Here is a 115343-nt window from a genome sequence, read left to right on the forward strand (position 1 = left end):
CCGCCAAGCGAAGCGCTGGCGCTGGCAATTCAACAGGGCGACGTTGCCGAGCTGCAGCGGATGTGGCCAGAGATTGTGACCACCCAGCACGCGCAATTCGTTCAGGTGTGGCGGCAGTTACCGCTGGATACCCAGCGCCGTCATCTGGCTCATTTTTCCAGGCAATTCAGCCCCGCCCAACAGGCTGAACTGGCTCAGATGCTGGAATCTTCCAAGCCTGCCTCACCAGTTACCGGCGATGCCGTGCTGGCAGACGGCGCCAAAGTTCAGGCGCCAGCCGCCACTGATATCTATCAAACAGCAATCCTGGCCTTGATCCCGCCAAGCGAAGCGCTGGCGCTGGCAATTCAACAGGGCGACGTTGCCGAGCTGCAGCGACTGTGGCCAGAGATTGTCACCACCCAGCGCGAGCAATTCCTGCAAGTGTGGCAGCAGTTACCGCTGGATACCCAGCGCCGTCATCTGGCTCATTTTTCCAGGCAATTCAGCCTCGCCCAACAGGCTGAACTGGCTCAGATGCTGGAATCTTCCAAGCCTGCCTCACCAGTTACCGGCGATGCCGTGCTGGCAGACGGCGCCAAAGTTCAGGCGCCAGCCGCCACTGATATCTATCAAACAGCAATCCTGGCCTTGATCCCGCCAAGCGAAGCGCTGGCGCTGGCAATTCAACAGGGCGATGTTGCCGGGCTGCAACGGATGTGGCCAGAGATTGTCACCGCCCAGCGGGCGCAATTCCTGCAAGCGTGGCAACAGTTGCCGCGCGAGCTGCAGCGTAGTCGTTTCGTGTTGCTCAATAAGCAGCTTGCTGCTGAACAGCAGGCTGAACTGGCTGGGATGCTCCATTTTGCTGGCCTGGCGCCACAGGGTCCTGGCGATCATCGGCCATCGGACGCAATGGCCGATGATGCGCAAGGCCGCAGCCCGGAGACCTGGAGGGAGAATTTCAATCCTGCCGAGGTGCTGCAACCGGCCGGGCTGGCCGGGGACGGGGCGGCTGCAATGGCCTCGCCCTTGGGACAGCCTTCTCCACGCGGGCCGTTGGCGCCGCCGCAGGCCGGCCAGACAGCGCCGCCGCAGGATCCGGGTCCAGCCAGTATCGCTACCGCTCCCGTAAAAGACTTACCGGACGGTCTTGCCAGCACAGCCATGATTGGGGCTGCGCCAACCAGCCTGGCGATGGAGCCATCGCTGGCAAACTTTCGCGACTGGGTACGGCATACAGTGGATCTGGCGCAATTGCAGCTGACGTTGCCGGAGTTGCGGCAATGGCTGAACTGGTGGCTGATGCAAGATGCGAAACTGCTCAATCAGGATTGCAGCCTGATGCTCGACGCCATCGATCTTTACTGTGGGCAAGCCGCTGACCGCGTCCAGTTCATGAAGCTGGTGCTGACCGACTTGCGTGCCGGCAATGCGCTGGATCTGGAAGCACGGGCCGGGCAATCGGGACAGGCAGCGATGGAAGCCGAGCGGCCGTTCGCCATGGACGCCATCAGCACGCTGACATCGCATGACGCCTTGCGCGATTTCATTCGCCAGCATCGGCATGAGGATGAGCAACTGCGCAACCTGAATTCGACCCAGCTGCATCAGCTGCTACGCGCGTGGCTGCTTGCACAGCAGGCCGACGGGGCGTTTCCGCTGATCCTGGCGGCGGTGGAAAAGCATGCCTTGCAGGCGCCGTCAGCACATGCGTTCTTTCGGCAGGTATTGCAACATCTGCTCGATGGCAGCGTGCTGGACTTTGATCTGATGACGAAGCAGGCCGGGCCTCAGGCGCAGGCGCTACTCCAGTGGCAGGGTGGGGGGGCGCCGGCCGGCCAGCATGCAGCGGTGTCCGCTGCTGCGCCGGACACACCTGTGCCGCCCCCCGTATCACCGCTGCCGCTCTTGCTGCAGCAAAATCTTTCCCAGCGTCTGGCGGATGCCATGCTGCAAGGCGACCTGACGCCGCTGCACGGCATCTGGTCCGAGATCGCGCGCTTTCATGCCGATGTACTTGCCGAGGCGGCCCGGCGGTATTTGCGCCGGGCCGACGTCCGGGACAAACTGATAGCCCGCGCGGATGCTGGCATGCTGAGGATTTTGCTGCACGCCATATCTGTGCCGGTCGCGCAATTTGTCGACCTGGTCTGGCCGCACGCTGCACAGTGCAATGCCGTGCTTGCCAACCCGCTGCCAGCGCAAGCGTTCGAGCAGCGCCTGTTACGCTTTGCCTTCACGCAGGCACTGGAAGCTGTTGCTGTCGACTGGATGGCCGCCCTGTTCCAGGCGCTGGCCGGGGCGCAGATCGGCCCGGCACAGTATCTGACCAGCGCGCATGCATGGCGCCAGATATTGCCTGCGCATCAGGCGTTCGACCAGGCGCTTCTTGGCCGGACATATATGGCCGCGCTCGGACAGGATTTGCCGCGGTTTGCCGATGGCAGCGTGGCGCCGGCGCTGCGTGCCATGCTGATCAGCGAGCTATGCGGCCACTATCCGGCGCTGGCAGCCGAGCTGCTTTCTGAAGTTGATCTGCAGCAAGCAGACCCGGCCATTTTCAGCGTGCAGGAGTGGCAAGCCTTGAGGCAAGCAGGGCGGGCCGTCCCTGATCCCGGCGCGTGGCGTGGCCATGCGACCGGTCCGGCGCAGCGCCAGGCGCATGGCACGGTGTCCGAAGCCATGCTCAGCATCCTGCTGCTGCGCACCGAGCCACCTGGGCCGACTGAAAGCGCCTGCATGGGCTTGCTGCTACAGCGCCTGCTGGACACCTTGGGGGACGCGCACGCCAGCGTATCTGGCGTATCCGGCGCCCTGGAAAGCGCGCTGTCGCAGCCTGCCGCCATCGACCGCCTGGTCGCCGTGCTCCCCGGTCCGGTGCTGGCGCGCCTGCTGGTCCAATTGCAGCCGCAACTGGCGGCACAACTGCCATCGCTGCTGCGCGCGATTGCCGACGCCGTGGCGATCCCGAACGTTCCCGCCATGCAGGATGAACACATCTGGCGCGCCATTTATCAATCCGCCTTTATTGCCGCCGACCCGGTTGCTCCGGCCGAGTTCATGCGTGCCTTCGTGCACCGCGTGACCGGGCGCGAGGATGCGCCGCTGCTGTCCATCACTTTCACGGGCACGCGCGAAGAGCTGGTCAACACGCTGTTCCAGCCGCTGGCGGCGCCCGTTCAGCCAGGGCAGCCAGATCAGCCAGGGCAGCCATTTGCGCCGCTGCACCTGCCGGAAGAAGCGCCCGCGTGGAGCGGCGAAGCGAATGTGCGCAACGCCGGCATGGTGATCATCGCCACCTATATGCAGCGCCTGTTCGGTATGCTCGATATCACCGTCGATGGCCGCTTTGCCAGCGAAGAAGCGGTGCAGCGCGCCGTGCATTTGTTGCAATACGCGATCACGGGCGAGCAGCAGACACCGGAATATCAATTGACGCTGAACAAGCTATTTTGCGGCATCCACGGCGGCTTGCCCATCGTCAGCGGGATTCGTATCACGCAGCAGGAGCAAGACACCATCGAACAGATGCTGCAAGCGGTAATCGCGCACTGGGGGGCGCTGGGCAACACGTCCATCGCCGGTTTGCGCGAAACCTTTTTGCAACGCGAGGGGCAACTGTATTTCCAGGACGATGCCTGGCATCTCAAGATCCCGCAGCGCCCCTTTGACATGCTGCTGGACCGCCTGCCATGGAGTTTTTCGATGATCCGTTTCCCCTGGATGGCGTATCCGCTGCACGTCAGCTGGCGTTAGCACACAAACATACAAGCACATGAGAGCACAAGATGCATGACATAGCCGATTGTCTGGAACGCGAGGTGGCCTGGTTCACCCGGGTATGCGACGCGCGTTTCGAGGCTTATTTCAAGGCCGGCGAGGAGCATGCCGACCTGGCCCTGCAATGCCCGCCGCCCGAGCTGTCCGGCGACGATTGCCCGTATGCGCGGCTGGTGCGCGAATACGGCATGGGGTTTGCCGAACGTGTGGTGCTGATGCTGGCGTTCATGCCGCACCTGCGGCCGCAGGTGCTCGACATGTTCCTGCTGCAAAACGCGGCGCTGGGGCGCGGTTTCAGCGAAATCGGCGGCTGGCGCGGCAAGTTGCACACGGGTTTTTTGCCGACCTGCGAGACGGCGGCCTTCCTGCTGGCTGGCGCCGATATCGGCATGCGTTTCCAGGTCGCTGCCCTGTTCAAGGACGGGCACTTCTTCAGCCGCAGCGGCATGCTGAAGTTCGGCCATGATGCCAGCGGGGAGCCGGTATTCGGCTCGGCTTTGATCCTGAGCAATGAATATCTGCAGCGTTTATCGGATGGCGAGGTGCACAAGCCCGATTTCAGCGCCAGTTTTCCAGCCAAGCTGATGCAGACCCGGCTGGATTGGAGCGACCTGGTACTGAACGCGGAGGTGATGGAGGAAATCGACCAGATCGTCACCTGGCTGCGCCAGCCACAGCACATCCTGCGTTCCTGGGGGCTGGAAAAAACCGTCAAGCCAGGTTACCGCAGTCTGTTTTACGGCCCGCCCGGTACCGGCAAGACCCTGACCGCCAGCCTGATCGGCAAGGCCGTGGGGGCCGATGTCTACCGCATCGACTTGTCCATGGTGGTCTCCAAGTACATCGGCGAGACGGAAAAAAACCTCGCCAATGTGTTTGACCAGGCGCAAAACAAGAATTGGATACTGTTTTTCGACGAGGCGGACGCCTTGTTCGGGCGGCGTACGCAAACCAGTAACTCGAATGACCGCCACGCCAATCAGGAAATCTCCTACCTGCTGCAGCGGGTCGAGGATTTTCCCGGCGTCGTCATCCTGGCCACCAACCTGAAGGCGAATATCGACCCGGCGTTCTCGCGCCGCTTTCAGAGCGAGGTGTACTTCTCCATGCCCGATAGCGAGCAGCGCCAGCGCCTGTGGCTGGGTTTGTTCAGCGAGCCGAGCCGGCTGGGCAGCGACGTGAATTTTCAAACGATAGCGGAAAAATACGAGCTGGCCGGCGGCGCCTTGCTGAACGTTGCGCGCTACGCAGCGATCCGCGCCGTCAAGCAGGGCCGTGAATACATCGTGCAGGATGATTTGATTGCGGGTATCGGCAAGGAATTAATCAAGGATGGGAAGACATTGTGAAACATTTTTTCGATATTTTCGATATCAGGCGCCTCAAGAGAATCGGCATGCTGGCGATCCGGTATCCGGCCTGGAGTCTGTTGCTGGCTTGCGGCCTGGTCTGCGCATCCGATACGGGCAAGGCACAGCCTGCGCAGCCGGCCGTTGCCGTCACGGCAGCCGTGCCTGCCGCCGCTGCCTTTACCCTGGTCGGTTATGACCGCCAGATCCAGCGCGCTGATTTCGATGGCCTGGGCAAGGCGGCTGTGCTGCAATTGCAAAAGCAGCTGCAGGGCATTTACCACGGCCTGCCCGATTGGCAGACCGACTATGTGATGAAAGAGCGGCCGTTGAACGACGGCATCGTGGGGCCGGTCACCCTGTCGTGGCTGCAGCGCTACGGCTACAACTTCAAGGTCAGGACCGGCCCGGCTTATGCGCGGGCCCTGCCGGCCCATGTGGAGCGCATCGCTGCGTTCGGCAAGACCCATCCGGACGCACTTGCCGTATTGCTCAGCAAAGAGTTTGACGCCTGGGACGAGAGCCAGCCTGCCGCCGTCAAGGCCAGCGATTATGCGATCCGGCGGCAGGGCCAGGAACCCGAATTGCTGGCGCTGGTCAGCCGGTTTCGCGCCAGCCAGGCGCCCGCGCTGGCGCCGCGCGCCACCGAGAGCAAGAGCGACAGCGGTGCTTTTTTTACCTATAGCCTGAACCAGGATGACCTGGTGATACTGGCCGGGAAAAACCAGTTGCAGGCCATGCTGGGCACGCTCAAGGACAAGAAATTCCGCTCGCTCGAAGAGATGGAGGTGGCGCTGCTGAAAGCCATCGGTGGCAGGGAGGCGCTGCTCAAATCGCTGTGGCCCGTGGTCAGGAGCCAGGCACAGGATTTTTATGGCTACCGCATCAATGATGCGGCCTTGAATAAACTGGCAAAGGATGGCCAGTTGAAAGGCGACAATAGCCTCGATGATGGCGGCAAGCCGCTTGACAGTCCGCTCGACCGCCTGCGTCGCCTGGGCACGGTATATTTGCCATCGCGCGCCGACTTTGAGGAGTTCATCGATACGCAGAATACCGACAATGGGCTGGCGCTCACGGACGAAGACAGGCGTGTGCTGGAGCAGGGGACGCGGGTGTTCGATAACTACCATCTCGATGAGCAGGCCCTGAACACGATACAGGACCAGCTGAAAAACAATATCCTCAACGTTGGCATACCGGAAACATTGGTGCGCATGTTGACCGAGATCAAGGATGTCGATTATCCCGACGCCGCCGTGTTTCGCAGCGCCGCGATCTCGAAGATCGACTTCGGCCTGGCCATGTGCAGGCTCAATTCGCCGAGCAACAATGCCTATGTGGCCACGCTGCGCATTTCCGACGTGGACATGGCGGCCTTGCAAAAACAGTTGCAGGCCTTGCCGCAGTATGCGATTGGCGGGATCGAACACCGGACCTGGGACTGGGACGCCGCTTTCAAGATGATCAATGACTTGCGCGCCCGGGTCGATGTCTGCGATGCGAAAACCGACAAGGACAGCAAGCAGCTGGTACAGGATATCTACCAGATCTACCTGGGCGGGACGATAGAGAGCCTGGCCCGCAAGAAAATGCCGGACCAGCTTGCCGTGCCCAATATCATCGGCGGCCAGTGCGGCTGCGCATGGGACGAGTTGCCGAGCACCATCTACGCCTTCTACCCCTACTGGAAAAGTGCGAAAGAGGCACAGGCCATCAACTTTCACGCGCTGAACCGGGTGGCCTATATGGGCTTGACGGTCGACAACGTCGGCAATTTCATGCTGGGGACAAATAACTATGATCTGACATCCGCGAAGGAAACGGAAACCAACTTTGTGCGCATCGCCCATCAGTACAACTCCAAGGTGGACTGGACGATCCAGAAAAATGACTGGGATGGTGACTGGAAGAATTTTTCCGAGCAAAGCAAGGTGGCCGTGCTGGCCCAGGTCCGCAGCAATATCCTGGCCCTGCTGACGGCGCCGCTGCAAGACCTGACATCGCGGCTGCAGGCCCATACCACCTTCGGGCTCGAGCCCCGGCCCCGGCGTGGCGACGGCGTCACGCTGTACTTTCCGAATTACCCGGACGATCCCAATTCAACCCGGCTGTTCAATGATTTTTTCAAGCACTTGCGCATGCAGCTGGAGGAGCAGGGACTGGGGCTGAATCTGCTGGTTTCGCAGGATGTTTTGATTGGCGGTAAAACGCCCGGTCTGGGCACCTTTGGCTTGAACAACCTGATCAGCCTGCGCAAGCAGCGCCTGTCCACCGCGCCGCGGCGCGCGGGCGGCACGCAAAGCGATGAATTTATCCTGGTACTGATGAATGAACCCAGTTCCGACGCCAAGAAAGCCTTGCGCACCAGCATCGAAGATAGTTCCTTGCTGCATGGCGCCGAGCGGATCGACTTCTTGCGCAATATCCTGCCGGTGCTGCACTTCGATAACCATAACTGGCAGCAGCTGGAAGACGACATCGTGTATGCCCGCGATAATTTTGGCGGCATGGGCTTATGGGCGCCGGACTTCAACAACCTGGCGCAACCGGTCAAGGATCCCGCGCTGTCCTGCCTGAAGTCGGAGCTGTTGAGTGCCTGCCTGTTAAGGGATTACACGAAACCCAACGCGCAGGTCAGCGTGCCTGGCCAACTGGAGATGATCGCCTGCATCCAGCGCTGGACCTTGCGGGTGGTGCTGTTCGCCTTGCTGCTGCTGGGCGCCGTACTGGCCGCACTGTTCTTCTGGCGGTGCGAGGTGCGCAGGCGCATCAGGAAATACCTGGGATGGGTGGTGGCGTCGATAGGCTTGCCGGCCTTGCTGATCGTGTTTCTACTGTTTGCCTACGATCCGCTGCTGTGGGCGCTGTCGTCGAGTAACTGGCCGTTTATTTTCCTGGCCGTCTGCGTCGCGGTCGGGATCGGCTTATTCATCTACTGGCGCAAGGAGCAGCGTTTGCCTACCCGCCAGCGCAGCATGGCGGCGCGCGCCGATATCGGCTTTCCTATCCTGGTCTGGCGCACGGAGGCCAATGAGCACGGCTTCCAGTGGATCATCACGAATAACGGCAGCGGCTACGCGACCATTAAAAAGATGGAAATCCTGTTCGACCAGCTGCCGTTCGCGGACATCAAGGCGGCGCTGGAATCGGTATTTGGCGCCGATAACAAGCTGCACTGGAAGAGTCCGCAGCTCGAAGGGCAGCGGCTCGAGGCGGGCGCGGAGCTGCTGGCGCTGAGCATTGCCGAAGCGGCAACGGCCAGGGCAGTGCAGGCCAAGCTGGACGAGCACGAGCTGGAATTGCATATCCTGTATGGCGGCGCCGGTAGCGAAACCTGGGTCAGCGATGGCAAGGGCGTGCGTTCGATTTCCTTCATGTAACAACGGGTACTTGTTTGTAATGGCAATGCTTGACAGGGAGTGCAGACATGAAAGTACGATCAACACATCGCCAGGATGGCGAAAACGGCGAGCGGGCGGCAAGTGCGGTACAAGGCCCGGCGCAAAGGCGCCAGGCGCTGGCCCCATCGCACTATCAGCAGATGGCAAGCAGCTCGGCCCGTACCGCACAACTGATGGAGCGGGCCGGCATGATGGCTGGCGCAGCACCCGTGCAGCGGGTGGAAGAAGAGGAACCGTTGCAAGCGAAGTTTGATACCGCGCAGTTACAGGAAGAAGAGGACCCCCTGCAAGGCAAGTTTCCCGCCCAGCGCGTGGAAAAACCGAATGATACGGGCTTGCCGCAGCAGCTCAAGGCAGGCATGGAATCCTTGTCCGGCATGAGCCTGGACCATGTCAAGGTGCACTACAACTCCGACAAGCCGGCCCAGCTCAACGCGCATGCGTATGCGCAGGGCAGCGAGATACACGTGGCGCCGGGACAGGAACAGCACCTGCCGCACGAAGCCTGGCATGTGGTGCAACAGGCGCAGGGACGGGTCCAGGCTACCATGCAGATGAAGGAAGGCATGCCGGTCAATGACGATGTAGGGCTGGAGCGTGAGGCCGATGTGATGGGGGCTAAGGCGATGGCGGTGCAGCTTTCGGCAGATGCGATGGGATCTATGCCATCAATCCCGGGTTCTGCGACACAACGACAAGTGCTACAAAGAACAATTGGTATCGGGGCTGGCGTGGCAGTTGAGCAAAAGAGCCTGATTTATCTTGCAGTGCAGTTGACGAATTACATGGGCGACTATGATTATGCGCGCACGTCTTTAACCGCCTTGGACGGGAATAACTACGATACGATGATACTGCTCCAAGCGGCCATGCCGGCACCGCTGACCGCAGATCAGGTGTTCATTGGTGGTGCAGCTGTCACAATCGTAGGCATTGGAGGCCGTTGTAATGAACATATGACTCAGGGTGGGGTTGTGGCGGAGTTACGTAGGAATAAAGCTGCTATCAGCATTGCCAATGGTAACGATCAAAGAATACAGATTGGAAGGGGATTGGTCGACGGCTGGAAGTGGGGCTATGTATGCCTGAAATTCGTTGGTGGCCAGCTAAGATACTGGCATGCGCACGATGGTTTTCAAGTGGGCTGATAATGTTGTTGGCAGCCATTGATAGTTAGCGGACCTGATCTGAAATCGCGGCTTTGAACCACCCCAAAAGCCGAACCTCGGCTCTTTGGGCGGCTGCTTCTCAATCCATTTACTAAGTTTAGCGACAATACTGAGCGCCCAGCGGCTGGTTGGCCACTTCGGGATCGAGTTCGCCTTTCTTCTGCGGCGTCACATAATCGTATACCTTGAGCGTGATGTTGATCTTGCCGGGTTCCGTGTTTGCATTGCAAACCGTGAGCATCTTGCCGCTGAGGCTAATCACGAAATCGCTGAGCTGCTCGACGTCGCCGGTGACCTTCGGCATTTCGAAACGATAATCGGACTCGGCTGTCGTTGGATTGGCGATCTGGAAATTAATCAGGGTATCTGGATTGTTGCAAAGAATCGTTTCGATACAGCTAGGCTCCAGTTTGCCCTCTGCATTCTCGGTCACGGTGACCACGATGTTCTTGAACTCGGCCAAAGGGATGACTAATTGCGCATTGTTGCTCATTGTTGTACCTTTTTGTTGATGTGAAGTGCCATGGCACGGGAGGGGAGAACTTCCTGGTACTGCATTTTGCTCAGTTGCGCTTCCGCCTGCGCTGCTGCAGCGGTGTCGCCGGTGCAACGCGCCGCACGCGCCCACGGCGCCAGCACATTAAAGTCGGCGCTGTCTGTTGCGCTGGCGCGCAGCAGTTCCTGTGCACTGCTGCATGCGGCCAGGGCAGCGGGCAGATTCTGCTCGGCATGCTCAAATTGGGCCTGCAGCAGCAAGGTGTCGGCCAGCGATTCGCGTATCTTCTGGTCTTCCGGGGCCGTTTGCTGCAGCCGCTCGAGCGCCGTGCGCGCCGCCGTCAACTGCTGGCGCGCTGCGCCGCGCTGGTCCAGCTCCCAGTACAAACCCGCGCGCCGTCTGGCGGTCATGGCGCTGAGCCGCTGCAGATTCCATTTTTTTGGCTCCAGCGCAATCAGGATTTCCAGCCTGGCCTGCAGTGCCTGCAAGGTGGCGATTTTTTCACGCGCCGGTTCCGGCTGGGCATCGAGCTGTGTAAGTTGCACCGTATAAAGTGCGGACTGCCAGACGCGGTTACTCGGGTCTTGCTTGACTATGCTTTGCAGCAGCGTTTCGGCTTGTCCGAAATCGGTGCGGGCCAGCTCGACGTTGCCCATTGCCAGATGTAATTCGGCCTGGTGCCACAGCGAGAAAGCGTAGCGCTGGGTCCACAAGCCGTTGTCGGGTACCGCCGCGTGCAAGGCGCCCATGAGGTCAGCCTCGCGCCGGTACAGTTTCATCGCTTCATCGAGCTGGCCGAGCCTGGCGCGCGCGCTGGCCAGCCACGACAGGCTGTTGGCCAGGTCCACGCCCAGGCTTTGCTGTGATGGCTGGCGTTCCAGTGCGCGCGTTTTCAGGGCAATCGATGCTGCGAACTCGTCAGCGGCATGCTTGATGGCGCCACGCCTGAGGGCAACCGTACCCAGGTTGCTGTGCGCGTAGGATTGCTCCATCCAGCTGTCTATGTCGTCCGGGTCGGCCGCGGCCAGGCGATTGCTATACGCCAGGTAGCGTTCGAAGTCGCTTTCGGCAGCGGGCCAGTCGTGCTGGTCCAGTGCGATCTGGCCCAGCCAGAAAGCGTTTGCGCCCATTGCCTTGAGAACAGTCTTGTCATTGTGCGCCTGCAAGGGATGCGATTGCAGGACCTGGCGCGCGGCCAGCAGTGCCTGTCTGGCGCCGGCCGGATCGGCCCGGGCGACCTTGACTTCCGCGAGCACCTGCAGCGCCTGGGCGCGCTGCAGCAATGCTGCGCCATCGCTGTCGTTCGGCCGCGTGGCCGCCAGATAGGAAAGGGCGCGGCCGCTGATGCTGTCGAGCAGGTCGAGGCGGCCCAGGGGACGCAGCTTGTCCACGAAGTCGCCCAGCATGAAACCCATCAGGCTCTCGGCTTCGATCCTGTGCTGCTCGGCCTGCTGCTGCGAAGCGCGCGCAAACAGGCCCAGTACGCTTGCCAGGATCGCCAGGCCCGCCACCATGGCCAGTACTGCTACGCGCCGGCGTTCGCCGCGTTTGACCAGGCGCAACGTTGCCTTGATGAAGTCCTGGTCTTGTCCGCTCAGCTGGAAGCCCGACATCAACAGTTCGCGCGCCTGATTGGCCTGCGTTCCTGGCGGCAGCAGGAAGTCGCGGCTGCGGCCGTTCGATTGCCAGCGCGCCGCCTGGGCACTGATGCGCGTGCGCAATTGCAGCGTATTGCGGTGGTCGGCGATCCAGCTGACTGCCAGCGGCCATCGCCGCAGCAGGGCATCGTGCGCGATACCGAAAGTGGCGACGCCGGCATTGAAATCGCTGACGAACAGGCGTGCATCGACGAAAGCCTGCACCAGTTCCCGCTCCGCCGCGTTGCCCAGGGCAGACCAGGGCAGGTGGCGCGAGGTCACCGGCAATTCTCCCTCCGCAATACTGACCAGTTGCGAAAGTATGTGCGGCAGGGCCGCGAGTTGTTGTGGATCAAGCGCCTGCGTCACCTGTTCGGCCCGCGCCCCGATGGCGCCCTCGATGCCGCCCAGCGCGCGGAACACGGCAAAGCTGAGTTGGCCGTCAGGGGTGCGTTGCCGGTACAGTTCTTGCAGGCAGTACTGCAGGAGCGGCAGTATATCCGGGCGTGACTGCGCTTCGCCACACAGCACTTCATCGAGACTGGTGCCGCTGTCGGGGTCGACATCGAAGCGCAGTTGCGCTGCCTGTGCAGGTTGCCGGATGATCTGCGCGATCTCTGTCTTGTCCGGCGGGTTCAAGTCGAAATGGCCGCCGCGCTGCTTCAGCGTCATCAACGGCGGATAGTGCGCCAGCTGGGGGTAGAAATCGTTGCGGCAGGCCAGGATCACGTCCACCTGTCCGCACTGGGCCAGTTGCTCGAGCACCTCAATGAACGCCGTACGCTGTGCTTCCGCGATATCAGGCAGCCGGAAGAGGGCCTCGAGATGGTCGACCAGCAGCCCCAGTTTTTTTCCCGGCAGTGCTTGCCGGATCTGTCCTGTCACGCTGGCGATGTCCTGTTGCAGACGGTAGCCCAGCACTTCCGCACTGTCGTGCTCGAACAGCAGTTGCTGCCCGGCTTCCGCGTCCAGCAGCACGCTGCCCAATGCCTGGAACAGGCCGCCCTGGCCCACGTCGGCCAGATCGAGATAGAGCTGCCCGGCCAGCCCCAGTTGCGGCAGCAGGCCGGCGCGTATCAAGGAAGTCTTGCCCGAGCCGGAGGGGCCCAGCACCAGCACCATCGCGCAGCCGGCCGCTGTCTGGGCTTGCATGGTCTGCAGCAGCTGGGTGGTGGCGAGCGTGCGCCCGAAGAAGATCGAGGCATGCTGCTCTTCAAAAGCGTGCAGGCCACGGAAGGGCGATGCATGGAGCCAGTTTCCTGCCGGCATCTCCTGGGGGTAGCTGACTTCCGCCAGGACGCGGTAGCCACGCTTGCGGATGGTTTCGATATAGCGTGGCGCCGCGCTGGAGTCGCCCAGGGCCTTGCGCAGCTGGGTGATCACTTTGTGTACCGGATTGTCGCTAATGACTGTACTGCCCCAGCACGTTTCCAGCAAATGTTCCGCTGACAGTACATCGTTACGCCGCTGACACAAATATTGCAGGACTTCCATGGCGCGTGGTTCCAGCTGGCGGCATAAGGCGCCATTCACCAGGGAATTTGTGGCTGGATTGACCTGCCATTCGCCGAACTGAAAACTATTGAGCGATATCGTCAAACCGATCTCCGATTTCTGCCGCCGGCACGTCAAGTCACGACGAGATTCTGCAACGCTTCTTGTTGATCTATCGTAAATGCATTGATTTTAATGGGGGAAATCTTACATGATTTGAAAGTTCCCGGAAAGCAAAAAGAATGAAGCATCTGCAATTCTGTTATTGCCCCGGGAATGAAGCGGTGGGCAAGCCGGACGCCGTTGGCGTAGTGGCCTGACGGCAGCAATTTTCACTGGATCAGCGTGCTTGACAGGCATGCATCGCAGCAGCTCTGTTGCCTGGTGGAAGGGGGGCTGCCGCCGTTTATTCGGACGTGAGCTGACTGGCGACCATGGCGGCCAGCGAGGCGATCATCCGCCGCAGCTCGTCACTATCCCTGGCCAGGTCCTTGAACCCCTTGATCGCCGCAGCCAGCATGCGCGCTGCATCGGGCAGGGCAGGCACCTGACCGTGCCGGGGCCATTGCGCTTGCAAAATTTCCGTCACCAGCTTCTCGAACACTTCGTAGCTGTCGCGCACCGCGCAAAAGCCCAGGTCGAAGACGTCCCTGGCATCGGGGTTGGCCCGCACCAGCTCGTAGCCTTCCACGCCCCAGGAGGTGCAGGCCCAGCTGAGCTTCTCGGCAATGCTGGGCAGGCTGGCCAGTTGCTGCCGTATCTGGGCGATCTTCGCTTCGACCAGGCCGCGGATGACGGCGTCGAACACTTGCTCCTTGTCGGGGAAGGCGGCATACAGCGTCGGGCGTGAGATGCCGGCCGCGCGCGCGACATCGCCCATCGTCGTACGCGCATAGCCGTAGCGCAGAAAGGTGGCCGTCGCCGCCGCGACGATTTGCTGGCGCCGGGCCAGCGTGGCCTCGTGGATTTCAGTCATGTGCGCAAATTTGATATTTTGAACAGATTGACACAGATTGTAAATCGGAATAAATTTACATTTTTATTTAAAATGTCAAATTGAAAGAGGCTTTACATGGCTGTGCAAAAAGTATGGTTTGTCACTGGCGCAACCCGCGGCTTTGGCCGCCACTGGATAGAAGCGGCCCTGGCGCGTGGCGACAAGGTGGCGGCGACCGCCCGCGACCCCAAGGCGCTGGCAGGGCTGGCGCAGCAATATGGCGATGCGCTGCTGGTGCTGAAGGTCGATGTCACCGACCGCGCTGGCGTGTTCGCCGCCGTCGCGCAAGCCCACCAGCATTTTGGCCGGCTCGATGTGGTGCTCAGCAACGCAGGCTTTGGCTACATGAGCGCGATTGAAGAAGCCACGGTGGAAGACACGCGCGCCGTATTCGAAACCAACGTCTTCGGCACCCTGTCGCTGGTGCAAGCCGCATTGCCGCTGCTGCGGGCGCAAGGCCATGGCCACATCATCCTGGTGTCCAGCGTGGCCGGCGTGGTGGCCGTGCCGATCGCCGGCGTTTACGAAGCCACCAAGTTTGCCGTGGAAGCCATCGGCGAGGCGCTGGCGGCGGAAGTGGCCGAGTTTGGCATCAAGGTCAGCCTGGTCGAGCCGGGCGGCTACGCCACCGATTTCCTCAGCAGCACCTCGGTGCGCAATGCCGAGCCGATAGCCGCTTACGACGGTGTGCGCGAGCAACTCGCCGCCATGCTGACACCCGACTCGCTGGGCGATCCGCTAGCCACGTCCGCGGCGATCCTGAAATTGGTCGATGCGGAACAGCCGCCGCTGCGGCTGATCCTGGGCAATTTGCTGCCGTTTGTGCAAAACGTCTACGCCGAGCGCCTGAAGACCTGGGACGACTGGCAAGACGTATCGCTGGCCGCCATGCGCGTTGAACCAAAAGGGGATCAGGCATGATCATCGTTGCCGGGCAGGTCGACTTCGACCCCCGCTATCTGTCCGAGATCCTGGCAGACATCCGGGCACTCGAGGTTGCCACCCGCCTGGAAGACGGCTGCCTCTACTACGCGATGGCCTTCGACGACCTGGAGACCGGCCACGCCACCGTGCTCGAGCGCTGGCGCGACGAAGCCGCACTCAACGCCCACCTGCGCACGCCCGGCCTGAAAGCATTCCAGGAGCGCAACCTGCCGCGCGCGAAACACTTCTCGATCAAGCTCTACGAGATCGCTGCAGAGCGTGATCTGGTGGTGCCGGATTAACGTCGTCTTTATACGCCAGGGTAGCGCCTGGCGTCTCTTGCAATACCTGATAAAGCTATAGCGAGCGGATGGGAGTTGTTGTTGGAACGCGGAGCTGTGCCCATGCACGGTGAGGCCGGGCAAGTGAGTATGGAGGCGGCAAATTGAGATGCAGAGCAGGTATTGTTATGGATGGCGCCTCAAATTTCTGGTGATATTCTTACGACGGGAAGAGGCTTTGGTGCGTTCAGGTCCAGTGATTTTTCAGTCTGGGGGCCAAGTTGACCCAATTGAATGATGCCATCAAGAAACGATTTAGCCAGTTGCTTCTCCTTATTGTTCTGGTATACCGCAAGGAGCTGATCCCATCCACCGTCCTCCAGCGTGGGAGCTAACTGCGTAGTAGCCGGTTGCATGGTGCCGAGGAAACTTTTGAGGCGCGCCTCACGATGTCGCTTCCAACCTTCGCCATTTTGCGTGCCGGATGCATGGAAGCGATCGATCAGCCGATCTGCCGCCATCTCCCCGGCAGCACTGAGGGCCTCGATGCTGGCCGCCGGCATATCCAGGTTCAAGCCGCCCTCGTCGGATTTCTGGCTGATTTGCACTATGCGGTCGCGAAAGCCTGCGTATGGAAATATTATCTCGTCGCGCCAGCATTGCATGGTATTAATAATGTCACCAAAGAAGCCCAATAATCCTTTAAATGGTGTTTGATCGTCTGGCGATGCCCAGTGGCGCTGCCGCCCGCCACGGTTATCCTCTGCCAAATAAATGCGCCCCGCATCATTAGCAGCTTGTTCCGGTTCAGTGATGGGGTAGTCTGGATGCGCCGGCTTCAGATTGATCGCAAACGTTGGGTGGTCAGGCAGTATCGAATCGAACATATGCAGCGGCATATTGCTGCTGATACCTCCATCTGAGAACCATACTCTGGTTGCCCGCAGTCGCATGGCTGGCGAATTGCTGCCGATATTCTCCTGCAAACTGCGGTCGACGGCATATAGTGGCACGGCGGATAGCAAGACAGGAAAGCTCAAACTCATCCGTACCGCTACAACCACCGGTAGTTCCGACTGGCGGGGCAGCGGACGCAGCTCCACTCCCGCTGGACTGAATACAGGATTATAGGGAGTCGTACTATCCGATTTGTGCTTGTTCAAGTGCTGCATTACCGCCGGTGGGAACAGGGATTCCCATTCTTGTGGGTCGTAATAAAACGGTGGTGTACCGGTCCGGAATGGAATCTCATAAGCCATTTTCTGGCTGACGGCGGTGGTCATGACAGCCAGATGAATCGCACGCGGCGCGGCAGGATCGCTTTGTCCCCACAGGTCACCAAACGTCAGCGGACTACCGTCCGGATCTAGGCCTGCTAATGAATTGAAATAGCTCGTCAGCCAATTAGTCAAGCCTTCCTGCGCATTGCTACTGGCATCTTCCGGCGTATGGCCACTGCAGAGGCCATAACCATTCTTGTGCAGTCCCGCCATCATCCCCTGCGCAAATAGCGTGCCGAGCAAAGTAATCAATCCCATCCAGAATAATAATTCAACGACGATAATGGAAAGTGCCGTAGCTATAAGTTGTAATGGAGAAGCGTCCACTGCCTCTGCAAGCAAAGGGAGTAAGGTCAAACCAAACAATGCCAATATGTAAATTGCAACCAGTGCCCAGCGACGCTGGAAGGCGCTGGCCACTGCAGGGGCACCCAGCGAGGGCAGCAACAGTTTCATACTCAATGCCAGAGGGGCAATTGCCAGTATCCCGGCGTTGGGATTCAAGGCCTTGAAAAAGGGCCATAGCAAGAGACTGCCCAGCAGTATGCATGCGGCGACAATGGCCGCATGCATGTTGAGCATACTAAATAGGAGGCCTGACAGAGGCTGCTGCTGGGGCTTGTTCAATGCCTGTACCAATACGGAGAAACATTGTCTCAGCTCTTTGCTTGGCTGAAACAGGGAGAAAAGCTTGGAGCGGCCGTCGGCTGTCACGACCTCACCAAGCCACTCTGGAAGTTTGGCAAGCGTGTCGAAGGAAGTCGGATTACTATGACTGCGGCCGTACTCCGCCGCAGCGCAGGCGCCGGCCGCTATTGCGCCAGCTGAAGTGCCACCGATATTTTTGAAGGTGTACTTTGAAGCGAGACGCGCGATTAACTTGGGGTATATAACACCGCTGGTGATTCCTCCCTTCATCACAAGATCGCATTGCTCAAGAGGTGGAGGTGACATGCTCATCGAATTGGCTAGGTATTAAGGTGTGAAAAGAAAGGAAAAGATTATCCATGTTGTAAACAAATAAAAATTCACACATTGTAACTATTTGAATAAGCAGGATTTCCTGACTTGTGATGATGCGAGGTGTTTTTTGTGGTGTCGAACAAATGATAAAATGGCTGAATAAATTTTTTGGTAAAAAACAGTGGAAAAGGTGGCGTCCAGGGATATTGAAATACCCAATGAAATTGTTATGGTTAGTAACAATCAACCTGCCTGGACACGTTGCGAGTTTACGGTAAATGTTGATGTGGGTAAATTCTCGATGCATCTGGCTTATGAGAAGCGTGCATTCAGAGAAGGTTCGTTGCGTTAATGCGGCAATGATTTTATACGGCAACATTAAATAGGGAAAGCATGAGTGCGGAATTGAATATCGCGCAGATCTTGTACGATACCGATGAAGTGAAATTCCGATATGCCCGCATAGTTGCTGAAGATGGCAGCCGCTGGATACGTGATGTTTTTTTTGCGAATACCATCAGAACGGTCAAGTCATTTCCGAGGGAAATTATGTGAATGGCAAAGAGCAAGGGCTTTGGCGTGATTATTATCCTGACGGAAAATTTGCCGCCGAAGGACATTATGAGCATGGTGTCGAGGTAGGGGAGTGGAAGTACTGGGATAACGGTGGCGTATACATCCAGGAAACCGGCTTGGCCAGCGAGAAGGCCGATGCCGCGATGCAGATGCTGAATGCAGCGGGTGTCGTGCATGGCGGCAGGTCAGACATGCGAGGTTGACCATGTTTTCCTTGTCAGTGCAGGTTTCCGGCCTTGGCAATGCCAACAACAGAAACTGGCAGTCCTGCAAGAACGTTGTGGCCCTGTTTATCTCCGGCGTCAGCACCGCATGTTTCTATCTCGCTATCAAGTTGATAATCGATCATGTCGATTGAATGGCGAAAATTGGCACAAGCTTTTCTTCTTCGTTTGCCAGAAAACAATACCGCCTGACATGGCACGCCGCCATTTACCGAGTGACAAGAGTGTCGTCAGGCATGCCGGCATCGTCGCCATCGAAGATGGGCGCGCGATTAAAAATCCTTCATTATTCGAGAACCGAAAAGGTGAGATCATTAGGCCATGGCTGCGCCTGGAAGGTTTTTGCATATGGTCAGTCATGCTAGACATATCAATAAAATCTATATGAGACATCTTAGCCACCTTTTCGGGAGAACTTTACATGAAATATATTTCGCTGATACTTTTGAGTGCCGCGGCTGTCGCCATCGCGGGTTGCGCCAGTACGCCGTCTGTCAGTACGCCGGGCGACCTGGTTGCCAATGCAGTCTTGAAGCCTACGCGCGACAGTGAAACCAGCGGCAGCGTCCGTTTTGAGCAGAAGGGCGGCCAGGTATGGGTGACTGCCAGTATCGCGGGCCTGTCGCCGGGCCGGCATGGCTTTCATATCCATGAGAAGGGCGATTGCAGCTCGCCAGATGGCTTGAGCGCGGGCGGGCATTTTAATCCGACCGGAACCCAGCATGGCAATCCGGCCAGCGGTCCGCACCATGTCGGCGACTTCGGTAATCTGGAAGCGGATATGAATGGCATGGCAGAATTGAAAACATCGTTTCCTGTGAGCCAGATTTCGCTGGACAAGGGCGCCGCGAACAGCATTATCGGCCGTGGCCTGATCGTGCACGCGGGCGAGGATGATTTCCGCACCCAGCCGACCGGCAATTCCGGCGGCCGCGTGGCTTGTGGCGTGATCGCGCTGAAGTAAATCCAGGCAGTGCTGGCGGCGTCCATGCATGCCGTCAGCAATGTTGTGGAGTGAGCGGCCATGGCAGGGGCGTTGCCAGGTATTGTGTCTTCAGGCTGGAGCAATTAGTTTCATGATGCTAAACTAATTGTCCAGCACAGATAAAGCCACCGCCGCCACGGCATCTCCATGACGAATACCGCAACACTTGCACCCGGCCCCGGCCATTCGCGGCCCGGCCGTCCTCCCACCATCACGCGTGAACGTATCGCCGATGCCGGTATGGTCATGGGCTTGCCCAGGATGACGTTTGTCGGCGTGGCCGCCTTGCTAGGCGTCAGCCATATGGCCTTGTACAAGCATGTGGCGAACCTGGCAGCGCTCAAGCTGCTGGTGGCTGAAGCAATTTTTACGCGCTGGCAGCTCCCCGATACCGGCAATGATGACCTGGAACACTTCCTGCTGCGTTTCAGCGCGTCCCTGCGCGAACTTGTCAAAGCCTTTCCTGGCCTGGCGCCTTACCTCATCCGCAGGAAAGTGGCCACGCCCGCCATGCTGGCCAGCATCGCCGCGCATCAGGCTGAAGTGGCGCACCTGTACGGCATATCTATCGACCGTGCCCGCTGGCTGCTGTCGACGGTGGCCTTCCACTGCATCGCCCTGGCCGATACCGTCTATGCGGTGGCAGATGAAGCGAGGGAAGAGGACGATGAAGAGCTCGAGGCCGAGTTTGACCTGGGCATGCATGCGCTGATTATCGGCGCACTGGCCATGCAGCCGCGGTAAGGGAACCTGATTGCACCCGTTTCATGAATCTTATACAATGCAAATAATTATCATTCGCATTTAAAATCATTGCCCATCGCCTGCCGGCCATCGGGCACAGGAAGGATATCGTGGGCACCGCCGAATTCGCGCTACAGCAACAAGTCAACACCTTATACGTAGATCATCACGGTTGGCTGCGTGGCTTGCTGCGCCGTAAGCTGGGCAATGCCTTCGACGCAGCTGATCTGGCGCACGACGTCTATCTGCACCTGATGAAAACGGGGCGCGTCCCGCCCGTCGATGAGTCGCGCCGCCACCTGACCCAGATCGCCAACGGCCTGGTGATCGACTTGTACCGCCGCCGCCAGATCGAGGCCGCTTACCTGGATGCGCTGGCCATGCTGCCGGAAGCGTTTGCGCCCTCCGAGGAAACGCGTGCGCTGGCGGTGGAAGCGCTGGTCGAAATCGATGCGGTATTACACAGCCTGCCGGCCAAGGCGCGCCAGGCGCTGCTGCTATGCAAGCTCGATGGCATGAGCTATCGCGACATCGCCGCCGAACTGAAGGTATCGGTGTCGTCCGTTGAAAAATACCTGGCCGCCGGCCTGCAGGCGTGTTACCACGCCTGGCACGGGACGGGGCGTTGATCAGTCCTGCCATCGTCCAGCGCGCGTCCGAATGGATGGTGCGGCTGTGGGCCGATGACGCCAGCGAGGCAGACCGCGCCGCCTGCGAACGCTGGCGCGCCGAACATCCTGACCACGAACTGGCCTGGCGCCGGCTGCAATCGTTCGACGATAAACTGTCCAGCGCGCCGCGCGAGGTGGCTCGCCACGTCTTGCGCGAGCCGGCTCCCGCCACCTTCCTGGCGCGCCGGCGCGCATTTCAACTGCTAGGCCTGGCCATCACGGCAGGTGGCGCCGCCTATCTGCTGGGCGGCAGCGAGCGCTGGCAACTGGCCATGGCTGGCCACAGCACGGCCACCGGTGAAATCCGCAGCATCGTCCTGGCCGATGGCAGCACGGTGGTACTGTCTTCCTCCTCGGCCATCGACGTACGTTTCAATGATCATGAACGCCTGATCGTGCTGCGGACCGGCGAAATCCTCGTCACCAGCGCGCCCGATCCCGCAACCACTTATCGCCCCCTGCGCGTGCGGGACCGCCACGGCACCGTGCAGGCGCTGGGCACGCGTTTTACCGTGCGCCAGCAGGCCGATAGCTCACAGGTCGCCGTGTTCGAAGGCGCCGTCGAGGTGCGGCCCGCGCATGGCGTGGACATGGCCGTGCGTGTCAACGCGGGGCAGGGTGCGACTTTCAGCACCAACGCGGTGCAAGCGCCGGCCAGCGTGACGGACAGCGCCGCTGCCTGGAGCCGCGGCTTGCTGGTGGCGGACGGCATGCGTCTCGATGCGCTGCTTGCGGAACTGGCCCGCTACCGGCCAGGCTTGCTGCGCTGCGACCCGGCAATCGCGCACCTGAAAGTCAATGGCGTTTTTTCCGTGCGTGACACGGATAGGGCGCTGCATAACCTGACGCGCGTGCTGCCGGTAGATGTGGTATCGCGCACCCGTTACTGGGTGACGGTGACGGCGGCCGCTCCTGCTACAAAATAATCCGGCAATCGATTGAGGGTTTTGCGATCTCGTTCGGGAGATAAGCAAGAGCTTATTAATTTCCGGGAGTTGGTATGAGTAGCAGTGAAGCGAGTCCGATCGCGCAGGTCTTGCGGCCCATCCGCGGGCGGCTGTTTGTTGCGTGTTTGCTGTCCGCCGTGGGCAGCATGCTGACCCTGGTGCCGCTGGCCGGCATCGCTGAAATTGCCAGGGCCGCCATGGGTAGCACCCACGCAGTGCCGGATGCATTGTGGACTATCGTCGGCATCAGCATGGCCAGCCTGCTGGCCGGCATGCTGCTGGTGTCAGCCGGCGAGATGCTCGCCCACCTGGCCGACAATCACATCACCCACCATCTGCGCCTGCAAATCACGCGCCGGCTGGCGCAGGTGCCGCTGGGCTGGTTCACCAGCCGCGCATCGGGCGAAGTCAAGCAGGCGATGCAGGATGATATCAACACCTTGCACAGCCTCACCGCGCACTTTTTTACGACCACGGCGCGCGCCGCTGGCGTGATCGCCGTTGCACTGGTCTACCTGTTCGCCATGGACTGGCGCCTGGCCCTGATCGCGATTGTGCCATTTCCCGGCTTTTTCCTGTTCTTCCGCCGCGCCATCAAGGCCAGTGCCGGCAATATGCAGGAATTTGTCGCTGGCCTGGGGCGCATCAACAATGCCGTGATCGAATTCGTCAACGGTATCCCCGTCGTCAAAGCCTTTGGCGCCACGGGCCGCGCACATACAGGCTACCGCGAGGCGGTCGATGCGTTCGCCCATGCCTTTGACGGTTTTACGCGTCCCCTGGTGTCGTCCATGGCCAATGCCAACGCGATGATCGCGCCGGTCGCCGTGCTGGGGGTGGTGCTGGTAGCTGGCACGGTGTCCGTCGGCCTGGGGTGGATGGCGCCCGTGGACGTGCTGCCGTTCGCGCTGGCGGCGCCCGGCATATCCGCGCCGCTGCTGCTCTTGCATTACCTGACGCATGACTTGAACAATGCCACGGCCGCCGCGCAGCGCGTGCAGGCCTTGCTGCAAACGCCCGTGCTGGCACAGCCAGAATCAGGCCAGTCACCTGCCAATAGCGAAATCTGCGTCGAGAATCTGTCTTACAGCTATGACGGGCAGCATCCGGTGTTGTCAAATATCAGTTTGACGCTCAAGCCGGGTACCGTGACGGCCATCGTCGGCGCTTCCGGTTCGGGCAAGTCCACCCTGGCGCGGCTGCTGCTGCGCTTCTTCGATCCCACGCAAGGGCGCATCACCCTGGGCGGTATCGACCTGCGCCAGATCGCCACCTCGGAACTGTACCGCGCCATCGGTTTCGTGCTGCAGGAAGTGCGGCTGATACACGCCAGCGTGCGCGAGAACATCGCGCTGGGCCGGCCCACGGCCAGCATGCAGGAAATCGAAGACGCTGCGCGCGCGGCCAACATCCACGAACGCATCCTGGCCCTGCCGCGCGGTTACGACTCGGTGGTTGGCGAAGATGGTCAATTGTCTGGCGGCGAGCAGCAGCGCGTGAGCATCGCCCGTGCCGTGCTGCTGGCGCCTTCCGTGCTGGTGCTCGATGAAGCCACCGCGGCGGCGGACGCTGAAAACGAAGTGCTGATCCAGCAGGCGCTGTCGCGCTTTGCGCAAGGCCGCAGCCTGCTGGTGATCGCCCACCGCCTGGACACCATCATGCATGCAGACCACATCATCGTGCTGGAAAACGGCGCGATAGCCGAACAAGGCCGCCATGCCGAGCTGCTGGCGATGAACGGCCGCTATGCGCGGCTGTGGAAGTTGGGCGCTGATCAAGCAACGCTGGAGGCTGCACCATGCTGAAAACCTTTATTCAGTTACTGGGAGACGACGCCCCCGTGTTCCGCCGCTACGCCTCGATGGCGATAAGCTATGGTGTGCTGTCCGGGCTGACGATGACCGTGCTGGTGCCCGTGCTCAGTCACTTGCTGGCTGGCGAGGTGCAGGCCGCTGGCGGGTGGCTGGCTGTGCTGCTGGCCGGCATGGTGGTTTGCTGGGCCTGGCGCCGCATGCTGGAAAGGGCGGGCGTGCGGGTCGGTGTCACCGTGCTGCAAGCAGGGCGTCAGCGCATCGGCGTGCAGGTGGCCGGTTTACCGGTGGGCTGGTTCACGCCAGAGAACACGGCCAGATTAAGCCACCTCGTCACGCAGGGCATGATGCAGGTGGCGCAGCTGCCCGCGCATGTGCTGACGCCCGTGATCAGCGGCGCCGTCACGCCGCTGGTGATCGTGCTGGCCTTGTTTGCCCTGCACTGTAGCCTGGGCTTGCTCGCCTTGCTGTCGCTGCCGGTGCTGGCGGGGGCCTTGTTGCTGACGGCCCGCCTGGGCCAGCGCGCCGACGACGCCTATCACCGCCACTTCGCCGCCAGCAGCGCGCGCATGGTGGAATTCGCGCAAGCGCAATCGGTGCTGCGCGCTTTTGGCGGCGATGGCGGCGGCACGCGTTTGCTGGAGCAAGCCATCACTGACCAGCGCCAGGCAGGTGGCCGTTTGATTGTACTGTCGTCCCTGTCGGCCGTGTTCAATGCCTGGGTGGTGCAAGCCATCTTTGGCGCCTTGCTGGTGGCTGGCGCGCTATGGCTGCAAATGGATACGGACAGCGTCATTGCCGTGATCGTGGCGCTGCTGCTGGTGATCCGCTTCATCGATCCGCTGCTCGACGTGGCCGCGTATGGCGAAGTGCTGCGCGGCGCACGCGGGCAGCTCGATGCCGTGCGCGAGATCCTGGCCGTCCAGCCTTTGCCGCAAGCGGCAGCGCCGCAGCCACCCCGCGATGGCTCGGTCGAATTGATCGATGTGCGCATGCGTTATGCGGCAGATCAGGCCGAAGTGCTGCGCGGTCTCAGCTTGCGCGTGGCTCCCGGCAGCATGACGGCGCTGGTGGGCGCTTCCGGCTCGGGCAAGAGTACGGTGCTGCGCCTGATCGCCCGTTTCTTTGATGTCGATGCGGGCAGCGTGCGCGTGGGCGGCGTCGATGTGCGTGACATGTCCAGCGAACAGCTGGCTGGCCAGATCAGCCAGATTTTCCAGGACAGTTATCTGTTCCAGGGCAGCATTGCCGACAATATCCGCATCGGCAAGCCCGATGCCAGCGAGGCCGAAGTACTGGCAGCGGCAACCCAGGCTGGCGTAGCCGAGATCATCGCCCGCTTGCCCGAGGGCCTGGCGACGGCCGTGGGCGAGGGCGGCGTGCGCCTGTCCGGCGGCGAACGCCAGCGCATCGCCATCGCGCGCGCCCTGATCAAGGATGCGCCCATCCTGCTGGTCGATGAAGCGACGGCTGCGCTGGACGCCGAAAACCAGGCGGCCATCGCCGCAGCACTGGCCCGCCTGCGCGGCAAGCGCACGGTGATCGTTATCGCGCATCAGTTATCAACGGTGGCCATGGCCGACCAGATCGTGGTGCTCGATGGCGGCCAGGTCAGCGAACAGGGCAGGCCCGCGCAATTAAGCGCGAGTGGGGGCCGCTACGCGCAATTCCTGGCCCAGCGCCAGGCGGCCAAGGGCTGGACGATTGCATCGGCACCGCCGCAGCACGGGGCCGCGCCTTGAGGCAGTCCGTCCCCCTGCGCTTGCTGTTGACCGGATTCGTGTTGCTGTGCGGCGCCTCCTTGCTGGTGGGCGCCAAACAGCTGTCGTGGACGCAACTGCTGGCCGGTTCCGGCGATGCCTGGCTGACCCTCACCGCCAGCCGGCTGCCGCGGCTGGCCGCGCTGGTGCTGACGGGCGTGGGCTTGTCGGTCTGTGGCGTGATCCTGCAGCAAATCGTGCGTAATAAATTCGTCGAACCAGCCACTTCGGGTGGCCTCGATGCGGCCAAGCTGGGCATGTTGATATCTCTGACGTTGCTGACGGGCGTGGGGGTGGTCGGCAAGATGCTGTTTGCATTGACCTTCTGCTTTGCCGCCAGCGTGCTGTATGTGGCCATCATCCGCCGCATCCGGTTCAAGAACACGGTGCTGGTCCCCGTGGTGGGCCTGATGTATGGCAGCGTGCTGAGCGCGATTGCCGAGTTTTACGCCTACCGCAACAACATCCTGCAAAACATGCAGGGCTGGCTGCTGGGCGATTTTTCGCGCATCGTGCAGGGACACTACGAAATCATTTACCTGATCCTGCCCATCGTGGCGCTCACTTACCTGTACGCGCAGCGTTTCAGCGTGCTGGGCATGGGCGAGGGCATGGCCACCAGCCTGGGCCTGAACTATGGCGCGACGGCGGCGCTGGGGCTGATGCTGGTGGCCGTCACCGTCTCGGCTACCGTGATCACGGTGGGGGCGATTCCCTTTGTGGGCCTGGTGGTGCCCAATCTGGTGGCCATGCATTACGGCGAAAACCTGCGCCGCAGCTTGCCCATCGTGGCCCTGTGCGGCGCTGCGCTGCTGCTGGCCTGCGATATCGCGGGCCGCTTGCTGATCTACCCGTTCGAAGTGCCGATCGGCTTGACGGCGGGCGGCGCGGGCGGCTTGCTATTCCTGGCCTTGCTGATCTGGAAAAACAAATGATGCGCCTCTCTCCACGGCCGGCCATCTGGCCGCCTTTGCTGGTTCTGCTGGTCCTGCTGATCCTGCTGACTCTGGCGGCCACCTTTGTGTTCTGGTCGTCCGGCTTCGATTTCGATTACGTGATCCCCAAGCGGCTGGCGCGCCTGGCCGCTATCGTGACCGGCGGCGTGTGCGTGGCGTTTTCGTCCATCCTGTTCCAGACCATCGCCGGCAACCGGCTATTGACGCCGGCCGTGATGGGCTATGAAGCCGTGTATCTGCTGCTGCAATCGCTGCTGATCCTGGCCGTGGGCACGCAGGCGCTGGTGGTGGTGAGCCAGATCAATAACTTCTTCCTGTCCATCGCCTTCATGCTGGCTTATTCCTGGGCCATCCACCGCTGGCTTTTACGCGACGGCAAGAACAATGTGTATTTCCTTTTGTTGCTGGGACTGGTGCTCAGCATGGTGATCGCCACCTTTACCCAATTCGTCCAGCTGCGCATCAGTCCCGGCGAGTTTTCCATCCTGCAAGGTTATAGCTATACCTCGTTCAACCGGGCGCAACCCGTGCAACTGCTGTATTCGGGTCTGCTGGTGGCTGGCGCCTGCCTGGCCGGCTGGAAAACCTTGCCGGTGCTGGATGTCTTGTCCCTGGGCCGCGAGCAGGCTATCTCGCTGGGCGTGTCTTACCGGCGCTATGTGCAGTGTTACCTGGCCCTGATCGCGCTGCTGGTGGCTGTCTCGACCAGCCTGCTGGGGCCGACCGCCTTCATGGGCATCTTTGTGGCCAACATCACCTATGCGCTGGCCGGCAGCGTGCGGCACCGCATCACCTTGCCGCTGGGCTGCGCGATTGCCATCGCCATCTTTATCGCCGCCCAACTGCTGGTCGAGCACGTTTTCAATTACAAGACCACCGTCAGCATCCTCGTCAACCTGGTGTGCGGCGCTTATTTCCTCGCACTCATGGTGCGCAAGCAGGGTAGAGCATGATTACTGTCAAAAATATCCATAAAAGTTATGGCAGCAAGCACGTGCTGTCCGAGGTCCATGTGCAATTTCCCAAGGGGCAGGTTACTTCCCTGATCGGCCCGAACGGTGCGGGCAAGTCCACCTTGCTGATGCTGATTGCACGCTTACTGGAACCGAGCCATGGCGAGATCCTGCTGGAAGGCCAGGCGATTGCCGGCATGCGTACGGCCGACTATGCGCGCCTGGTCGCCACCTTGCGCCAGTCGCCCGACTTCAACCTGCGCCTCACCGTCGAGGAACTGGTGGCTTTCGGGCGCTTTCCCTACAGCCGGGGCACCCTGACGCCGCAAGACCGGCAAGCCATCGATGACGCGATTGCCTTTTTATCGCTGGACAAGCTGCGCCATGCCTACATTGATGAGCTGAGCGGCGGCCAGCGGCAAATGGCTTTCCTGGGCATGACCATCGCCCAGCAAACGCAGTTGCTGCTGCTCGATGAACCGTTAAATAACCTGGACATGAAACATGCCGTGCAGATCATGCGCGCGCTGCGCCGCCTGTGCGACGAGCAGGGCCGCACCGTGATTTTAGTCGTGCATGACATCAACTTCGCCGCCAATTACTCGGACCATATCGTCGCCATGAAAGAGGGCCGGCTGGCCTTCAGCGGCCCGGTGGACGAGGTGGTGACGCAAGCGCGCCTGCAAGCGCTGTACGAACTGGATTTCGACATCGTGCGCAGTGAGCGTGGCTGTCTTTGTAACTATTTCAACCCATCAGGAGAACTGGCATGACCCGCACTTTATTCAAACTGGCCGCTTTGAGCCTGGCGCTGACGGCATTGCAAGCCTGCAGCAAGACAGAACCTGCTGCCGTGGCTTCCCAGTCCGCCTACGCACCGATTACCGTCACCCATAAGCTGGGCGATACGGTGATCACACGGCAGCCCCAGCGGGTGGCGGCACTCGATATGAATGAAGTCGATTTCCTCGACCAGTTGGGCATACCCGTGGCGGGCACGGTCAAGGATTATGTGCCGCATTTCCTGGGCAAATACAAGGATGATGCGCAAGTGCAAGACCTGGGCGCCATCGTGCAGCCCAACCTGGAGCGCGTGCACGCCCTCAAGCCGGACTTGATCCTGATCACTTCCTTGCAAGCGAATCACTACAAGGAGCTCAGTGAAATCGCGCCCACCCTGCATTTCGACGTCGATTACCGCGACAGCCGCAGCGGGCATATCGATGTCGTCAAGCAGCATTTGCTGACGTTGGGGCACATCTTCGGCAAGGACGAGCTGGCCCGCCAGAAGGCGGCAGAACTCGATGCCAGGGTGGCCGAGGCGCGCAGCGTGATCGTAAGCCGTCCGGAAAAGGCCCTGATCGTGTTGCACAACAATGGCGCCTTCAGCGCGTTTGGTCTGAAATCGCGCTATGGCTTCGTGTTCGATGCGCTGGGCGTCAAGCCGGCCAGTACCGCCGTGGAAGCGGGCTTGCATGGCCAGCCGATATCGAGCGAATTCATCCAGCAAGCCGACCCGGACATCATTTATATCGTCGACCGCACGGCCGTGATGGAACACCGTCCCGTGATGGATGCCGAACGCATGAGTAACCCGCTGTTGCGCCAGACCAAGGCCTGGAAGAACGGCAAGGTGGTCTTTGCCGATGCCGACGCCTGGTATATCACGGCCGCCAGCGTGGGTTCGCTGAATCTGGTGATTGATGACGTGCTGAAAGCTTACCAATAAATTCAATTCTGATTGAGGGTTTTGCCATCTCGTTCGGGAGACTAGATAAGAGCAAACCACATCATAAAAAAGGAATCGAGCATGCAACACCGTTTTCAGTCTGCACCTTTCAATCCGACCTTGAGCCGCCCGGCTGCTGCCGTGCGCGCCGTCGTGCTGGGGCTTGCCCTGCCCGCCAGCACCGTGCCTGCGCTGGCCCAGTCACAGGCTAGTGTTCAGACGACAGAAGCCAGGAACAACTTCAACCTGCCGGCCGGTCCGCTGGGTCAGGTTTTAAACAGCTTCGCCACCACGGCCGGGATCGAGTTGACGGTCGATACCGCCTTGCTGCAAGGTAAAAGCAGCAAGGGCTTGTCGGGCAGCTACAGCGTGCGCGAGGGATTTGCCGAGCTGCTGCGCGGCCATCCCTTGCATGCGGTGCAGCAAGCCAATGGCAGTTATACGGTCAGCCGCTTGTCGCAACAGGGTGAAGTGGTGATGCCGGGCGTAACGGTGCAGGCGCAGCAGGGCGGGGCAACGCAAGCGTATGCGGGTGGCCACGTAGCGACTGGCGGCCGGGTTGGCTTGCTGGGTAGCAAGGACTTCATGGAAACGCCATTCAATACCGTCAGCTATACCGAACGGTTTATCGAAGACCGGCAGGCGCGCGACATCACGGACGTGATCTCGGCTGTCGATCCGACCGTGTTCAGCACGGGCATGACGGGCACCATCAATGAAAACTTTTCCATTCGCGGTTTCAGTTCCAGCATCAGCGATGTGACGGTGAACGGCTTGTTCGGCATTTCTCCGTATTACCGCACCTCGCCCGAAATGTTTGAGCGCATCGAAGTATTGAAAGGGCCGTCGGCCTTGCTCAATGGCATGCCGCCAGGCGGCTCGGTGGGCGGCAGCGTCAACCTGGTGCCCAAGCGGGCGGGCGACGAGCCGTTGACGCGCGCCGCCCTCAGTTATCTGTCCGACTCGCAATGGGGCGGCCATGTGGATATCGGCCGGCGTTTCGGCGATAACAAACAGTTCGGTGCGCGCTTCAATGGCGTCTACCGCAATGGCAATGGCTCGGTCGACCATCAGAAAAAGGAAACCCAGCTGGCCTCGCTGGGCCTGGACTGGCGCGGCGATGGCGCGCGCGTGTCGGCTGATCTGTATCAAAGCGACGACCGCACCGATGGCTTAAACCGGGGCATCAACCTGGCGCCTGGCATCGGCGTGCCCAGGCTGCCGAAACCCGATACCTTGCTCAATCCCAGCTGGGCTTTTTACGACACCAGGGACAAGGGCGTCATGCTGCGCGGCGAACTGGACTTGAACGAGTCAGTGATGGCCTATGTGGCCATGGGCGCCAGCCAGACCGATTACCACTCTACGGGCGCCTACCTGATCCAGGTCTTCAATACGGCTGGCGATTACCGCACCAACCTGGCCGACCTGGCCTTTGAAGTGGACCGCAGGTCGGCCGAGATCGGTTTCAAGGGCAAGTTTCGCACCGGCGATATCGGCCACCAGTGGGCCGTGAACGCCACCCATTACAACCATACCGATAAACAGTATGGCCGCCGCAATGTGCTGGCCAAGGACTGGATCACCAATCTGTACAACCCCGTCTGGGGCCCGGCCAGCACGTTTAACGCGCCGCAAATCTCGCGCGCGGAATTGCGCCTGGCCAGCGTTGGCCTGGCCGATACGCTTTCCTTTATGCAAGACAAGCTGCAATGGACGGTGGGTGTGCGCCGCCAGGATGTCGTCAGCGATACCTTCAATGTGGCCACCGGCGCGCGCACGGCCCGCTACGAGCAAAGTGCCACTTCGCCGGCCACCGCCTTGCTGTTCAAGCTGACGCCGCAATTGTCTGTGTACGGCAATTACATCGAAGGCTTGAGCCAGGGCAGCACGGCGCCGATGACGGCCGCCAATGCGGGCGAAGTGTTTCCACCTTTTAAAACCAGGCAAAAGGAAGTGGGCCTGAAATTCGACCTCGGTGACTTTGCCCACACGGCCAGCCTGTATGAAATCAAGCGCCCCAGCAGCTATATCGATCCGGTCACGAACGTATTTTCCGTCGGCGGCGAGCAGCGCAACCGTGGCGTCGAGTGGAGCTTCTTTGGCACGCCTATGTCCGCGGTGCGGCTGATGGGCGGCGTGGCTTATGTCGACCCCAGGCTGACGCAGACGGCGGGTGCTGTCAACCAGGGCAAGCAAGCCACGGGCGTACCCAAACTGCAAGCCAAGCTGGGCGCCGAGTGGGATGCGCCCACGGTGCCGGGCCTGACCTTGAGCGCCAATGCGACCACCGCATCGAAACAATACATCAATGCCGGCAATACCTTGTGGGTGCCGGGCCGCACGGTATTTGACCTGGGCGGGCGCTATGCGACGACTATCTCTAGCCAGCCGCTGACGCTGCGGGCCAATATCACGAACGTCAGCAACAAGGCGTATTGGGCCATGCCGCAATTGACCAGCCTGGGCCTGGGCGCACCGCGCACGGTACAAATTTCGGCCACGATGGACTTTTAAACGGGCGATAGCAAGGGATGCTGGCTGGCCGTGTGGAAGTCGCGCCAGACGCGGTTGATGACGCTGTCTTCACGGGCCGCATACAAGCCGCACAAGGGGTACAGTTCATTGACGGCCGCGCGCGAAACGGCTGTCAGCGCCAGCGAGCTGCCTTGTACCTGGGCCATATCGTCGGCCGTCAGCGCCTCACCACCCGCCACTTTGGCCCAGCTATTGTCCAGCACGGTGTAAAAGTGGCTGCGGCCGGCAGTAAAAGCTTGCTGTCTGGTCTGCAGCAGGGCTGCCACTGCCGGCACCTCGATCAGCGGCAAATCCTGGCCCGCATGGCGGCGGTGCCTGATGCATTCCTGTGCCAGCTGCATGAAATGGCTGGCCATGCCGGCCACATTGGCGGCCAGGGTGACGTAGGCCAGCGAATAAAACGGGTAGCGGTACAGAGGACCGGCTGCCGTGGCAGCCTCGGCCTTGATGGTAAAACCGTGTGCTTGGCTGACCCAGGCATCTTCGATGCGGTAGCTGTGCGAAGCGCTGGCGCGCATGCCAAGGCTGTTCCAGGACGGGATCAGCTGTACCTGTGCGGCCGGCACCAGGAAGGCGCGGATGCGCGGTCCGCCATGTTCGTCCAGCAGCGGCTGGCCATGGCGCCGCAGCACGGCGTTCAAGGTAAAGTGCGTGGCCATCGGTGCGCCGCTGGCGTAGTCCCAGCGGCCGCTGATGCGGTAGCCATCGCCATCTTCATCGGCAAAACCGGTGGGGGCGCCGCTGCCGCCCAGGCAGACGCGGCGTGTACCGATAATCTCGCGCGCCAGTTCCGGCGCCAGAAATCCCGCAAACCAGCCGGCGCCCGCGCACAGCGTCAGCACCCAGCCCAGGCTGCCATCGATGGCGGCTACCGCTTCTTCCAGGCGCACCACTTGGGGTAGTGGCAATTCCGCGCCGCCGCTGGCCTGCGGCGCCAGCATGGTGAGCCAGCCGCGCCGGTGCAGCAAGGCCTGATGCACGGGATGCAGGAAGCGGGCCGCGTCGGCCAGCGCCGCATGACTGGCGATGCGCTGCGTGTCGCGGGTGGAGAGGGGAGCACTGGCGGACTGGATCATGGAACTTCAATTCGATGGCAAAGGCGGGAATTTTCGCACAGCACGGGCTACTTGTGTCTCCGGCATGGCATGATAGGGCTATCTTGCAGCTTGATCAACAGTCCAGGGGAGAGCATGAAAATAATCGAGGCGGGGCAGGTGGACCAGGCGCTGGCGTTTCCTGCGCTGATCGATGCGCTGGAAACAGGCTTTCGCGGCGATTACGGCATGCCGCCGCGCCAGGTGTTTCAGCTGGCCGGTGCGGATGCAGCATCGCACGATGGCTTTGCGCTGCTGCCGGCGTGGAACGATAGCTTGATCGGCGTGAAAGCTTTCACCTATTTTCCCGACAATGAAGCGGCCGGTTTTGCCTCGCTGTATTCGAAGATATTGCTGTTCGACCGCCAGCATGGCGTGCCGCTGGCGCTGGTCGATGGCACCTCGATTACGTACTGGCGCACGGCAGCCGTCTCGGCGCTGGCTGCGCGCCATCTGTCGCGCCCCGAATCGTCGACTTTGTTATTACTGGGCACGGGCCGGCTGGCGCCGTTCCTGGTGGCGGCCCATCTGGCCGTGCGCGACATCAAACGGGTATGGCTGTGGGGCCGCGACGCCGGCAAGGCGGCCGCCTTGCAAGCGCGTTTGCAGCGTGCCCATCCCGGCGTGGAATTTATTGGCATCGCCGATATTGCGTCGCATGCGGGTGACGCCGACATCATCGTCAGCGCCACCGGCGCCGCCACGCCGCTGCTGCAGGGCGCGTGGATCGCTGCCGGCTGCCACGTGGACCTGCTGGGCAATCACAGCCCGGACCGGCGCGAGTGCGACAGCGCGCTGATCGTCAATAGCACGGTGCATGTCGATAGCCTGGACAATGTGCTGCGCGAGGCGGGCGAGATATTGATCCCGATTGCCGAAGGGGTGTTCCGCGCCGACGCCATCGCCGGTGAGCTGAAGGATCTGTGCCGCAATGGCATATCCGGCCGCCGCAGCGCCGTAGAAATCACCGTCTTCAAGGCCGTCGGCACGGCGCTCAGCGACTTGCTGGCGGCGCAACTGGTGTTGGCAGGGGTGGCCAGTTGACTAAAAAGACGCTGGCCGTCAAGCCACGCAAGACGCCGCAGCAATCGCGGGCCGGGCATACCGTTGCCACCTTGCTGGAGGCGGCAGCGCTGGTGCTGGAAACGCAGGGCATCGCGGGCTTCACGACCAATCTGGTGGCGCGGCGCGCGGGTGTCAGCATCGGCTCGCTGTATCAATACTTTCCAGGCAAGGATGCCTTGATCGTTGCCTTGTGCCAGCGCGAGCGCGCCGCCTTCCTGGCCGATGCGCAAGCTGCGCTGCAGCAGGCATCGGGGCCGGCTGCCCTGGCACAGTTGATCAAGGCTTCCGTTCATCAGCAATTGCAGCGGCCCGTACTGGCGCGCCTGCTTGACCTGGAAATGGGCCGTCCGGCCATGGTGAGGGAGTTGCAGCCTTTCCGCGAGGCGATGCATGATTTGATACGGCAACTGCTGGAGTATGAAGGGTTCTTGCCACAGGCTGATATTGAAATCGCCAGCGACGACATCATGGCCATCGTGCGTGCGATGGTCAATGCGGCGGGCGAGCGGGGAGAAGCCGACCGTGAGGGATTGACAAACAGGATACATCGCACGCTGTCCGGCTACCTGGGAATGTGAGCAATCCCAGGTAGCAATCAGTGCAAGCCTGCAGGCAAGCGCCGTTCCAGCCTTGCCGGAATGCGAGTTTCCAGCCCCTTTGCCAGCTAGCATAATGTCTGTTCCAGATTGAGACAGGAGAAAACATCATGCGTATTTTCGTCACCGGTGCGAGCGGTTTTATCGGCTCGGCGGTCGTGGCTGAATTGCTCCAGGCGGGCCATCAGGTACTGGGCCTGGCCCGCTCGGAGGCCAGCGCCCAGGCCTTGGCCGCTGCCGGCGCGCAGGTGCAGCGCGGCGACTTGAATGATCTGGCCAGCGTGCACCGCGCCGTGGCGGAGTCTGACGCAGTCATCCATACGGCTTTCAACCATGATTTTTCGCGGTTTCTCGCCAGTTGCGAGGAAGACCGGCAAGTGATCGCCGCCATGGGCGCCATGCTGGCAGGCACCGGGCGTCCCTTGATCGTCACCTCCGCCATCGCCGTGGCGCAGGCGGCGCCGGGTTTGCCCGCCACAGAAGATGACCGGCCGAAAAGTTGCACCGTATTGCCGCGTGCCGCCTCGGAAGAAGCGGCGCTTGCCGTGGCTGCAGGCAGCGGCAATGTGTCGGTGGTGCGTTTGTCGCAGGTGCATGACCGCCGCAAGCAGGGCCTGATCAGCGACCTGGTCAAGCTGGGCCGTGACAAGGGCGTCTCGGCTTTCGTTGGTGACGGGCAGTATCGCTGGCCGGCGGCGCAGGTGGGCGATGTGGCCCGGCTGTACAGGCTGGCGCTGGAAAAACGGCAGCCGGGCAGCGTCTACCATGCTGTGGCGGAAGAGGGCGTGACTTTGCGTCAGATCGCCGAAGTGATCGCCCATCGCCTGGGCCTGCCCGCTGTTGCGATTCCTCACGAAGAGACGGCTGCCCACTTTGGCTGGCTGGCCAAATTCGCCACCCTCGACATGCCAGCTTCCGGCGCCAGAACGCAGGCATTGCTGGGCTGGTTGCCGCAAGGGCCGGGCCTGATCGGCGACCTGCAGCAGTTATCCATCGATTAATCAGGCTTGCGTAATCAGCTTTTCGGTCAGGAAATCGACAAAGGTGCGCAGGCGCAGCGGCAGGTGGCGCGCGTGGGGGAACAGCAGGAAGAAGGGGCGTGAACGGCCGCCATGCTGGGGCAGCAATTCCACCAGCGAACCATCGGCCAGCTCGCGCTCCACGATAAAACGGTAGGTTTGCGTCAGGCCCGCGCCGCTGCGCGCCAGGGTCACGATGCCCAGCACGTCTTCCGAGCAGGTGTAGCCGCCGCTGGTCTCGATTTCCACCGGCTTGCCGTTTTCCTGGAATAGCCAGGCGATCTTGCGCCCCGTGCTGGGCAGGTCGAACTGGATGCAATCGTGCTGGTGCAGCTCGTCCAGCGAGGCGGGCGCACCGGCCCGCTGCAGGTAGGCGGGGGACGCCACCAGCACCAGTTCCGCGTCTTCCAGCTTGCGCGCGATCAAGGTGGAATCGGCCGGCGTGCGGCCACGGATGGCGATGTCGTAGCTTTCGGCGGCGAAATCAATATTGCGGTTGCTGACGTGCACGTCGAACGTCACCTCGGGATAACGCTGGCGGAATTGCGACAGCAGCGGCAGCAGCCGGTAGTGGGAATAGGGCGTGGGCGCGCTGATGCGCAAGGGGCCGACAGGCGCCGCCTGGCCGCCCGTCACTTCGCGTTCGGCTTCCTGCAGTTGCAGCAGCGCTTCGTGGCATTGCTCGTAATAGCGCCGTCCGCCATCGGTCAGGCGGATTTGCCGCGTGGTGCGCACGAACAGGCGCACGCCCAGCCGTTCTTCCATCCTGGCAATCGAGCGGCTGACGGCGGCTGGTGTGACGCCTGCGATATTGGCCGCTTCCGTAAAGCTGCTCAGCTCGGCGGCCAGGCAAAACAGTTCGATACTGCCCAGCTGCATTTCCTCGAAATTGCGCTTCATGTCTGCTCTCTCCAGCATCCTCTATAAATTACATGATAGATCAAGTGTTCTTCTATTGCATGCATTTATCAACATGAATGGCATAAGTATAGTGAGCTCCATCCCAGCCGACACCGTGCTGGCATCCACTTAACGTCGCATTGGAGCAGCAATATGGAAATCAAGAAAACCGTCATCGTTACCGGCGCATCGAGCGGCATCGGCTTTGCCGTCGCCAAGGCTTACCTGGAGCGCGGCTACAACGTGGTGGGCAATGCGCGCACCCTGGCGCGGCTGGAAAGCGCAGCAGCCAAACTGGGCAATCCAGCGAACTTCTTGCCGGTGGCCGGCGATATCGCCTTGCCGGCTACCGCCGCCGCCCTGTTCGAACAGGCGATTGCCGCCTTCGGCAAGGTCGATATCCTGATCAACAATGCGGGCATCTTTATCGCCAGGCCCGTCAGCGACTACACGCAGGAAGACGTGGCGGCCATCGTCAGCACCAATCTGCTGGGCTTTTTCTATCCATCGCAGCAGGCGGCCCGTCACATGAGCGCCAACCAGCAGGGCCATATCGTCACCATCACGGCCAGCCTGGCGATGCAGCCGAACGCCAAGGTACCGGCGCTGCTGCCGATATTGATCAAGGGCGGCCTGAACCACGCCACGCGGGGGCTGGCGCTGGAACTGGCGGCGTCCAATGTGCGCGTCAATGCGGTGGCGCCCGGCATTATCGACACGCCCTTGCACCCGGACGACGCCGGCACCAGGGCTTTCCTGCAAACCCTGTCGCCCAGCGGCGTGACGGGCAGCACGCAAGACATCGTCAACGCCATCCTGTACCTGACCGATTCACGCTTCACCAGCGGCACCGTGATGGTCGTCGATGGCGGCTCGACGGCCGGCACCTGGTAATCAATTTTTATATTCTGGAGTAACTGTCATGCCATACGTAAATATTCGCGTCACCAAGGAAGGCGTCACGGCCGAGCAAAAGCTGGCCTTGATCGAAGGGACCAGCGACCTGTTGCAGCGCGTGCTCAACAAGCATCCGTCCACCACTTTTGTCGTGATCGATGAGGTCGAGACCGATAACTGGGGTGTCAACCGGGAAACCACCACCACCTTGCGCGCGCGCCAGGCACTGGAGAAACAAAAATAAGTTCGGCGTAGGGGAGGGCGCTGTCAGGTCTTCCCTTCAAGAGGAGGCAGCATGCAAGAGAGCATAGAGCAAACCGTCCACGCGTATTTTGACGGCGTGTATCGCGGCGACGTGGCGGCCCTGGCCGAGCTGTTTGATATCGACGCGCAAGTGTATGGCGATATCGATGGCCAGCTGTATCATAAAACGGCCAGCGCCTATCTGGCCGGCGTGGCTGCGCGCAAGAGCCCAAGCGAGCTGGGCGAACCTTATCGGATGAAGCTGCTCGCGCTGGACAGGCAAGCTAATATCGCCAGCGTCAAGTTGCATTCGCCGATGCTGGGATTCGATTATTATGTCTACCTGACGTTGCGCCGCGTGTACGGGCAGTGGCTGATCGTCAATAAAACGTTCAGTCACGGTTCAGTGCAAGAAAAAACCACGTAAAAATGCCTTGACCTTCTCCTTGTGGTAAGGTTTATAGTGAGCTTCAGTTGATAAAAGTTCGATCCCTTATCCATAGCGCAAATGAAGCTTAGCCGGACATTCCGATTATTCACGGCCCTGGTCGCCATCCTCAGCGTGCTGTTCATGCAGCATGCGGTGGCGGCCTATCTGTGTCCCGGTGTGCCGATGGGCAGCAATACCCTGGTGATGAAGGCGATGCCCGACATGCCTGGTTGCACCGGCATGGATAGTGATCAATCGACCCTGTGCCACGTCTATGTGCAGGGCGATGCCGCCAAGCAATCGCTGGACAAGCCGCCCGCCGTGGCCCATCCCGCGTTCGTGCCTGTGCTGATGATGGTCAGCCTGGCGATCTTTGACTTGCCCGTGCTGCAGCCGGTTGACCCGCCACCCTATATTGCCCTGGCGCGGCCTGTCGCGCCCCCGATTGCCATCCGCAACTGCTGTTTCCGCATCTGATCTTCAGAAAGCCTAGTTCGCCCTCGTTTTGGCCATCGCGGCAAGACGATGCTATCTATCGTTTTCTGGAGATTTTTTATGATATCCCCTTCTTGCGCGCGTCTTCTGAGGAAGACCGCGCTTGCCATGGCGTGCATGCTTGCCGCTTATGGCGTACAGGCTGAACCAGCCGTTTCTTTTGGCGAGGCGCTGCAGCAAGCCGCCGCCCGCTCGCATCAGCTTGACGCCGATGGCCAGGCCAGCACCGCCGCCCGCGAAATGGCGGTGGCGGCCGGCCAGCGGCCCGATCCGATGCTGACGGCCGGCATCGAGAACTTGCCTGTCAGCGGCAATGACCGCTTTAGCCTGGGCAATGACTTCATGACCATGAGGAAAGTCGGCATTTCGCAGGAATTGACGCGTGCCGACAAGCTGCAATGGCGCTCTGCGCGCCAGGAGCGTGAAGCCGACAAGGCGCTGGCGCAGAAAGACCTCACCCTGGCGTCCCTGCAGCGCGATACGGCGATTGCCTGGCTCAATGTTTATTACACGCAGCAGATGGCCGCTGCACTGGATAGCCAGGTCGTCCTGGCACGGCAGGAAATCACTGCCGCCGAAGCGGCGTATCGCGGTGGCCGTGGCAGCTCGGCCGACGTGCTGGCTGCGAAGTCGGCCTTGCTGGCGCTGGAAGACCGGGGCAGCCAGCTGGCCGGCAATGTGGACACAGCGAAAAACGCGCTGTCGCGCTGGACGGGCGCCAGCGGGGACGTGGCCGATGCAGGCATGCCCGACCTGAACGCCTTGCGTCTCGATACCTCCGCTTTGAGTGCCACCCTGGCGCAGCAGCCGCAGATCGCCGTGCTGAACCGCCAGCAAGACATCGCCCAGGCCGATGCGAAGCTGGCGCAAGCCAACCAGCACCCGGACTGGAGCGTGGAAGTGGCTTTCCAGCAGCGGGGGTCTGCCTATTCCAATATGGTCTCCGTCAGCCTGTCGCTGCCCTTGCAGTGGGATAAGAAAAACCGGCAAGACCGCGAACTGGCGGCCAAGCTGGCCACCGTCGAGCAGGTCAAGGATGAGCGCGATGAACAATTGCGCGAGCAAGTGTCCCGCACGCAAGGCTTGCTGATTGCCTGGAAGAACGGCCGTGAACGTGGCCAGCGCTACGCAACTTTGATCGTGCCGGCTGCTGAAGAGCGCGCTACTGCCGTGCTGGCTGCCTACAAGGGCGGCAAGGCTGCCCTGGCCGACGTGCTGGCTGCCCGCCGCAATATCGTCGATGTACGCCTGCAACAGCTGCAATTAAGCATGGAAACGGCCCAGCTCTGGGCGCAACTCGATTTTCTTTTCCCCGATACGAATCTGGCACGGCAGGAGTCCAAATGAATAACAATCAAAAAATCACTCTGGCCTTGACGGCCATTGTCATTGCCCTGGCCGCTGTCGGCTATGGCGCGTATCAACTGGGTGCACGGAAAAGCGTGGTGGCCGTGGCCAGCACTGCGCCCGCCGGCAAAAAGCCCTTGTACTGGCACGACCCGATGGTGCCGGGCCAGCGCTTCGACAAGCCGGGCAAGTCGCCCTTCATGGATATGCAGCTGGTGCCCGTGTATGCGCAGGAAGGTAGCAGTGGCGGCGACGATGACGGTGTCAATGTCAGTATAAGCCCCCGGGTTGAGCAAAACCTGGGCGTGCGCACGGCAACAGTGACGCGTGGCAAGCTGGCGTCGGGTTTCAGCGCCGTCGGCAACGTGGCCTTCAATGACCGCGACGTGGCGCTGGTGCAGGCGCGCAGCAGCGGTTTTGTCGAACGCCTGTATGCGCGCGCGCCGCTCGACCCCGTTCGTAAAGGCCAGGCGCTGGCCGAAGTGTATGTGCCGGACTGGGTGGCGGCGCAGGAAGAATTCCTGGCGGCGCGGGCCATGGCGGGCAGCGATACGGCAGGCCTGGTCGATGGCGCGCGCCAGCGCATGCGCCTGGCCGGCATGAGCGAAGGCCAGATCCATGGCGTGGAAAGCACGGGCAAGGTGCAGGCGCGGCTGACGATAGTTGCGCCGATCAGCGGCGTGATCGCCGAACTGGGCGCCCGTGAGGGCTTGACGATGGGCATGGGCGCGCCCTTGTTCCGCATCAATGGCTTGTCTACCGTGTGGGTGAATGCGGAAGTGCCGGAAAACATGCTGGCCCAGCTGCGTCCGGGCGACGCCGTGGAGGCGCAGGCGCAAGCCGTGCCGGGCAGCGTCTTCAAGGGCAAGGTGAGTGCCATTCTGCCCGAAGTTAATCCGACCACGCGCACGGCCACGGCCCGCATCGAGCTGGCCAATCCGGGGGGCAAGCTGCTGCCCGGCATGTTTGCCAGCGTGACCTTTGGCGCCCAGCGGGGAGCGGATGTGTTGCAAGTGCCATCGGCAGCCGTGATCCAGACGGGCACGCGCAGCGTGGTCATGCTGGCGCAGGCGGGCGGCAAGTTCAAGCCGGTGGACGTGGAAACGGGTAGTGAAGGCAATGGCTTGACGGAAATACGCAAGGGCTTGAGCGAGGGCCAGCAAGTGGTGATTTCGGCCCAGTTCCTGATCGATTCGGAAGCCAGCCTGACGGGCACGGTCACGCGCATGGGTGGCATGGACAAGATGGACGGCATGCAGAAGATGGATGGCATGCAGATGAAACCGGCAGCGCCGGCGGCGGTGGCCAGCCATCACGCCGAGGGCAAGGTCGAGCAGATCGGCAAGGACAGCATCACGATTTCGCATGGCCCGATTGCATCGCTGCAATGGGGGCCGATGACGATGGGTTTCAAGCTGCCCCCCACGGGCTTGCCGGCCAATATCAAGGTGGGCACGCAAGTCGCCTTCGATATCAAGAAGGGCGAACGCGGTTTCGACATCATCACGATTGCTGCGAGTAAAGCAACGTCCATGGACGGCATGAAGATGCCGATGGCCATGCCGGGAGCGTCCAAATGATCGCCAAACTGATACGCTGGTCGATAGGCAACCGTTTCCTGGTCTTGCTGGCCACCGTCTTTATCGCGGCCTGGGGCATCTGGTCCCTGAGCCGCACGCCGGTCGATGCGATACCCGACCTGTCCGATGTGCAAGTGATTATCCGTACCACCTATGCGGGGCAGGCGCCGCAAATCGTGGAAAACCAGGTCACTTACCCGTTGACCACCACCATGTTGTCGGTGCCGGGCGCCAAGACCGTGCGCGGTTATTCCTTCTTTGGCGACTCGTTTGTGTACGTGTTGTTCGAAGATGGCACGGACCCGTACTGGGCCCGTTCGCGCGTGCTGGAATACCTGAACCAGGTGCAGTCGCGCCTGCCCGCGCAAGCCAAGACGGCGCTGGGGCCGGACGCCACCGGCGTGGGCTGGGTGTATGAATATGCGCTGGTCGACCGCAGCGGCAAGATGGACCTGTCGCAATTGCGCGCCTACCAGGACTGGTTTTTGAAATACGAGCTGAAAGCCGTGCCGAACGTGTCGGAAGTGGCCAGCATCGGCGGCATGGTGCGCCAGTATCAGATCGTGCTGGACCCGGACAAATTGCGCGGCTATGGCATTACGCATGGCAAGGTGATCGAGGCCGTGCAAAAAGCCAACCAGGAAACCGGCGGTTCCGTGCTGGAACTGGGCGAAGCGGAATACATGGTGCGCGCTTCCGGTTATCTGCAATCGCTCGATGATTTCCGCAAGATACCGTTGATGACGACGGCGGCCGGCGTGTCCGTGCGCCTGGGCGATGTGGCCCGTATCCAGCTGGGGCCGGAAATGCGGCGCGGCGTGGCTGAATTGAATGGCGAGGGCGAAGTGGCCGGTGGCGTAATCATCATGCGCTCGGGCAAGAATGCCCTGGCGACCATCGATGCTGTCAAGGCCAAGCTGGCGACGCTCAAGCAAAGCTTGCCGCCGGGCGTGGAAATCGTGCCCGTCTACGACCGTTCCAAGCTGATCAACCGCGCGGTGGACAATCTGCAGCATAAACTGATCGAGGAATTCATCGTTGTCGCCGTGGTGTGCGCGATTTTCCTGCTGCATTTGCGTTCGGCGCTGGTGGCCATCGTTTCCTTGCCGCTGGGTATTTTGATCGCCTACATCGTCATGTATTACCAGGGCGTCAATGCCAACATCATGTCCTTGGGCGGCATCGCGATTGCCATCGGGGCCATGGTCGACGCGGCCGTGGTGATGATCGAAAACGCGCATAAACATATCGAGGCATGGCTGGAAGCCCATCCGGGCCAGAAGTTGCAGGGGGAAGCGCACTGGAAAGTCATCGGCGACGCGGCCGTGGAAGTGGGCCCGGCGCTGTTCTTTTCACTGCTGATCATTGTCCTGTCGTTTATTCCCGTATTTACCCTGGAAGCGCAGGAAGGGCGGCTGTTCGCCCCGCTGGCGCTGACCAAGACGTACTCGATGGCGGCGGCGGCCGGCATGGCGGCCACCCTGATTCCCGTGTTGATGGGCTATCTGATCCGTGGCCATATTCCGCCCGAGCACAAGAATCCGATCAACCGCTGGCTGACTGCCATTTACCGCCCGCTGCTGGAAGTGGTGCTGCGCCGGCCGAAAATCACCTTGCTGGCCGCTGGCCTGATCGTGGCGGCGACCTTCTGGCCGCTGGCGCGCCTGGGCGGTGAATTCATGCCGCCGCTCGATGAAGGCGATCTGCTGTACATGCCCTCGGCCTTGCCTGGCATCGCCACGGGCAAGGTGTCTGAATTGCTGCAGCAGACGGACCGCTTGATCAAGACGGTGCCGGAAGTGGAAAGCGTGTTCGGCAAGGCGGGCAGGGCGGAATCGGCCACCGACCCGGCGCCGATGGAAATGTTCGAGACCACCATACAGTTCAAGCCGCGCGACCAGTGGCGTCCGGGCATGACCACCGACAAGCTGGTGGCCGAGCTGGACCGCGTGGTGAAAGTGCCGGGACTGTCGAATATCTGGGTGCCGCCGATTCGCAACCGCATCGACATGCTGGCCACCGGTATCAAAAGTCCGGTGGGCATCAAGGTGGCGGGCGTGGACTTGCAGCAAATCGACCGCATCACGGCGCAGATTGAACATGCCGTCAAGAAAGTACCCGGCGTGTCGTCCGCGCTGGCCGAACGCCTGAATGGCGGGCGCTACGTCGATATCAAGATCGACCGCGATGCGGCGGCCCGTTATGGCATGAATATCGCCGACGTGCAAAGCATCGTCGCCAGCGCCATCGGCGGCGACAATATCGGCGAGACCGTGGAAGGCTTGCAGCGCTTCCCCATCAATGTGCGCTACCCGCGCGAAGTGCGCGATTCGGTTGAAAAGCTGCGCGAATTGCCTGTGCTGACGGAACGCGGCGCGCAGATACGCCTGGGCGACGTGACCACCATCCGCATCGACGATGGCCCGCCCATGCTGAAAAGCGAAAATGCGCGCCTGTCGGGCTGGGTGTATGTCGATATCCATGGCCGCGACCTCAGTTCGGCCGTGCAGGAGATGCAGCAAGTGGTCAACCGCGAAGTCACGCTGCCGGCCGGTTATTCCGTCTCCTGGTCGGGCCAGTTCGAATACCTGGAACGGGCGACGGCGCGCCTGAAAGTGGTGGTGCCAGCCACTTTGCTGACGATTTTCGTGCTGCTGTACCTGACCTTCAAGCGCATCGATGAAGCCGTGCTGATCATGGGCACCTTGCCATTTGCGCTGGCGGGCGGCATCTGGCTGCTGTGGGCGCTGGACTTCCACCTGTCGGTGGCCAGCGGGGTGGGCTTTATTGCGCTGGCCGGGGTGTCGGCCGAATTTGGCGTGATCATGCTGCTTTACCTCAAGCATGCCTGGGATGCGCGATTGGCCAGCGGCAAGCAGGGCGAGGCCGACTTGCTGGACGCCATACGCGAAGGCGCCGTGCTGCGCGTGCGTCCCAAGGCGATGACGGTGGCCGTGATGATCGCCGGCCTGGTGCCGGTGATGCTGGGCACGGGCACCGGTTCGGAAATCATGCAGCGCATCGCCGCGCCGATGGTGGGCGGCATGATCACGGCGCCCCTGCTGTCGATGTTTGTCGTGCCAGCCGTGTATTTGCTGATACGGCGCAGGGCGATCAGGAAGGCGGGCAATCAGGCGCCCGTATAAGGATGTTGTGCAATTAAGACAGTGTATCGCCAGGAATGCCCTTTTCTTTCTTTTAGTCAATTAAAGCAGTCAGTGTGACTTTTGGTGAGATTGCTGGAGAGGCAACAATTTATAATTGCATTAAGGAAAGTAACTTGCCAAAAATCAATTTGGGAGGACGTCCTTGATTCCATCTCTCCTAAGGGCATTATGAATAAAAATAAACCTGGCGCACTGTTGATCGCTGCGCTGATCGCCGCGTCTTTGGCTGGTTGCGCTACTGAATCGTCCAAGTCTGTGGCAGTGCCCGTCGTGGCCAGCGCCGAACGTCCTTACGTCGGTCCGCGCACCGCGATCGCCGTTGGCAAGTTCGACAACCGCTCCAGCTTCATGCGTGGCATCTTCTCCGATGGCGTCGATCGCCTGGGCAGCCAGTCGAAAACGATTTTGATTGCACATCTGCAAACGAGCAACCGTTTCAACGTGCTGGACCGCGACAACATGGCGGAAATCAAGCAGGAGGCGGACTACAAGAAACAAGGCCAGAACATCAAGGGCGCCGATTTCGTCATCACCGGCGACGTGACCGAATTCGGCCGCAAGGAAGTGGGCGACCATCAATTGTTCGGCATCATGGGCCGTGGCAAGACGCAAGTGGCGTACGCCAAGATCACCTTGAATGTCGTCAATATCTCGACCTCGGAAGTGGTGTACTCGAGCCAGGGCGCAGGCGAATACAGCCTGTCGAACCGTGAAGTGCTGGGCTTTGGCGGCACTGCCAGCTACGACGCCACCCTGAACGGCAAGGTACTGGATCTGGCCATGCGCGAAGCAGTCGAGCGCCTGGTTGCCGGTGTTGAAGCTGGCGCATTGCGCAAATAATAAGGTCAGCCATGAAACAGATCGTGATGAAAAAGAGCGCTGCTCTGCTGGCGCTGGCCGCCTGCGCCGTGTTGACCGGTTGCGCTACACAATCGAAGTCGCTGTACCAATGGGAAAGCTACCAGCCGCAGGTGTATCAATACCTGAAGGGGGAAAGCCCGGAGCAGCAGATCGCGGCGATGGAAAAAGACTTGCAAGTCATCAGCGCCAAGGGCAAGCAGACGCCGCCAGGTTTCCATGCCCACCTGGGCATGTTGTACTCGGTCACCGGTAAAACCGATGAAGTCGCAGCCCAGTTCGAAGATGAGAAAAAACTGTTCCCCGAATCGGCTGGCTATATGGATTTCCTGCTGGGTAAATTGAAAAAAGGTGAGAAATTATGATGCCTCGCATCCTGAAACTGGCTTTGTGCCTGGTGCCGGCCATGCTCGCAGTCGGTTGCGCCAGCAACAAGCAGGCAGCCTATGACTACACCGCATTCAAGGCGGCCAAGCCCCGTTCCATCGTGGTCTTGCCACCGCTGAATGACTCGCCGGAAGTCAACGCCGGTAACAGCGTGTACGCGCAAGTGACGTATCCGCTGGCCGAAGCCGGTTATTACGTGTTGCCGGTGGCCGTCGTGAGCGAGACGTTCAAGCAGAATGGCTTGACCGATGCGCACGATATCCATGGCGTTGAAGCCAGGAAACTCAGCGAGATCTTTGGCGCGGACGCGGCCCTGTACATGAGCATCTCCAAGTATGGTTCGACCTACACGGTGATCGACAGTGTCAGCGTGGTATCGGTCAAGGCCAGGCTGGTTGACCTGAAGACGGGTACCTTGCTGTGGGAAGGCGCAGCCAGCGCTTCCAGCAATGAGGGCAATAACAATGGCGGCGGCGGTTTGATCGGGGCGCTGGTGACGGCTGCTGTCAAGCAGATCATCAACAGCACCACCGATGCCAGCCATCCGGTTGCCGGCGTAGCCAATGCGCGTTTGCTGTCGGCCGGTTCGCCGAACGGCCTGCTGTACGGTCCGCGTTCGGAGCGCTACCTGGCGCAGTAATCCTGTTTGCTGTGAACGCAAGCCCCTGATTCCAGGGGCTTTTTTTCGTTTAGTGCCCAGTTACCTGGCCCGTACCGCTGCGCCGTCCCGGCTTGAATGCATGCGAGCGCGCCGACCAGGCGATGGCCCAGGCCAGCACCAGCAGGGCTGCCACCGCCCAGGGGAAAGCGGCCACGCCCCAGTTGTCGAGCAATGCACCTCCCAGCAGGCCGCCAGCGGCAATCGCGCCGTTCCAGGCCACTACATTCATCGACAGCGCCACGTCGGCGCCATCGCCGGCCGCGTCGGCCAGCGCCGTTTGCAGCAGGGTGGCCGCGCCGCCAAAACTGAGGCCCCATACCGCCGTGCCCAGATACAGCACGATGGCATTATCCGACGCCAGGCCAAACACCAGGGCCGTGGCGGCAAACGCGGCCAGGCTGGCCAGCACGGTGCTGCGCAGATGGCGGTCGACCAGCCTGGCCGTGAGCCAGATGCCGCACAGGGCGGCCAGCCCAAAGGCCAGCAAGACCAGGTCCACGCGCGCTGCCAGTCCGGCTGGCGTCACGAAGGGGGCGATATAGGTGTACAGGATGTTATGCGCGAGCATCCATGCAATGACGACGGCCAAAACAGCCCGCACGCCCGGCGTATGGAAAACCTTGCGTAGTGGCATGCGTTCACGTGTGCTCTGGCCCGGATAGTCTGGCACCTTGGCCAGCACCCACAGAATCAGCAGCAAGGTCATGGCCGACATGATCCAGAATGCCGTGCGCCAGCCCACGGTCGATCCCAACAAGGTGCCCAGCGGCACTCCCAGCGAGAGCGCCAGCGGGGCGCCCACCATGGCCAGCGCCAGGGCGCGTCCTTGCTGGTGCGGCGCGACCATGCGCCGCGCGTAGCCGGCCAGCAAGCTCCAGGCCAGTCCCGCCGCCATGCCGGCAAACAGGCGGGCGACCAGGGTCAGCACATAGTGGGACGACAGCGCCGTGGCGGAATTGAACAGAAAGAAACCGACGATAGTCAGCAGCAAGACATTGCGGCGGCGCCAGCCGCGCGTGGCGATGGTCAGCGGGATGGCGGCCAGCAGGGAGCCGAGCGCATAGGCGGTGACCATCTGGCCGGCCAGGGTCGGGCTGATGGACAGTCCCTCGCTGATCTGCGGCAGCAAGCCGGCAGGCAATGTTTCGGTGACGATGCAGATGAAGCCCGTCATGGCCAGGGCCAGCAAGCCGGAGATGGGAAGGCGGTCGGACTGGAGCTGTCCGGCCTGTGTTGCGCAGTGAGTCACGGGAAATCCTTTACGAGATGAGTTGTCGATATCAATATATGTACCGATCGATACAAATATAGTTCAGGCGCTCTCGGCTTGTCAATGACTTCTGTATCAAGTAGTATTTAAGTCAGGAAAATTAGTCAGAAAAGGAGAGCGCCATGGCGCAAATGGGTCGGCCACGCACGTTTGACCGTCAGGCAGCGATCGAGCAGGCGATGCATCTGTTCTGGGCGCAGGGCTACGAATCGACGTCGCTGAGCCAGCTCAAGGCAGGCATCGGCGGCGGCATTTCCGCGCCCAGCTTTTATGCAGCATTCGGTTCCAAGGAAGCCTTGTTCCGCGAAGCCGTGCAGCGCTACCTCGATACCCATGCGCGGGTGACGGAATGCTTGTGGGACGATACGCTGGCGCCCAGGGCCGCAGTCGAACTGGCGTTGCGGCAATCGACCAGGATGCAGTGCGAGCACGGACATCCGAAGGGCTGCATGGTGGCGCTGGGCACCATGAGCGCCCCTACGCCCGAACACGCGGCCGTCGCCGAACCGCTGGCGCAGTCGCGCGCGCGCTCGCGGGCCGGCTTCGTGCGCTGCGTCGAACGCGGGATCGCCAGCGGCGAACTGTCGGATGCGGCGGATCCCCATTTCGTGGGAGCCGTGTTCGACGGCTTCCTGCTGGGGGTGTCGATCCAGGCGCGCGATGGCGTCGCATACCACGTGCTCGATGCGGCAATCAACCAACTTATGGTAGTGTGGGACACGAATTTGTTGCATACTAAGAGTAACTCGGCGTCCGCCTGAGTTCCCCTTGTATGGAGCAGTGATGAAAAAAATGGTCTTGTTGGCATCGGCGTTTCTCATGATTAACACTGTCCAGGCCGGGCCGCTCGACCCCGGCCGGGTACCGGGGCAGAATTTCGACCTGGCGCCATTCCTGCTGCAAACGCTGGACGCCAACCTGCAATTTACAGAGGTCAACCCCATCGACCGTTATCAGGATAGTTACTTCTTTACCGACCAGCATACGGGCGCGATGACGTTCCGCGTACCGTCGGGGGCGGGCCATAGCGGGCATTCCGAGTTCCCCCGCGTGGAATTGCGTGAAAAGGGTAACTGGCTGATCGATGCGGGCAGCACGCAAGAGCGCAAATTATCGATCGCGCTGCGCGTGCTGGCCGAGCCGCAAACGGGGGAATTGATTTTTGCCCAGATCCACGGTGAGCGCAGCGGCGGCTCGGAAGCGCTGAAGATGCGCTGGAGCCATGGCGACATCGTGATGGGCGTGAAAAAGCATTATGGCGACCCGGAAGAGCGCATCACCCTGTTGCGCGGCGTGGCGCTGGGCAGCCATATCGATTGCAAGCTGGCCTTGCGCGGCGATACCTTGAAAGTGGAAGTGCGTGCCGGCGAGGCGAGCGCCAGGCATGCGTTCAGCTATGCCTCGGATGCCTGGAAAGCGATCCCCGTGTATTACAAGCTGGGCTTGTACTCGCAAGACAAGCAGCAGGATGGCAGCACGGCCAGTGTTGCCGTGGAGCACGTGTCGCTGAGCGAGTAAGGAAAAAAGCGGATGCCGTCACCGGCATCCGCTGTGGCGCTTATTCGTGGCTGTTACGCCAGTTCGGTAATGAATTCCTGGCGGGCGCGGCGGACTTTTTTCAGGTTCACCAGCCAGTCGCCTGCATCGGCGCGGTAGCCCAGCGGCAGCATGACGACGGAACGCAGGCCGCGTGCACGCAGGCCCAGGATCTCGTCGACCTTGGCCGGGTCAAAACCTTCCATCGGCGTCGAATCGACGTGTTCGGCGGCCGCCGCGATCAGGGCCGTGCCCACGCCGATATAGGCCTGGCGTGCGGCGTGCTGGTAGTTGCTTTCCGCATCGCGCTGCGGATAGGTGTTCAGCAATTGCTGGCGGTACGCTTCCCAGCCTTCATTCTTGATGCCGCGCTCGGCATTGACCAGGTCAAACATGTGGTTGATGCGCTCGGCCGTGTAATTGTCCCAGGCGGCAAACACCAGCAGGTGCGAACTGTCCGTCACTTGTCCCTGGTTCCAGGCGTGCGGCTTGATCTGTTCGCGCAGGGCAGGGTTGGTCACCACGAAGACTTCATACGGTTGCAATCCGCTGGAACTGGCCGTCAGGCGCACGGCTTCCAGGATGCGTTCGACTTTTTCTTGTGGCACGGCTTTCGCCGGGTCCATTTTCTTGGTGGCATAGCGCCATTGCAGGGCTTGCAGCAGGTCGGTCATGATGGGCACTTTCTTTATGAGTAAAATGTATACAAAGAAATGATAGCAGTTTCCGCTATTTCAAGTCCCCTCGGCAAAACAAGGATTCAACTGGCCGCAGCGCCATTATCGAGCGGCCAGCGTATGGTAAATACCGTGCCGCCCGCAGCGCCGCGCGCGCAGGCCGCATTGCCGCCGTGGGCGCGGGCGATCGCTTCGACCACGGCCAGGCCCAGGCCGCTGCCGGCGTTGAGTTCCTCGCGCATGCTGTCGCCGCGCCGGAAGGCCTCGAATACGTGCGGCGCCAGTGCGGCCGCGATGCCGGGGCCGGCGTCTTCCAGCGTCAGGTAATACTGGCCATCATGCACGCGGGTGGCCAGGCGCAACGGGCCAGGGTCGGCATGGCGGCGGGCGTTGTCGAGCAGGGCCAGCACGATTTGCCGGATGCGCGCCGTATCGCAGCAGACAGGGTGGTCGGACAAATCGAGCTGCAGGGTATAGCCGTTTGCTTCCAGCTCTTGCGCCAGCAAGCGGCCCACTTCCTCGATTTCCAGGGTCAGGTCGGTCCAGGCCATGCGCAGCTGCATCTGGCCGCTGTCGGCCAGGCTCAAGGTGCGCAAGTCTTCCACCAGCCGGCCCAGGCCTTCGACTTGCGACAGCAGGCTGCCAAACTCCACCTCTTCCGGCTTGAACACGCCGTCGACCACGCCCTGCAAGGTGCCGCGCAAGATAGTCACGGGCGTGCGCAATTCATGGGCGATGGCCGCATTCCAGGTCAGGCTTTCCTTGGCCGTGCGTTCCAGGCGTTCGGCCATGCTGTTGAAATCATCGACCAGCATCGCCGTTTCACCGAGGCTGCGGTCGCCCGCGAAGGCGCGCGCGGACAAGTCGCCATGGGCCACGCGGCGCACGCTGTCCATCACGGAGTTGAGCGGTTTCAAAATGCGGCGGGTGAGCTTGACGGCGGAAAAGGTGGCCAGTACCAGGCCGAACACGGTGATGGCGAAGATCCACAGCCATTCGGCCATGGTGGGCGCCCATTCTTCGGGATCGGACAGCATCTCGGGGTCGATCTTGAAGATGACGGCGTAGAAAATCCAGGAGCTGATCCAGATCATCAGGATACTGAGCAGCATCAGGATGGACATCGACAAAATGATTTGCCGGTTCAGGCCGATCAAGCGCATGGCTGCTCGCTTTCCAGCCGGTAGCCCACGCCGCGCAGGCTGGCCGGCATGTTCGGCAGACCCGCTTCCTCGAGTTTTTTGCGCAGCTTGCTGACATGGCTGTCCACCGTGCGTTCCAGCGAATTGCTTTCGGGCATGCACGATTCCAGCAATTCCTGGCGGCTGCAGACGCGCCGCGGCGTGCGCGCCAGATGGGCCAGCAAACGGAATTCCGTCAGCGTCAGGGCCAGCGGCACGGCGGCGCCATGGCGCAAAACGCTGGCGACATAGGTTTCCTGGTCGATTTCGATCGGGCCGCAGCGCAGCGGCGCGCGCCGCGTTTCCGCTTGTCCCATGCGCGCGCGGCGCAGCACGGCGGCCACGCGCGCCACCACTTCGGCCGGGTTGAAAGGCTTGACGATGTAATCGTCAGCGCCCACGCGCAGCGCGGCCAGCTTGTCGGCATCCTGGTCGCGCGCCGTCAGCATGATGACGGGCGTTTCGCCGCGCCGGCGCACTTCGGTCAGCACATGCCAGCCATCGACGTGCGGCATCTGCACGTCCAGCAGCAGCAGGTCGGGCTTCTGCGCCAGATGCTGTTCCAGCGCCTCGCGGCCATCGTGCGCAAATGCCGTGCGGTAGCCGTCGCGCTCCAGGTAGCCGGCCAGGATGCGGGCGATCTGCGGTTCATCTTCGGCGATCAATATCAGGGCGGCGGCGGGGAGGGCGGGGCGCGCAGGCAGGCTGCCCGCGTCGTGACTGGTGCTGTGTAAACGGATCATGCGAATAGTCTAGCATTGTTCTTTATCTCCATCGAATCTCCACACTTCTTCGACGAAATGTCCATGCGCCTGCCCTAAGCTGCCCTACTCCTCGACCGGACCGCCGGTCGCGACCAGCGAAAGAAAAGACCATGTATCCGAATACCTTCATTAAGAATACCTTCGTCAAGAAAAATACTGTGATCGCCGCGGTCCTGTTCAGCCTTGCCGCCTGTTCCAAACCCGCGCAGGAACCTCCGGCGCCAGCCCCTTCGGTTACGGTGTTCAAGCTGCAAGCGGCGCCGGTGGTGCTCAGCGATACCTTGCCGGGCCGGGTGGCCGCCTACCGCACGGCCGATATCCGCCCGCAGGTGGGTGGCATCGTGCTGCGCCGGCAGTTCGAGCAGGGCGCCGACGTGCGCGCCGGGCAAAAGCTGTTCCAGTTGAACCCGGCCCCCTTCCAGGCCGACGTCGACCTGGCCGCCGCCGCCCTGCAGCACGCCGTCGCCACGGCGCAGCGCGCCACGACCCAGGCCGAGCGCCTGAAGCCATTGATGGAAGCGGACGCCATCAGCCGCCAGGCCTATGACGATGCGGTGGCCCAGCGCGAGCAGGCCAGCGCCAACGTGGCGCAGGCGCGCGCCGCCCTGGCGCGGCGCCGCCTGGACCTGGCCTTTGCCAGCATCGACGCGCCCATTGCCGGGCGCATCGGCCAGGAACTGGTCAGCGAAGGCGCGCTGGTCGGGCAGGCCGACGCGGCGCCGATGGCGCGCATCCAGCAGATCGACCAGGTGTATGTGGACGTGCGCCAGCCGGCGTCCGCGCTGGCAGCGCTGCAGGCATCGGGACCGGCCGGTGTCGACAAGCTGCCTGTCACCATCCTGGCAGCCGATGGCAGCGAGTACCCGGTCAAGGGCCGCATCCTGTTTTCCGGCATCAGTATCGATGCGGGCACAGGCGACGCCACCATCCGCGTGCTGGTCGACAATCCGCAGCGCCAGCTGTTACCGGGCATGTTCGTGCGGGCCCGTATCGCGCGTGCCGCGCAGGCCGACGGCTTGCTGCTGCCGCAGCAGGCGGTGCTGCGCAATAGCGGTGGCGAGGCCCAGGCCTGGGTGCTCGACGCCCAGCACAAGGCCAGCCTGAAGCCCATCGCCGTCGGTGACGTGATCGCCCACCAATATGTGATCACCGGCGGCTTGCGCGTGGGCGACACCGTGGTGGTCGAAGGCCAGGAGCGCTTGCAGCCGGGCGCCACCGCCGCGCCGCAGCCGTGGAAACGGGCCGCTGCGCAAGCCGCCGCTGTTACTGCCACGCCGCGCTAATGCCTTTTGAATAGCTGTTCAGTGAAAGTGTAAACACATGCCGCAATTTTTTATCGACCGCCCCATCTTTGCCTGGGTGGTAGCGATCTTCATCGTCCTGTTCGGACTGATCGCCATACCGCAATTGCCGATAGCGCGCTTCCCTTCGGTGGCGCCGCCGTCCGTCAGCATCGAGGCGAGCTACCCCGGCGCCACGCCGCAAACCATGAACGACTCGGTGGTGAGCCTGATCGAGCGCGAACTGTCAGGCGTGAAAAACCTGCTGTACTTCGAGTCGTCGGCCGATACCTCCGGTTCGGCCTCGATCACCGTCACCTTCAAGCCGGGCACCAATCCCGAAATGGCGCAGGTCGACGTGCAGAACCGCCTGAAAGCGATCGAACCGCGCCTGCCGCAAGCGGTGCGGCAAAATGGCCTGGCCGTGGAATCGGCGTCGTCCGGCTTCCTGATGATCGTCAGCCTCAATTCGGCCGGTGGCCAGTTCGATGAAGTGGGACTGGGCGACTACCTGGCGCGCAACGTGACGGAGGAACTGCGCCGCATCCCCGGCGTGGGCAAGGTGCAGCTGTTCGGCAGCGAACGCGCCATGCGCATCTGGGTCGACCCGGCCAGGCTGGTGTCGTACAACCTCGCCATGGGCGACATCAGCGCGGCGGTGGCCCAGCAGAACGCGCAGATTGCACCGGGCCGCCTGGGCGACGCGCCTGCCATCGCCGGCCAGAGGGTGACCGTGCCGTTGAGCGTGCAGGGCCAGTTGCAGACGCCGCAGCAGTTTGCCGCCATCGTCCTGCGCGCCAACCCCGATGGTTCGAAAGTGACCGTCGGCGACGTGGCCAGGGTGGAGCTGGGCGCGCAAAGCTTTAACTTCAGCATCCGCGAAAACGGGCAAGCGGCGTCCGGCGCCGCCATCATGCTGTCGCCCGGTGCGAATGCCGTGCAGACGGCCAGCGCCGTGCGCGCGCGCATGGCCGAACTGGCGCCCGCCATGCCGGCCGGGATGGAATACTCGGTACCGTTCGATACGGCGCCGTTCGTGAAAATCTCGATAGAAAAAGTGGCCGCCACCTTGCTCGAGGCGATGGTGCTGGTCTTTCTGGTGATGTATCTGTTCCTGCAAAAGATACGCTACACCCTGATTCCCGCCATCGTCGCGCCGATTGCGCTACTGGGCACTTTCACCGTGATGCTGATGGCTGGTTATTCCGTCAACGTGCTGACGATGTTCGGCATGGTGCTGGCGATTGGCATCATCGTCGATGACGCCATCGTGGTGGTGGAAGCGGTCGAGCGTTTGATGGCGACCGAAGGCCTGTCGCCGAAAGAAGCGACCTCCAAGGCGATGCGCGAAATCACGGGCGCCGTGGTCGGCATCACGCTGGTGCTGGTGGCCGTGTTCATCCCGATGGCGCTGGCCAGCGGTTCGGTGGGCGCCATCTACCGCCAGTTCACCCTGGCGATGGCCGTGTCGATCCTGTTCTCGGCGTTTTTGGCCTTGACCCTGACGCCGGCCCTGTGCGCCACCATGCTCAAACCGATCGCCCCGCACGAGCATGACAAGAAAGGCTTTTTCCGGTGGTTCGACCGCCAGTTCGAGCGCATGACGCGCCGCTACGAAGCGGGCGTGGTGGCCATGCTCAGGCGCGCTGGCCGCTCGATGTTCGTCTACGCCGCCATTGTCGCCGCGCTGGGACTGGCGTTCGTGCAGCTGCCGTCGGCCTTCTTGCCGGAAGAAGACCAGGGCTATTTCCTGACCTCCATCCAGCTGCCGTCGGACGCCACCATGGAGCGCACGCTCGACGTCGTCAAGCTGTATGAGCAGCATGTGGCCACGCGCCCCGGCATCGCCGTCAACCAGTCCGTGCTGGGATTCAGCTTTTCCGGTTCCGGCCCGAACGCGGCGCTGGCCTTCACCATGCTGAAGGACTGGAAGCAGCGCCACGGCGCCACCGCGCAGGAAGAGGTGGCGCTGGCGCAGCAAGCGATGGCGCAGGCGAAGGAGGGCATGATCATGAGTTTGATGCCGCCCGCCATCGATGAACTGGGCAATTCTTCGGGCTTCAGCGTGCGCCTGCTGGACCGGGCCAACCAGGGCCATGACGCCTTGCAGGCGGCGCAAAACAAGCTGCTGGGGCTGGCGGGGCAGAGCAGCAAGGTGGCTGGCGTGTATCCCGATGGCTTGCCGGCCGGCGCCAGCGTGCGCCTGGAAATCGACCGCAGCAAGGCCGAAGCGCTGGGCGTGTCGTTCACGGCCGTGGGCGACATGCTGACGGCGGCCATGGGGTCGACCTATGTCAACGATTTTCCGAACGCGGGCCGCATGCAGCAAGTGATCATCCAGGCCGATGCGCCGGCGCGCATGCAGTTGAACGATGTGCTGGCGCTGCGGGTTCGCAACAATGCGGGCAGCATGGTAGCGCTGGGCGAACTGGTGCACCCCGTGTGGAGCGAAACGCCGCTGCAACTGGTGCGCTACCAGGGCTATCCCACCTCGCGCATTTCCGGCAGCGCTGCGCCGGGCGTGTCCAGCGGCGACGCCATGCTGGAAATGGAGCGCCTGGCGAAACAGCTGCCGGCCGGCTTTGCGCTGGCCTGGACTGGCCAGTCGCTGCAGGAAAAGGAATCGGCGTCGCAGGCGCCCATGCTGATGGCGCTGTCGATGCTGGTGGTGTTCCTGGTGCTGGCGGCCCTGTATGAAAGCTGGTCGATTCCGCTATCCGTGATGCTGGTCGTGCCTTTGGGCTTGCTGGGCGCCGTGCTGGCCGTGATGGTGCGCGGCATGCCGAACGACGTGTTCTTCAAGGTAGGCATGATCACCATCATCGGCCTGTCGGCGAAGAACGCCATTCTGATCGTGGAATATGCACGCCAGCTGCAGGCGCAGGGAAAAGGCTTGCTGGAGGCAGCCGTGGAAGCGTCGCGCCTGCGCCTGCGCCCCATCCTGATGACGTCCTTGGCGTTTGCGCTGGGCGTGGTGCCCCTGATGCTGGCCACCGGCGCCAGCGCCGAGACCCAGCATGCGATCGGCACGGGCGTCTTCGGCGGCATGCTGAGCGCCACCGTGCTGGCCGTCTTCTTCGTGCCCGTGTTCTTTGTCGTGGTGCTGGGCACGGCCGACAAGCTGGCGGCGCGCTGGCGGCCGCGAAAAAATAATTCCGCCGTCAAGGCGCTGGAAGGACAAGCATGATGTACCGCTACTTTACTTTTTCACTGCTGGCCCTGGGTTTGTCGGCCTGCAGCCTGACGCCGGCGCTGCTCAAGCCCGCCTTGCCCGTGCCAGCCAGCTATGGCGCGATCGCGCCTGACGCTGGCGGCAATGCGTCCGACCTGGGCTGGCGCCAGATGCTGCTGGACCCGCGCTTGCAGCGCCTGGTCGAGCTGGCGCTGCAGAACAACCGCGATTTGCGCCTGGCCGCGCTGAACGTGGACGCCGTGCAGGCCCAGTACCAGATCCAGGATGCGGCCCGCTATCCGGCCGTGGGCGCCGCGCTGGGCGGCACGCGCCAGCGCGGCGCCGAGAACCAGTTCACGGCCGGTGTGGCCATGAGCGCCTTCGAGATCGACCTGTTCGGCCGTTTGCGCTCCCTGTCGGATGCCGCCTTCGCCCGTTACCTGGCGACGGTGGAGGGCCAGCGCGCTAGCCGGCTTGTGCTGATCGCCGCCGTGGCGGATGCTGACCTGGAACAGCGACTGGCCGCGGAGCAGCTGCAGCTGTCGCGGCAAACCCTGCATGACTGGCGCGAGGCATTGGTCCTCACGCAGCGCCTGCGGGCGGCACAGCAGGGCAGTAGCCTGGACGTGGCGCAAGCCGAAGGCCAGGCGGCGCAAGCGGAAGCGGACGTGCTGGCGCGTGAACGGGCGCTGCTGTTGGCGCGCAACCAGCTGGTGCTGCTGCTGGGCGGTCCGCTGCCTGGCGATTTGCCGCCGGGCCGGCCGCTGGCCAGTGATCCTGTGTTGACCCAGCTGCCGCCCGGCGTGCCGTCCGATTTGCTGGTGCGCCGTCCCGACATCGTGCAAGCGGAATACGCGCTGGTGGCAGCCAATGCGGACATCGGCGCGGCCCGCGCCGCCTTCTTTCCCCGTTTGTCGCTGACGGCGCAGCTGGGGCTTGCCAGCCCCGAACTGGGCGACTTGTTCCGTGGCGGCGCGCGCAACTGGTCGTTTTCGCCGCAAATCACGCAGCCGCTGTTCCAGGGCGGCCAATTGCGGGCCGAATTGCAGCTATCAAGAATTCGCAAGCAGGCGGCAGTGCTGCAATACGAGCAAGCCATCGCGACGGCGTTTCGCGAGGTCAGCGATGGACTGGCCGGCAGCGCCACTTTTGCGCAGCAGATCGCTGCGCAGCAAAAGGTGGTGGCCGCCGCCGGGCAGCGGCAGCGCCTGTCTGCCTTGCGTTATGGGGCGGGCCAGGACAGCCGATTGGAACTGCTCGACGCCCAGCGCCAGGCCTATGCCGCCCAGCAAACCCTGCTGGACTTGCGGCGCGAGCAGTTCAGGTCCGCCATCGCGCTGTACAAGGCGCTCGGTGGCGGGCTGGAAGAGTGAGCTAGCCGGCACTTGCCTCGGCCTGCAGCCACGCCCGGAAAGCGGCCAGCCGGGGCAGGCTGGCGCATTCGGCCCGATAGACGATGTAATAGGCCAGCGGCGAGTGCAGCCGCAGCGCGGGGAACAGGCGCACCAGGCGGCCGGCGGCTACATCGTCGCCCGCCATGACGCTGCGGGCCAGCGCCACGCCGCTGCCATCGATGGCAGCTTGCAGCACGGCCGCCGAATTATTGATGCGCAGGCCGCGCCGTTCCGTCACCTGTTCCACGCCGGCCTTGTCCAGCCACGCCTCCCAGGTGGGAAAACCGGCGTGGCCATCCATCGACAGGTCGTGCAGCAAGGTGACATTGGCCAGCTCGGCAGGCGAGTGCAACGCTCCCTGCTTGTGCAGCAGCGCCGGCGAACAGACCGGATAAATCTCTTCTTCCATCAGCTTGTCCGCCACCAGGCCGGGCCAGCTGCCGGCGCCGTAGCGCACGCCGATATCGATGCGCTGGGCCGTGAAATCGACGGGTTTCAGGCTGGTGTCGAGCCGTACATCGGTTTCCGGCCACGCGGCCTGGAAGCGCTCGATGCGCGGCAGCAGCCATTTGGCGGCGAAGGCGGGGCTGACGGTCACCGTCAGCACGCCGCTGCTGGCGCCTTCCCTGAGGATGTCCAGCCCCAGGCTGAGTTTATCGAGGCCAGCGCGGATATCGGGCAGCGCGCGCAGCGCCGCATCGGTCGCTACCAGCCTGGCGCGGCCAGTGTTAAAGCGGTGGAACAGCGGTGAACCCAGCCATTCTTCCAGGCTGCGCACCAGCTGGCCGACGGCGGCCGGCGTGACGTTCAGTTCCTGGGCGGCGGCGGAAAAACTCTGGTGGCGGGCGCTCGCTTCGAAGGCGCGCAGGGCGTTCAGGTAGACGGGCGTTTTCATGCTGCTTCTTTGGCGATGGAAGGGAACAGCCGGGTGGCGAGAAAGTCGATGAACACGCGCAGCCTGGGCGGCAGTTGCTTACCGGACGGCCACATGATGTGGAAGGGCGCGGGGTTTTCGGTACACTCGGGCAGTATCTGCACCAGCCGGCCGGCCGCCAGATGCCCGTCGATGGCGAAGTCCGGCAGGTAGGCGACGCCCAATCCCTGCAAGGCGAACAGGATGCGCGTTTCCAGGTTGTTGCAGACGACGGAGGCCGGCAGCTGGAAATCCGCCGGCAAGGTTTCCCCACGCAGCGGCCATAGCTGGAACTTGCCCGTGTTCGGATAGCGGAACTGGATGCAGCTATGCCGCGCCAGTGTGCTGCCCGTCTGCGGCAGGCCATGGGCGGCAAAGTAAGCGGGTGCGCCGACGATCAGCATGCGGTAGGCGCCCAGGCGGCGCGCCGTCAGCCGCGAATCGGGCGCGTCGCCGCTGCGGATCACGGCATCGAAACCTTCTTCGATCACGTCGACCTGGCGGTCGGTGAACTCAAGATCCAGATCGACCTCGGGATAGTTTTGCTTGAACTGCGCCAGCACCGATAGGAAAGGATCGCCGATCAAGGGCAGGCTGACCCGCAAACGGCCGCGCGGCGCCAGCGTCGTTTGCGACAGTTCCGCTTGCGCCGCCTCGACTTCGGCCAGGATGCGGCGACTGCGCTGCAAGAGCATGGCGCCTTCCGCCGTCAGGGTCAGGCTGCGCGTGCTGCGATGGAACAGGCGCACGCCCAGCTGCTCTTCCAGGGTGGCGATGCGCTTGCCGACGGCTGACGCCGACACGCCCAGCAGCCGTCCGGCCGCCACCAGGCTGCGCGTTTCGGCCACTTGCACAAAGACGTGGAGGGCACTGATGCTGTCCATGATGGATTCCATTGCGGAGGATAGTCTCCGTAAATAACGGAACTATACCCTACTTACTCCGCAACCGCATCGGCGCTACGCTGGCAGCCCTCTCTTCATCATATTTATCAAAGGCTGATCATGAACACTCTTCCTCTTAGTACAGAACGCTGGGAACTCGCCGCTTATGGCTTTGACCAGCTGGCGCTGCGCGAGGTACCGCTGCCGGCCCCGCAAGCGGGCCAGATCGTCATCGAAATGGAAGCCGTTTCCCTCAATTACCGCGACGCCGAAGTGGCCGATAACGGCATGGGCGCCACGCTGGAATTCCCCTTCACGCCTGCATCCGACCTGGCCGGCCGCGTGATTGCCGTAGGCCAGGGCGTGAACCGCTTTGCCGTGGGCGATCGCGTGCTGTCGGCCTTTATCCCTGGCTGGCGCGATGGCGCATCGCTGCCTTGGGCGGTAGCGCCTGCGCGTGGCGGTCCGCTGCCTGGCGTGCTGGCCCGCCATGTAGTGGAACCGGCCGACTGGTATGTGCATGCGCCGCACTCCCTGGGCGCCCAGGAAGCGAGTACCTTGCCGGTGGCGGGGTTGACGGCGTGGATGGCGCTGGTCGAAACGGGCCAGCTGCATGCGGGGCAGACCGTGGTGGTGCAGGGCACGGGCGGCGTGTCGCTGTTCGCGGTACAGCTGGCGGCCGCCCATGGCGCCCGCGTGATCGTCGTCAGCGGCAGCGATGACAAGATCGCGCGCGCCATCGCTCTGGGCGCCAGCCACGGCATCAATCGCAATGTAACGCCGGACTGGGAGCAGCAAGTGCTGGCGCTGACGGGCGGGCGCGGCGCCGAGCATATTCTGGAAATGGCGGGTGGCCAGAATGTGGAACGCTCCTTGCGCGCCGTGGCGCAGGGCGGCCGCATTGCCGTGATCGGCTTGCTCGAAGATGACCGTTTCAGCCTGTCCGTGATGGCGCTGGTGGCCAGCCGCGCCACGATCACGGGGATCGCCGTCGGTCCGCGCCGCGCGCTGGAAGATCTGGTGCGCGCCGTGGACTTGCTGAAGATACGGCCGGTGATCGAGACCAGCTATGCGTTCGACCAGTTGCCGCAGGCATTCGCGCATTTGCAGCGCGGCGCCTTCGGCAAGATCGTGGTGGCGGCCGGCCATGCATAAGCCTGCAGGTCCGGGCGTTGCTGCCACGGCCGCCATGCCGGCCATCATGCTGGGCTTGTTCGGCCTGTACACGCTGGAATTCGGCGTGGTGGGCATCTTGCCGGTGATTGTCGAGCGCTTCGGCGTGAGCGTATCCGAGGCTGGGTGGCTGATGGGCCTGTTTGCCCTGATCATCACCTTCCTGGGGCCGTTCCTGGTGCTGCTATCGTCGCGCTACGACCGCAAGAAGGTGCTGGTGGGCGCGCTGTGCGGTTTTTCCATCTGCAGCGTGCTGTCTGCGTATGCGCCGAATTTCTCCAGCCTGATGGCGCTGCGCGTGGTGCCGGCGCTGCTGCATCCGGTCTTCTTTTCGGCCGCGTTCACGGCCGCCGCTTCGCTGTATCCGAAGGAGCAGGCCGCGCACGCCATGGGACAGGCGTTTGTCGGCACCAGCCTGGGACTGGTGCTGGGCGTGCCGGCCACGACCTGGTTCGCCGCCCACTTTTCCTACGAGGCTGCGTTCCTGTTCTGCGCGGCGGCCACCGCCATCGCTGGCGTGGGCCTGATGCTGATGCTGCCGGGGCAGGGCCGTCCCGTCGCGCTGAGCTTCGGCCATCAGCTGGCCGTGCTGCGCAAGCCGCAGCTTTGGCTCAATATCATCGCCACCGTACTGGTATTTTCCGCCATGTTTGCCGTCTACAGCTATGCCGCTGAATACCTGAAAAGCGCGGCTGGCATGGATGGCGGCAGCATCAGCCTGGTGCTGGTGGTGTTCGGCATCGGCGGCGTTTCCGGTAATTTGCTGGCCAGCCGCCTGCTGGGCCGCAATCTGGTGGCGACCACCTTGCTGCACCCGCTGGCGCTCGGGTTTTCTTACCTGGTGCTGTTACTGGCTGGTCGCGCCGATCTCGCCAGCATGGCCGTCGTCGCACTGTTGTGGGGCGCCACGCATACGAGCGGCATGCTGGTCACGCAAGTGTGGCTGACGTCGGCGGCGGCCGAAGCGCCAGCCTTTGCCACCAGCCTGTTTGTCTCGGCAGGCAACGCGGGCGTGGTGCTGGGGGCGGTGGTGGGCGGCTGGTTTATCGACGCCTTTGGCGTGCGCAGCGTGATCTGGTGCGGCCTGCTGTTCGCCGTGCTGGCGGTGGCCGTGATCGCCGCCACGGTCACCCTGTATGGCCGGGCTCCGCGCCACGCGGCAAGGTCAGGCTAACCACCAGGCCTTTTTCGGCGCCATTCTGCAGGCTCAGCTCCCCATGATGGGCCTGGACCACCGTTTGCGCAATCGACAGGCCCAGGCCGAAGCCGCCCGTGGCGGCGTTGCGCGAGGTTTCGAGCCGGTAAAACGGTTCCAGCGCCCGCGCCAGCAGCGCTGCGGGGATGCCGGGGCCGTCGTCGCTGATGCTGATGACGACCTTGCCGCCTTCATCGCGCACCTTCACATGGGCTGCGCCACCGTAGCGGATGGCGTTGTCGATGATGTTTTGCAGGCAGCGTTTCAGGCTGCGCGCGTAGCCGGGCAGGGGGGCGGCCTGACCCGTCACGGTCACTTTGCCGCCGGTTTCCGCAAAGTCGCTGCACAGGCTGGCCAGCAGGCTGTCGATGTCCACCGTCTGCTGCTGTTCATGCAAGCCGCTGTCCTGCACCATGGTCAGGGTGGCGCCCACCAGCGCATCCATCTCGTCCAGGTCGCGGCGGAACTTGATGCGGTCTGCTTCGCCTGGCAGCAGTTCGGTGCGCAGTTTCAAACGCGTGATGGGCGAGCGCAAGTCGTGCGAGACGGCCGCCAGGAAGCGCGTGCGCTCGGCGATATTGTCGATCAGGCGCTGTTGCATGGCGTTGAACGCCTGCGAGGCCTTGCGCACTTCCGTCGGGCCGTTCGTGGCCAGCGGTGGACTGAAGATATTCTTGCCCAGTTTGTCGGCCGCAGCGGCCAGGCGGCCCAGCGGCTGCATCACCAGGCGCACGGCTAGCCAGGCCAGCAGGATCACGGCGGCGATGCGCAGCAGGTAAATACGCAGCAGGTAATCGATGGCGGCCGCGCGCGGCGCCGTGCTCATGCCGGCCTGGCCTTCCAGTGCTTCGGCCTGCAGCCACTGGCCGTCGTGCAAACGCAGCTGCACGATGAAGTGGCCAGAGGGGAAAGCGTCATGCAGCAGTGAAAACCAGCGTTCCTGGCCCGCATTGGCCGGGGCCAGGTGGATATTCAGCACGCGCACCTGGTGGTGCGACAGTTCATCGCTCCGGTCGCCCAGGCGCTGGCGCAAGACGTCGAGAAACAGTTCGCTGCTGAACAGGGCGTTGCGTCCCACGGCGGGCGTCGCCGGCGAAGGGCCATCGACGGCGCTGAGCTTGAAATCTTTGCTGCTGATGGCGGCGAACATGGCAAGGCGATGGGCGGGCGGTACGGCGTCGAGCATGCGCACGGCGTCGGCCAGGCGCGTGGCGGCCAGGCGGGTAGGGATTTCCATCGCCTTGCCATAACGCATGTCGTACCAGATGGTGCCCGTCAGCGCCTGCGCCGCCAGCATGCCGGCGATCAGCACCAGCGCCAGGCGCCCCGACAGGCTGCCCGGCCACAGCTTTTTCAATAGCGGCATCACGGCTGGTAAGCCACGTCGGCATTGAGCATGTAGCCGCCGTTGCGGATGGTCTTGATCAGGGCCGGCGTGCGCGGATTGTCGCCCAGCTGCTGGCGCAGCCGGCTGACGCAGACATCGATGGCGCGGTCGAATGGCAGGCTTTCCTTGCCATACACGGCGGCCAGCAGAAAGTCGCGGCTCAGGGTGCGCTTGGGATGGTCGAGCAGTGCTCTGAGCACCAGGTAGTCGGAACTGCCCAGTGACAGGGTCACGCCCTGCGGCGAGCGCATCTGGCGCGCGCGCGTGTCGAGCTGCCAGCCTTCAAACGTGACCGTGCCGATGCGGTCGGCTTCCTGTTTTTCCGGGAAGCTGCGGGCGCGGCGGATGATCACCTTGATGCGCGCCAGCAGTTCGCGCGGGTCGAACGGCTTGGGCAGGTAATCGTCGGCGCCCACTTCCAGGCCCACGATGCGGTCGACCAGGGTGCCGCGCGCCGTCAGCATGATGACGGGGATATTGCGCCGCGCGCGCAGTTGGCGGCACAGTTCCAGGCCATCGTCGCCCGGCAGCATCAGGTCGAGGATGATCAGGTCGACGGGCCGGCTGGCCAGCACTTGCCACATCTGTTCGCCATCGGCCGCCGTGTGCGCCTGGTAGCCTGCGCCTTCCAGATATACCGACAGCAATTGCCGTATTTCTTCGTCGTCATCGACGATCAACACCTGATCCGCTCGTTTCATCTTGCCGTACTCATTCTCTCAATGCATTCTCTAAAAAACATTTTTTTGTAATCGCATGTGACGTTACCGTGGCGTAAACACATTCCATTACATTTCAGCGTTTTTGCCCTGTTCTTGCCCCGTGCAGCAACCATTATAGTGCCTGTAGATGAGAATCATTACAATTTACAGAGGATCCCCCATGCGTCATCGCAGCACCGATAACAGCACCACCGCCGATAGCATCGCCGCCCTTTTTTCACAGTATGGAAAATTGTCCGCCACGGTGGGCCTGGCCGTCACGTCCCTGGGGGCCACGGGCGCGGCACTGGCGGCCGATGCCGATGCAGCCACCGCTGCCGCCGAACCGCAACAGCTCAATGCCGTGGTGGTGAAGGCCGAGCGCGAAGCGCCTGCCTACAAGCCTGAGCACCTGAGTTCGGCCAAGTTCGCCCAGCCGCTGCTGGACACGCCGCAAAGCATCACCATCGTGCCGCGCGAAGTGCTGACCGAGCAAAATGCGCAAAACCTGCAAGATATCCTGAAAAACGTCCCCGGCATTACGTTTACCTCGGGCGAGGGCAACCTGGGCTGGGGCGACCTGTTTACCATCCGCGGCTTTTCATCCGAACAAAGCCTGACGGTGGACGGCATGCGCGACGCCGGCATGTCGAGCCGCAATGACACCTTCAACCTGGACCAGGTGGAAGTGTTCAAGGGCACCGGCTCGATCGAGTCGGGCACCTCGGCCGTGGGCGGCACCGTCAACCTGGTCAGCAAGGAAGCCAGGCTGGGCAATAGCAACAACGTGTCGGTGGGCGTGGGCAGCGCCGCCTACCGCCGCGTGACGGCAGACCTGAACCGCCAGCTGGACGCCGGCAGCGCCTTGCGTTTCAATCTCATGAAACAAAAGAACGACGTGCCGGGCCGCGATGTGACCAATAACAACCGCCAGGGTCTGGCCACCTCGTTCGTTACGGGCCTCGATGGCCCGACCCGCATCTATGTCGACCTGTTCCACCAGGAAGACAAGAACGTGCCGGACGGCGGCTTGCCGATCCAGCGTGGCACCAATGGCCAGCCGATGGCGAACGTGCCGCACAGCGCCTGGTTCGGCAGCGACGCCTACACCCAGCAAACCACGGCCGATTCCTTCACCCTGAAGCTGGAACATGATTTTGCGCCGGGCGTGAAGATCCGCAACCAGTCGCGCTGGGCCCTGACGGACAACCTGTCCGTGCTGTCGCCGGCCCGCTTCAATGCGGCCAATGCGAACGGCACCACGCAAGGCACTTCGCTCGGCTACGTGGGGCTGGGCGGCCTGACGAAAGTGGCGGGGATTCCTTCCTATACCGATTTCGGCAATGTCACGCAGCCCTATGGCGTGCTGCGCGGCAGCGACTTCGGCACCTCGAAGCGCTACAAGATAGCGGCCAACCAGACCGACTTCAGCCTGGCCTTCGACACGGGTGCCGTGCACCATGAACTGGTGACGGGCCTGGACCTGTACCGCGAAAGCTATGGCGACCTGCAGCGCACCGTCAACGCGCCAACCGGCACCCTGTGGTTCAACATGGCGAACCCGCAAGTGGTGCACGGCAGCGTGCCGACCGTGAAGGGCAGCGCCGGACTGGAGTCTGTCGTCAGCAATGCGGGTGTGTATGTGACGGACGCCATCCGCTTCACGCCGCAATGGCGCATGGTGGCGTCCCTGCGCTATGACCACTGGAAGGCCGACACCTCCACGCTGGGCGTGAATACGTCCAGCAGCAGCGCCGGCGCCGTCAGCGGCAGGGTGGCCGCCATGTACAAGCCGGTCGATGAAGCCAATATCTATGTCGCCTACGCGCAGGCGGCGCAGCCGTCGGCGCTGGGCGCGTCGACCAATAATGCGATTTACGGTTCGGCTGCCGCGTCCGCGTATTCGCCCGCCACTTCGAAAACGATGGAACTGGGCGGCAAATGGGATGTGCTGCAGCACCGCCTGGCGCTGACGGGCGCCATCTTCCGAACTTCCGTGACCGATTCGTGGGAATACGGCGATAGCGATGTGTCGCCTGTGCGGGCCTTGCCGGCCAAGCGCGTGCAGGGTGCGGAACTGGGCGTGCAGGGCAATATCACGCAGCTGTGGTCCGTGTATGGCGGCATGTCGCGTTTGATGAGCAAGCAGACCAAGGGCATCAATGAAGGCAGCGAAGCGAAGAACGTGCCCAACCTGACCTTCAATATCTGGACCTCGTATGAAGCGGCCAGGGGCCTGGTGCTGAGCTATGGCGCGCAATACGTGGGCGAGCGCCGCTATTCGGACAATGCCTATGTGGGCGGCTTGAATAACAATAGCAGCACTGTCAATGGCCCGGCAGGCAAGGCGCCCGTCTACGTGTTCGATACGGAAAAGGCGCCGTCGTACTGGGTGCAAAGCATCGCTGCCCGTTACCGCGTCAACGAGCGCCTGGCGCTGAACCTGAACGTGCAAAACCTGGCCAACAAGTTTTACTGGGCGCGCATCGGTTCTTCGCTGGACGGCTTCCAGCTGTACGGCGTGCCGGGCGCCAGCCGCAGCGTCAGCCTCAGCGCGGACCTGAGTTTTTAAGAGGATGGACGCGACCGTTAGCGTTGCCCAGTTGTCGGCCTTGCCGGCCGATGGCTGGGCGGCCATGCTGGCCGAGGCGGGGGAGCAATCGCAGCCCTGGCTGGTGGCGGCCGCCCGCCAGGGCGTGCCGCGCGCGCAAGCCATCCTCGCGCAGCGTATGCTGACCGGCGAAGGTCTGCCGGCCGACGCAAAGCAAGCCGTCTACTGGTTCCGCCAGGCGGCTGCGCGCGACGATGTCGAGGCGGTCAATATGCTGGGGCGCTGCCTGGAAAATGGCTGGGGCGTGCCGGCCGACGCCCAGCTGGCCGTGTACTGGTACCGCCAGGCCGCGACCCTGGGCCTGGACTGGGGACGCTACAACCTGGCCAATCTGCTGATGAGCGGCAAGGGCATCGACGCCGACCGCGCCGCCGCGCTGGCACTGTACCGCCAGGCGGCGGCACAGGGGCATGCCAAGTCCATCAATATTCTCGGCCGTTTTTACGAGGAAGGCTGGGAAATGCCGTCTGATCTGGCCCAGGCGGCCGTGTGTTACTGCGAAGCGGCCGTCGGCGGCGATTTTCGCGGCCAGTTCAACCATGCGCGGCTGCTGCTGGACAAGGGCAAACCGCAGCAGGCGCTGGCCTGGCTGCGCCGCATTCCCACAAGCGCCACGCCCGCCTTCATGGCCAACCTGCGGCCATGGCTGTTGGCCTCGCCGTTGCCTGCGATCCGGGCACTGGCGGATCAAGCGCCTTTTTTAGCATAGGAAGACCATGCTGCACCTCACCTCCGTGCTGGACGCGGCCGAACTGGCCCAGGCCCGCGCCATGCTGGATTCTGCCGACTGGGAAGATGGCCGCGCCACTTCGGGCAGCCTGCCGGCGCAGATCAAGCGCAACCGCCAGCTGCCACCGCAGGGACCTGCGACGCAGCCATTACAGCAACTGGTGTTGCACGCCTTGCGCCGCAACCAGCTGTTTTTTTCGGCCGCCTTGCCGCGCACGATCGCGCCGCCCATGTTCAGCCGCTACCAGGGCAGCGAAAGCCGCCCTGGCGATTATCTCGATGACCACGTCGACGTGGCCATGCGCATCCTGCCGGACGGCGAACGGGTGCGCACGGACTTGTCCTGCACCCTGTTCCTCAGCGAACCGGAAGAATATGCGGGCGGCGAACTGGTGGTCTGTGACAGCTGGCGCGATGAACATGTGAAGCTGAAGGCCGGCGACATGCTGCTGTACCCGGCCGACAAGATCCACCGGGTCAATCCCGTGACGGCAGGGCAGCGCTACGCCAGCTTCTTCTGGATCGAAAGCATGGTGCGCAGCGAAGAGCAGCGCCGCCTGCTGTTCCAGATGGACCGCGACCTGATGCTGCTGCGGGCCACCGCGCAGGATGGACAGTCATCGGCCGTGCTGGGCTTGACGGGGACGTATCACAATCTGCTGCGCATGTGGGGGCAGGGCGGATAGTGGATTGAGGTTGTTCCGATTACCATGTTACCGACAGCGGCTGGGGCATCCAGCGGTTTCTGACCACGGAAATCGACCAGGGCATTTTCTGGAGCAGCACATCGATCGTCTTGCGCGATACCGTCAGCGCCCATAGGCCGTTGCCTGGCAGCAGCAGCCCTTCGCGCTGCAGGAACATTTCGCGCAGGCCGGCGGGCGAGCTGTTCCCGAATATCTCCCAATTGCTTATCACCGCCATGAGTAACTGATCGCAGAGCACCAGTTCGCTTTCATCTGGCGTGATGGCGGACGCCAGCGGCATGTCGGGCGGCAGGCCGCACAGCAGCTTGTTCAAGGTCAGTTCAGCTTGCGACGCATCGCAGCGCTGATCGACCAGATACTGCAGCAGATGCACGGCGCGGCTGGCCGCTTGCGTACTGGTGAAGCGGGCAACGCCGTCGGCGTCCTCGGTCAGCAGCTGGAGCCGCTTGAAAAAATATGGCAGGAAGGGATGCAGCAACACCAGGCCTGCGTTGCCTGGATAGATCGGCTGCTGTTCCTGCGGTTCAGGGTGGGCGAGCGATGGCAGATAAACCTCCAGCGTAGCGAGTCTTGGTCTTGAAACAGGATGGACTACCGTATGGCTTGCGTAAAGTATAACTGACATTGCGCTGCCTGGCTGCTGGCGCCTTGCATTACAATGCCCGCTCATCATGAATGCGCTGTTGCCCTGTCAAGGAGAAGAAATGCTGAACCATATCGCCCCGGTCCCGCTGGAAAAAGCCTACCGCCTGCTCAATCACGGCCCATCGGTGCTGGTCTCGGCCCGTCATGGCGGCGTGGACAACGTGATGGCCGCCGCCTGGGCTTGCGCGCTCGATTTTGCGCCGCCAAAATTGACGGTGGTGCTGGACAAGGCGACCAGCACGCGCGCGCTGGTGGAAGGCAGCGGCAGCTTCGTGATCCAGGTGCCGACCGCGGCCCAGCTGCAACTGACGCACGCCGTGGGCACGCGCAGCCTGGCCGACGAGCCGGACAAGCTGGCCCGTGCGGGCGTGGAATTGTTCGGCAGGGAAGGCCACGACCTGCCCTTCGTGGCTGGCTGTTCCGCATGGCTGGCTTGCCGCCTGATCCCCGAGCCGCACAACCAGAATACCTACGATTTATTCATTGGCGAAGTGGTGGCTGCCTGGGCCGACACGCGGGTGTTCAGCGATGGCCACTGGCATTTTGAAAAAGCCGATCCATCCTTGCGCAGCCTGCACTACATCGCCGGCGGCCAGTTTTATGCGATCGGCGAATCGTTGACGGTTTAGTCGAAGGGGATTACGCGGTCATTGGGGCCTGGGACGCAACCGTCTGTAACGGGCGACCAGCCCTGGTGCACCACCACCTGCTTGCCATCGTGGCAGATTTCCACCCGTTCGCTGGCAGGCAGGCGTGCATGGATCCAGGTTTCCAGGCTGGCTGGCAGGCTCACCTGCATGCGCAGGGTGGCCACGTCAACCTTGGGGTGGTCGTCCAGGTGGATCAAGGGCACGAACAGGGCGCCGAACATCAGCCAGCGTGAACTGACCGGCACAGGTTCGGGCGCATAGGCCGCCGTGCGCAGCCAGTCTTGCGCCCGCGCCCGCAAGTCGCCGCCATCGGCCAGCTGGCCCCAGGCAGCGGCCAGCAATTCCGCCACCCACTGGTTGCAGTTCTGGTATTCCAGGCTGAAAGGATAGGCGTTGGCGCTGTAGCGACCCGCCAGCAAATGCTGCACGCGGGCCGGGTCGAGCAAGGTCTGGCGCAGCGGCGCCAGCGTCTCGGCCGGCAGGCGCACCAGCGAGACATAAGCGAGCGATGGATTGTCCGTGCCCATCGCGAAACCGGCCGTGCCCTGGTCGAAGATGCGGGGCCGGCCTTCGTCGCAGGCGTAGTACAGCTGGCGCGCCGACCAGGCGCCGTCGTCATGGCGCCAGGCCAGGGCCGCATGCGAATAACGGATGCCGAAGCGCGACAGGTCCAGGCCCGAACGGCTGACCAGGGCCACGCTGCCTTCGGTAGCCGCCAGTTCCTGGCGCACCACGGCGGCAAAACGCAATAAACGGTCTTGTTCGGTGGCGGTGAGTTCCTGCGAGCGGTCGCAGAAGCGCGAGGATGCCGAAACGCTGCCGGCGCAAACGGCCAGCAGCAGCGCTGCCAGGTGACGCCGCTTCACATGCTGACCGGACGCGATGCCAGTTCGCCGTACCAGTCGTCGGCCAGTACCAAAAAGAAGGCTACGCGGTTATCGTTGCGGGAAAATTCGATGCCGTAGTCGCGGTTTTGCGCATGCACGGCGTCGCCTTGCGCCAGTTGCTGCTTGTCGAAGGTGGCCTTGGGCAGGTCGAGTGTCAGCGGCTCCTGCTGTGCCTCTGCTTGCAGGGTCAAACGGGTCATGCCCTCGCGGCCGGGCAAGGCGGCGATCTCGATGATGCGGTAGGGGCCGTTGGCCACGCGGCGGTCATGGCGCGAGCTATTGCTGGAACCATTGAGCGAATCGGAGATGCTGCCGCTCGAGGCGGAGCCTGCGCTGGAAGCGGAGGAAACGATGCTGTCGGCGTGGGCGAGGTGGGCCGTGGCCAGTGCTGCGGCCAGGCCGAGCAAGCGTAAAGTAGTCTTCAAGGCGGTGTCCTTACTATATTCCTGTATGTCCCTGGATACGAAAGGCCGGACGCATCGCTGCGTGCCGGCGTCAGGATAATAGCAGATCACCTCTTCCGATCAGCCCAGCAGCACTGCGATCAGCGCCTGCGCCTCGGCCGATGGCGTGCTGCGCAGCGCCTGCAGTGCGGGATCGGCATCGAGGTAGGCTTGCAGCTCCGCGCTGACGGTGCGCGGCGCCTGCGGCAAGGGCGACGCCACGCCGGACAGCGCCTTGGCCAGCAGCAGCGTGTCGCGCAGGCCTGCCGGCGGCAGCATGATGGTGGCGCCGGGCAGGGCCACGATGGCGTCGGCCACCCGTGGCGGCACGCTCAGTTGCCGCATCAGCGCACGCGTGATGACTTCCAGCGCCGGCGCCATGTGCCCATCGAGTTGATCATATAGTCCTGGCAGCTTGTCGGCTTCGGCCAGCAGGTACAGGCCGCCCACTTCATGCACGATGGCCGCGAACATGGCCGTATCGGCGTCGGTGTTTGTCACGGCGCGGGCGATGTCGTGCGCCAGCGCCGTCACGTGCACGGTGTGGGCCCATAACTGCGCGGCCATGCTGCGCAGATGGTCGTCGGCGATGCCCGTATGGATTTGCCGGATGACGGCCGCCGTCGCCAGCGATTGCAGGTTGCGCTGGCCCAGGCGTTCGATGGCGGCGCGCACGCTGCTGACGGGCTCGATGCGGCCATGCGTGAAGATCACCGAATTGGCCAGCGCCACGGCGCGCGCCGACAGGGCCGGCTCTGACAGCAGCAGGCGGTGGATGTCGGCCACGTGAAAATCGGATTCTCCCAGCGCCTGCTGCAGGCGCAGCGCGGCATTGACGCTGGTGGGAAAGGTCAGGCCATCGTCCTGGGCGCGGGCGAGCAGCAGGGCCAGGCTATTGAGCGTGTCGACATGCATGAGTGGTTGGCGAATTCATCAATAAGTCATCAATAAAGGCATTATTCATCATTTCTTCCACGGGCCTCGATTCATTAGGACGCGACGTGGCGATTCTTGCTGCATCCGGCCGCACTTTGCGTCATCATGGCAGGCAAGCACACCTGACAAGGACCGGCACGATGAACGCCATGGCTAGTACGTCGAGCAACCGCTGGCAAGACGCCAGCGCCGGCCTGTCGATTGCCGGCCTGCTGCTGCCCGAAGCGGTGGCCTATGCCAGCATCGCCAATCTGTCGCCGCAGGCCGGCATCCTGGCGCTGTTCGCCGGCCTGCTGTGTTACGGCCTGCTGGGCACCAGCCGCTTTGCCATCGTCTCGGCCACCTCGTCTTCCGCCGCCGTGCTGGCGGCCGCCATGGCTTCCTTGCCGGGAGGCACGGCTGGCCACAAGCTGATGCTGATGGCGGGCCTGGTGATACTGACGGGGGCATTTTTCCTGCTGGCGTGGCTGGCCAGGCTGGGCAGCATCACGGAATTCATCGCCAAGCCCGTGCTGCGCGGCTTTTCCTTCGGCCTGGCGATCGTGATCATCGTCAAGCAATTGCCCAGCGTGCTGGGCGTGCAGCCGGCGCACAGCGATCTGCTGCATCTGCTGCCGGATTTTCTGGGCAGTGCAGGGCAGTGGAACTGGAGCGGGGCGGCCATCTGCGCGCTGGCGCTGCTGTTGCTGTTCGTGCTCAGGCGCTGGCAGCGCTGGCCCGCCGGCCTGATCGTCATCGCGCTGGGCATCGCTGCCGGGCGCTGGCTGGACTTGTCCAGTCACGGCGTGGCGCTGGTGGGGCACATCGATCTGACGCTGGCCATGCCGGTGTTGCCGCAGCTGACGCAGGCCGAATGGACGCGCCTGGCCGAACTGGCCTTCGCGCTGGCGCTGATCCTGTATGCGGAATCGTATGGCTCCATCCGCAACTTCGCCCTGAAACATGGCGATACGGTGGCCGCCGAACGCGACCTGCTGGCGCTGGGCCTGGCGAACGTGGTGGCCGGGCTGTTCCAGGCGATGCCGGTGGGCGCCGGTTATTCGGCCACTTCCGCCAACGATGCGGCGGGCGCCACCTCGCGCCTGGCCGGGCTGGTGGCGGCCGCCGTGGTGGGCCTGATCGTGCTGGCCATGCTGCCCCTGGTGGCGCTGGTACCCGTACCGGTACTGGCGGCCGTGGTGATCCACGCCGTCAGCCATACCTTGAATCCCGTGGCCTTGCGTCCGTATTTCAGCTGGCGCCGCGACCGGCTGCTGGTGCTGGTGGCGATTGCCGGCGTGCTGCTGTTTGGCGTGCTCGATGGCTTGCTGGTGGCGATCGCCATCAGCCTGGCGCTGATGCTGCGCCGGCTGTCGCAACCGGGGTTGTCGGTGCTGGGCAGGCTGGGCGACAGCCACGATTATGTCAAGCTGGCGCAACACCCGGCAGCCAGGGCCGCGGCGGACATGCTGATCTTGCGGGTCGATGAGCCGCTGTTCTTTGCCAATGCCGAGCGCAGCCTGCGCCTGGCGCGCGCCATGCTGGAAGACCGCCAGGTCCGCAAGCTCATCCTGAGCCTGGAAGAGTCGCCCGACCTCGATGGCAGCAGCGTCGAGGCGCTGCGCGACTTTGCCCTGTTTGTCCACCAGCGCGGAGTACGCCTGGCGCTGGCACGGCTGAAGGAGCCCGTATTCGATCTGCTTCAGCGCGCCATGCCCGATCTGCTGGACGACAGTCCGCCGGGGCTGGTCTTGAGCGAACTGAGCGTGGCCGAAGCGGTGCGCCTGCTCGATTCCGTTGATTCCACACCGCATGAAAATTGAGCGCGATTATGCTACGCTGGCAGGCAACTGAAGCCGTCGAGGAGCTGGCATGACAAATGCAAAACCGCAGTTGGTGAAGGCGCGGCTGAACAAGCTGCTGCCTACGCAGATTACCGTCGGCATGGCCGAAGTCGCGCTCAAGCGCCAGCATTGGGCCAAGCTGGGCCGGAAGGCGCGCACAACGGCGCTGTCCGATCACTGGTTTCCCAGCATTATCGGTCCGGAAGGGCGCCATTATATCGTCGATCACCACCATTTCGGCCTGGCGCTGCACCAGGAAGGCGTGAAAAGCGTGCGGCTGATGATCTTGAAGGACCTGTCCTGGCTGGAGCCGCTGCATTTCTGGCATGTGATGGACCACCACCAGTGGGTGCATCCCTACGACAGCGAAGGCTTGCGCCGCGATTTTTCGGCCATTCCCCATCATCTGAGCGGCTTGCAGGACGATCCCTACCGCAGCCTGGCCGGTGAATTGCGCAGCGCCGGCGGTTACGCCAAGGATGTGACGCCCTTCAGCGAATTCCTGTGGGCCGACTTCTTCCGCAGCCGCATCGCGCCGGCTACCCTGCAGAAAAACTTCGGCAAGGCGCTGGATCAGGCGATGAAACTGGCCAGCACGCAGCAGGCGCGCTACTTGCCAGGCTGGACTGGCGTGGTGCCGCCAGGCTGAGCTTGCTCGGCTATAATCGCACGCCGCTGGCAAGCTTGCCGGCGGCGTCACGGGACCGACCATGCATAAACTGATTTCTGAATTACACCGCCTGTATCTGTTCGACGAGCAGCGCTACCTGGCCGCGGATGGCAGCGAACATGGGCTGACGCCGGCCGTGCTGGCGCAGCATCTGTCGGGCGATCACACGGTGGCCGTCCAGCTGGTGAACGATGCCGGCCTGGTGCGCGCGCTGGTGATGGCATTTGGCGGCAAGGGGAGCGGCGAACAGCACTGGGCCGACCTGTGCACGATCGCCAATGCGCTGCAGCATGAACTGAACTTGCCGGCGCCGGCCGTCAGCATCTCGGGCACGGCGTTCCAGCTATGGCTGTCGCTGGCCACGCCCGTGCCTTTGGTGCAGGCCCAACAATTCGTGCAATTGCTGCGCTCGACTTTCTTGCCGGCTTCGACCGATATTCTCGCCGTGCCGCCGGCTGCCTACCTGGAACAGGCGCAATTGCCGCCATGCCTGCAGCCGTCAGGAAAATGGGCCGCCTTTATCCACCCCGGCATGGGCGCCGCGTTTGCCGACGAGCCCGGCCTGGACATGCCGCCCACGCCCGCCGCGCAACTGGGTTTCCTGGAAAGTCTGCGCAGCATCGCGCCGGCGCAGTTTGCCCAGGCGCTGGCCAAGCTGCAGCAGCATGCGGGCCTGGCGCCGGCAGCAGCCGTGATGCCTGTTGTTGCCGTGCCAGCGCCGGCGCCCCTCGCATCGCCAGGCTTGCTGTTGCAGGATGCCACCCTGGAAGATATCGTGCGCTGGCTGCATGCGCGCAATATCGAGCCGACGTTCCGGCACAAGCTCGATTAACGGTCAGAGTCCGTCCTGCTCCTATAAGGTTTCGGGGAAATATTTGCACAGGTCACGGCACATTTTTTCATGTTTATCCTGATATTTGTCCATTTCATCGGCTTCATCCTTATCGAGTGCCTTCAGGATTGCCGGATCGGTGACGCCTTCACGTTTGGCCTGTATTTTTTTTAAAACCTGTTCGTGGCGCCCGTGATCATTAAATTCTGCGATCAGTGGCAAGCACTTGGCCATGCACTGATCCCGGGTCTGTTTTTTGTCCTGGGCAATCGCTGTTTGCAGGGTACATCCGAGAAGAATGAAAATGAGAAATTTAGTCATGGCTTTTATCTTGTGGTAAGAGTGAGGAGGCTGAATTACCGCCAGTGAATGTCAGCATGAGCCAGCGCGTTCCCTGCGCAGGCATGCTGAGCTGCAACTACAGACTCGTCTCCAGCTGCAGCGAGAAGCGCGTGTACGCCGCGTTGCTGCCGTAGCGACGCAGGGTCTGGCCCGCGCCCTCATATTCATTGATGCTGTTGCTGTCTTTCGCCAGCAGATTGTCGGCATTCAATATCAGGCGCTGCGTGGCGTTGAATTTCCAGTTGGCGCTGGCATTAAGCGTGTAGCGCTTCGATTGATAGGTGCGCTGGGTCAGGTTGCTGCGTATCCAGTCGCCCGGCAGCCAGTTGGCGTCCAGGTTCAGTTTTAATGGCAGTTCGCCCGGGGTGTAGCTTGCACCCAGCTTGGCGCGCCAGGGCAACTGGCCTTCGAGCCGGTTGTCCGGACCTGGCAGGTCGCGCAATACCGAGTGCGCGTATCCCACGCTGCCGCGCATGTCCAGATTCGGCGCCTGCTTCCATACATCGCGCATGGACAGGCGGCCCTCCAGGTTCACGCCGCGCAGCGTGGCGTCACCCAGGTTGGCCGGCCGCGTCACGTAGCGCGGTACCTTGGCCCAGGCTACGTTTTCCAATGCCAGTTCGCTGCCGATCTTGTGCGTGATGGCGCGTGTATACAACTCGAGCTTGGCCTCGCTGCCGGCGCCCAGGCCATGGGTATAGGAGAGGTTCACGCCCAGCGAGCGTTCGGGCTGCAAATTGGGGTTGCCGGCACTGTCGGCGGTATCGAGCGTGTTGGCGCCGCACAGGCTGCGCGCATAGCAGGGCGCCAGCGGATTGATCAGCGGGTGCAGCAGCATCTGGTCGGCCTCCGGCGCCTGGAAGGTGCGGGCGACCGAGGCACGCAGCTGGCGCTTGCTGTCGCCGCCGATTTTATAGGCGACGTGGGTCGAGGGCGACCAGATGCTGAAGCGCGTACGGTTCTGTACCTGATCTTCATTCAATTCGTGGATGCGTTGTTCCGTGGACATGCCCATGCCCAGGGCCAGGCTGCGGTTCACGCGCCAGTCGTCCTGCACGAAAAACTGGCGCCGGTCCACACGCGTACTGTTGCGGGTGCCCAGCACTGCCTGGCTGAGGTCGGGCAAGCCGTCGATCAAGTCCGCATAGGCCTTGTCGGTCCTGTTTTGCGCGAGTTTCATGCCGGCCGAAAAATCATGGCCCCCTGTAAAAACGGTATTGAAATCGAGGTCCAGGAAGCTGTTCTTGCCGTCGCGCCAGCTGTTTTGCACCCGCAGATGATTGCCCTCCACGGACCAGTTTTCCAGGCGCCGTGTTTCACTCGGTACATGCAGGCGATTGACATGCGCCTTCAGCGACAGGCTGCTGTCTTCGCTGATCTTCCAGTTCCAGCGCAGCGGCAGGCCGATGGAAGTCATCGCATCACTGCGTTGCCGTTGAACGGAAAGTGTACTGCCATCCACCCAGAGACGTTGCTCTTGGCCATGTTCATTGATGCTAAAACGGCCCGCGTCGGGACTGAGCGTGAGTTTATGGGCAGGATTGACCACCCAGCTGATTTCCGTGCTGGCGATCACGGTATGCATGCGATTGAGCGCCGTGCGCTCTCCCTGAAGCTGCGGCGCTGGCGCAGCCGTTCCCAGTGTTTGCTGATACTGCTCGGCGCTCGGCGTACTCTTGCTATTGGCCATCAGCATGAAGTTATACATCAGCGGCGTGCCGGATGGCAGTTGATTACTCATCAGCGTCACGCCTGCGCCGCCATGGCCTGCGACCGTGTTGCCGCTGGTCCGCAATTGCGTCATCGCCTTGCGGTCGGCCTTGCGCCGGATGATGTTGATCGTGCCGGCGATGCCGAACGGCCCGGTGGCGGCGGTGGCGGATTTGATGATCTCGATCTTTTCCACCTGCAGCAGATCCATGGTGTAAGGATCGATGCCCGTGCTTTGCTGGCCATCGACCAGCACTTGCGTATAGCCGGGCAGGCCAAGCAGGCCGATGCGGCCGTCCTTGCCCGCCGTAATGGCGGGCTCGCGCCGCAAGACGTCGGCAACGTTCTGTACGCCACTTTCTTCCAAGGTCTTCTTGCTGATGATGATCTTGCCAGCGACAAAATCGCGGCTGGCTTCCACATCCGTCTGGCGACCATTGACCACCACGGTTTGCGTTTTATCCTGCGATGCGTCTTCCGCGTACGCCTGTGCCGATGCCAACAACATCAGGCAGTAATATTTCAGCTTCATGCAACTTTATTCTATTAATAAACAAATATTATTGCATGGAATAAAGATGTTAAAAAGAAATATTTTATCGATATCAGGCGGCCATTTCCTTGACCAGGATTGCAACAAGTTCTTTTGTTGGCATGTCGCGGATAAGCGGCGCTCCCTGGCCAGCCCATTGCGCAGCAAACTCATTGTTGCCCAGCTTGCTTGCCGCCGCGTTCAATTGTTTGGCGGCATCGTAGGCGACGGGGTAGGCGGCTGGCGGCGGGCTGCCTGCTGCTTCGGCGTAAGCTATAAAACGGTTCACCATGCCGCGCGCCAGCCGGCCCGAGAAAGTGCTGGTCAGGCGCGTGGCCGCTGCCCGCTCGCTTTGCAGATTGCTGCGGTAACTGGCATTGGCCGCCGATTCCGGGCACAGGATGAATGCCGTGCCCAGCTGGGCAGCGGCGGCGCCCGCATCCAGCGCGGCGCGGATAGCCTGGCCATCCATGATGCCGCCAGCGGCGATGATGGGCAGCTTGCTGCGGCTGGCCAGCAGCCGCAGCAGCACGAAGGTGCTGTGCCGCTCATCGACGGCGTCCGGATCGAAACTGCCGCGATGGCCGCCCGCTTCGACCCCTTGCGCCACGATGGCGTCGACACCCGCCTGTTCGATCAGCACCGCTTCGTGCAGATTGGTGGCGGTGGCCATGGTATGGATGCCGGCCTGGCGCAGGGCGGCGATGTGTTCGTTGGGTGGCAAGCCGAAATGGAAGCTGACGACGGCCGGGCGCTGTTCCAGCAACAGTGCCAGCACTTCCTCATCGCCAAGGAAGCTTGTATAGATTTCATTGAGGGTAGAAGGGAGGGCTGCCTTCACCTCGGCAAACAGGGGAGCCAGATGAGCCAGCCAGGCCGCTTCGCGCTGGACATCCCTGTGCGCCGGCGCATGGCAAAACACGTTCACGTTGAACGGTTTATTCGTCAGCGCGCGCGTCTCTTCCATCATCTGGCGCGCTTGCGCAGCCGTGCTGGCGCCTATGCCCAATGAACCCAGGCCACCCGCGTTCGACACGGCGGCAGCCAGCTGCGGCGTGGAAACGCCCGCCATCGGCGCCTGGATAATGGGAAATTGCATGCCTAGCCGATCGAGGAAGTGCTGTGAGGTGTACATGGTATTTCCTTGTTGAGAATGATGAGCCATGAATTATTCTTGATATGAGAATATAATAGCACAATCATTTCTATTTGGAGAATGCAATGGACCTGGAATCCTTGCGGATATTTTGCTCGGTCGCCAGCGAGCTCAGCGTCACCCAGGCCGCCGCCAGGCTGGGCCGCGCGGCGTCCAGCGTCACCACGCGCATCCAGCAGCTGGAAGCCGATATCGGCGCCGAACTGTTCATCCGTACCAACAAGCGCATGGCCCTGTCGCCAGCCGGCGAGCGCTTTCTCGATTATGCCAAGCGCTTGCTGGCGCTGGAAGAAGAAGCGCGGCATGTGGTCACGGGCGGGCGCGACGGCGGTAGCTTGCGTATCGGCAGCATGGAAAGCACGGCCGCCAGCCGCTTGCCAGCCTTGCTGGCGGCTTACCACGCCCACCATCCGGCCACGCGGCTGGAACTGAGCACGGCGCCGTCGCGGCCCTTGCTGGAACAAGTACGCACGGGCCTGCTCGATTGCGCCTTTTTGGCGTTGCCGCCATCGTTCGACGGCCCCGCCGCATTGGACGAGCTGGGTTTGACCAGCAAGACTGTGTGGCGCGAAGAACTGCGCTTGCTGCTGCCCGCCAGCGAAGCGGACGCCGGCAGCGCGGCGCAGGTAGGCATCCGCTCCTTGGCTGCCTTCCCGCAAGGCTGCACCTATCGCAGCATTGCGGAAGATCAATTGGGCATGGCCGGCACGACCGACTGGCAAGTGCATGAGATGAGTTCGTATCACATCATGATTGCCTGCGTAGCCGCTGGCGCCTGCGTGACGGTGTTGCCAGACAGCGTGCTCCAGCTGTCCAACGCGCCCGCATCGCTGAAGAGTTTGCCGGCGGGGCAGGCCGATACCTTGCTGGTCTGGCGGAGCGGATTCGACGTGCCCGCCTTCCGGCATTTGCTGCAGGAAATCAATGAGGTGCTGCTGTGAGCGCGCTTGCCGGGCACGGGCCGGCACGCTGGGCCGGCTTGCGGTCGGCCATTGAGGCGGCGATGATACTGGCGATCGGCATGGGCTTTGGCCGCTTCGCCTTTACGGCGATCTATCCGCACATGGTCGATGAAGGCGTGCTGAGCCTGCATGACGGCAGCCTGGCCGCCTCGGCCAACTACGCCGGTTACTTGCTGGGCGCTATTTTGTCCATGCGTGTCCATGCCCGCAGCGCACACACGCTGTGTGTCTGGTCGGTCGCCGGGACGGTGGCCTGCCTGGGCCTGCTGGCCTTGCCGATGCCGGTCTGGGCCATCGTGACGGTGCGTGGCCTGGCGGGCCTCTTCAGCGCCTTGTCCATGGTGTCCGCCTCCTTGTGGCTGCTGGAACACCGCAAGCATGGCAGCGGCGCACCGCTGTTGTATGCGGGCGTTGGTATCGGTATCGCCCTGTCGGCCGAATTGCTGGTGCTGGCCACCCACCTGGGCCTGCATAGCGCCGGCATGTGGCTGATGCTGTGTGCCGTCACCCTGGTGCTGGGCTTGCTGGCGGCGCCCGGCATCGTCGCCAGCGGCGAGGGCACGCTCGATGCGCTGCTCAAACCCGCGTCAATCAGCCAGCCGCCCGTGGCGGCCTGGCCGCTGGTCGTGATCTATGGTTTGGCCGGGCTCGGTTACATCGTTACTGCGACGTATTTGCCGGTGCTGGTCAAGCTGGCCTTGCCCGATCTGAATTCCGCCCACGTATGGGCCGTGTTCGGCCTGAGCGCCGCCCCTTCCTGTTTCCTGTGGTACCGCGCCCATGAACGCTACGGCACGCGCAAGGTGCTGCGGCTCAATCTGTTGCTGCAAGCCATAGGCGTGGCGCTGCCGGCGCTGGCCCCGTCCGCCACTAGTTATATCCTCAGCGCCTTATTGGTTGGCGGCACCTTCATGGGCACGGCGACCATCGCCATGCCTGCCGCGCAGCGGGCCGCCCGCGCGATGACCAGCAAAGTGGGTGGCAAACTCGTGGCGATCATGACCCTGGTGTATGGCGTCGGCCAGGTCACCGGTCCCGTGCTGGCCGAAGCGCTGTACGCGCAGCACCACAATTTCAGCAGTTCATTATTGGCCGCTGCTGCTGCGCTGCTGCTGGCCATCGTCGTCAGCCTGCGCCTGTCATCCCACTCTCTCTATTAAAAGGACAATCTGTATGCCATTACTCAAATTCGACCTGATCCAGGGCCGCAGCGATACCGAGCTGCGCACCTTGCTGGACGCCGCCCACGCCGCCATGGTCCAGGCTTTCGAGGTACCCGCCAGCGACCGTTATCAATCCGTCACGCAACACAAGCCGGGCGAGCTGATACTGGAAGACACGGGGCTCGGCTATGCGAGGACGCAAGCCGTGGTCTTGCTGACGGTGGTCTCGCGGCCCCGGGCACAGGAGCAAAAGGTCGCCTTCTACGATTTGCTGGCGCAGAAGTTACAGGACGCTTGTGGCTTGTCTCCCGATGACCTGATCGTCTCGCTGGTGGAAAACACCGATGCCGACTGGTCATTCGGGCGGGGAAGGGCGCAGTTTCTGACCAAGGAGTTGTAGCCCGCCGCCATTACCCCAGCGGCTTGATATAACGCGGATCGACCTGCGCGCAATAGCGGGCGCAGGCCTGGCGGGCCGCGTTCGCTGCCGCGTGGACCAGCATTTCGGCATTCGAGTGCCAGCACATCGAGACGATGATCGATGGCGGTTCCGGCTGTACCGGCAGCTTGACGAATTCGCCGCTGTCCAGATGGCTGGCCACGAACAGGCTGGGGATCGCCGCCACGCCATAACCATCTTTTACCAGCTGCACGATCGCCGCCACCGAAGGCGAGCAAGTGATGCGGGTCTGCTCCAGCGGCACCATGGTCAGGTGGGCCATCTTGCCGAGAATTTCTTCCACCGCCCGCTGCGGCGCCGTGCCGCGCCCAAACGTCAGGATGGGCAGCTGCAGCAGGCGCTGATGCAAGCCTTCCTTGCGCGTATCGACCAGGCCGCTGCGCGCAATCCAGTGCAGCGGGTAGGCGGCCAGCGCCTGCGACACGATTTCCTTGCTTTCCACGCCCTCGACCTGTATCACCAGGTCCAGCTCGCGCGCCCGCAGCCGGCGTTCCAGCAGATTGCTCATGTCTACCGTGAGATCGACTTCCATCTCCGGATACAACACATTGAGCTCGCGGATGTACTGCGCCAGCCAGCTGTGCACCACCGATTCGATCACGCCCAGCCTTAAACGGCCACGCACTGCACTATCTTTGTGCGCCGCCGCCTGCAGCCGGCGCGTGGCGTCGACCACGGCTTTCGCATGGCCCAGCAGATACTCGGCGTTGGCGGTCAGGCGGAATTCCTTGCTTTGCCGGTCGATCAATTCTGTCTGCAATTCCTCCTCTAAGGTCTTGATACGCAAGGATATTGCGGCCGGCGTGGCGTGCAGCGCGCGGGCGGTGGCACGAAAGCTGCGTAGCTGAGCGAGGACGACGAAGGTTTCAAGGAAGCGGGTATTCATGCAACAAGAATACCTTAACCCATCGCACCAGGATAGCGCAGACCGATAAGAAAAACTAAACGACAACGACAAAAATAACTAGATAGTCGATAGGGTTATTCAAGTTTATTCTTAACTCATACATTTTTTTCATGATGAATTTAGCGAAGTTGAGTGAGATGACCATGACACCAAATGAATTAAGACTGCAAGTACGCAGCGGCGCTTTTCGCCTGCCGACCGCCGGTTATTGCGGCCCCTATGCCCAGGCCAACCTGGTCATCCTGCCCCAGGCGCAAGCCCCTGACTTTTTGCTGTTTTGCCAGCGTAACCAGCGCGCCTGCCCGCTGCTGGCCGTCGGTGAGCCGGGACAGTGGCAGCTGGAAAGCCTGGGCGCCGGCCTCGATATCCGCAGCGACGTGCCCGGCTACAACATTTACCGCCATGGTGAACTGGCCGAACAAGTCCACGCGCTGCACCATCTGTGGCGCGACGACCTGGTCGTATTTGCGATCGGCTGTTCCTTCTCGTTCGAGCAGATGCTGATGGATGCCGGCATCCGTCTGCGCCACGTCGAGCAGCAGCGCAACGTGGCCATGTACCGCACGAATATCAGCAACCACGCGGCCGGCCCGTTTGGCGGTGAAATGGTGGTGTCGATGCGGCCGATGAAGGCGGCGGACGCCATCCGCGCCGTGCAAATCACCAGCCGCTACCCGGCCATCCATGGCGCGCCCGTGCACCTGGGCGATCCGCGCCTGATCGGTGTCAACAACATCCTGCAGCCCGATTATGGCGACGCCGTCGAAATCATGCCGGACGAAATCCCCGTGTTCTGGGCTTGCGGCGTGACACCGCAGGAAGCCATACGCCACGCCCGTTTGCCTTTGGTGATCACCCACCAGCCAGGCTACATGCTGGTCACAGATGTACTCAATTCTTCCCTGGCTGCTTTTTAATTCAAATAATCGCGCAACGCTGAATAAACAACAACACGGCTAGGCCTGAAAAAAAACGGAGAGCACGATGAACACGCAAGTACTCAGCAAGAAAGACGGCGAAGGCCACTTTTCCTGGTATCACGCACTGACGGGCAAGGAACGCCGCACCTTCTGGAGCTGCAAGGCCGGTTATGGGCTGGACGCGATGGATACGCAATTTCTCAGCTTTGTCATTCCCACCCTGATCGCCACCTGGGGTCTGTCGAAGGGCGATGCAGGCCTGATCGGCACCGTCACCTTGCTGACGTCTGCCGTGGGCGGCTGGCTGGCCGGCATTCTGTCGGACCGTATCGGCCGGGTCAAGGCGCTGAAGATCACCATCCTGTGGTTTGCCTTCTTCACGGTGCTGTGCGGGCTGGCGCAAAACTATACGCAGCTGCTGTGGGCGCGCGGCCTGATGGGGTTTGGCATGGGTGGCGAGTGGACGGCCGGCGCCATCCTGATGGGTGAAGTGATACGCGCCAAGGACCGTGGCAAGGCGGTCGGCATGGTGCAGTCCGGGTGGGCGCTGGGCTGGGGCGTGTCGGCGCTGCTGTATGCGCTGATGTTTTCCCTGCTGCCGCCGGAATGGGCGTGGCGCGCACTGTTTTTGCTGGGGCTGCTGCCGGCGCTGTTCGTGATTTTTATCCGCCGCTTTATCGATGAACCCGAAGTGTTCATGGCGCTGCAAAAGAAAACCGCGCAGGCTGAAGACCAGGCTTCGTTCTGGCAGATCTTCTCGCCCAGGATGATCAGCGTGACCCTGCGCGCCGTGCTGCTGACCACCGGCGCCCAGGGCGGCTACTACGCGATCACCACCTGGCTGCCGACCTACCTGAAAACCGAACGCCATTTGACGGTGCTGGGCACCGGCGGCTATCTGGCGATGGTGATCGCCGGCTCTTATGTAGGCTACATCATCAGCGCCTTCCTGACCGACTATCTGGGCCGCAAGAAGAACTTCATCCTGTTTGGCTTTGGCTCCATGTGCGTTGCGCTGGCTTATACCCGCTTGCCCGTGACGGATGGCGTGATGCTGTTCCTTGGTTTTCCGCTGGGCTTTTGCGTCTCCGGCGTATTCAGCGGCATGGGCGCATTTTTGACGGAGCTGTTCCCGACCGCCATCCGTGGCTCTGGCCAGGGCTTCAGCTACAACATGGGCCGCGCCGTCGGCGCGCTGTTCCCGCTGCTGATCGGCATGAGCAGCCAGACCATGGCGCTGGGCGCATCGATCGGTGTGTTCGCCGGCGTGGCCTACGGCGTGATGATACTGGCCGCACTGACCTTGCCGGAAACGGCTGGCAAACAACTTGAATCCTGATCCTGATCCTGTACTTGAAAGCATTATCATGAAAAACGACATCCCTGTTCAACAACTGCGCTGGCAATTCTGGGTAGACCGTGGCGGCACCTTTACCGACATCGTGGCGCGCCGCCCCGACGGCAAGCTGGTGACGCACAAGCTGCTGTCCGAATGCCCCGAACGCTATGACGACGCCGTCACCCAGGGCATGCGCGAGATGCTGGGGCTGAAAAGCGGCGAGGCGCTGCCGGCTGACCAGATCGAAGTGATCAAGATGGGCACCACGGTCGCCACCAATGCGCTGCTGGAGCGCAAGGGCGCGCGCACCGCGCTGGCCATCACGCGCGGTTTCGCCGACCAGCTGCGCATCGGCTACCAGGACAGGCCCGATATCTTCGCCATGCAGATCGCCTTGCCCGACTTGATCTATGAAGCAGTGATCGAGATCGATGAACGCATCGGCGCGCATGGTCAAGTGCTGCAGGCGCCGGACGAAGCGCTGTTGCGCGGCCAGTTCCAGTCTTTGCGGGAAAAGGGTTTTGATGCGATTGCCATCGTGCTGATGCACGCTTACCGCTACCCTCAGCACGAGCAGCGCTTGCAGGCGCTGGCGCTGGCCGCCGGTTTCACGCAGATTTCGGTGAGCCACCAGGTCAGCCCGCTGATGAAGATCGTCGGCCGTGGCGACACCACGGTGGTTGACGCCTATCTGTCGCCGGTGCTGCGCGATTATGTGTCCCGCGTGTCGGCCGATACGGGCGACGTGCGCCTGATGTTCATGCAATCGAATGGCGGCTTGACGGACGCTGGCCGCTTCCAGGGCAAGGATGCGATCCTGTCCGGCCCGGCGGGCGGCATCGTTGGCGCCGTCAAGAGCTGCGAGGCGATAGGCTTGAAGCAGGTGATCGGCTTCGACATGGGCGGCACCTCGACCGACGTGGCCCACTATGACGGCGCCTACGAGCGGGTGTTTGAAAACGTGGTGGCGGGCGTGCGGGTGCGCGCGCCGATGATGCACATCCACACGGTGGCGGCGGGCGGCGGCTCGATCTGCAGCTTTGAACATGGCCGTTTTAAAGTTGGCCCGGAATCGGCGGGCGCCAATCCGGGGCCTGCCAGCTATCGCAAGGGCGGCCCGCTGACGGTCACCGATTGCAACGTGATGCTGGGCCGTATCCAGCCCGAGCACTTTCCGCACGTCTTCGGCCCGAATGGCGACCAGCCGCTGGACCGCGAGGTGGTGGTACGTCACTTCAGCCAACTGGCAGCGAAAATCGAAGCCGAAACCGGCACGCGGCTATCGCCGTCGGCCGTGGCCGATGGTTTCCTCGCCGTGGCGGTCGATAACATGGCGCAGGCCATCAAGTCGATTTCCGTGGAGCGCGGTTATGACGTCAGCAGCTATGCCATGTGCTGCTTCGGCGGCGCTGGCGGCCAGCACGCCTGCCGGGTGGCCGATGTGCTGGGCATGAGCAAGATCGCCATCCATCCTTACGCCGGCGTGTTGTCAGCCTTCGGCATGGGTCTGGCCGACATCCGCGCCATGCGCGAAGGTGCGGTGGAACAGCTGCTGAACGCCGCCACCCTGGCTGCGCTGCAGCCGCAACTTGCCGCGCTCGAACAGCAGGCGGTCGACGATTTGCTGGTGCAGCAGGTGGCCCGTAGCGATATCCGCGTTGAGCTGTGCGCCCGTTTGAAATACCAGGACAGCGATTCCGCTTTCGTGGTGGCGCTCGATAGCGAGGTCGCCATGACGGATGCTTTCGCGCGGCTGTACCGCAGCCGCTTCGGCTTCGTGATGGAAGGCCAGCCGCTGGTCATTGAATCGGTCTCGGCGGAAGCCATCGGCGCAGGTGACGGCGCCGACTTTGAAATCTCGGTGCCGGCCGGTGGTCTGCAAGTGCCTGACGCCAGGGTCGACAGCTATGTCGATGGCCAGACCATGCCGATTGCGCTGCATGTGCGCTCTGAACTGCCGGTGGGCGCTTGCGTGCCCGGACCGGCGCTGATACGCGAGTCTATCGCCACCACCGTGGTCGATGCCGGCTGGAGCGCGTCTGTGCTGCCGGACCACACCTTGCTGCTCGAGCGCGTGGCGGCGGCAGGCAGTGTGCACAAGATGACGACCGAGGTGCATCCGATACACCTGGAGATTTTTAACAATCTGTTCATGGCGATTGCGCGCCAGATGGGCACCACCCTGGAAAACACGGCTTATTCGGTCAACATGAAAGAGCGGCTGGACTTTTCCTGCGCCGTGTTCGACCGCGACGGCAACCTGATTGCCAACGCGCCGCACATCCCCGTGCATCTGGGTTCGATGAGCGACAGCGTGCAGTGCGTGATACGCCAGCATGCGTCCACCATGGCGCGCGGCGACGCCTATGTATTGAACGTGCCTTACAACGGCGGCACCCATTTGCCCGATATTACCGTGGTGTGCCCCGTGTATGGCAGCGCGGACCAGCCCTTGTTCTATGTGGCGGCGCGCGGCCACCATGGCGACGTGGGCGGCATCACGCCAGGCTCCATGCCGCCCAACAGCACCAGCATCCTGGATGAAGGGGTATTGCTCGATAACGTCAAGTTGGTTGACCGTGGCGTGTTCCTGGAAGCGCAGATGCGCACCCTGTTTGCCGCCGGCCCCTGGCCCAGCCGTAATATCGACCAGAACATCGCCGACCTGATCGCCCAGCTGGGCGCCTGCGAGACGGGCGCCAACGAGTTGCTGAAAGCCGCCGCTGCTTACGGTGAAGACGTGGTGCTGGCCTATATGCAGCATGTGCAGGACAACGCGGAACAGGCAGTGCGCAAGGCGATCCGCAAACTGCGCGACGCCAGTTTCGCCTACGAGATGGACGATGGCGCCATGCTGCGCGTGCAGCTGACCATCGACCGCGAGCGCGGCGGTGCAGTGGTGGACTTCAGCGGCACCAGCGGGCAGCGGCCGACCAACTTCAATGCGCCGCTGTCGGTCTGCAAGGCAGCGGTGCTGTACGTGTTCCGCACCCTGATCGACAGCGACATTCCCATGAACGAGGGCGTGCTCAAGCCACTCACCCTGATCGTGCCGGAAGGCTCGATGCTCAATCCCCGTTATCCGGCGGCGGTGGTGGCCGGCAACGTGGAAGTGTCGCAGTACGTCACCGATGCGCTGTATGGCGCGCTGGGCGTGATGGCGGCCTCGCAGGGCACCATGAACAACTTCACGTTTGGCAACGATGAACACCAGTATTACGAAACCATTGCCGGTGGTTCGGGGGCCGGTCCCGGCTTTGACGGCACGGCGACCGTGCAGACCCATATGACCAACTCGCGCATGACCGACCCGGAAGTGCTGGAGTGGCGCTTCCCGGTGCTGGTGGAGACGCATGCCATCCGTCGCGGCAGCGGTGGCAGCGGCGCGCATCGTGGCGGCGATGGAGCGCTGCGCCGCATCCGCTTCCTGGCAGCGATGACGGCCAACATCCTGGCTGGCCACCGCCGCATTGCGCCGTTTGGCTTGCAAGGCGCACAGCCGGGCGCTCTGGGCCGCAACTGGGTCGAGCGCCGTGACGGCACGCTGGAGACCTTCGGCGCCACCCACACCACCGACATGCAGGCTGGCGACGTGTTTGCGATAGAAACCCCTGGCGGTGGAGGTTTTGGCACCTGATGTAGCGCATGCACTACCGGGTGCGATAGCTGGGCTCCTGCCGCACCCGTCTTTTCGAGCCTGTTCAACTGGGGATAAAACAATGAAAAAAACAATGCTGGCGCTCGTACTGGGCGCGACGGCAGGGACGGCTGCTGCACAATCGAATGTCACGGTGTACGGCATCTTCGACATGGCTTTTGTACGTGAGAGCGGTGGCATCGCTGCCACCAACAAGCTGACCAGCGGCGTGGAATCCGGTTCGCGCCTGGGTTTCAAGGGCAGCGAAGACCTGGGCGGCGGCATGGCGGCCGTCTTCCTGCTGGAAAACGGCTTCCAGGGCGATACCGGCACGACCGGACAGGGCGGCTTGCTGTTCGGCCGCCAGCTTTATGTCGGGCTGCAAAGCAATCGCGGCACGGTACTGCTGGGGCGCCAGTACACGCCGCAATACCTGGCGGTAGCCGCGATCGACCCTTTCGGCTCGGGCACGGCGGGCGACACCAAGAATTTGATGGCGACCACGGGCAACAGCGCCAGCCGCATGGATAACACCGTCAAATATATCTCGCCAGTGGTCAACGGCTTCAGCGGAGAAGTGGTGTATGGCGCCGGTGAAGTGGCGGGCGACGACAGCGCCGGCCGCCAGCTGGGCGGCATGCTGACCTATGCGACGGGCAACCTGACGGTGCGCCTGGCCAGCCACTACCGCAACAACGACACGGCCACCGTCAAGACCAGCAGCGCGCGCAATTCCGTGCTGACGGCCCTGTATGATTTCGGTCCGTTCAAGGCGCATTTCGCGTATGGCATCGACAAGGGCGTCAACAGCGCACTGCCGCGCAACCTGGGCAACCCGTTCGGCTACGCAGTGGCACCCACGCCATCGACCGACAGCAATGTGGTGCTGCTGGGCCTGACGGTGCCGCAAGGCCCCGGCGTCTGGCTCGCTTCCTATATCCGCAAGAACGACAAGACCAGCTTCAACCAGGACGCCCAGCAGTTTGCGGCCGGCTACCGCTACTACCTGTCCAAACGCACCGACCTGTATGCGGTCTACGCCTATATCCGCAACCAGAACGGCGCCGGCTACACGGTCGGCAGCTCGATCGAAGGCGGCACGGGCAACCGCGCACTCAATCTGGGGATACGGCATATATTCTAAGGAAGGATGAATTGCGGCTGCGCGGTAGCCGCAATTCAATTTTTCTCGTGCCATTCTTGATGCAATACACGACGTTAATACTTCCTCAGCTTGAATACGTTGCTGAAATACTGGTGTGTTTCAAAAAAAATATTAGTGAGATATTTTTTGTTTTAATTCTTCGAGTTTTCTAACGATATTTTTAATGGTTGGAACGAGATTTTCGTTTAGGTGAAAAGTGGAAAGTAATTTCTTATCTCGAGATTGAAGTATTGTCTCAATTTCGGCTAGGCACTCTTGCCAAAATGAAAGCTCTTCTAGTTGCCATTGATTAATTGTATTCAATCGACCGTAACGATATTGCAAGGCTTGATTAATCTCATTGATTGTATTACTTTGACTGTTGATAATAGATTTAGTCATAGTGGATGGATTAATATAACAAAAAATTGCTTGATTGGCGTAAAGCGCATCTACTTCAGATTTTGGATTTATTCGTGATGACCAAAGTTTTACGTTGGTATTTAATTCTTCCATCCATTCATTAGCCCATTCAAAAAGTGCTTCATGCCGCCCTTTCCTTAATGCATCGTCATAATATTCAATGAATTTTTGAAATTGTGGGATTTTTATGCCGATAAATCCATGGTTAAAGGCCGATTCCTTATCAAAGTATCCTCTGGATTCTGATTTTCTATTTCCAAAATTAATCCTTTTTTGCGTTGCCAACCTATCTACAACATCTTTTGCTATAGAAAATATTTCATCTATTGAATAGTTAATCAATTTTTTTTCTGCCAAGTTTAATAAAATTCCAACGATATGGAAGAGTTCTCCCCATTCGGAATACTGTAAGCACGAAAGTTTATCCAAGGCTTCAGCGGAAAGTCGTGTGAAGGATTCGTCATCCAACTTTCGACGGTACCATAATTGATGCCATACAGGATTTTGATCTGTTATAAAATAGCGACTATAAGCAATGCCATCGGCAGCCTCGTGATGCGATAGGTGTCCTTGAGAAAAAAAAGCGAAGTATGTGGCAGGGGAAAGTGCAAATTCCCATGATTCGGTTAACTTATGTACCGAGATCCGTTCCCTCGCTTTGTCAAAATCTGATGGATCGGTTGAGGTCTTGTTGCAGTCAGATTTAATCTGACTAAACAAAAATCCACCATTCTCTAATTTCAAAATGTGTTCGGGCTTAATTGTGCCGGCGCGATACTCGATGCTGAAAGAAAAAACATCTAATACCAAGCGGTCCAGAAAATCTAGATTTTTCTTCAATTCTTCTTTTTCTACAGGTAAACAGGACCATATGTCAGAAAAATCAAGCACAGCTTGACGAACTAAACGAAGGTTGTTATGTTTGCCTCGTCGTTCAACATCTAAAATTAATTTTTTTCTGGTCTTTAGTACCTCAATCGAATCATCATTAACGAGTTCGTCTATAAAGCTATCAATCGCCTGTTTGGTTTGTGGTTTTATTCGGAACGACCTACCTATGACTTTTTCTTTTATTTCTTCAAATTTCTTGTCGCCATTTTCTATTTTGCTTTCATTGGCCAATATCAGAACACGATATCCCTCATGTTCAACAAATTGATTAATGAAGCCCAAAACCTCAGATGGCGGTATGCCGCAACGTTCGAAATCGTCAAAAATTAGGATAGAACCTTCAGGGCTTGCCATCTTGCCTAATTCCGGAAGGCTAACATTAAGTGTATCTCTATCCTGGTCGAAGTCTAGATCCATCCTAAGCGAGACTTTAACCATAGATTTAAGAATAGACCATGAGCGTTGCACACCTTCACTTGCTAACCGTGGATGCAGTTGCTGGAAAAACTGATCGGTAATGTCGGAGGTCTGTTTGGCTCCATATAGTGATACATAAAGACAGCGTTTTTTATGTATGTTATTTAATTTTTCACGTAAGCAATTGATAAACCAAGTTTTTCCGCTTCCCCAAGGGCCCTCGATGAGTACGGAGAAATACGGTGGAATATTTCTCGTGCAATAGCGAATTAGATAGTCCTCTAATGCTTGATTGGTTTTTTCATTTGAAATTATTTCGGTTTGCATTTATTTTTGGTGGTTAGGATATTAATGGGATTAGTATTTTTATGAAAAATCTATTCGGTGATTTTAGTTCAATTTTTGTGTTGAGTACAACGTTTCGAAGTTTGCTCACTTGAGTTTGTCATTGATGTCCGGAGAAGATTTTACGAATGTAACTCCAAAAAAAGACTTGTGCATACAGAGTTTCTACTCGTTTATCGGCGAAGGTAAATATTGCATTGTCCCAGTAGCCCTAGTTTTACCGGTTATAGAGTACGAAGCGTTAAAGTACGCAGTACTAAACTTTACCTCTATTTCTCTATAGATATATTAAGTATATTACTCATTGACTCGACGCCTAGAAATTCTCGATCGGCTACCGCTACTCAATACGCCGTAGAGCTTGCGCTTGGTATAAGTGCAGCTAATCCACGCTCACCCAGCGCGCCACCGATTGCGCCACCCATTCCCCCTGATCCAGCGGCAAGTCGTGGCCTGCCTCGCGGTGGATCAGGCAATCGGCTTGCCAGGCCCGCGCCAGTTGCTGCGAGCAGCGGTGCTCGACCAGTTGGTCTTGCGCACCGGCCATGACCAGCACCGGCATGGCCGGGCGGCTGGCGGGGGCGCGGTAGCGGGCGGCGGATAGCAATTGACGCAGCGCGTTGCTGGTGCTGACCGGGTATTGCTGCTGGAAGCTGCGCCAGTCGGCCAGCAGGGACGGGTTGCCATCGCGGTAGCGGCTGCTGGTCAGGCGCAGGATCAGCGCTTCCTGGCTGGAATTGCTGCCGAACAGCAATTGGCGCAGCAGCGCCGGGTAGTTTTGCCAGCGCAACCTCTCGTAAAACGGGCTGTAGGGGCGCATGCTGGTGTTGATCAGCACGCAGCGGGCGATGTCCTGCGGATAGCGGCTGGCCCATTCCACCGCCACCATGCCGCCCAGGGATAGCGCCATTACATGGTAGGGCGGCGCCAGGCCACGCTGTTGCAAATCCTGTCGCAGGAATTCGACCATGGCCGATACACGCGTAGCGCTGCGTAAATGATATTGCTGGCCATTGCCTGGCAGGTCGGGCGTGACGATGGTGGCGTTCGGCAGGGCGTGCGCCAGTTGCGCGGGAAAGATACCCCAGTGGCGCTGTTCGCGCATCAGGCCGCGCAGCAAGATCCAGGTTGTCATGATTCGTACCACTGCACCAGGGCGCGACGACGCTGGGCCTTGCGGGCCAGTCCTTCCGGTATCCAGCGGCCATGGCTGTTGGCGGCGCGCATCAGGAAATCGAACCACACCAGGTGGCGCCGCAGCACGCGCTGCAGGCGGTGGGTGGCGGTAGGGTTGAAGATGGCCACGCGGTTGAATAGCTGGCGCGGGTTTTTCTTGACCCACAGCCAGGAACCCATTTCCAGCGTCAGCGGCAGGAACACGCGCTCGCTGTGGCTGGTGCCGTTCAGGTACAGATAATCCCACAGGTCGCCATGGGTGCGGTATTGCCGGCTTTGCGGCTCGAACACATAGTTATGGTTGGGGTAGCTTTCACTGAACAGTTCTTCCAGCGCACCGATGTCGGCCAGGTGGGGGATCGGCGTCTTGGTGTGGGCGTGCGGAAACCAGATGCGGTCGCGCAAGCCAAAGCCGGAATGGCAATCGAGGGCCATGCTGAACTGGCGCGACAGCAATTCGCGCTCGACCAGTGCGCACACGGCCGCGCTTTCCTGTTCCATCACGGGATGACCCCGATACCAGGGCAGGCGCCGGCTGTAGCGCTGGCCGCCCAGCATGAACGGTACGCGTTCCAGTGCGCTCAGGGGCGCATTGCGCATCAGGTCCACCCCTTGCGGATTGCTGCGCGTGGCTTGCCACATGCCACCCGGGTTGACCAGCGGCATGAAGACCAGGCGCATCGATTCCAGCTGCTGGTGCAGGGTGCTGTCCCAGCGCAAGCGCGCCAATATGCTTTCCAGGAAGGCCAAAATCACTTGCGTGCCGATCCGTTCCAGGCCGTGGATGCCGCCAAAAAAGCCCAGTGCAGGCACGTCGGGGCTGGGATTGCCCAGCGCAATGGTATGCACGGGAAACTGGCGGCCATCGATGGCGATGGTGCAAGGCGTGGCCACTTCCAGGTGTTTGCCGCCTTCGTCGATGAGGCGCTTGAGCATGACCAGTTCGGGCAAATTCTTTTCGATCATGGAAGCTGGGAAGAAAGAGGTATCGCCTAGTGTAGCCTAATTGTTTGCGCTTTATCCGCATCTAAATACGCGCAATTTCTGTCATTGGCCTGTCATTTTCCTCGGATATGATCAAGCCGGCTGCTGCTGTGTGGTGCAATGGATGCCACCGCCGCCCGCTGCAATCGCGTCGATATTGAGTTGCACGATATCGCGCCCGGGAAATTGTTCGCGCAAGATGGCCCTGGTGTTGCGGTCGGCCCTGGCATCGCCAAATTCCGGGCACAGCACGGCCCCATTGCAGACATAGAAATTGATATAGCCCGCCGCAAACTCCTGGTTTTCATATTGCGGGCGCACTTTTGCCGGGCCGGGCAAGACCACCACTTTCAGCGGCTGGCCGCGCGCATCGGTGGCCTTGCCCAAAATATCCAGATGGCGCTGTGTAACGGCCCTTTCAGGCGAGGCCGGGTCGCTGTCAAAACCGGCCACCACCACGCCGGGTGCGCAAAAGCGGGCATAAAAGTCGGTATGGCCATCGGTAATGTCGTGGCCAGCAATGCCGGGTAGCCAGATGATTTTGTGTATGCCCAGCACGCGCCGCAGTTCCTGCTCGCAGCTAGCCTTGCTGACACCGGGATTGCGGTTGGCGTTCAGCACGCAGCTCTCCGTGATGATGGCCGTTCCCAGGCCGTCGACTTCGATGCCGCCGCCTTCGAGCACCAGGCTGCTTTTAAGTACAGGCACGCCGGCGTTCCCGGCGACAAAGCCGGCCACCAGCGCATCGTCGTCGTAATCCTGTTTTTCACCCCAGCCATTGAAATTGAAGTGCACGCCAGCCAGTGCGCCGTCTTTCTTGACGAAAACGGGGCCCGTGTCACGCATCCATAAATCATCGATGGGCTGCACCAGCAACTGGACCTTGTTGCCGCACAAACGGGCTGCCAGGTCGTAATCTTCTTCGTTGACCAGCATTTTGACAGGCTCGACGCTGGCGATGGTGCGGGCGATGCGCGCCAGATCGGCTTGCGCGCCTGTTTTCAGGCGGGCGCCCCAGACGTCGTCGTTGGCGCCGAACGCCATCCAGGTGGCAAGGTGCCGCTCGCCTTCGTCGGGCATGCGCCAGCCCTTGCTTTCACTCAAGTCCGGCAGGGCCGGCATGGCGTGGCTGGCCAGCGTGATCGTCGCGAGTGCGCTGGCCAGAAAATGACGTCGCTGCATGACGGCCTCCTTAGCTGATTTCCTGCTGCGTGGTGCAATGGATGCCGCCACCGCCCGCCGCAATCGGATCGATATTGATTTGTACGATGGCCCGTCCCGGGTAGAGCTGCGTGTATTGCTGCCTGGCCCTGGCATCGGCGTTGGCATCGCCAAATTCCGGGATGAAAATGGCAGACTTGCTAGCATAGTAATTGATATAGCCGGCCGCGAAACTGTTTTGATTATTGCCTGGCCGAATCTGGCCGGGGCCATCGATCACCACGATCTGCAGCGGCATATTGTCTGCATCGGTGGCGCTGCGCAATATTTCCAGATGGCGCCGCGTCAGCGCGTAATCGTACGAGTCCTGGTACATTTCACGGTGGGCCGCCACTACGCCGGGGCGCACGAAGCGGGCGTAAAAATCGGTATGGGCATCCGTAATATCCTTGTTCATGACGCCAGGCAGCCAGATCACCTTGCGTATGCCCAGCAAACGCCGCAATTCCGCTTCGCAATCGGCCTTGCTCCAGCCCGGATTGCGGTTGCTGTTGAGCACGCAACTTTCCGTGATGATGGCCGTCCCCTTGCCATCGACTTCCAGCGCGCCGCCTTCCAGCACCAGCCGGGTGGACAGCAGCGGCACCTGCGCCTGGCGAGCCACGATGTCGGCCACCTGGCCGTCATGGCCGAACTGCTGCTTGTTGCCCCAGCCATTGAAATTGAATTTGACGCCGGCGCGTGCGCCATTCGGTCTGCGCACGAACACGGGGCCCGTATCGCGCATCCACAAGTCATCGAGCTGGGCAGGGATCAGGTTGATCCTGGCATCGAGCAATTGCCGCGCACTGTCCATGTCAGCCTGCCGCACCAGCATATTGACGGGTTCATATGCCACGATGGCATTGGCTATGCGGGCCAGCGCCGCTTGCACCTGCGGTACCTGGGCGCGGGTCCAGATGGCGCTGGAAGCGCCGTAAGCCATCCAGCTTGCCTTGTGGCTTTCCGCTTCATCGGGCATGCGCCAGCCATCGGTGTCGCCGGTTCCCGTGCCGCCGCCATTATTGACGGGCGGCATGACGTTAGCTGCTTCTGTGGCGCCACCGCCGCAGGCCGCCAGCAAGCCGCCGATGGCCAGCGCGCTACCGCCGGTCATGCAATGGCGTAAGAAAAATCGACGTGTGTTCATGAGGTATCCCTGATTCGCTGAAGTAGACAGACGCTATTGTCGGCGGCTCTGGATATGAGAACAAATGATATGATTTGCCTTAATTAATTAGGTTTTCTCATATGTCAGAACATCGCATCCCTTCATTAAAATTGCTGATGGGCTTTGAGGCAGCGGCCCGCCATGGCAATTTTTCGCGCGCAGCCGACGAATTGCACGTCAGTCAGTCCGCCATCAGCCACCAGGTGCAGCAGCTGGAAGAGCAAATCAAGCAGCCCCTGTTTCGCCGCGCCGGGCGGGGCGTGGAGCTGACCGTGGCCGGGGAAGTCTTGCTGGCCAGCGTACAGCGCAGCCTGACCACCTTGCGCAGCGGCCTGGGGCGTATCGCAAGCTATCTCGATCCGGGACTGGTGGTGCTGGTGTGCCCGGCTCCCGTGCTGCAAGGCTGGCTGCAGCCCCGGCTGCGGGCGCTCGAAGCGCTGCTGCCTGACTTGTGCCTGCTGCTGTCGGTCGATGAGAGTGCCCGTTTTGTCGATGAGATCGACGTCGATATCGCGATTGGCGACCGGCCCATCTTGCAGCCAGGGTTGCAAGAAATGCCCATGCTGCGCGATGAATGGCTGATGGTGGCGAACGCTGAACTGGCCGCGCGGCTCGCTGGCGTGCCGCAAGAACAGCACTATCTGCACGCCGATTTGGTTTGCCTGGAAGAAAGCCTGACCGGCGATGCCACGGCGCCCTTGTTCCTGGGGCCGCTGGCGCGCTTTCGCAAGCGGGCTATTTATGACGACAGCCGCCTGTTGCTGGACGCTACTCTGGACGGGCGCGGCATTGCCTGCCTGCCGCGCCTGCTGGCAGACGCCAGCCTGATGCGTGGCCAGCTACATGTCTTGCCCGATTATCCACGCATTCCCGGCGCTACCTGGTGGTTGTCGGGCGTTGCCGGCCAGCCGCGTTCGGCGATAGTGTCGCAGGTGTTTCAATGGTTGCAAGGGCAGGCCCAGTTTCAAGTTATCGCTCAGCAATAGCATGAAATGCTATTCCCGGTGGGCACGGCAAGGGGGGATGTGGCCCCCGACATTGCAGTGGTTGACATCACCGTTTCCAGCCGCAGAGCTGTTCAAATCCCCGGGCCGGGATGGCATAGCGCAAGCGGATATTTCTGCCTCCGACCTGGCGCGCTCGCTGGAGCGTAGCTTGATGACGTCCAGGGGGGGCGCGCATTCTCGGTCCGCTTTCGTCCCGCCATTACATTGCAAAAGAGCCTGAACGTCTGTTCAAGCGCGAATAACGGCAGCAAGCATGGTTTCTAACGAGGCTCGGCCTTGGCCAGCCGCAGCGCATACTGGCGGCAATGTTCGAGATAACTGGCTTCGTGGCTGGCGATCAGCTGCAGCACGCTATTCCACAGCCAGCCCGGAATCGGGTCGGCCGCGTCGCGGTCCATCTGCAGTTGCTTGATCCAGTGCATGCCGGTCGCCCAGTCCATCTGCCGCGCGTGCGCGCAGCCGACCACATACGCCAGGTAGCTGGCCGTGCTGGCCGCGTCGTCCACGCTCAGTTCGTCGATTTCCAGTTTCAAATCCTGCGGCAACAATTCGCGGACAAAAATGCCCTTGCCCAGGAAGCGCTGCGACAAGGTCCGCTCGCCCAGGGCGGGCGATAAATGGCGGGCGCCGGCCACCACGCGCTTGGCGTTGTCACGCGGCATGCTGGCGTGCGGGTAGTGCACTGAGGTCGCTTGCACGGCTTCCTTGATATCGATCAAACAGTATTCGCCATCACCCAGGCCCAACAGTGCGGCATACCGTAATAAACCCAGCGAACTGCAGCCTTTGACCCAGTAGGCGGCGTCGATGACTTCCAGCCTGGCCTTCTTGCTGCGCGATTTCAGGCGCGTCACCAGCGAGCGCATGTCCGAGGTCTCGCACAGTTCGGCAATCGCTTTCTTTTCTTCCTTGGAAATCGGCCAGAAATTACGTCCCATGGGAATGATGGGACGGGTTTCCAGGAAGCGCTCGGTTGCCAGCTCCTTCCATGAGCGCTGCTCTGCGCCGCGCATGGCCGATTTCACGACGGCGGGGCGGGGCAGGGCCAGTTGCAGTTCGCCCGGTAAAAAGGCAAAGGCATAACCATCGAGCATATGCTGCAACATGCGCGCCGTCACCACGCCAGGCAGGGAGGAACCGCGCGCGGCCGTCGCCAGCGACAACGCCAGGCGCACCAGGTCGTGCGCGGGGTTGCCGATCACGCTCTGGTCGAAGTCGCGGATCTGCATTTCCAGGCTGCCATCGAGGCCGGCCAGCGGCCCCAGGTTGCCCAGGTGGCAGTCGCCGCAAATCCAGATGGCCGGCCCTTCCGGCAAGCTGTGGCCAGGCTGGGCTTGCAGCCATTCATAGTACTGGGCCGTATTGCCGCGTACATAAGCATGCGGCGAGCGCGCCATCTTTGCTTCGCGCCGGTCCAGCAGCAACTGGCGGCGCTGTTTCGGTGTCGGGAGTGTGGCCAAGGTGCGGTCCTTTCTGATGAGCTTGCCCCATACTATGCTTCTTCGCATGATTCCGTCGTGAAACACTTAACAGTGCAACAATTTTATCCGTGTCAAACTGCACTTATTTCTTATTTGGACATCAAACATGGACCTGAGCCAGCACGCCGCCGTCGTCAATTGCGAGGCTTATCGCGATGGCAAAAAAATCGAACATTTCGACATCGACAAGGTGGGCGATTTCCTGGTCGACAGCGCCTGCTTCGTCTGGATCGGCCTGGCCGCGCCCGACGGGGCCGCCATGCAGGCGCTGCAAGCGGCCTTCGGCCTGCACGAACTGGCTGTGGAAGATGCGCAAGGGGCGCACGAACGGCCCAAGCTGGAAGAATACGGCGACACTTTGTTCATGGTCCTGCACACGGCCAGCCTGGAAGCCGGCGCCATCGTGTATGGCGAAACGCACGTTTTCCTCGGTTGCCGCTTCATCATCACCGTGCGCCACGGCCCGTCGGCAGGTTACGCGAAACTGCGCGAACGCAAGGAAAGCGTACCCGGCAAGCTGGCCAGCGGCCCCGGTTACGTGCTGTATTCCATCATCGACTTCATCGTCGACCAGTACCAGCCCTGCATCGACCATTTGCAAGCCAGATTCCAGCAATACGAACAGCAGCTGTTCCAGCCCAGCTTGTCCGAAGACAAGCTGCAGGATTTTTACCAATTGAAAACGGAATTGCTGAAACTGGACGCCGCCGTCAATCCCCTGCATGAAATCTGCACCCAGCTGATCCGCTTCCACGGCGATATCGTTCCGAAGGAAAACCGCATCTACTACCGCGACATTCTCGACCACGTCAAACGAGTGACGCACACCGCCGGCCAGATGCGGGAAATGGTCAACTCCGCCATGCAGGTTGCGCTAGGCCAGATCTCGATCCGCCAGAACGAAGTGGTGAAACGCCTGGCCGGCTGGGGCGCCATCCTGGCCGTGCCCACCATGGTCTTCAGCCTGTACGGCATGAACTTTGAATTCATGCCGGAATTGAAGTGGCGGGGCAGTTATCCGGCCGTGATCGTGGGGATTATTGCGGGATGTTATTTCCTGCATCGCAGGCTGAAGAGGGAGGGGTGGTTGTAGGGGGCGATCGTCATTTGTTGCAATCACTTCCCCAAGTCCACTGCCGTAGAGGAGTAGGCATTCATTCACAGCGCCTGGGAAAAGCGAGGCAGGGATTATTTTGCCGGCCTCACCTTGTGCAAGCGCCATATCAAGCAATCTTATCAATGCGTGCTGTTATTTAATAGGCGCCAGTGCTAAAACTGAATGCATTGGTTCCGGTTGATTTGAAATCGTAGGACGAATTTTTTATGAAAATAGTCTACGGCGCCTAACAAAACCGTAGTAAGCGGATGGGAGTTGTGTCTGAGAATCAGCAGGCTATGTCATTACCCAATCAACGTAGCGCCGCTACTGCTACTGCTACTGCTACTGCTACTGCTACTGCTACTGCTACTGCTACTGCTACTGTACAGCGCTGACTCTTAACCAACCGGATTGTGGCGGCAAATTGCCGTGCAAATTTTTTCTCTTGCCCTGTCATTTCTATCGTTTTCTTCCTCTTCTTCTTTTTGCAGCGCCTTCAGTTTTTCTGCCTCTTTCTCCTCTTTTTTCTTCGCTTGAATGGCCTTTATCCTGGCTTCATGCCCTTCGCTCAAGTTGGGTGGCAATGGACTGAGTACACAGCGCCTGAGGCATTCCGCTTGCGTAGTGGGTATTTGGGCATCGGCTATCAGGGGAAGCAGTGCAGACGCGACAAGCGTGAGTAATACATAGTTCTTCATAATAATTTGAAATAATTTCTAATAACTGGATTGAAGCATAATTATTTCAAAATTATTTCTGTTGCGTATGAATATCAGGCAGCAGCGCTGCCATCGCGTTATATTCTATGCTGCCTTTTTCCTAAAAATCAGTCGCTGCGTCCGTTTCCCCGACGATGCACTGATTACGTCTTCCTCGAACACCACATCGCATGGGCCGTTGGCCGGCACGGTCACCAGTTCCCGCTCAAATGCGGAATAAAGCCGGCCAGATTTGTCGCGTTGCGACGCCTGTTCCGTCACCCGCCAGCTGAGGTAGAGGGTGCCGCCCGGAACCAGTAAGGCGATCAGCGTGCTGACGGCATCGCTGATGCTGGCCGGGTCAAGATGCATGATCACGGTTTCGCACAGCACGTTCTGGTAGCTGCCGCGTTCGAGGCCATCGAGTGCGGGCAGGCTGGCTTGCTGGAAGGTGATGCCGGGATACGCCGCCCGCGCTTCATCGAGCAGACCTTGCGAAACATCGACACCGATAGCCTGGAAGCCATTATCAAGCAGCCACGCGGTATCGCGGCCGGCGCCGCAGCCGATGTCCACCGTGAGTCCTGGCGAAAAGTATTGCTTCAACAACGCGTACATATCGCTGGGCGCATCCTGTTCGCGCCAGTCGCGGGCATAGGCGGCCGCCTGCTGGTTGTAGGCCGTTAAGGTTTCTATATCCATGCAAGTGCTCCTGTGATGGTGGACTGTTCGTCCCCATGATTATCGCAGCTTTTCAGTCTGGAAAAACGTATGTCAGGTAGCCGGACTGGGCAGTGCTGCGAGGCATTCGAGAACGCGTTGCCAGTCATGAAATATCAATATCGCATCGTGCTGCCAATGATATGGCTATGGCTACAAACGGGCCTGATGGTGCCGGGCCGACGAAGAGGGGAGCGTATGCCAATATACATAGGTGCTATCATGAAGGCATTCCAGGCGACTTCCGTGCGCTGGCAGCAAGGGGGCGACAACTGGTTTGATGTTGAGCTGAATTTTCCCCAAGGAATTGTCCAGATTGCAGCGGAGGTGGTGCTTGATCCAGGCTCTGGCACCCTGGCCTTATTTGACATCGCCATCTATGCAAAAGATGAAAAGAATTTTTGCATTGGCTCGGCGGGAAGTGCGCTGCGGGAAGCGATGACAGATTTAAAGAGGGTGGCGCAAGGGCAAGGATATTTCATCGTCAATATTACCGGGCAGCGGGTGGAACATAGCTCGTCTGCACGCCCCGGACATGATGTCGATATTCGCTTGTGAACAGCAGGAGGTCGCTATGGTTACGTTTTCGTATGAGCAACTTTTGAGCAAGCTGGAAAGCCTGGACTGTACGCCAGACGAGGCGCAGCTTCATCTAAGGCATATGCATGCTTCCATCGTGATGGCCATCAGGGTGACGCGTGCCGTTTATGGCATGTCCATGGGGGAGGCCAAGAAGATAGTGGATCGCCATCCCGTCTGGATGGCCCAGTCTGCTTTAGGGAGTGAAATTCAGGCAAAAGCCATTGCAGCGGCAGGAGAGTTATTACCTCTGTGACCAGGATGTCCATGGTAATGCCGTTTGCGCTCAGTATGACTTTTACTGAGCAAGCGGGATAGGTGGCTTTGATTCATCGCTGCCTGTCCCTGTCATGCTTCCTTGCTGATCGTCAGAAGATATACCTCACCGTCCCCAGCACATTCCTGGGCGCGCCAAACGTGATGTTGTTGAACACGTCGAGCTGGTTGGCGTAATAGCGCTTGTCGAACAGGTTATTCACGTTTATTTGCAGCGACAGCTGGCGGCTGATGTCGTAGCGGGCCATCAGGCTGGCCACCGCGTAGGCGTTCTGGCCCACGTCGACCGGCTTGCCGGTGCCAGGATTGGTCACGCTGGTGTAGCTGCGGCCTTCCCAGTTCACGCCGCCGCCGATGGACAGTTTTTGCCAGGCGCCGGGCAGGCGGTATTTGGTGTACAGCTTGAACAGCTTGTGCGGGTACATGGTGTTGATGTCCTTGCCGCCGGCGTCTTTGGTGGTGAACTGCGTCCAGCTGATACTGGCGTTCCAGCCTGGCGCCAGGTCGCCGCTCACTTCCATTTCATAGCCCTTGGTGGTCGCGCCATCGATCGTGACGTACGCCTGGTCGCGCGTGTTGGGCACGAAGGTGTCGCCGTCGGCGATGGCAAAATTATCCTGCTTGATGTGGAATACGGCGAAGGCGGCATTGACCTTGCCATCCAATAGTTCGCCCTTGATGCCCGCTTCCGCGCTCTTGCCCTTCAATGGTTCTACATACACGCCACGCCGGTCGCGGTAATCCTGTGGGTCGAAGGTGTCGGTATAGCTGGCGTACAGCGAGGTTTGCGGTCCCAGGTCCCATACCAGGCCGGCATACGGCGTGACCACGCCCTGGTGGCGCTGGGAATAGGCCACTTCCGTCCACACGGACTGATCGCCGTCGCGGCGCCAGTTGGTGACACGGGCGCCGGCGATCAGTTTGAGCATGTCCGTCAGTTGCAGCCGGGTCACGCCGTAGGCGCTGGTCTGCGTGGTGTGGGTGCTGCTGCCGACCTGCTGCGGGTCCCAGGCCGGTTCGGGATAGGCGCCCGTCCAGGCGCGGAAGTCGCCGATGGGCGGCGTGAACGTAGGATTGCTGACCAGCCAGCGCATGGTGTATTCGCCATGCAGCAGGCCCATCGCCAGTTCGTGCTGGCGCTCCAGTAAAGTGAAAGGCCCCACGGCCGTCAGGCCTACGTCCGTCTGGTGCTGGTCGGCGCCGTAGCCGATCAAAAAGGCATCGAGGCCCAGGCCCGTGTTCCGGTCCAGGCTGCCGCTGATCCAGTTCAGGTACTGGTCGCCGGTATTGCTGCGCCGGGTGGCCGTCGCCTGCCATTTCCAGCCATTCGCCAGCCGGTGTTCCAGGGTGGCGAAGACACTGCGCTGCTGCGTATCCCAGCGGTTCCAGTCGGCTGCCGTGGTGGCCGAGCGGTCCCAGTGGGTCAGCCCGCCATCCGTATAAAAGATGGGCAGGCCGGCCCACTGGTTGCCGCGATGGTGGTCGCGCTGGTCGCTGGCGCCCACGCTCAGGCGGGTTGCCGCATCGAGGTCGGCATCGACCACGGCGTAGAACAGGGCCTTGTTGCCCGTTTCCAGGCGGATGAAACTATCGTGTTCTTCGGCGCTGACGACCACGCGGCCGCGCACGGAGCCATCCTGGTTCAGCGGGGAGCTGAGGTCCAGCACGCCGTCGTGGCGGCCCCAGGAACCCAGCCCCAGGCTGGCCGAACCGGTGAAGGTCTTGCTGTCCGCATGCTTGCGTATCAGGTTGATCGAGGCCGACGGGCTGCCCGTTCCATTCATCAGGCCGGTGGCGCCGCGCACGATTTCCACCCGGTCGTAGATGGCCGTGTCGGCCTTGGCTTCGCCCGCATCATTGCCGGGCATGGGCACGCCGTCGATCTGCAGCTTGTCGATTTTAAAGCCGCGCGCGGAAAAATAGCCGCGCACGCTATCGATTTCCTTGGCCGAGACGCCTGGCGCGTTGTTGGCGACTTCGAATACGGACTTCAATGCCTGGTCGTCCAGGCGTTCGCGCGTGATCAGCGAGACCGATTGCGGCGTATCGCGCAGCGACAGGTTCAAGCCCGTGGCGGCCGTGCTGGCGCTGCTGGTGTAGGAGCCGCTGCCTTCCGTGCTGTTTTGCGCACCGGCCGTGACGACGATAGGGGCCATGGTTTGCGTGTCTGTGCTGCTTTGTGCCTGGGCGTTGCCGGCGGCGAGCAGGCCGGCCAGCGCCAGGTGGATGGCCATGGCGCCGGGCCGTAGGGAAAATGGTAGGGGAGTGGACGAGATAGGCATATGGTTTTAATTGAGAATAAAAATCATTCTCAATTGTAATTAACAGTCATTATTTATGCAATCGGCAATGTCCATCCGTCATCCAGGCGTCGGCAAACTGTCTATTTTTCCCAACGCATGGTCTCGATGGCGTTCACGACGGCCGTCTCGTGCTCGATAAAGAAATCGCTGTGCGACGCGTTACTGATGGTCAGCACAGTGCTGCCGGGCAGGGCGTTGGCGATGCGCTGGCAGTCCGGCCCGTGCATTTGCGGATAGATCCTGAGCCAGGCGCGCGCGTCGGCAAGGTCGCGCGCAGTGGCCTGCGCTGTAATCCAGGGCATCATGTCGGGCAAAGTGGATGGTTGCGCGACGATCACCAGCGCTGGCGCGCGCACGGCGCGGTAGTCGGGTGACAGTGTCCTGGCGCCGGCCGCCATGGCCAACGCTATTGCCGCCGGCGTATTGGCTCGTACGCTGCCGTCGGGCAGGATATCGAGCGTGTCGCGCCAGTACGCTTCCATGACTGGCCACCACTGTTTATGGATGCGTTTGGCGTAGGCGAGCGAGGCGCTCATCGACGCCAGGTCCGCCGCTTGCGGTTCCGGTGCATCCGTGATCGGATTTTCTGGTATTGCTTCCCCTGTCCAGACGATATCGCGCGAATAATCGTAAGTCGTATCGAGATACACGATGCCGCGCACGCGCTGCGGGTGCCTGCCCGCGAACAGCGTGACTTCATTACCCGCGATGGAATGGCCGGCCAGGATGACGCGATTAATTTTCAAGGCATCGAGCACGGCCAGCAAATCGGCGACCAGGGTGGCGGGAGCGTAGGTAGCGTCGCTGGCGGGCAGCGGCTTGCCCGATTGCCCGTAGCCGCGCCGCGTGATGGCCAGCACGCGGTGCTTGCGCGCCAGCGCGGGCGCCAGGCTGTCGAAGGCGTGCGCATTGCCGCCCAGGCCGGCCAGCAGCACGATCACATCGTTATTGTCGCCTTTGCCAGAAGTCCAGTCGCGTACATGTAAGGTCACGCCAGCGCCGACGGCGATGCTGCGGTCAGTGACGGAAGGTGTGCGTAGCTGGCCGCCACAGGCAGTCAATGCTGCCAGTGCGCCCATGCTCCATATCAAACGCCGGCGGGTGTCGTCATGCTTGTTCATGCTGGACTCCATATAGTCAGGGAAAAAGATCAGTATCGGCAGCAGGCATGAAGGCGGCATGAGGTCCAGCTGAAGAGTGGATGAAGGTAAAAAAGTGCTTTGACACTTTTTCCAGAAGTGGATAAACTATCTGAATGAAAAAATCCAAAGTCGATACCGTTCCCGTGCGCAGCGCCGAACAGGCGCTGCTGCTGGAGCAGATCAAGCAGGTGGCCGAAGGCCTGGCCAAGACGTTTGCGCCATTTTGCGAAGTGGTCGTGCATGATTTGCTCGAACCGCAGCATTCGGTGCTGGCCATCCATAACAATCTGTCGGGCCGCGAAGTGGGGCAGCCGACCACGGAACTGGGGCTGGCGCGCATCCTCGACCCGGCTTTTCCGCAGGTGGTGGCTAACTATCCCAACAAGTTTGCCGATGGCCGGCAGGCCAAGAGCACCTCGATCGGCATCAAGGATGGCGACGGCAATTACATCGCCGCGCTGTGCATGAATGTGGACCTGACCCTGTTCCAGGGTTTTCAAAGCGCCATCGGCCAGTTCGTCGCCATCGACAGCGACAACGCCCCCCGGGAAACGCTGGACCCGGCCGGCGCCGACGCCTTGCGCGCGCGGATCGACCAGTTTGCCGCCCGCCTGGCCGCCACGCCGCGCACCCTGAAAACCCCGGCTCGCAAGGCCCTGCTGGCCGAATTGCGCGAGGCGGGCCTGCTCGACGTGCGCCGCGCCATGGAAATCATCGCCGAACACCTGGGCGTGTCGCGCGCCGCCGTCTATACCTACGCCAAACCATGACAAATACACTTCATACCACTACCCACGCCGCGCGCCTGCTGCTATTGAACGCCGCCGCCGTCGCCACGCATTTGCAGCCCGACGCCGTGCTGGACGCCGTGCGCGAGGCCTTCGTGCTGCATAGCCGCGAGCAGGGCCGCATCTTCCCCGTGATCCGCGAAGCGCTGGCCACGGGCGGCACCTTCGGCATCAAGGCGGGCGATATCCCGGCCGAGAACGTGCTGGGTTTCAAGGCAGCCGGCTTCTGGCCCGGCAACCGCGCGCTGGGCGCCGAGCCGCACCAGGCCACCATCATGCTGCTCGACCCGGCCAGCGGGCGGCCCGTGTGCATCGTCGATGGCAATGCGATCACTACGGCCCGCACGGGTGCGGCCGGCGCGCTGGGCCTGCAGCTGCTGGCGCGCCCGGACAGCGCCACCTTGTGCGTGTTCGGCACCGGCGTGCAGGCGCGGGTGCAGGTGGACTATGCGCTGCGCGTGCTGCCGCAGTTGCGGCAAATACGCTATGTCAGTTCCTCGCGTCAGGCCAATGCGGTTTTCGAGGCGTCTTTTGCGGACCGCATCGCGATCGAATGCGCGCTCGATGCCGATGACGCCGTGGCGGCAAGCGACGTGGTGATCACGGCCACGCCGGCCCGCGCGCCGCTGTTTTCAGCCAGTGCCGTACAACCGGGCACCCATATCAATTGTGTGGGCGCCGATACGCGCGGCAAGCGCGAACTGCCGGCAGGTTTGCTTGAGCGCGCGCGCCTGGTGGTGGACGATACGACGCAGGCGCGCCAGATCGGCGAGCTGCAATGGGCGCCCGAGCTGCCGTGCGTGACGCTGGGCGATGTGCTGGACGCCAAACAGCCATGGCAGCGCGCCGCACACGACATCACGCTGCTGGACCTGACGGGCCTGGCCCTGCAAGACCTGACGGTGGCCCGTCTGATCCACCGGCAGGCGCTGCTTGCTGGTACCGGCATCGATATTTCCTGGCCCTGGTAAAACCGGCTTCCGATTATTTTTATTGAAAAGCGAGACCCCATGCAGACCCTGACTCTTCCTACCTATGCCGATGTCGCCGCCGCCGCCGACCGCATCGCCGGCCACGCCCACAAGACGCCCGTGATCACGTCGCGCACCGTGAACGAGGAATTCGGCGCCGACGTGTTCTTCAAATGCGAAAACCTGCAGCGCATGGGCGCCTTCAAATTCCGTGGCGCGTATAACGCCTTGTCGCTCTTCGACGAGCAGCAGCGCCGCGCCGGCGTCGTGGCTTTTTCGTCGGGCAACCATGCACAGGCGATTGCCCTGTCGGCGCAATTGCTGGGCATCCCGGCCACCATCATCATGCCCGAGGATGCACCGGCCGCGAAAATCGCCGCCACGCGCGGCTACGGCGGCAACGTGGTGCTGTACGACCGCTACACGCAAGACCGTGAGCAGATCGGGCGCGAGCTGGCGGAAAAGCAGGGCATGACCCTGATCCCGCCGTACGACCACCCGCACGTGATCGCCGGCCAGGGCACGGCGGCCAAGGAACTGTTCGAGGAAGTGGGGCCGCTGGACGCGCTGTTCGTTTGCCTGGGCGGCGGCGGTCTGTTGTCTGGTTCGGCCCTGGCCACGCGCGCGCTGGCGCCTGATTGCAAGCTGTATGGCGTGGAGCCGGAAGCGGGCAACGACGGCCAGCAATCGTTCCGCTCGGGCCAGATCGTGCACATCGATACGCCCAAAACCATCGCCGATGGCGCGCAGACCCAGCACCTGGGCAATTACACCTTTGCCATCATCCAGCGCGACGTGGACGATGTGCTGACGGTCAGCGATGCGCAACTGGTCGAACGCATGGGGTTTGCCGCCTCACGCATGAAGCTGGTGATCGAACCGACCGGCTGCCTTGGTTTTGCGGCCGCGCTGCAGATGAAACAGCAGCTGCGCGGCAAGCGCGTGGGCATCATCCTCAGCGGCGGGAATGTGGATATGCAGCGCTTTTGCGAGTTGCTGGGTACTGCCTGAGTGGGGAGGGGATAGCCTGGCGGGCAGATGCCCGCCAGGTTTGTCAGCGACTTATTTATGCAGCAGCGAACGCTTGCGCGCATAGCCGAAGTAAATCACCAGGCCGATCAGCAGCCAGACGCTGAAGGCGATCCAGGTGACCAGGCTCAGGTAGCTCATCAGCATGACGCAGAACAGCACGGCCAGGATGGGGATCACCGGCACGCCGGGGCAGCGGAAGGCGCGCGGCAGCTCGGGGCGGGTCTTGCGCAGCACCAGCACGGCGATGGCGACCAGGGTGAAGGCGGCCAGGGTGCCGATGTTGATCAGCTCGGCGAGGATGTTGAGCGGGATCAATGCGGCGATCAGGCCAAACACGATGCCGACCATCCAGGTGGCGAAGAACGGCGTGCGGAAGCGCGGGTGCACGGTCGACAGGCGCTGTGGCAGCAAGCCGTCGCGCGACATGGCGAAGATGATGCGGGTCTGGCCGAACGCCATCACCAGGATCACGGTGGTCATGCCCAGGATGGCGCCCAGGTCGACGAAGAGGGCGATCCAGTTTTCGCCGGCATATTGCAGGGCCAAGGAGACTGGATGGTCGACGCCGAGGAATTTTTGGTAAGGCACGATGCCGGTCATGATGGCCGAAACGATCACGTACAGCACGGCGCACACGGCCAGCGAACCGATGATGCCGATTGGCAAGTCGCGCGATGGCTTTTTCACTTCCTCGGCGGCCGAGGTGACGGCGTCGAAACCGATAAAGGCAAAGAACACCAGCGCCGCGGCGCTCAGCATGCCGTGGTAGCCGAACGGCATGTAAGGCTGCCAGTTGGCGGGCTGCACATGGCGCGCGCCAAAGACGATGAACAGCAGCACCACGCCGATCTTGATGGCGACCATGATGTTGTTCAGGCGGGCCGATTCGCGCACGCCCCAGCCCAGCATGGCGGTCAAGGCCAGCATGATGCACAGCGCCGGCAGGTTGATCCAGGTCGTCACGCCGGGCAGCGCACCGGGCGCGGCCGTCAGCTCGACGGGCAGGACAATGCCCATGCCCGCTAACAAGGACTGGAAGTAGCCGGACCAGCCCACGCAGACGGCGGCCGCCGCCAGGCCGTATTCGAGCAGCAAGTCCCAGCCTATCATCCAGGCGGCCAGCTCGCCCATGGTGGCATAGGTGTAGGTATAGATGGAACCGGCCACCGGCACGGTGGAAGCGAACTCTGCATAGCACAGCGCCGCGAAGCAGCACGCTACCGCGGCCACCACAAACGATAGCGACAGCGCGGGGCCGGCCGTCAGCGCACCGGTGCCCGTCAGCACGAAAATGCCGGTGCCGACAATCGCGCCTATGCCCATCAAGACCAGGTCGAACGGCCCCAGTACTTTTGCCAGCCCACCCGGTTTCTTGCTGTGGGCAATCATGTCATCCAAATTCTTGGTTCTAAATAAGCTCACTGTCTCTCCTGATTCCTGCTGCTGTTGTAGTTTTAGGCGTCGTCGGTCCTGCCTTGTGGGCTGCGCGGCGCTGCCTGATTCTAGCCCAGGCCGCCATCATTCTAGAAGCAAATCTGTCGCTGGCGCGATACGGTATGTCACGTAGCGTGGTGCCAAACATGAAAAGTGGCAGGAATCACCACGATTTTGACGTGGCAAGCTCATGCTTTTGGATTCCTTGCCGTAATAGCTGCCAAGGGAACAGAATGCCTGCTTGCCGGGTATTTGGTATAAAAAATTAAAGTGATGCAAATCTTATTCATGAAAACATACCTTAATGGAAAGGCAGGGCGATGACCTCGATCTCGGCACTCTCCAGCTGGAATACCACGCCCACGCCCACGCCGTCGTCGGGGCCGGCTTCCGGCGCAAACCGGACGGATACGTCTTCCTCGGCTTCCTCGGCGGCCTCGCCCTCGACCATTGTTGCGCTCAGCAAGGACGCTGATGGCCCCGTGATAGTGCCGTCGCCGCCGGCGTGGGAGCGCGCCCCCGGCGACGCCGTCAGCCGGGTGATTTCCAGGAACATGAGCGCGTATGGCAGCGCGGGGCGCTTCAGCGGCCTGGGCTCTGCGCTGCTGAGCCAATTCCAGGCGGGCGTGACGCATTATTCGCAGTCGGTGCAGCAATCGCCGCCGCGCGTGCAGGGCGCCACCTATGGCGCGGTCAGCGCGTTGCAGCCGGCCTCCCTGCATGGCAATGGCGAAGACCAGATGAGCTTGACCATCACGACGAAAAGTGGCGTGGAAGTCAAGCTGTCGCTCGATAGCCAGGGCGATGGCCTGGCCGTGCAGATGAGCAACAGCGGTGAGCTTAGCGATGAAGAGTCGAAGGCGCTGGCCGGATTGTCGGATGCTTTCCAGAAAGCCATCGATGGCATGACGCAAAGCACGCCCAAGCTCGATCTGGGCGGTTTGATGCAGTTTGACCAGACCGTGCTGTCGTCCGTGAACCTGCATGCCCAGGTCCAGCTGCCTCACGGCCAGGAAGGCGTGCAGACGCTGGACTTCAAGGTCGATGATACGCAAAGAAAAATCAGTTTTAGCGGCGCGGCCGGCACGCTGGACCTGAAGGTGGACCCCAGCCAGGCCGTGACCCTGGGCAGCAAGGGCCAGCAGGCCAAGGCGCTGGCCAGCTACATGAAGCAGTTTGACCAGGCGGCTACGCGCGGCCAGGGCGACGCTAACCTGATGGCCATGTTCAAGGATGGTTTCAGCGCCTTGCACAGCAATATCAGCGCGCCGCAGGCCGATTCCGCGTCGGCAGCGTCGGACAGCAAATGGCGCCTGGCGCCCGGTGACAAGGCCATCCTGACGGGCCTTGCGGACTTCAGCGCCTCGGTAGCGCAAAAAGTGGCCTACAGTAACCCCATGCGTTCATCGGAGAAAGATACGTTTAACTATGATGTAGCGCAAAAGACCAGCTTGAGTGGCAGCCAGGACAACCGTTCGATCCGCCAGGAGCAGACCACGAAGCTGAGCGCCAGCTACCACCAGTCGCTGGTGCCGAATGTGCCGCTGAACCTGACCACCGATTCGGCATCGCAGAACTACACCTTTCACCAGATCGAGGATACGGCCACCAGCGTGGCGCAAGTGGGCTACAAGGATGGCAAGCTGGTGCGCGCCAGCCTGGAGCAAACGTCCAGCCAGTCGGCGCAGGTACTGAAGTATTTCCTGGGCAAGCTGGAGTCGGACAAGACCACGCCCGGTGGCGGCCACGTGCAGCGCGACCTGATGCCGATACTGGGGCCGTACAGGACCGGTGAAGTGGGCCTGAACGACGAGCAGAAAGAGCAGCGGCGCCAGCAGGCATTACTGAGCCTGGGCGACGATGTGCTCTTGCAGTCTTATCCCGGCCAGATCATGACCAGCTAAAGTAAAACGGCCCGTCTTCTGGCGAAGACGGGCCGTTCTTTTGTACGTCAAACCCGGTGTCAGCTCACACGTTTGCTCTGCTTGATCCAGTAACCGAGGCCCAGCGCGGCCAGCCAGACGGGGATCAGATACACGGAAATGCGCAGGCCCGGCGTCAGGTACATGATCACCAGGATGCCGGCCAAAAAGGCCAGGCACAGGTAGTTGGTGAACGGGTAGCCCAGGCTCTGGAAGGCCGTGCTTTTACCCTCGCGTTTTTTCTGCGCGCGGAAGCGCAGATGGATCCAGCTGATCATGGCCCAGTTGATGATCAGGGCCGATACCACCAGGCCCATCAGCACTTCAAACGCCTCGCCCGGCATCAGATAATTGATCACCACGCAGGCGCCCGTCGCCAGCGCAGACACGCCCAAGGCCACCAGCGGCACGCCACGGCGATTCACTTTCAGCAGCGCGCGCGGTGCATTGCCTTGCTTGGCCAGCCCGAACAGCATGCGCGTATTGCAGTACACGCCGCTGTTGTAGACCGACAGGGCGGCCGTCAGCACCACCACGTTCAGGGCCGTGGCCACCAGGTTGCTGTCGAGCGCATGGAAGATCAGCACAAACGGACTGCCGCCCGTGACCACGTTTTGCCATGGGTACAGCGACAGCAAAATGCCCAGCGCGCCGATGTAAAAGATCAGGATGCGGTAGATGGCCTGGTTGGTGGCGCGCGGAATCGAAGTGCCCGGATCATCGGCTTCAGCGGCCGTGATGCCCACCAGTTCCAGGCCGCCAAATGAAAACATGATCACGGCCATGGCCATCACCAGGCCTTGCCAGCCATTCGGGAAAAAGCCGCCATGCTGCCACAGGTTGGCCACCGTGGCTTGCGGGCCGGCGTCGCCCGAGGCCAGCAGCCAGGCGCCGAACAGGATCATGCCGATGATGGCGACCACCTTGATGATGGCGAACCAGAATTCCATCTCGCCAAACGCCTTCACATTCAACAGGCTGATGGCGTTGATGACGCCAAAGAAGACCAGCGCCGAGACCCAGGTCGGCACGCCCGGCCACCAGTACTGCACGTAGATGCCGACGGCCGTCAGTTCGGCCATGCTGACCAGCACATACAGCACCCAGTAGTTCCAGCCCGAGAGAAAACCGGGCAGGTGGCCGCAGTATTTGTCGGCGAAGTAGCTGAAGGAGCCGGCCACCGGCTCATCGACCACCATTTCTCCCAGCTGGCGCATGATCAGGAAGGCGATCACGCCGGCGATGCCATACCCGAGCAGCACGGAAGGGCCGGCCATCTTGATGGTTTGCGCAATGCCGAGGAAAAGGCCGGTGCCGATGGCGCCGCCCAGCGCGATGAGCTGGATGTGGCGGCTTTTCAGTCCCCGCTTGAGCTCATTGTGTTCAGTAATCCCGGCTGCCGTCATATAGTTTTGTCCTGATTCGCGGTGGTAAGGCCAGTGATTCTAATGCAAGAGCGCACAAAGCAGCAGGGAAATGCATGTTGCACTGCGGTGTGTTGTATCCCTTCATCCTGCCTGTATGATTTGGCTGCAGGGCGCGCTTAGGCGCTTACGTCTGGAATCAAGGAGAACTCGATGAATGCAGCACAGCGCAGCCATGTGCAAGGGATAGGCCTGGGCTTTTTGGCCGGTTATGTCGACACCCTGGGGTTCGTGGCCCTGTTTGGCCTGTTTACGGCCCATGTGACGGGTAACTTCGTGCTGATCGGCGCCATCCTGGCCAAGGATGCGCATGGTTCGATCGCCTTGAAACTGCTGGCCTTTCCCGCTTTTATCCTCGGCGTGGCGGCGGCGCGCCTGCTGACGGTGGTGGCGGAACGGCGAGGTGGTGGCGCTTTGCGCCTGGCGCTGCTGATGGAATGGATGCTGCTGGCCGGCTGCATGGCCTGCGGCATGCTGGCCGGTCCCTTGACGGAGATGACGCAGGCCGATGCGCTGGCGATGGCGGCCGGCCTGTTCGGCGCCACGGCCATGGGTGCGCACAGCGCCATCAGCCGTTTGCAATTATCGCATCTGGCGCCGACGTCGATGATGACAGGGAATGTGACGCAACTGGTGATCGATACGGTCGACGTGTTGCGCGGCGCGGGCGATGCGGCCACGCGCGCGCGTTGCGTCAAGTGCCTGTGGCCCTTGCTGGGTTTTGCGGCAGGCGCCGGCATCGCTGCCTTTGCCTACCTGGCGCTGGGTTTTGCCGCGCTGGCGCTGCCACTGGTCATACTGGCCCTGCTGATCGCCATGGAACCGGCGCGCAGCAAGGCCACCGTGGCTTAGGCTTGCTGCAGCAGCTCTTTTAATACCGTTTCCAGCCCGATCTTACCTTTGATGGTAGTGTGTTCAAAGCAGATCCAGCCTTCGTTGAAGCCGTCGACCATGCGCATGCGCGGCGTGGGATTGAGCATGCTCTGGGCGTGCAGGCGTGCTTCCCAGCTATCGCGTGGCACGGCGCGGGCTGTCACCTCGCGGCCTATCAGGCGGCCGAGGGTGGCGGCGATATCGTCTGGCGACACGGTGTGCGGGCCTTCCAGTTCCACCACGCGCTTGCCCTGCCAGCTTTCCTGCAGCAGTGACGCCGCCGTGGTGCCCACGTCACGCGTGGCAACCATGGGAATGCGGCGCGAGGTCGGTTGCAGCATGCTGTCGATGCGGCCATCGCTGCGCGCACCGGGTATATCCCAGACGCTGTTTTCCATGAACCAGCCGGCGCGCAAAAAGGTGACTGGCATCGGCAGTTCGCCCAATGTCCGTTCCATATTGCTCAATTGCGTCAGCAGGTTGTGCTCGGTGGCCTGGGCGCCCACGGTGGACAGGACCACCACGCGCTGGGGCCGGGCCACGCGCAGGGCCTTGTCGAGCGCCGTGATGACGGCGCGCGATTCGGCAAAGTCCGGCGATGGATCGAAGGTGGGCGGCAGCAGCACGAATACGGCTTGTGTGCCTGCAAACGCCTGCGTCAGCGCCTGCGCATCGTCCATGTCGGCGATGGCGATCTCGCAGCCGGCCGCCTTCCATGGCGTGGCCTTGCTGGCGTCGCGCAGCACGGCGCGCACGGGCAGGCCGGCGGCCAGCAAGCTGCGGGCGACGGTGCCGCCGACTTTTCCAGTGATTCCGGTAATGGCGTACATGATGGTTTTCCTTGTCAAGTGATGAAATGTGCAGCCATTGTGCGGCAGGCAGTTTCATTTTGCGATAACATGGATGGCATTAGATTCATGACGAGATCGCACTAATGGGAGATGCTGATGCGAGGCTTTGACGAGCGCCTGTTAAATGGCATGGGGGTGTTTGTGGCGATCGTCGATGCAGGCAGCCTGGCCGCCGCCGGCGACCAGCTGGGCATGTCGCCGCCGGGCGTGAGCCGCGCGCTGGCCCGGCTCGAGGGCAAGCTGGGCATACGGCTGTTCGACCGCACCACGCGCAAGATCTCGCTGACCGATGAGGGGCGGCGCTTCCACGCCCAGGTCACGCCCCTGATCGCGGGGCTGGAAGAGGCGGCAGCTACCGCCTCGGGCAGCGCCACGGCCGTGCGCGGGCGCTTGCGCGTGAATGTCGACCCGTTTTTTTCGCGGCTGGTGCTGGGGCCGCAGCTGGAAGCGTTCATGGTGGCCCACCCGCAATTGCAGCTGGAACTGATCACGCGCGATCAGTTGGGCGACATGGTGGGCGACGGCATCGACCTGGCGCTGCGCTTTGGCCCGCCCCGGGAGTCGAGCCTGGTGGCCCGCAAGCTGCTGGAAACGCGGGTGCTGACGGTGGCCTCACCGGCATATTTGCAGCGCAAGGGGCGGCCGTTCGTACCAGAGGAACTGGCCAGCGGCGGCCACGAACTGATCGATTTTCGCGACCCGCAAACGGGCCGGCCGTTTCCCTGGGAATTTCACCGCAAGCGCAAGCGCATCACCATCGATACGCCGGGGCGCCTGCTGCTGAACGATGCGGGCACCTTGCTCAGCGCCTGCCTGGCCGGCTATGGCGTGGCGCAGATCATGCTGCTGGGCAGCGAGGCGCTGCTGGCAGAGGGCAAGCTGGTCGAGCTGTTTGCCGACTGGCCCGACGAGCATTTTCCCCTGTACGCGCTGCACCCGTCGCGCCACCATCCACCGGCCAAGACGCGCGCCTTTTTGGACTTTGTCATGGCGCTGCTGGCGCCTTGAGCTGGTT

General features: G+C 61.7%; 100 protein-coding genes (1 of these 100 running past the window's edge). 62 read left to right on the top strand and 38 right to left on the bottom strand.

The window, feature by feature from the left end:
• The 4 genes from ACL9RI_RS10590 to ACL9RI_RS10605 all read left to right on the top strand — a co-directional run.
• On the top strand, nt 1-3738 hold a 3738-nt coding region (locus tag ACL9RI_RS10590), incomplete at its 5' end, for a contractile injection system tape measure protein (protein ID WP_422726530.1).
• A 32-nt stretch (nt 3739-3770) separates the two neighbouring features.
• On the top strand, nt 3771-5111 hold the full coding sequence (locus ACL9RI_RS10595) for an ATP-binding protein (protein WP_422726531.1): 1341 nt from the start codon (nt 3771-3773) through the stop codon (nt 5109-5111).
• A gap of 47 nt (nt 5112-5158) precedes the next feature.
• Nucleotides 5159-8494, top strand: a complete 3336-nt coding sequence (locus ACL9RI_RS10600) for a hypothetical protein (protein ID WP_422726532.1) — start codon at nt 5159-5161, stop codon at nt 8492-8494.
• A 47-nt stretch (nt 8495-8541) separates the two neighbouring features.
• Nucleotides 8542-9663: a DUF4157 domain-containing protein gene (locus ACL9RI_RS10605; protein WP_422726533.1), complete on the top strand. Its 1122-nt coding sequence runs from the start codon at nt 8542-8544 to the stop codon at nt 9661-9663.
• 118 nt (nt 9664-9781) lie between these two features.
• Here the strand turns inward: ACL9RI_RS10605 and ACL9RI_RS10610 are convergent, their stop codons facing one another.
• The 3 genes from ACL9RI_RS10610 to ACL9RI_RS10620 form a co-directional block, all read right to left on the bottom strand.
• Nucleotides 9782-10177 carry a hypothetical protein gene (locus ACL9RI_RS10610; protein WP_422726534.1) on the bottom strand — a complete coding sequence of 132 codons (396 nt, stop codon included), beginning with the start codon at nt 10175-10177 and terminating at the stop codon, nt 9782-9784.
• The gene (locus ACL9RI_RS10615; RefSeq protein WP_422726535.1) at nt 10174-13416 is read right to left on the bottom strand and encodes a winged helix-turn-helix domain-containing protein; all 3243 of its coding nucleotides are present in this window, start codon (nt 13414-13416) and stop codon (nt 10174-10176) included. The genes ACL9RI_RS10610 and ACL9RI_RS10615 overlap by 4 nt, the downstream gene beginning before the upstream one ends.
• Before the next feature lie 301 nt (nt 13417-13717).
• Nucleotides 13718-14287 carry a TetR/AcrR family transcriptional regulator gene (locus ACL9RI_RS10620; RefSeq protein ID WP_422726536.1) on the bottom strand — a complete coding sequence of 190 codons (570 nt, stop codon included), beginning with the start codon at nt 14285-14287 and terminating at the stop codon, nt 13718-13720.
• A gap of 96 nt (nt 14288-14383) precedes the next feature.
• Here ACL9RI_RS10620 and ACL9RI_RS10625 point away from each other — a divergent pair, with 96 nt between their 5' ends.
• On the top strand, nt 14384-15229 hold the full coding sequence (locus ACL9RI_RS10625) for an SDR family NAD(P)-dependent oxidoreductase (protein WP_422726537.1): 846 nt from the start codon (nt 14384-14386) through the stop codon (nt 15227-15229).
• Nucleotides 15226-15534 carry a putative quinol monooxygenase gene (locus ACL9RI_RS10630; protein ID WP_422726538.1) on the top strand — a complete coding sequence of 103 codons (309 nt, stop codon included), beginning with the start codon at nt 15226-15228 and terminating at the stop codon, nt 15532-15534. Before ACL9RI_RS10625 ends, ACL9RI_RS10630 begins: the two co-directional genes overlap by 4 nt.
• 179 nt (nt 15535-15713) lie before the next feature.
• On the opposite strand, the gene ACL9RI_RS10635 is transcribed toward ACL9RI_RS10630, so the two are convergent.
• Nucleotides 15714-17711 carry a hypothetical protein gene (locus ACL9RI_RS10635; protein WP_422726539.1) on the bottom strand — a complete coding sequence of 666 codons (1998 nt, stop codon included), beginning with the start codon at nt 17709-17711 and terminating at the stop codon, nt 15714-15716.
• A gap of 596 nt (nt 17712-18307) precedes the next feature.
• Here ACL9RI_RS10635 and ACL9RI_RS10640 point away from each other — a divergent pair.
• Nucleotides 18308-18535: a toxin-antitoxin system YwqK family antitoxin gene (locus ACL9RI_RS10640; protein WP_422726540.1), complete on the top strand. Its 228-nt coding sequence runs from the start codon at nt 18308-18310 to the stop codon at nt 18533-18535.
• A gap of 14 nt (nt 18536-18549) precedes the next feature.
• On the opposite strand, the gene ACL9RI_RS10645 is transcribed toward ACL9RI_RS10640, so the two are convergent.
• Entirely contained in the window at nt 18550-18681 is a 132-nt protein-coding gene (locus ACL9RI_RS10645; protein WP_422726541.1) for a hypothetical protein, read from the bottom strand.
• A gap of 296 nt (nt 18682-18977) precedes the next feature.
• Between ACL9RI_RS10645 and ACL9RI_RS10650 the strand changes: the two genes are divergently transcribed.
• The 11 genes from ACL9RI_RS10650 (at nt 18978) to ACL9RI_RS10700 (ending at nt 31629) form a co-directional block, all read left to right on the top strand.
• The gene (locus ACL9RI_RS10650; RefSeq protein WP_422726542.1) at nt 18978-19520 is read left to right on the top strand and encodes a superoxide dismutase family protein; all 543 of its coding nucleotides are present in this window, start codon (nt 18978-18980) and stop codon (nt 19518-19520) included.
• A 168-nt stretch (nt 19521-19688) separates the two neighbouring features.
• A complete protein-coding gene (locus ACL9RI_RS10655) occupies nt 19689-20285 on the top strand; it encodes a TetR/AcrR family transcriptional regulator (RefSeq protein ID WP_422726543.1) in 597 nt (198 codons plus the stop codon).
• 110 nt (nt 20286-20395) lie between these two features.
• The gene (locus ACL9RI_RS10660) at nt 20396-20914 is read left to right on the top strand and encodes a sigma-70 family RNA polymerase sigma factor (RefSeq protein ID WP_422726544.1); all 519 of its coding nucleotides are present in this window, start codon (nt 20396-20398) and stop codon (nt 20912-20914) included.
• Entirely contained in the window at nt 20911-21882 is a 972-nt protein-coding gene (locus ACL9RI_RS10665; protein ID WP_422726545.1) for a FecR domain-containing protein, read from the top strand. The genes ACL9RI_RS10660 and ACL9RI_RS10665 overlap by 4 nt, the downstream gene beginning before the upstream one ends.
• 74 nt (nt 21883-21956) lie before the next feature.
• Nucleotides 21957-23708 (top strand): ABC transporter ATP-binding protein, encoded by a 1752-nt coding sequence (locus ACL9RI_RS10670; RefSeq protein WP_422726546.1) that lies wholly within the window; start codon nt 21957-21959, stop codon nt 23706-23708.
• Entirely contained in the window at nt 23702-25456 is a 1755-nt protein-coding gene (locus ACL9RI_RS10675; RefSeq protein ID WP_422726547.1) for an ABC transporter ATP-binding protein, read from the top strand. The genes ACL9RI_RS10670 and ACL9RI_RS10675 overlap by 7 nt, the downstream gene beginning before the upstream one ends.
• Nucleotides 25453-26409 (top strand): ABC transporter permease, encoded by a 957-nt coding sequence (locus tag ACL9RI_RS10680; RefSeq protein ID WP_422726548.1) that lies wholly within the window; start codon nt 25453-25455, stop codon nt 26407-26409. The genes ACL9RI_RS10675 and ACL9RI_RS10680 overlap by 4 nt, the downstream gene beginning before the upstream one ends.
• Nucleotides 26409-27383 carry an iron chelate uptake ABC transporter family permease subunit gene (locus ACL9RI_RS10685; protein ID WP_422726898.1) on the top strand — a complete coding sequence of 325 codons (975 nt, stop codon included), beginning with the start codon at nt 26409-26411 and terminating at the stop codon, nt 27381-27383. Before ACL9RI_RS10680 ends, ACL9RI_RS10685 begins: the two co-directional genes overlap by 1 nt.
• Nucleotides 27380-28156 carry an ABC transporter ATP-binding protein gene (locus ACL9RI_RS10690; RefSeq protein WP_422726549.1) on the top strand — a complete coding sequence of 259 codons (777 nt, stop codon included), beginning with the start codon at nt 27380-27382 and terminating at the stop codon, nt 28154-28156. The genes ACL9RI_RS10685 and ACL9RI_RS10690 overlap by 4 nt, the downstream gene beginning before the upstream one ends.
• Nucleotides 28153-29112 carry a siderophore ABC transporter substrate-binding protein gene (locus tag ACL9RI_RS10695; RefSeq protein ID WP_422726550.1) on the top strand — a complete coding sequence of 320 codons (960 nt, stop codon included), beginning with the start codon at nt 28153-28155 and terminating at the stop codon, nt 29110-29112. The genes ACL9RI_RS10690 and ACL9RI_RS10695 overlap by 4 nt, the downstream gene beginning before the upstream one ends.
• Before the next feature lie 81 nt (nt 29113-29193).
• A complete protein-coding gene (locus tag ACL9RI_RS10700) occupies nt 29194-31629 on the top strand; it encodes a TonB-dependent siderophore receptor (protein ID WP_422726551.1) in 2436 nt (811 codons plus the stop codon).
• On the opposite strand, the gene ACL9RI_RS10705 is transcribed toward ACL9RI_RS10700, so the two are convergent.
• Nucleotides 31626-32726, bottom strand: coding sequence for an acyl-CoA dehydrogenase (locus tag ACL9RI_RS10705; RefSeq protein ID WP_422726552.1), 1101 nt, complete (start codon nt 32724-32726; stop codon nt 31626-31628). The two genes, ACL9RI_RS10700 and ACL9RI_RS10705, sit on opposite strands and share 4 nt — an antisense overlap.
• A gap of 114 nt (nt 32727-32840) precedes the next feature.
• Between ACL9RI_RS10705 and ACL9RI_RS10710 the strand changes: the two genes are divergently transcribed.
• From ACL9RI_RS10710 to ACL9RI_RS10720, 3 genes are all read left to right on the top strand, one after another.
• Entirely contained in the window at nt 32841-33788 is a 948-nt protein-coding gene (locus tag ACL9RI_RS10710; protein WP_422726553.1) for an ornithine cyclodeaminase family protein, read from the top strand.
• Nucleotides 33785-34387 carry a TetR/AcrR family transcriptional regulator gene (locus ACL9RI_RS10715; protein ID WP_422726554.1) on the top strand — a complete coding sequence of 201 codons (603 nt, stop codon included), beginning with the start codon at nt 33785-33787 and terminating at the stop codon, nt 34385-34387. Before ACL9RI_RS10710 ends, ACL9RI_RS10715 begins: the two co-directional genes overlap by 4 nt.
• A gap of 128 nt (nt 34388-34515) precedes the next feature.
• Nucleotides 34516-35406, top strand: coding sequence for an SDR family oxidoreductase (locus ACL9RI_RS10720; protein ID WP_422726555.1), 891 nt, complete (start codon nt 34516-34518; stop codon nt 35404-35406).
• Here the strand turns inward: ACL9RI_RS10720 and ACL9RI_RS10725 are convergent, their stop codons facing one another.
• Nucleotides 35407-36324 carry a LysR family transcriptional regulator gene (locus ACL9RI_RS10725; RefSeq protein ID WP_422726556.1) on the bottom strand — a complete coding sequence of 306 codons (918 nt, stop codon included), beginning with the start codon at nt 36322-36324 and terminating at the stop codon, nt 35407-35409.
• A 153-nt stretch (nt 36325-36477) separates the two neighbouring features.
• Between ACL9RI_RS10725 and ACL9RI_RS10730 the strand changes: the two genes are divergently transcribed.
• The 10 genes from ACL9RI_RS10730 (at nt 36478) to ACL9RI_RS10775 (ending at nt 46368) form a co-directional block, all read left to right on the top strand.
• Entirely contained in the window at nt 36478-37218 is a 741-nt protein-coding gene (locus tag ACL9RI_RS10730) for an SDR family NAD(P)-dependent oxidoreductase (protein ID WP_422726557.1), read from the top strand.
• A 28-nt stretch (nt 37219-37246) separates the two neighbouring features.
• Entirely contained in the window at nt 37247-37465 is a 219-nt protein-coding gene (locus ACL9RI_RS10735) for a tautomerase family protein (protein WP_422726558.1), read from the top strand.
• A gap of 51 nt (nt 37466-37516) precedes the next feature.
• Nucleotides 37517-37891 carry a nuclear transport factor 2 family protein gene (locus ACL9RI_RS10740; RefSeq protein ID WP_422726559.1) on the top strand — a complete coding sequence of 125 codons (375 nt, stop codon included), beginning with the start codon at nt 37517-37519 and terminating at the stop codon, nt 37889-37891.
• A gap of 81 nt (nt 37892-37972) precedes the next feature.
• Nucleotides 37973-38371 carry a hypothetical protein gene (locus ACL9RI_RS10745; RefSeq protein ID WP_183679291.1) on the top strand — a complete coding sequence of 133 codons (399 nt, stop codon included), beginning with the start codon at nt 37973-37975 and terminating at the stop codon, nt 38369-38371.
• A 126-nt stretch (nt 38372-38497) separates the two neighbouring features.
• Nucleotides 38498-39736: a TolC family protein gene (locus ACL9RI_RS10750; protein ID WP_422726560.1), complete on the top strand. Its 1239-nt coding sequence runs from the start codon at nt 38498-38500 to the stop codon at nt 39734-39736.
• Nucleotides 39733-41316: an efflux RND transporter periplasmic adaptor subunit gene (locus ACL9RI_RS10755; protein WP_422726561.1), complete on the top strand. Its 1584-nt coding sequence runs from the start codon at nt 39733-39735 to the stop codon at nt 41314-41316. The genes ACL9RI_RS10750 and ACL9RI_RS10755 overlap by 4 nt, the downstream gene beginning before the upstream one ends.
• Entirely contained in the window at nt 41313-44462 is a 3150-nt protein-coding gene (locus tag ACL9RI_RS10760) for an efflux RND transporter permease subunit (protein WP_422726562.1), read from the top strand. The genes ACL9RI_RS10755 and ACL9RI_RS10760 overlap by 4 nt, the downstream gene beginning before the upstream one ends.
• A gap of 189 nt (nt 44463-44651) precedes the next feature.
• The gene (locus ACL9RI_RS10765) at nt 44652-45323 is read left to right on the top strand and encodes a CsgG/HfaB family protein (RefSeq protein WP_422726563.1); all 672 of its coding nucleotides are present in this window, start codon (nt 44652-44654) and stop codon (nt 45321-45323) included.
• Nucleotides 45324-45334: 11 nt separating this feature from the next.
• A complete protein-coding gene (locus ACL9RI_RS10770; protein ID WP_422726564.1) occupies nt 45335-45706 on the top strand; it encodes a DUF4810 domain-containing protein in 372 nt (123 codons plus the stop codon).
• On the top strand, nt 45703-46368 hold the full coding sequence (locus ACL9RI_RS10775) for a DUF799 domain-containing protein (protein ID WP_422726565.1): 666 nt from the start codon (nt 45703-45705) through the stop codon (nt 46366-46368). The genes ACL9RI_RS10770 and ACL9RI_RS10775 overlap by 4 nt, the downstream gene beginning before the upstream one ends.
• Before the next feature lie 49 nt (nt 46369-46417).
• On the opposite strand, the gene ACL9RI_RS10780 is transcribed toward ACL9RI_RS10775, so the two are convergent.
• Nucleotides 46418-47563 carry an MFS transporter gene (locus ACL9RI_RS10780; protein ID WP_422726899.1) on the bottom strand — a complete coding sequence of 382 codons (1146 nt, stop codon included), beginning with the start codon at nt 47561-47563 and terminating at the stop codon, nt 46418-46420.
• A gap of 218 nt (nt 47564-47781) precedes the next feature.
• On the opposite strand from ACL9RI_RS10780, the gene ACL9RI_RS10785 reads away from it, so the two are divergent.
• Nucleotides 47782-48420: a TetR/AcrR family transcriptional regulator gene (locus ACL9RI_RS10785; protein ID WP_422726566.1), complete on the top strand. Its 639-nt coding sequence runs from the start codon at nt 47782-47784 to the stop codon at nt 48418-48420.
• Nucleotides 48421-48478: 58 nt separating this feature from the next.
• Entirely contained in the window at nt 48479-49177 is a 699-nt protein-coding gene (locus tag ACL9RI_RS10790) for a polysaccharide lyase family 7 protein (RefSeq protein WP_422726567.1), read from the top strand.
• A gap of 53 nt (nt 49178-49230) precedes the next feature.
• Here the strand turns inward: ACL9RI_RS10790 and ACL9RI_RS10795 are convergent, their stop codons facing one another.
• The 3 genes from ACL9RI_RS10795 to ACL9RI_RS10805 form a co-directional block, all read right to left on the bottom strand.
• Entirely contained in the window at nt 49231-49869 is a 639-nt protein-coding gene (locus ACL9RI_RS10795; protein ID WP_422726568.1) for an NAD(P)H-dependent oxidoreductase, read from the bottom strand.
• A gap of 86 nt (nt 49870-49955) precedes the next feature.
• Nucleotides 49956-51035, bottom strand: coding sequence for an ATP-binding protein (locus tag ACL9RI_RS10800; protein ID WP_422726569.1), 1080 nt, complete (start codon nt 51033-51035; stop codon nt 49956-49958).
• On the bottom strand, nt 51026-51796 hold the full coding sequence (locus ACL9RI_RS10805; protein ID WP_422726570.1) for a response regulator: 771 nt from the start codon (nt 51794-51796) through the stop codon (nt 51026-51028). Before ACL9RI_RS10805 ends, ACL9RI_RS10800 begins: the two co-directional genes overlap by 10 nt.
• Nucleotides 51797-51927: 131 nt before the next feature.
• Here ACL9RI_RS10805 and ACL9RI_RS10810 point away from each other — a divergent pair, with 131 nt between their 5' ends.
• From ACL9RI_RS10810 to ACL9RI_RS10820, 3 genes are read left to right on the top strand one after another with little or no spacing between them, the layout of a single operon-like run.
• On the top strand, nt 51928-53100 hold the full coding sequence (locus ACL9RI_RS10810) for an efflux RND transporter periplasmic adaptor subunit (protein WP_422726571.1): 1173 nt from the start codon (nt 51928-51930) through the stop codon (nt 53098-53100).
• Nucleotides 53101-53137: 37 nt separating this feature from the next.
• The gene (locus ACL9RI_RS10815; protein ID WP_422726572.1) at nt 53138-56284 is read left to right on the top strand and encodes a multidrug efflux RND transporter permease subunit; all 3147 of its coding nucleotides are present in this window, start codon (nt 53138-53140) and stop codon (nt 56282-56284) included.
• Entirely contained in the window at nt 56281-57642 is a 1362-nt protein-coding gene (locus ACL9RI_RS10820; protein WP_422726573.1) for an efflux transporter outer membrane subunit, read from the top strand. Before ACL9RI_RS10815 ends, ACL9RI_RS10820 begins: the two co-directional genes overlap by 4 nt.
• 1 nt (nt 57643) lies before the next feature.
• Here ACL9RI_RS10820 and gcvA read toward each other — a convergent pair whose 3' ends face one another.
• Both gcvA and ACL9RI_RS10830 read right to left on the bottom strand, forming a co-directional pair.
• Nucleotides 57644-58558 carry a transcriptional regulator GcvA gene (gene gcvA / locus ACL9RI_RS10825; protein ID WP_422726574.1) on the bottom strand — a complete coding sequence of 305 codons (915 nt, stop codon included), beginning with the start codon at nt 58556-58558 and terminating at the stop codon, nt 57644-57646.
• On the bottom strand, nt 58555-59460 hold the full coding sequence (locus tag ACL9RI_RS10830; RefSeq protein WP_422726575.1) for a LysR family transcriptional regulator: 906 nt from the start codon (nt 59458-59460) through the stop codon (nt 58555-58557). The genes gcvA and ACL9RI_RS10830 overlap by 4 nt, the downstream gene beginning before the upstream one ends.
• Before the next feature lie 120 nt (nt 59461-59580).
• Here ACL9RI_RS10830 and ACL9RI_RS10835 point away from each other — a divergent pair, with 120 nt between their 5' ends.
• Entirely contained in the window at nt 59581-60615 is a 1035-nt protein-coding gene (locus ACL9RI_RS10835) for a zinc-dependent alcohol dehydrogenase family protein (RefSeq protein WP_422726576.1), read from the top strand.
• Nucleotides 60608-61807, top strand: a complete 1200-nt coding sequence (locus tag ACL9RI_RS10840; RefSeq protein ID WP_422726577.1) for an MFS transporter — start codon at nt 60608-60610, stop codon at nt 61805-61807. Before ACL9RI_RS10835 ends, ACL9RI_RS10840 begins: the two co-directional genes overlap by 8 nt.
• On the opposite strand, the gene ACL9RI_RS10845 is transcribed toward ACL9RI_RS10840, so the two are convergent.
• Complete coding sequence (locus tag ACL9RI_RS10845) at nt 61761-63194, bottom strand: ATP-binding protein (RefSeq protein WP_422726578.1); 1434 nt, start codon at nt 63192-63194, stop codon at nt 61761-61763. The two genes, ACL9RI_RS10840 and ACL9RI_RS10845, sit on opposite strands and share 47 nt — an antisense overlap.
• Nucleotides 63194-63916: a response regulator gene (locus tag ACL9RI_RS10850; protein ID WP_422726579.1), complete on the bottom strand. Its 723-nt coding sequence runs from the start codon at nt 63914-63916 to the stop codon at nt 63194-63196. The genes ACL9RI_RS10845 and ACL9RI_RS10850 overlap by 1 nt, the downstream gene beginning before the upstream one ends.
• A 181-nt stretch (nt 63917-64097) precedes the next feature.
• Between ACL9RI_RS10850 and ACL9RI_RS10855 the strand changes: the two genes are divergently transcribed.
• The 3 genes from ACL9RI_RS10855 to ACL9RI_RS10865 are packed head-to-tail and all read left to right on the top strand — an operon-like array spanning nt 64098 to nt 67942.
• Nucleotides 64098-66488 carry a TonB-dependent receptor gene (locus tag ACL9RI_RS10855; protein WP_422726580.1) on the top strand — a complete coding sequence of 797 codons (2391 nt, stop codon included), beginning with the start codon at nt 64098-64100 and terminating at the stop codon, nt 66486-66488.
• Nucleotides 66489-66492: 4 nt separating this feature from the next.
• Nucleotides 66493-67236 (top strand): tetratricopeptide repeat protein, encoded by a 744-nt coding sequence (locus ACL9RI_RS10860; protein WP_422726581.1) that lies wholly within the window; start codon nt 66493-66495, stop codon nt 67234-67236.
• 7 nt (nt 67237-67243) lie between these two features.
• Entirely contained in the window at nt 67244-67942 is a 699-nt protein-coding gene (locus ACL9RI_RS10865) for a Fe2+-dependent dioxygenase (RefSeq protein WP_422726582.1), read from the top strand.
• Nucleotides 67943-67961: 19 nt separating this feature from the next.
• On the opposite strand, the gene ACL9RI_RS10870 is transcribed toward ACL9RI_RS10865, so the two are convergent.
• Nucleotides 67962-68636 carry a contractile injection system tape measure protein gene (locus tag ACL9RI_RS10870; RefSeq protein ID WP_422726583.1) on the bottom strand — a complete coding sequence of 225 codons (675 nt, stop codon included), beginning with the start codon at nt 68634-68636 and terminating at the stop codon, nt 67962-67964.
• A gap of 31 nt (nt 68637-68667) precedes the next feature.
• Here ACL9RI_RS10870 and ACL9RI_RS10875 point away from each other — a divergent pair, with 31 nt between their 5' ends.
• A complete protein-coding gene (locus ACL9RI_RS10875; protein ID WP_422726584.1) occupies nt 68668-69237 on the top strand; it encodes a flavin reductase family protein in 570 nt (189 codons plus the stop codon).
• Here the strand turns inward: ACL9RI_RS10875 and ACL9RI_RS10880 are convergent.
• The 3 genes from ACL9RI_RS10880 to ACL9RI_RS10890 form a co-directional block, all read right to left on the bottom strand.
• Entirely contained in the window at nt 69234-70124 is an 891-nt protein-coding gene (locus ACL9RI_RS10880; RefSeq protein ID WP_422726585.1) for a DUF2145 domain-containing protein, read from the bottom strand. The genes ACL9RI_RS10875 and ACL9RI_RS10880 overlap by 4 nt on opposite strands.
• Nucleotides 70121-70570 (bottom strand): hypothetical protein, encoded by a 450-nt coding sequence (locus ACL9RI_RS10885; protein ID WP_422726586.1) that lies wholly within the window; start codon nt 70568-70570, stop codon nt 70121-70123. Before ACL9RI_RS10885 ends, ACL9RI_RS10880 begins: the two co-directional genes overlap by 4 nt.
• Nucleotides 70571-70669: 99 nt before the next feature.
• Entirely contained in the window at nt 70670-71503 is an 834-nt protein-coding gene (locus tag ACL9RI_RS10890; RefSeq protein WP_422726587.1) for an HDOD domain-containing protein, read from the bottom strand.
• 161 nt (nt 71504-71664) lie between these two features.
• Here ACL9RI_RS10890 and ACL9RI_RS10895 point away from each other — a divergent pair, with 161 nt between their 5' ends.
• The 3 genes from ACL9RI_RS10895 (at nt 71665) to ACL9RI_RS10905 (ending at nt 74849) form a co-directional block, all read left to right on the top strand.
• A complete protein-coding gene (locus ACL9RI_RS10895; RefSeq protein ID WP_422726588.1) occupies nt 71665-73326 on the top strand; it encodes a SulP family inorganic anion transporter in 1662 nt (553 codons plus the stop codon).
• A gap of 49 nt (nt 73327-73375) precedes the next feature.
• On the top strand, nt 73376-73996 hold the full coding sequence (locus tag ACL9RI_RS10900) for a ParB-like protein (RefSeq protein ID WP_422726589.1): 621 nt from the start codon (nt 73376-73378) through the stop codon (nt 73994-73996).
• Between the two features lie 61 nt (nt 73997-74057).
• Complete coding sequence (locus tag ACL9RI_RS10905; RefSeq protein ID WP_422726590.1) at nt 74058-74849, top strand: hypothetical protein; 792 nt, start codon at nt 74058-74060, stop codon at nt 74847-74849.
• Nucleotides 74850-74870: 21 nt separating this feature from the next.
• On the opposite strand, the gene ACL9RI_RS10910 is transcribed toward ACL9RI_RS10905, so the two are convergent.
• From ACL9RI_RS10910 to ACL9RI_RS10920, 3 genes are all read right to left on the bottom strand, one after another.
• Complete coding sequence (locus tag ACL9RI_RS10910) at nt 74871-75170, bottom strand: hypothetical protein (RefSeq protein ID WP_422726591.1); 300 nt, start codon at nt 75168-75170, stop codon at nt 74871-74873.
• 97 nt (nt 75171-75267) lie between these two features.
• Nucleotides 75268-77433: a TonB-dependent receptor plug domain-containing protein gene (locus ACL9RI_RS10915; protein ID WP_422726592.1), complete on the bottom strand. Its 2166-nt coding sequence runs from the start codon at nt 77431-77433 to the stop codon at nt 75268-75270.
• Between the two features lie 73 nt (nt 77434-77506).
• On the bottom strand, nt 77507-78568 hold the full coding sequence (locus tag ACL9RI_RS10920; protein ID WP_422726593.1) for an NAD(P)H-dependent flavin oxidoreductase: 1062 nt from the start codon (nt 78566-78568) through the stop codon (nt 77507-77509).
• A gap of 86 nt (nt 78569-78654) precedes the next feature.
• Between ACL9RI_RS10920 and ACL9RI_RS10925 the strand changes: the two genes are divergently transcribed.
• Genes ACL9RI_RS10925 through ACL9RI_RS10935 form a run of 3 tightly spaced genes read left to right on the top strand, consistent with a single transcriptional unit; the run spans nt 78655 to nt 81114 of the window.
• A complete protein-coding gene (locus ACL9RI_RS10925; RefSeq protein ID WP_422726594.1) occupies nt 78655-79530 on the top strand; it encodes a LysR family transcriptional regulator in 876 nt (291 codons plus the stop codon).
• Nucleotides 79527-80711 (top strand): YbfB/YjiJ family MFS transporter, encoded by a 1185-nt coding sequence (locus tag ACL9RI_RS10930; protein WP_422726595.1) that lies wholly within the window; start codon nt 79527-79529, stop codon nt 80709-80711. Before ACL9RI_RS10925 ends, ACL9RI_RS10930 begins: the two co-directional genes overlap by 4 nt.
• Before the next feature lie 13 nt (nt 80712-80724).
• On the top strand, nt 80725-81114 hold the full coding sequence (locus ACL9RI_RS10935) for a tautomerase family protein (protein WP_422726596.1): 390 nt from the start codon (nt 80725-80727) through the stop codon (nt 81112-81114).
• A gap of 10 nt (nt 81115-81124) precedes the next feature.
• On the opposite strand, the gene ACL9RI_RS10940 is transcribed toward ACL9RI_RS10935, so the two are convergent.
• A complete protein-coding gene (locus ACL9RI_RS10940) occupies nt 81125-82060 on the bottom strand; it encodes a LysR family transcriptional regulator (RefSeq protein ID WP_422726597.1) in 936 nt (311 codons plus the stop codon).
• A 164-nt stretch (nt 82061-82224) separates the two neighbouring features.
• Here ACL9RI_RS10940 and ACL9RI_RS10945 point away from each other — a divergent pair, with 164 nt between their 5' ends.
• From ACL9RI_RS10945 to ACL9RI_RS10960, 4 genes are all read left to right on the top strand, one after another.
• Nucleotides 82225-82998 carry a putative hydro-lyase gene (locus ACL9RI_RS10945; RefSeq protein WP_422726598.1) on the top strand — a complete coding sequence of 258 codons (774 nt, stop codon included), beginning with the start codon at nt 82225-82227 and terminating at the stop codon, nt 82996-82998.
• 67 nt (nt 82999-83065) lie between these two features.
• Nucleotides 83066-84340 carry an MFS transporter gene (locus ACL9RI_RS10950; RefSeq protein WP_422726599.1) on the top strand — a complete coding sequence of 425 codons (1275 nt, stop codon included), beginning with the start codon at nt 83066-83068 and terminating at the stop codon, nt 84338-84340.
• A gap of 28 nt (nt 84341-84368) precedes the next feature.
• Nucleotides 84369-87977, top strand: coding sequence for a hydantoinase B/oxoprolinase family protein (locus ACL9RI_RS10955; RefSeq protein WP_422726600.1), 3609 nt, complete (start codon nt 84369-84371; stop codon nt 87975-87977).
• Between the two features lie 82 nt (nt 87978-88059).
• Complete coding sequence (locus ACL9RI_RS10960; RefSeq protein ID WP_422726601.1) at nt 88060-89121, top strand: porin; 1062 nt, start codon at nt 88060-88062, stop codon at nt 89119-89121.
• Between the two features lie 132 nt (nt 89122-89253).
• On the opposite strand, the gene ACL9RI_RS10965 is transcribed toward ACL9RI_RS10960, so the two are convergent.
• From ACL9RI_RS10965 to ACL9RI_RS10985, 5 genes are all read right to left on the bottom strand, one after another.
• Nucleotides 89254-91179: a P-loop NTPase fold protein gene (locus tag ACL9RI_RS10965; protein WP_422726602.1), complete on the bottom strand. Its 1926-nt coding sequence runs from the start codon at nt 91177-91179 to the stop codon at nt 89254-89256.
• Between the two features lie 400 nt (nt 91180-91579).
• Nucleotides 91580-92332, bottom strand: coding sequence for an alpha/beta fold hydrolase (locus tag ACL9RI_RS10970; protein WP_422726603.1), 753 nt, complete (start codon nt 92330-92332; stop codon nt 91580-91582).
• Nucleotides 92329-93339 (bottom strand): M14 family zinc carboxypeptidase, encoded by a 1011-nt coding sequence (locus ACL9RI_RS10975; protein ID WP_422726604.1) that lies wholly within the window; start codon nt 93337-93339, stop codon nt 92329-92331. The genes ACL9RI_RS10970 and ACL9RI_RS10975 overlap by 4 nt, the downstream gene beginning before the upstream one ends.
• 111 nt (nt 93340-93450) lie before the next feature.
• Nucleotides 93451-94539: an agmatine deiminase family protein gene (locus tag ACL9RI_RS10980; RefSeq protein WP_422726605.1), complete on the bottom strand. Its 1089-nt coding sequence runs from the start codon at nt 94537-94539 to the stop codon at nt 93451-93453.
• 10 nt (nt 94540-94549) lie between these two features.
• A complete protein-coding gene (locus tag ACL9RI_RS10985; RefSeq protein WP_422726606.1) occupies nt 94550-95707 on the bottom strand; it encodes an agmatine deiminase family protein in 1158 nt (385 codons plus the stop codon).
• Between the two features lie 101 nt (nt 95708-95808).
• Here ACL9RI_RS10985 and ACL9RI_RS10990 point away from each other — a divergent pair, with 101 nt between their 5' ends.
• Nucleotides 95809-96714 carry a LysR family transcriptional regulator gene (locus ACL9RI_RS10990; RefSeq protein WP_422726607.1) on the top strand — a complete coding sequence of 302 codons (906 nt, stop codon included), beginning with the start codon at nt 95809-95811 and terminating at the stop codon, nt 96712-96714.
• 281 nt (nt 96715-96995) lie between these two features.
• Here ACL9RI_RS10990 and ACL9RI_RS10995 read toward each other — a convergent pair whose 3' ends face one another.
• Nucleotides 96996-98195 (bottom strand): DUF2252 family protein, encoded by a 1200-nt coding sequence (locus ACL9RI_RS10995; RefSeq protein WP_422726608.1) that lies wholly within the window; start codon nt 98193-98195, stop codon nt 96996-96998.
• 127 nt (nt 98196-98322) lie between these two features.
• On the opposite strand from ACL9RI_RS10995, the gene ACL9RI_RS11000 reads away from it, so the two are divergent.
• Nucleotides 98323-99309, top strand: a complete 987-nt coding sequence (locus tag ACL9RI_RS11000) for a magnesium and cobalt transport protein CorA (protein ID WP_422726609.1) — start codon at nt 98323-98325, stop codon at nt 99307-99309.
• A gap of 404 nt (nt 99310-99713) precedes the next feature.
• Here the strand turns inward: ACL9RI_RS11000 and ACL9RI_RS11005 are convergent, their stop codons facing one another.
• The gene (locus ACL9RI_RS11005) at nt 99714-100013 is read right to left on the bottom strand and encodes a hypothetical protein (RefSeq protein ID WP_422726610.1); all 300 of its coding nucleotides are present in this window, start codon (nt 100011-100013) and stop codon (nt 99714-99716) included.
• A 105-nt stretch (nt 100014-100118) separates the two neighbouring features.
• On the bottom strand, nt 100119-100715 hold the full coding sequence (locus tag ACL9RI_RS11010; RefSeq protein ID WP_422726611.1) for a class I SAM-dependent methyltransferase: 597 nt from the start codon (nt 100713-100715) through the stop codon (nt 100119-100121).
• A gap of 126 nt (nt 100716-100841) precedes the next feature.
• Here ACL9RI_RS11010 and ACL9RI_RS11015 point away from each other — a divergent pair, with 126 nt between their 5' ends.
• Together ACL9RI_RS11015 and ACL9RI_RS11020 are read left to right on the top strand one after the other, a co-directional pair.
• On the top strand, nt 100842-101291 hold the full coding sequence (locus tag ACL9RI_RS11015) for a hypothetical protein (RefSeq protein WP_422726612.1): 450 nt from the start codon (nt 100842-100844) through the stop codon (nt 101289-101291).
• Nucleotides 101292-101307: 16 nt separating this feature from the next.
• Nucleotides 101308-101568: a hypothetical protein gene (locus ACL9RI_RS11020; RefSeq protein WP_422726613.1), complete on the top strand. Its 261-nt coding sequence runs from the start codon at nt 101308-101310 to the stop codon at nt 101566-101568.
• Nucleotides 101569-101680: 112 nt separating this feature from the next.
• On the opposite strand, the gene ACL9RI_RS11025 is transcribed toward ACL9RI_RS11020, so the two are convergent.
• Both ACL9RI_RS11025 and ACL9RI_RS11030 read right to left on the bottom strand, forming a co-directional pair.
• The gene (locus tag ACL9RI_RS11025; protein ID WP_422726614.1) at nt 101681-103870 is read right to left on the bottom strand and encodes a TonB-dependent siderophore receptor; all 2190 of its coding nucleotides are present in this window, start codon (nt 103868-103870) and stop codon (nt 101681-101683) included.
• Nucleotides 103871-103971: 101 nt separating this feature from the next.
• Complete coding sequence (locus tag ACL9RI_RS11030; protein WP_422726615.1) at nt 103972-105012, bottom strand: alpha/beta fold hydrolase; 1041 nt, start codon at nt 105010-105012, stop codon at nt 103972-103974.
• Nucleotides 105013-105146: 134 nt separating this feature from the next.
• Here ACL9RI_RS11030 and ACL9RI_RS11035 point away from each other — a divergent pair, with 134 nt between their 5' ends.
• The 3 genes from ACL9RI_RS11035 to ACL9RI_RS11045 are packed head-to-tail and all read left to right on the top strand — an operon-like array spanning nt 105147 to nt 107803.
• The gene (locus tag ACL9RI_RS11035) at nt 105147-105803 is read left to right on the top strand and encodes a helix-turn-helix transcriptional regulator (protein WP_422726616.1); all 657 of its coding nucleotides are present in this window, start codon (nt 105147-105149) and stop codon (nt 105801-105803) included.
• Nucleotides 105800-106792, top strand: a complete 993-nt coding sequence (locus tag ACL9RI_RS11040; RefSeq protein ID WP_422726617.1) for an ornithine cyclodeaminase family protein — start codon at nt 105800-105802, stop codon at nt 106790-106792. The genes ACL9RI_RS11035 and ACL9RI_RS11040 overlap by 4 nt, the downstream gene beginning before the upstream one ends.
• A 39-nt stretch (nt 106793-106831) precedes the next feature.
• The gene (locus ACL9RI_RS11045) at nt 106832-107803 is read left to right on the top strand and encodes a threo-3-hydroxy-L-aspartate ammonia-lyase (RefSeq protein WP_422726618.1); all 972 of its coding nucleotides are present in this window, start codon (nt 106832-106834) and stop codon (nt 107801-107803) included.
• Nucleotides 107804-107854: 51 nt separating this feature from the next.
• Here the strand turns inward: ACL9RI_RS11045 and ACL9RI_RS11050 are convergent, their stop codons facing one another.
• Together ACL9RI_RS11050 and ACL9RI_RS11055 are read right to left on the bottom strand one after the other, a co-directional pair.
• A complete protein-coding gene (locus ACL9RI_RS11050; RefSeq protein WP_422726619.1) occupies nt 107855-109246 on the bottom strand; it encodes an amino acid permease in 1392 nt (463 codons plus the stop codon).
• Nucleotides 109247-109559: 313 nt separating this feature from the next.
• Entirely contained in the window at nt 109560-109724 is a 165-nt protein-coding gene (locus ACL9RI_RS11055; protein WP_422726620.1) for a hypothetical protein, read from the bottom strand.
• A gap of 16 nt (nt 109725-109740) precedes the next feature.
• Here ACL9RI_RS11055 and ACL9RI_RS11060 point away from each other — a divergent pair, with 16 nt between their 5' ends.
• Nucleotides 109741-111162: a hypothetical protein gene (locus ACL9RI_RS11060; protein WP_422726621.1), complete on the top strand. Its 1422-nt coding sequence runs from the start codon at nt 109741-109743 to the stop codon at nt 111160-111162.
• 59 nt (nt 111163-111221) lie between these two features.
• On the opposite strand, the gene ACL9RI_RS11065 is transcribed toward ACL9RI_RS11060, so the two are convergent.
• Entirely contained in the window at nt 111222-112586 is a 1365-nt protein-coding gene (locus tag ACL9RI_RS11065; RefSeq protein ID WP_422726622.1) for an amino acid permease, read from the bottom strand.
• Nucleotides 112587-112757: 171 nt separating this feature from the next.
• On the opposite strand from ACL9RI_RS11065, the gene ACL9RI_RS11070 reads away from it, so the two are divergent.
• The gene (locus tag ACL9RI_RS11070; RefSeq protein ID WP_422726623.1) at nt 112758-113456 is read left to right on the top strand and encodes a YoaK family protein; all 699 of its coding nucleotides are present in this window, start codon (nt 112758-112760) and stop codon (nt 113454-113456) included.
• Here the strand turns inward: ACL9RI_RS11070 and ACL9RI_RS11075 are convergent.
• A complete protein-coding gene (locus ACL9RI_RS11075) occupies nt 113453-114307 on the bottom strand; it encodes an NmrA family NAD(P)-binding protein (RefSeq protein WP_422726624.1) in 855 nt (284 codons plus the stop codon). The genes ACL9RI_RS11070 and ACL9RI_RS11075 overlap by 4 nt on opposite strands.
• 117 nt (nt 114308-114424) lie before the next feature.
• Here ACL9RI_RS11075 and ACL9RI_RS11080 point away from each other — a divergent pair, with 117 nt between their 5' ends.
• Nucleotides 114425-115336: a LysR family transcriptional regulator gene (locus ACL9RI_RS11080; RefSeq protein WP_422726625.1), complete on the top strand. Its 912-nt coding sequence runs from the start codon at nt 114425-114427 to the stop codon at nt 115334-115336.
• Here the strand turns inward: ACL9RI_RS11080 and ACL9RI_RS11085 are convergent.
• Nucleotides 115314-115343, bottom strand: the 3' end of a protein-coding gene (locus ACL9RI_RS11085) for an acyl-CoA thioesterase (protein WP_422726626.1). Its footprint extends 429 nt past the window's final position; the window shows 30 of its 459 coding nt (coding positions 430-459); its start codon lies off the right edge, out of view; its stop codon occupies nt 115314-115316. The genes ACL9RI_RS11080 and ACL9RI_RS11085 overlap by 23 nt on opposite strands.

The sequence above is a fragment of the Janthinobacterium sp. Mn2066 genome (assembly GCF_049319705.1).
Lineage (GTDB): Bacteria > Pseudomonadota > Gammaproteobacteria > Burkholderiales > Burkholderiaceae_D > Janthinobacterium.

Coding starts and splice junctions, on each gene's coding strand:
- ACL9RI_RS11040 (WP_422726617.1), top strand. CDS start 105,800: ATGACAAATACACTTCATACCACTACCCACGCCGCGCGCCTGCTGCTA.
- ACL9RI_RS10630 (WP_422726538.1), top strand. CDS start 15,226: ATGATCATCGTTGCCGGGCAGGTCGACTTCGACCCCCGCTATCTGTCC.
- ACL9RI_RS10945 (WP_422726598.1), top strand. CDS start 82,225: ATGACACCAAATGAATTAAGACTGCAAGTACGCAGCGGCGCTTTTCGC.
- ACL9RI_RS10845 (WP_422726578.1), bottom strand. CDS start 63,194: ATGCCGCTATTGAAAAAGCTGTGGCCGGGCAGCCTGTCGGGGCGCCTG.
- ACL9RI_RS10960 (WP_422726601.1), top strand. CDS start 88,060: ATGAAAAAAACAATGCTGGCGCTCGTACTGGGCGCGACGGCAGGGACG.
- ACL9RI_RS10635 (WP_422726539.1), bottom strand. CDS start 17,711: ATGAAGGGAGGAATCACCAGCGGTGTTATATACCCCAAGTTAATCGCG.
- ACL9RI_RS10920 (WP_422726593.1), bottom strand. CDS start 78,568: ATGTACACCTCACAGCACTTCCTCGATCGGCTAGGCATGCAATTTCCC.
- ACL9RI_RS10940 (WP_422726597.1), bottom strand. CDS start 82,060: ATGAATACCCGCTTCCTTGAAACCTTCGTCGTCCTCGCTCAGCTACGC.
- ACL9RI_RS10975 (WP_422726604.1), bottom strand. CDS start 93,339: ATGATCGAAAAGAATTTGCCCGAACTGGTCATGCTCAAGCGCCTCATC.
- ACL9RI_RS11065 (WP_422726622.1), bottom strand. CDS start 112,586: ATGACGGCAGCCGGGATTACTGAACACAATGAGCTCAAGCGGGGACTG.
- ACL9RI_RS11030 (WP_422726615.1), bottom strand. CDS start 105,012: ATGAACAAGCATGACGACACCCGCCGGCGTTTGATATGGAGCATGGGC.
- ACL9RI_RS11005 (WP_422726610.1), bottom strand. CDS start 100,013: ATGAAGAACTATGTATTACTCACGCTTGTCGCGTCTGCACTGCTTCCC.
- ACL9RI_RS10800 (WP_422726569.1), bottom strand. CDS start 51,035: ATGCGCTTGATCGGCCTGAACCGGCAAATCATTTTGTCGATGTCCATC.
- ACL9RI_RS11025 (WP_422726614.1), bottom strand. CDS start 103,870: ATGCCTATCTCGTCCACTCCCCTACCATTTTCCCTACGGCCCGGCGCC.
- ACL9RI_RS10870 (WP_422726583.1), bottom strand. CDS start 68,636: ATGATGAGCGGGCATTGTAATGCAAGGCGCCAGCAGCCAGGCAGCGCA.
- ACL9RI_RS10925 (WP_422726594.1), top strand. CDS start 78,655: ATGGACCTGGAATCCTTGCGGATATTTTGCTCGGTCGCCAGCGAGCTC.
- ACL9RI_RS11015 (WP_422726612.1), top strand. CDS start 100,842: ATGAAATATCAATATCGCATCGTGCTGCCAATGATATGGCTATGGCTA.
- ACL9RI_RS10820 (WP_422726573.1), top strand. CDS start 56,281: ATGATGTACCGCTACTTTACTTTTTCACTGCTGGCCCTGGGTTTGTCG.
- ACL9RI_RS10915 (WP_422726592.1), bottom strand. CDS start 77,433: ATGAAGCTGAAATATTACTGCCTGATGTTGTTGGCATCGGCACAGGCG.
- ACL9RI_RS10795 (WP_422726568.1), bottom strand. CDS start 49,869: ATGACCGACCTGCTGCAAGCCCTGCAATGGCGCTATGCCACCAAGAAA.
- ACL9RI_RS11080 (WP_422726625.1), top strand. CDS start 114,425: ATGCGAGGCTTTGACGAGCGCCTGTTAAATGGCATGGGGGTGTTTGTG.
- ACL9RI_RS10900 (WP_422726589.1), top strand. CDS start 73,376: ATGACAAATGCAAAACCGCAGTTGGTGAAGGCGCGGCTGAACAAGCTG.
- ACL9RI_RS11045 (WP_422726618.1), top strand. CDS start 106,832: ATGCAGACCCTGACTCTTCCTACCTATGCCGATGTCGCCGCCGCCGCC.
- ACL9RI_RS10655 (WP_422726543.1), top strand. CDS start 19,689: ATGACGAATACCGCAACACTTGCACCCGGCCCCGGCCATTCGCGGCCC.
- gcvA (WP_422726574.1), bottom strand. CDS start 58,558: ATGAAAACGCCCGTCTACCTGAACGCCCTGCGCGCCTTCGAAGCGAGC.
- ACL9RI_RS10705 (WP_422726552.1), bottom strand. CDS start 32,726: ATGATCCAGTCCGCCAGTGCTCCCCTCTCCACCCGCGACACGCAGCGC.
- ACL9RI_RS10695 (WP_422726550.1), top strand. CDS start 28,153: ATGACCCGCACTTTATTCAAACTGGCCGCTTTGAGCCTGGCGCTGACG.
- ACL9RI_RS10990 (WP_422726607.1), top strand. CDS start 95,809: ATGTCAGAACATCGCATCCCTTCATTAAAATTGCTGATGGGCTTTGAG.
- ACL9RI_RS10790 (WP_422726567.1), top strand. CDS start 48,479: ATGATTAACACTGTCCAGGCCGGGCCGCTCGACCCCGGCCGGGTACCG.
- ACL9RI_RS10645 (WP_422726541.1), bottom strand. CDS start 18,681: ATGATCGATTATCAACTTGATAGCGAGATAGAAACATGCGGTGCTGAC.
- ACL9RI_RS10970 (WP_422726603.1), bottom strand. CDS start 92,332: ATGACAACCTGGATCTTGCTGCGCGGCCTGATGCGCGAACAGCGCCAC.
- ACL9RI_RS10860 (WP_422726581.1), top strand. CDS start 66,493: ATGGACGCGACCGTTAGCGTTGCCCAGTTGTCGGCCTTGCCGGCCGAT.
- ACL9RI_RS10710 (WP_422726553.1), top strand. CDS start 32,841: ATGAAAATAATCGAGGCGGGGCAGGTGGACCAGGCGCTGGCGTTTCCT.
- ACL9RI_RS10720 (WP_422726555.1), top strand. CDS start 34,516: ATGCGTATTTTCGTCACCGGTGCGAGCGGTTTTATCGGCTCGGCGGTC.
- ACL9RI_RS10620 (WP_422726536.1), bottom strand. CDS start 14,287: ATGACTGAAATCCACGAGGCCACGCTGGCCCGGCGCCAGCAAATCGTC.
- ACL9RI_RS10980 (WP_422726605.1), bottom strand. CDS start 94,539: ATGCAGCGACGTCATTTTCTGGCCAGCGCACTCGCGACGATCACGCTG.
- ACL9RI_RS10865 (WP_422726582.1), top strand. CDS start 67,244: ATGCTGCACCTCACCTCCGTGCTGGACGCGGCCGAACTGGCCCAGGCC.
- ACL9RI_RS10955 (WP_422726600.1), top strand. CDS start 84,369: ATGAAAAACGACATCCCTGTTCAACAACTGCGCTGGCAATTCTGGGTA.
- ACL9RI_RS11000 (WP_422726609.1), top strand. CDS start 98,323: ATGGACCTGAGCCAGCACGCCGCCGTCGTCAATTGCGAGGCTTATCGC.
- ACL9RI_RS10690 (WP_422726549.1), top strand. CDS start 27,380: ATGATTACTGTCAAAAATATCCATAAAAGTTATGGCAGCAAGCACGTG.
- ACL9RI_RS10905 (WP_422726590.1), top strand. CDS start 74,058: ATGCATAAACTGATTTCTGAATTACACCGCCTGTATCTGTTCGACGAG.
- ACL9RI_RS10840 (WP_422726577.1), top strand. CDS start 60,608: ATGCATAAGCCTGCAGGTCCGGGCGTTGCTGCCACGGCCGCCATGCCG.
- ACL9RI_RS10830 (WP_422726575.1), bottom strand. CDS start 59,460: ATGGACAGCATCAGTGCCCTCCACGTCTTTGTGCAAGTGGCCGAAACG.
- ACL9RI_RS10745 (WP_183679291.1), top strand. CDS start 37,973: ATGAAGCTTAGCCGGACATTCCGATTATTCACGGCCCTGGTCGCCATC.
- ACL9RI_RS10750 (WP_422726560.1), top strand. CDS start 38,498: ATGGCGTGCATGCTTGCCGCTTATGGCGTACAGGCTGAACCAGCCGTT.
- ACL9RI_RS10890 (WP_422726587.1), bottom strand. CDS start 71,503: ATGCATGTCGACACGCTCAATAGCCTGGCCCTGCTGCTCGCCCGCGCC.
- ACL9RI_RS10610 (WP_422726534.1), bottom strand. CDS start 10,177: ATGAGCAACAATGCGCAATTAGTCATCCCTTTGGCCGAGTTCAAGAAC.
- ACL9RI_RS11075 (WP_422726624.1), bottom strand. CDS start 114,307: ATGTACGCCATTACCGGAATCACTGGAAAAGTCGGCGGCACCGTCGCC.
- ACL9RI_RS10700 (WP_422726551.1), top strand. CDS start 29,194: ATGCAACACCGTTTTCAGTCTGCACCTTTCAATCCGACCTTGAGCCGC.
- ACL9RI_RS10595 (WP_422726531.1), top strand. CDS start 3,771: ATGCATGACATAGCCGATTGTCTGGAACGCGAGGTGGCCTGGTTCACC.
- ACL9RI_RS10675 (WP_422726547.1), top strand. CDS start 23,702: ATGCTGAAAACCTTTATTCAGTTACTGGGAGACGACGCCCCCGTGTTC.
- ACL9RI_RS10740 (WP_422726559.1), top strand. CDS start 37,517: ATGCAAGAGAGCATAGAGCAAACCGTCCACGCGTATTTTGACGGCGTG.
- ACL9RI_RS10650 (WP_422726542.1), top strand. CDS start 18,978: ATGAAATATATTTCGCTGATACTTTTGAGTGCCGCGGCTGTCGCCATC.
- ACL9RI_RS10895 (WP_422726588.1), top strand. CDS start 71,665: ATGAACGCCATGGCTAGTACGTCGAGCAACCGCTGGCAAGACGCCAGC.
- ACL9RI_RS10760 (WP_422726562.1), top strand. CDS start 41,313: ATGATCGCCAAACTGATACGCTGGTCGATAGGCAACCGTTTCCTGGTC.
- ACL9RI_RS10670 (WP_422726546.1), top strand. CDS start 21,957: ATGAGTAGCAGTGAAGCGAGTCCGATCGCGCAGGTCTTGCGGCCCATC.
- ACL9RI_RS10730 (WP_422726557.1), top strand. CDS start 36,478: ATGGAAATCAAGAAAACCGTCATCGTTACCGGCGCATCGAGCGGCATC.
- ACL9RI_RS10765 (WP_422726563.1), top strand. CDS start 44,652: ATGAATAAAAATAAACCTGGCGCACTGTTGATCGCTGCGCTGATCGCC.
- ACL9RI_RS10725 (WP_422726556.1), bottom strand. CDS start 36,324: ATGAAGCGCAATTTCGAGGAAATGCAGCTGGGCAGTATCGAACTGTTT.
- ACL9RI_RS10685 (WP_422726898.1), top strand. CDS start 26,409: ATGCGCCTCTCTCCACGGCCGGCCATCTGGCCGCCTTTGCTGGTTCTG.
- ACL9RI_RS10735 (WP_422726558.1), top strand. CDS start 37,247: ATGCCATACGTAAATATTCGCGTCACCAAGGAAGGCGTCACGGCCGAG.
- ACL9RI_RS10810 (WP_422726571.1), top strand. CDS start 51,928: ATGTATCCGAATACCTTCATTAAGAATACCTTCGTCAAGAAAAATACT.
- ACL9RI_RS10805 (WP_422726570.1), bottom strand. CDS start 51,796: ATGATCCGTTTACACAGCACCAGTCACGACGCGGGCAGCCTGCCTGCG.
- ACL9RI_RS10605 (WP_422726533.1), top strand. CDS start 8,542: ATGAAAGTACGATCAACACATCGCCAGGATGGCGAAAACGGCGAGCGG.
- ACL9RI_RS11010 (WP_422726611.1), bottom strand. CDS start 100,715: ATGGATATAGAAACCTTAACGGCCTACAACCAGCAGGCGGCCGCCTAT.
- ACL9RI_RS11035 (WP_422726616.1), top strand. CDS start 105,147: ATGAAAAAATCCAAAGTCGATACCGTTCCCGTGCGCAGCGCCGAACAG.
- ACL9RI_RS10755 (WP_422726561.1), top strand. CDS start 39,733: ATGAATAACAATCAAAAAATCACTCTGGCCTTGACGGCCATTGTCATT.
- ACL9RI_RS10910 (WP_422726591.1), bottom strand. CDS start 75,170: ATGACTAAATTTCTCATTTTCATTCTTCTCGGATGTACCCTGCAAACA.
- ACL9RI_RS10625 (WP_422726537.1), top strand. CDS start 14,384: ATGGCTGTGCAAAAAGTATGGTTTGTCACTGGCGCAACCCGCGGCTTT.
- ACL9RI_RS10815 (WP_422726572.1), top strand. CDS start 53,138: ATGCCGCAATTTTTTATCGACCGCCCCATCTTTGCCTGGGTGGTAGCG.
- ACL9RI_RS11070 (WP_422726623.1), top strand. CDS start 112,758: ATGAATGCAGCACAGCGCAGCCATGTGCAAGGGATAGGCCTGGGCTTT.
- ACL9RI_RS10875 (WP_422726584.1), top strand. CDS start 68,668: ATGCTGAACCATATCGCCCCGGTCCCGCTGGAAAAAGCCTACCGCCTG.
- ACL9RI_RS10985 (WP_422726606.1), bottom strand. CDS start 95,707: ATGAACACACGTCGATTTTTCTTACGCCATTGCATGACCGGCGGTAGC.
- ACL9RI_RS10965 (WP_422726602.1), bottom strand. CDS start 91,179: ATGCAAACCGAAATAATTTCAAATGAAAAAACCAATCAAGCATTAGAG.
- ACL9RI_RS10950 (WP_422726599.1), top strand. CDS start 83,066: ATGAACACGCAAGTACTCAGCAAGAAAGACGGCGAAGGCCACTTTTCC.
- ACL9RI_RS10835 (WP_422726576.1), top strand. CDS start 59,581: ATGAACACTCTTCCTCTTAGTACAGAACGCTGGGAACTCGCCGCTTAT.
- ACL9RI_RS10600 (WP_422726532.1), top strand. CDS start 5,159: ATGCTGGCGATCCGGTATCCGGCCTGGAGTCTGTTGCTGGCTTGCGGC.
- ACL9RI_RS11020 (WP_422726613.1), top strand. CDS start 101,308: ATGGTTACGTTTTCGTATGAGCAACTTTTGAGCAAGCTGGAAAGCCTG.
- ACL9RI_RS10785 (WP_422726566.1), top strand. CDS start 47,782: ATGGCGCAAATGGGTCGGCCACGCACGTTTGACCGTCAGGCAGCGATC.
- ACL9RI_RS10850 (WP_422726579.1), bottom strand. CDS start 63,916: ATGAAACGAGCGGATCAGGTGTTGATCGTCGATGACGACGAAGAAATA.
- ACL9RI_RS10780 (WP_422726899.1), bottom strand. CDS start 47,563: ATGACGGGCTTCATCTGCATCGTCACCGAAACATTGCCTGCCGGCTTG.
- ACL9RI_RS10775 (WP_422726565.1), top strand. CDS start 45,703: ATGATGCCTCGCATCCTGAAACTGGCTTTGTGCCTGGTGCCGGCCATG.
- ACL9RI_RS10935 (WP_422726596.1), top strand. CDS start 80,725: ATGCCATTACTCAAATTCGACCTGATCCAGGGCCGCAGCGATACCGAG.
- ACL9RI_RS10855 (WP_422726580.1), top strand. CDS start 64,098: ATGCGTCATCGCAGCACCGATAACAGCACCACCGCCGATAGCATCGCC.
- ACL9RI_RS10770 (WP_422726564.1), top strand. CDS start 45,335: ATGAAACAGATCGTGATGAAAAAGAGCGCTGCTCTGCTGGCGCTGGCC.